We start from the raw sequence: 114160 nt of genomic DNA, 5'->3' as shown, positions 1-114160 counted from the left end.
AGGGGTTCAATCAGTAATCGAAGAACACCGTCTCGGCATCCGTACCCTGCAGGATCACATTCCACTGATACACGCCCGACGCATCGGGCCGGGTCACGAGCGTGGCGCGACGTTCCTCGGGTACGCAGGCCAGCAGTGGATCGGTTTCGTTGGCCTGTTCGCCGTCGAAGTAGATGCGCGTCAGCAAGTGCTTGACCAGCCCGCGGGCAAACACCAGCACCACCAGGTGCGGGGCCTGGGTCGTGCCGTTCAGGCCCGGCACGGTGCCCGGCTTGATGGTGGTGAAACGGAAGCGCCCTTCGGCATCCACCGGCACCCGGCCGAAACCTTCGAAGTGCGGGTCGAGGGGCTTGTCCTGGTCATCCTCCGGGTGAGCGTATTTACCCGCGGCGTTGGCTTGCCAGACTTCCAGCATCGCGTCGTTGACGAATTGGCCGTTACCGTCGATCACCTGCCCGGTGATCGCCACGCGCTGGCCGAGGGTTTGCGCAACGGTCAGGTCTTCGCGATTCAGCCAGGTCAGGCCGATGTGGTAGTACGGGCCAACGGTGTGGGACGTGGTGGCGGTAAGCGTCATCTTATTTCTCCATCGGCGTGGCATCACGGCCGCGCAAGACGATGTCCCAGCGATAACCGAGGGCGTAGTGAGGGACGGTTTTTTCCAGGTCGAAGCTGGCGATCAGGCGTTCCTTGGCGCTTGTGTCCGGCACGCAGTTGTAGATCGGGTCGTAGGCCAGCAGCGGGTCGCCGGGGAAATACATCTGCGTCACCAGGCGCGTCAGGATGCTCGGCCCGAACAGTGAGAAATGGATGTGCGCCGGGCGCCAGGCGTTGTGGTGGTTACCCCACGGGTAGGCGCCGGGCTTGATGGTCTGGAACTGGTACCAGCCATCGGCGTCGGTGACGGTGCGGCCGGTGCCGGTGAAGTTCGGGTCCAGCGGCGCATCGTGATTGTCACGGTCATGGTGATAGCGACCGGCGGCGTTGGCCTGCCAGATCTCCACCAGGATGCCCGGCACCGGCTGGCCGTGCTCATCCAGCACACGTCCGTGAATGATGATCCGCTCCCCCAGCGGCTCGCCGGCATGTTGGGCGGTGAGGTCGTTGTCCTTCTCCTGCACACGTTCGGCGCCTACGGTCGGGCCAGTAATTTCCGACAACGAATGGGGCAGGAACACCAGCGGCTTGGACGGCGAGCGCAGGTTGGTGGACTGGTACGGCGGATGCAGATATTCCGGCTGGGTGCCCGCTTGGGGGCGACGATAACCAGGCTTGTCAGTCATGAAGCATTCCTCGGTTTCTTATAAGTAGAAGGATCGTCAGACGCGCTCGATGGCCAATGCCAGACCCTGGCCAACACCGACGCACATGGTCGCCAGGCCTTTCTTGCCGCCGGTTTTTTCCAGATGATGCAGCGCGGTCAGCACCAACCGCGCCCCGCTCATGCCCAGCGGATGGCCAAGGGCGATCGCTCCGCCGTTCGGGTTGACCTGGGGCGCATCGTCCGCCAGTCCGAGCTCGCGCAGCACCGCCAGACCCTGGCTGGCAAAGGCTTCGTTGAGTTCGATCACATCAAAATCCGCGACCGCCAACCCCAGGCGCTCGGTGAGCTTGCGCACCGCCGGCACCGGACCGATACCCATCACCCGTGGCGCGACGCCGGCACTGGCCATGCCCAGCACTTTGCCGCGCGGGGTCAGGCCATGTTTTTTCACCGCCTCGGCCGACGCCAGGATCAGCGCCGCCGCACCATCGTTCACGCCCGAGGCATTACCGGCCGTGACGGTCTTGTCCGGGCCGTTGACCGGTTTGAGTTTGCCCAAGGCCTCCAGGGTGGTGTCGGCGCGCGGATGCTCATCCTGCTCGACCACGGTTTCGCCTTTTTTGTGGGCGATGCGCACCGGCACGATTTCTTCGGCGAAGTAGCCTGCGGCTTGCGCGGCGGCAGTCCTTTGCTGACTGCGCAGGGCGAAAGCGTCCTGGTCCTCGCGAGAAATTTCGTAGTCGTCGGCGACGTTATCGGCAGTCTGCGGCATTGCATCCACGCCGTACTGGGCCTTCATCAACGGGTTGATGAAGCGCCAGCCAATGGTGGTGTCTTCCAATTTCATGTTCCGGGAGAACGCCGCGTCGGCCTTGCCCATCACGAACGGTGCGCGGGACATCGACTCCACGCCGCCGGCGATGACCAATTCCATTTCGCCGCTGGCAATGGCGCGAAATGCGCTGCCGACAGCATCCATGCCCGAGGCGCAGAGGCGGTTGAGGGTCACGCCGGGAATACTCTCCGGCAGGCCCGCCAACAGCAGCGCCATGCGCGCCACATTGCGGTTGTCTTCGCCGGCCTGGTTGGCGCAGCCAAGAAACACCTCGTCTACCGCGCGCCAGTCCACCGATGGGTTGCGCTCCATCAGCGCCTTGATCGGCACGGCTGCCAGGTCATCGGCGCGCACGCCAGACAAACCGCCGCCGAAACGGCCGATGGGGGTGCGAATCGCATCACAGATATACACGTCGCGCATCACGCTTCTCCCGGTGCCTGACCATGGGCCACCGCGGTGCAGGCTTCCAGGTCGCGCAGTGCACGCAGCTCCACTTCGGTCGGTTCGGCGGTGGTGTGCACCTGTTCGGCAAAACGGATCGCCCAACCCGTGGCGGCAATGACCTGCTCGCGGGTCACCCCTGGGTGCAGCGAGGTGACCACAAATTCATGTGTGCCGGCTTCCGGCTCCATGATGCACAGGTCGGTGATGATACCGACGGGCCCCGCGCCGGGCAGGCCCAGGCGTTTGCGCGAATCACCGCCCTCGCCGTGACCGACCGAGGTGATGAAGTCCAACTTGTCGACAAATGAACGCGCCGACTGCTTGAGGATGATCAGCACGCTCTTGGCCGAACCAGCGATTTCCGGCGCGCCACCGGCACCCGGCAGGCGGACTTTCGGCTGATGGTAATCGCCCACCACCGTGGTGTTGATGTTGCCGAAACGGTCGACCTGGGCGGCACCGAGAAAACCGACGTCGATGCGCCCGCCCTGCAGCCAGTAGCGAAAAATCTCACCGGTCGGTACCACGGTGTCTGCGGTTTCCGCCAGCTCACCGTCGCCGATGGACAGCGGCAGCACACTGGGCTTGGCGCCGATCGGGCCAGACTCGTAGATCAGCACGACATCCGGCGATGACGTCAGCCGCGCCAGGTTGGCGGCTTTCGACGGCAGGCCGATGCCGACGAAACACACGGCATTGTTTTTCAACCGCCGCGCCGCGGCGACGGTCATCATTTCGTTGGTGGAGTACGTCATTGTTTCGCCTCCGAAGCGGCTGCCAGTCTGACCTGGAATTCGGTGAAGTCCCGGGTGCCGTGGATGTACTCCTCGATCCACGCGGTAAAAGTCCCACGGTCCCGGGCGATGGGGTCCCACGCCTGGTAGAAACGATTGTCACGCTCGGTGTAGCCATGGGCGTAGGACGGATGGGCTCCGCCGGGTACCAGGCACACGGCGCTCAAGGCCCAGGTCGGCAGTACGCAGGCGTTCATCGGCGCATTGAGGTCATCGACGATTTCTTCAACGGTGACGATGCAACGCTGGGCGGCCAGGGCGGCTTCTTTCTGCACACCGAGGATGCCCCACAGCAGCACGTTGCCCTTGCGGTCGGCTTTCTGTGCATGGATCACCGTGACGTCCGGGCGCACCGAAGGGACAGCGGCCAGCACTTCACCGGTGAAAGGACAGGTCACGCTCTTGATCAGCGGGTTGACCTTCGGCAGGTCGGAGCCGGCGTAGGCCCGCAACACCGCGAACGGCAGACCGGAGGCGCCGGCGACGTAGGCGTTGGCCAGGTCGGCATGGCTGTGTTCTTCGATTTCCATCGCGTGTGGCCACTGTTTTTCCACGGCATCACGCAACCGATGCAACGACCCCACGCCAGGGTTGCCGCCCCAGGAGAAGATCAATTTGCGGGCACAACCGGCGCCGATCAGCTGGTCGTAGATCAGGTCAGGCGTCATCCGCACCAGGGTCAGGTCTTTCTTGCCCTGGCGAATGATTTCATGACCCGCCGCCGTAGGAATCAAGTGGGTGAAGCCTTCGAGCGCGACGGTATCGCCGTCGTTGACGAACTGCTTCACCGCGTCGTGCAGCGAAAGGATTTCAGCCATGGGGCAGGCTCCCGTTTTCCAGTAGACCGACATAAAGAGAATGGTGTGAGGTTGGCGCCGGAGTGACTGAAGATTAAGCCGAGGAAAAAGGCCAAACAATCCGATAATCGACTCAGTGTTCGGTTATCGAACGAATTGTTGTTTGGCTATCTATTTTCCCCTCATGCCAAAAAATGGAGACCGTGGCGAGGGCGCTTGTTCCCTCGCCACGGGTATGGACTCAAAGGTGCGTGCAGGTGAACTCAGGTCGCATCCGCATGACTGACCATCCCCTTGATCACCACCGCCGTGGTCGCCAGGGCGGCCGGAATGACCAGTGCGGTGAGGACTTGTTCGAAGTTCCACCCCAGGCCCAGCAGGGTCGCGCCCATCCAGGCCCCGAGGATCGCCCCGAACCGGCCGATGCCCAGCATCCACGAGACGCCGGTGGCCCGGCCTTGGGTCGGATAGAAACGTGCCGCCAGGGACGGCATCGCCGATTGCGCGCCGTTGACGCACATGCCGGCCAGCAGCACCAGGGTGGCGAGCACAGTGATGTTGCCCAGGCTCTGCCCGACTGCGTAGGCAAAGACCCCGGCCATCAGGTAGAAAAGGCCAATGACCTTGTGGGGATTGAACCGGTCCATCGCCCATCCCACGCCGACCGCGCTCAACACACCACCCAACTGGAACAGCGCGCCGATAAACGCCGACTGCTCCATGCTCGCGCCACTGTCGCGCATCAAGGTCGGCAGCCAACTGGTCAGCAGGTAAACGATCACCAGACCCATGAAATAGGTCAGCCACAGCAGCAGCGTGCCGGCACTGAAGCGACCGGAGAAGATCACCGCCAGCACGTTGCGGGCCTTGACGGTTTGCTGCTCCGGGACGCTGAAGCTCGCCGCCTGGGCAATCCGCTGCGGGTCAATCGGCGCCAGGGTCTTGCGCACTTTGTCAGTGTCGCGGTTACGCACCACCAGATAACGGGCCGACTCCGGTAACCAGAACAGCAGCACGACGGCCAGGATCAGGGGCAAGATCCCACCGATCAACAACAGGCTGTGCCAGCCGAACGTCGGTATCAGCTTGGCGGAAATGAACCCACCGCCGGCCATGCCCAGGTTGAAGCCGCAAAACATACTGGTCACCAGCAGGGATTTCTTGCGCTCCGGGGTGTATTCCGAGAGCAAGGTGGTGGCGTTCGGCATCCCCGCCCCCAAACCCAGGCCGGTGAGGAAACGCAGCATCAGCAATTGATCGACGTTGGTGCTGTAGGCCGAGGCCAGGCTGAACGCGCCAAACAGCACGACCGCCCCCACCAGTACGACTTTTCGCCCGAAACGGTCAGCCAATGGGCCAGAGCCCAGTGCACCGAACACCATGCCGATCAGTGCGGCACTCATGACCGGACCCAGGCTGGCGCGATCGATCCCCCAATCCTGGGACAGCGCCGGGGCAATGAAGCCCATGGCGGCCGTGTCGAGGCCATCGAGAAACACAATCAGGAAACACAGGATCACTACCCGCCATTGGTAGCGCGAGATGGGTTGGGCGTTGATGAAGGACTGCACATCAAGGCAATGGCCTACAGAGGTCTGGGGCTGGTTCATCGCGTCTCTCATTATTATTGTGTTGAGTCATCCTCGAGTGGCCTGTGTGGCCAATTCGTTTATTCGAATTAGCCGTACAGGCCACTCGCGCACGAGCCAGGCTCGATCACGCCGGATGACGCTGTCGCGACATTAATGAGGCCGGGTAAATACCGTCAATTCGCCGGGGGCGACTCTGTGCGGTTATCGAACGGCTTAAGTGAACAGCTGCGCACTCAAATCCCGGCTGGCCCCCAGCAGGCCCGGCAGGAAGCGCTGTTCCAGCTCGTTGCGACTGACCCGTCCGGCATGGGTACTGACATTCAAGGCCGCCACCACCTGGCCGGAAGCGTCGTACACCGGCACGGCGATCGAACGCAGGCCCTGCTCCAGTTCCTGGTCGACGATGCACCAGCCTTGCTTGCGCACTTCTTGCAGGCATTCGAGTAACGCTTCAGGGGTGTGCAGGGTCCGACTGGTCTTGGCCTGCAGGTCGGCGTGGTCCAGGTAGTCGCGCAGCGACGCATCGTCCAGGGCCGCCAGGAGAATCCGGCCCATGGAAGTGCAATAGGCCGGCAGGCGCCCACCGACGGACAAATCCACGGAAATCAGGCGCTGGGTCGTAGCCGACCGGGCAATGTAGAGGATGTCGTCGCCTTCGAGCGTCGCCATGTTGCAGGCTTCGTGCAGTTGCTCGCTCATGCGGTCCAGATAGGGTTGGGCAGAGACGGCCAGGGGCGTGGACGACAAATAGGCATGGCCGAGGGTCAGCACCTTGGGCAACAACGAATAGGTCCGTCCGTCCGTGGTGGCGTAGCCCAACTTGATCAAGGTATGCAGGCAACGTCTGACAGCGGCGCGCGGGATTTCCGTGCGATGGCTGATCTGCGCAATGGTCAGGTGCCGCTTACGCTCCTGGAACGCCTGGACCACCGCCAGGCCTCGCGCCAGGGAAGTCATGAAATCCGGATCGCCGGTCAGTGCCTGGATCCGCTTGGCTGGCGAAGCGACAATCGGTGGTGCCACTGATGTGAAGGCATTGCGCAGTTGGTCGTTCATTGACTGATCCTTCCTCGGAAGTGAGGGCTATTACAAGCGCCACGCCTTTAGAGAACAAGGATTGGCCTGCCAAGAGCGTTCGATTATCGAACCGGCGCGCGATAATCGCAAATACACACCCTTGACCCATCGCTGATCCGCCACAAGCGTTCGATAAAGTTCGAGAAACAACCCCGGCGGCTAATTTCAACCCAGGTGTACATCATGTTGAACTTGTCACAATGAATGACGTCAGGATAGCGACACATTTGGAAAACGACCTGACCCAAGGGTCACAAGTTGCATATACAAATATTGATGCACACAACAACTGACACTTTAAACTTCCCGATAGTGTTATCCGGCCGGACCGCTATAATGCAACCCAGTGACGCTGCGGCCATTCGACCGCGCCGTCCGGCAGGCACTGTGGTTTATACCTCGGTGCCGGCAACAGGTGCCCGAAGCGCCTTCATGGCTGCTTTCCCTGTATCGGCAACAACACGAAGCCCTGATGCTACGTCAGCTGTCAGCTCTGGTGCCGTGGCCGTCTGCATGCCCGCATGCAGTGCGTATCACCAGATTCAACTTCAATTTGTTAGGTAAAACTGTGACGAAAGAAGAACTGCGCGCGGAACTTGAGCGCCAGGAACAACGTTACAAGGAAGTTTACGGCGGTGAGGTCACCACTTATGCCGCCCAACCTGAACCTGAACGCAAACCCTGGCGCAAACGTGCCACTGTCCAGGATCAGGCTTTCACCCAAGAACTTCAGAAAATGGAAAAAGAACTCCGGGCCGAGGAGCCGTGACGCCCAAGCCCCGAGGTTCTTGTTATTGCGGTATCCGGCCGACACCCAGGCCGGACACCGGTATTGGATGCCCGCCATGAGCGGGCTGCCCTCCTGGCTCGCCGGTCGGTCGAGGAATGCCTCTGGCTGACTTTCTTTTCAGACATTTCACACAGCCGTTGAATCCCTTTCTCTTTTCCTGGCGCCCCTTGCCTGTCGGGCTTTCCAGCCCGGAATCAATGGGTTATGCCACCTGTCGACAACCCTCGCCGGACGGGTTTCCTACAAATTATTTCGTTGAAGAATGTTACCGATGAGCAGGCAATGCATCGATTTCCAAGGTTTTCTGGCATAATCGCGCCCCCTTATGACCGGGTCAGAAAACCTTCATGATCGATTTATTCAGCGGACTGGATGCTTGGGTGCTTGTGAGCCTCTTGCTCGCCCTGGCTTTTGTCCTCGCCTTCGAGTTCATCAACGGCTTTCATGACACCGCTAACGCGGTTGCCACTGTTATCTACACCAAAGCCATGCCGCCGCACCTGGCGGTGTTCTTCTCCGGCGTGTTCAACTTCCTTGGCGTGCTGCTGGGCGGCGTGGGCGTGGCGTACGCCATCGTCCATCTGTTGCCTGTGGAACTGCTGATCAACGTGAACACCGGACACGGGCTGGCCATGGTGTTTTCGCTGCTCGCAGCGGCCATCACCTGGAACCTGGGCACCTGGTACTTCGGTATCCCGGCGTCCAGCTCCCATACCCTGATCGGCTCGATCCTCGGCGTGGGCCTGGCCAACGCCTTGATCAACGATATTCCGTTGGCCGACGGGGTGAACTGGCAGAAGGCGATCGACATCGGCGCCTCCCTGGTGTTCTCGCCGATGGCCGGTTTCCTCGTCGCCGCCCTGGTGTTGATCGGCCTGAAGTGGTGGCGCCCGATCTCCAAGATGCACAAGACGCCGGAACAGCGTCGCAAGGTCGACGACAAGAAACACCCACCGTTCTGGAACCGCCTGGTGCTGGTGATCTCGGCCATGGGCGTGAGTTTCGTCCACGGCTCCAATGACGGCCAGAAAGGTATCGGCCTGATCATGCTGGTGCTGATCGGGATCGTGCCGTCGCAGTTCGTACTCGACCTGAGCAGCACCACCTACCAGATCGAACGGACCCGCGACGCGACCCTGCACCTGAGCCAGTTCTACAAACGCAACAGCGAATCCCTGGGTGAATACCTGGCGCTGGGCAAAAGCGTGCCGGGCGATCTGCCGGAGAAGTTCCGCTGCAACCCGCAGCAGACCGAACCGACCATCAATGCCCTGCTCGATACCCTCAAGGGCGTGGCGGATTATCATTCGCTGCCGTCGGAAAGCCGTATCGAAGTGCGCCGCTACCTGCTCTGCCTGGACGATACAGCGAAGAAAGTCGGCAAGCTGCCTGAGTTGGCTGCACGCGAAAAAGACGACTTGAACAAGCTGCGCAAGGACCTGACCGGCACCACCGAATACGCCCCGTTCTGGGTGATCCTGGCGGTGGCCCTGGCGCTGGGCCTGGGCACCATGATCGGCTGGAAACGTGTGGTGCTGACCATCGGTGAGAAAATCGGCAAACAAGGCATGACCTACGCCCAAGGCATGTCGGCGCAGATCACCACCGCGTGCATGATCGGCCTGGCGAACATCTTCAGCCTGCCGGTGTCCACGACCCATGTGCTGTCCTCGGGCGTGGCCGGTACCATGGTGGCGAACAAGAGCGGCCTGCAAGGCGGCACCGTGCGCAACATCCTGCTGGCCTGGGTACTGACCCTGCCAGCGACCGTGGCACTGTCGGCGGGCCTGTTCTGGCTGGCGTCCAAGGCCATTGGCGGCTGATTCCAGCGACTATGGAAAAGGTGCGGCCCTTGCGGGTCGCACCTTTTTTTATGCGGCTGAATACCGTTTGCCAGCTCACCACGGATGACGACCCCACCACTGTCGCGAGCCAAGCCGGCTGCGCCAGCGCATCTCAAAAAAAAAACGCCAACCCGAAAGTTGGCGTTTTTCATTGGGAGATGCCGATCACTCCGGCTTACGACGCCCAAACCCCGGGCGCTGCCCCGAACCTGCCGGAGCGCCACGGCGCTTGCCCGACGGGGCATCACGATCGACCAGGGCGATGCCCGGACGCTTCGACGTCGGCTTGGCCGGGCGCTTCACGTCGGCAGGCCGTTCGGCAACTGGCGTACCACGACCCGCCGGAGCGCCACGACCTTCGCCACGTTCCGTACGGCCGTTGGCCGGACGCGGTGTGCGTGGGCCGCGTTCGCCGTCCTGGCGAGGTGCTGGCTTGCGGGCCGGGCGTTCGCCTTCGATCTGCGGCTCGCGCGAAGGCCGCGGAGCGGTTGCGGCACCGTCAACCGGTGGACGCAGTGTGCGCACGCGCTCGGCCTTGGCCATCGGACGCGAGGATCTACGCTGCATCCGCTCCAGCTTGTCCTTGCTCTTGGCGGTCATCTGCGGCATCGCCACCGGCGTGAGGCCGACCTCGGCTGCCAGGATGTCCACTTCCTGCTGGCTCATTTCGCGCCAGCGGCCCATCGGCAAGTCGGAATTGAGGAACACCGGGCCGAAACGCACGCGCTTCAGGCGGCTGACCACCAACCCCTGGGATTCCCACAGGCGACGCACTTCGCGGTTACGGCCTTCCATCACCACGCAGTGGTACCAGTGGTTGAACCCTTCCCCACCCGGCGCCTGCTTGATGTCGGTGAAACGCGCCGGGCCGTCTTCCAGCACAACCCCGGCTTTGAGCCGCTCGATCATCTCGTCGTCGACTTCACCGCGCACACGCACGGCGTATTCGCGGTCCATCTCGTAGGACGGGTGCATCAAACGGTTGGCCAGCTCACCGTCGGTGGTGAACATCAAAAGGCCCGTGGTGTTGATGTCCAGGCGCCCGATATTGATCCACCGACCTTCTTTCGGACGCGGCATCTTGTCGAACACGGTCGGACGGCCTTCCGGGTCGTCGCGGGTGCAGATCTCGCCATCGGGCTTGTTGTACATGATCACGCGGCGCACCGTTTCGGCGGCCTCTTCACGCTTGATCACCTTGCCATCGATGGTGATAGCGTCGTGCATGTCGACGCGCAGGCCCAAGGTGGCGTCTTTGCCGTTGACCTTGATGCGGCCCTGGGTGATCCAGGCTTCTACGTCACGGCGCGAACCGACGCCGATACGGGCGAGGACTTTTTGCAGTTTCTCGCCGGCGGGTCCGATTGACTGGCTGTCATTCTGGTCTTGGTCTTTCATTGCTGGGCACCTCCCGGTGTGATCGGATCAGGCCTGGCCTGACCCATTTGAAAACGGTTTTGACGAGGGCTCGCCAAAGGGTCGCGAATCATACGCTCATTGAGGCGAACGCGCATCAGAGACTAGTTGATCGATGAACGCTCAGCGGGTTTTCCGCCGACCGGTGGCATTGCATCGCTCCCACAAGGGGGATGAGCGGCCTGTGGGATCAATCCTCCCACTGGCGGCGTTCATTCTCGATCGCTTCGGCCAACGCCCGGGCCTCGGCTTCTTCGTCACTGAGTTCAGACTCGGGTTGCGGCGGTTCCAGGGCCGCGACGGCGGCCAGGAGCTTTTCCCGGGCTTCGGCCACGCCAAGGATGTCTTCTTCGGGTTCGACCTCGGCCGTCGGTTCAACCTCAGCCTCGGACGGCTCGCCGATCGGCTCCGCCCCTTCCCGCAGCAAATCGTCGAAATCGGTCTTGAGCCCCTCCTCCATGCTGTCCAGTTCCAGCAACAGCGAGTGGAAACTGGTTTCCTCCTTGGGCTCCTCCGGTTCGGCACTGGCGTCGGCCAGCTCCTGCAAGCCTGGGGGCACCGGTGCGTCGTCGAACTCCAGCATCGGCTCGGGCTCCAGCTCGCGCAGCTCGGCCAGCGGCGGCAGGTCATCGAGGTTCTTGAGGTTGAAGTGATCGAGGAACGCCTTGGTGGTGGCGAACATCGCGGGTTTGCCGGGTACGTCGCGGTAGCCGACGACACGGATCCACTCGCGCTCCAGCAGCGTCTTGACGATGTTGCTGTTGACCGCCACGCCCCGTACGTCCTCGATTTCGCCCCGGGTGATCGGCTGGCGGTAGGCAATCAGTGCCATGGTTTCCAGCAAGGCGCGGGAATAACGCTGGGGCCGCTCCTCCCAGAGACGCCCGACCCAAGGGACGAACTTCTCGCGGATCTGCAGGCGATACCCGGACGCCACTTCCTTGAGCTCAAAAGCCCGCCCCTCGCAAGACTTGCCCAACAGCGCCAAGGCTTTCTTGAACACGGCCGGCTCGGGCCGCTCGCCTTCTTCGAAGAGTTCAAACAGCCGCTCCATCGACTGCGGCTTTCCAGAGGCCAACAGGAAAGCTTCAAGCAAGGGCGCCAGCTCGCGGGGTTCAGTCAGATTCATTGATTTGCTCGTTATTCGGCTCGTGCTCGCACGTGGATCGCTGCGAACGGCTCATTCTGCACCAGCTCGACCAAGGATTCCTTGACCAATTCCAGGATCGCCATAAACGTCACGACCACGCCCAAGCGCCCTTCCTCGGCAGTGAACAACTCGACGAACGGTACAAAACCACCGCCCTTGAGCCGCTCCAGCACGTCGCTCATGCGTTCGCGAGTGGACAACGCTTCGCGACTGACCTGGTGACTTTCAAACATATCGCCCCGGCGCAGGACCTCGGCCATGGACATCAACAACTCTTCCAGGCTCACATCCGGCAATAACTTGCGCGCCCGAGCCTCGGGTGCATCGAGCTTGGGCACCACCACCTCACGGCCGACCCGGCTCAAGCCGTCGATCCCTTCGGCCGCGGCCTTGAAGCGCTCGTACTCCTGCAAGCGGCGGATCAGCTCGGCCCGCGGGTCCTCCTCTTCCTGCTCGACCTCCGCCGAGCGCGGCAGCAGCATCCGCGACTTGATCTCGGCGAGCATGGCCGCCATCACCAGGTACTCGGCGGCCAGCTCAAGGCGCACCGACTGCATCAGTTCGACATAACCCATGTACTGACGGGTAATCTCCGCCACGGGGATGTCGAGGATGTTGATGTTCTGTTTGCGGATCAGGTAAAGCAGCAGGTCGAGCGGCCCCTCGAACGCTTCCAGGAAGACTTCCAGCGCATCCGGCGGAATGTACAGGTCCAGGGGCATTTCCATGACCGCCTGGCCGTAGACCATGGCGAACGGCAGCTCTTGCTGGGCGCCAGCCTGGCTGTCGATGTCTTGTTCCACGTTTTCCACCGCCGACATTCAGGCCTCGACCATGAACGGCGTCGGATCGCCGCAGCCGACCCGCACCACTTGCGGTTCGCCGTCGGCCAGGTTGATGACGGTGGAGGCCTTCATGCCGCCAAAACCACCGTCGATGATCAGGTCGACCTGATGTTCGAGCAACTGGCGGATCTCGTAGGGGTCGGTCAACGGTTCGCTCTCGCCAGGCATGATCAGCGTCACGCTCATCAAGGGCTCACCCAACTCGGCCAGCAACGCGAGGGCAATGGGGTGGCTCGGCACCCGCAGGCCGATGGTGCGTTTCTTGGGATGCAGCAGCAACCGCGGGACTTCCCGGGTGGCATTGAGAATAAAGGTATACGGCCCCGGCAAATGGGCCTTGAGCAGACGGAAAGTGCCGGTGTCGATCTTGGCGAACAGCCCCAGTTGCGACAGGTCGCTGCAGATCAGCGCAAAGTTGTGCTTGTCGTCCAGCTGACGCAGGCGTCTGACCCGCTCCACGGCGTTCTTGTCGCCGATCTGGCAACCGATGGCGTAGGACGAGTCGGTGGGATAGACCACCACACCGCCGCCACGGATGATTTCCACGGCCTGTTTGATCAGGCGCGCTTGCGGGTTTTCCGGATGAATCTGGAAAAATTGACTCACGTGTTCTACCTGTTCAGACGGCGGCGGTAACGGGATCATGTTTGAATCTACACCATAGTGGTGGCAGATCGTCCGGCAACGGGCGGTACTCGCCAATTTCGGACCAGCCTCCAGGGCCATGGAAATCACTGCCGGCAGTCACCAGCAGGCCGAATTCGCGGGCCAGGATCGCCAGGCTGCCGACCTGCTCGGCCGGTTGATGGCCGTTAACCACTTCAATGGCATGCCCGCCTGCTTGAATATAGTCGGCCACCAGGCGACGACGCTTGCTGCGGGTGAAATCATAATGCCATGGATGCGCCAGGCTGACCCAGGCCCCGGCCGCGCGCAGGGTCTGGACCGTTTCCTCCAGGGTCGGCCAATGCTGTTTGACGTCGCCGAGCTTGCCCGCCCCCAGCCACTTGCGAAACGCTTCGGCACGGTCCTTGACGAACCCTTCGCGAACCATCCAGTCGGCGAAATGCGGCCGGGCCGGGGCATTGCCACTGTCGCCCAGTTCCTGCTGGATCTGCAGGGCGCCCTCCAGCGCGTCGGGCATGCCCTTGAGGGCGAGTTTGCGGCTGATCTCTTCGGCGCGCAGCCAGCGACCATCATGCAACGCCGCAATGGCCTGGACCAAGGGCTCGGCCTCGACATCGAAGCCATAACCCAGCACGTGAATGGTCGCGCCGCCCCAGGTGCAGGACAACTCGACGCCGTTGACCAGTTGCATGCCCAGCGCCGTGGCGGCGTTGCGGGCCTCGTCGAGGCCTTCGAGGGTGTCGTGATCGGTCAGGGCCAGGACTCGCACGCCGTGCTCGAACGCCCGCGCCACCAGAACCGCAGGCGCCAGGGCGCCATCGGAGGCCGTGCTATGGCAATGCAAATCGACATTCACGAGAGTTCGTTACCTCAAATCGGCTGGCCCTATCGCGGCCAAGGATGTTTGTTATTATGCCGCCACATCCTGCTTCTGGCTGCCACTGTGAAACAATTCATCGACTTCATCCCGCTGCTGCTGTTTTTCATCGCCTACAAACTTGACCCGCGCACCGTCGACATTGCTGGCCACTCCTTGACTGTAGGCGGTATCTACAGCGCCACGGCGGTGCTGATCATCAGTTCCCTGGTGGTCTACGGCGCGTTGTACCTGTCCCAGCGCAAACTGGAAAAAAGCCAGTGGCTGACCCTGGTCGCCTGCCTCGTGTTCGGCAGCCTGACCCTGGCCTTCCACAGCGAAACCTTCCTCAAATGGAAAGCGCCGGTGGTCAACTGGCTGTTCGCCCTGGCGTTCATCGGCAGCCATTTCATCGGTGATCGACTGCTGATCAAGCGCATCATGGGCCATGCCATCAGCCTGCCGGACCTGATCTGGACCCGGCTGAACATCGCCTGGATCGCGTTCTTCCTGTTCTGCGGCGCCGCCAACCTGTTCGTCGCGTTCACGTTCCAGGAGTACTGGGTCGACTTCAAGGTCTTCGGCAGCCTGGGCATGACGCTGTTGTTCCTGATTGGCCAGGGCATCTACCTGTCCCGTCATCTGCACGATGCCGACCCTACTACGCCCAAAACCGAGGACTGACATGCTCTACGCAATCATTGCCACCGACGTCGCCAACTCCCTGGAAAAACGCCTGGCCGCGCGCCCCGAGCACCTGGAGCGGCTGCAACAGCTCAAGGCCGAAGGCCGCGTCGTGCTGGCCGGCCCGCACCCGGCGGTGGACAGTAACGACCCGGGCGCCGCGGGTTTTTCCGGCAGCCTGATCGTCGCCGAGTTCGATTCCCTGGTTACCGCACAGGCCTGGGCCGAGGCCGATCCGTTCGTGACGGCCGGCGTCTACGCCAATGTCGTGGTCAAGCCGTTCAAGCAAGTCCTGCCATAAATCCTGCTGTGCGATGAGCCGCCAAGGCTCATCGCATTCAATTGCTAATTTATCTCGTTTGCCTGCCGACAACCTGTCCAATCTCGATTGGAATTCAGGAGTTGCAATGCGCAAAGGTCCGTTGTGCCTGTTATTGGTCACGTTGACGATCGGGGCTCCCGCCCATGGCGAGGAAAGCACCGAGGGCGGTCATTCGACCCCCTTGTCCCTGAGCGCCGGCAGCCAGATCGCCGAACTGCAGCAACGCTTGAAGGACAGCGAGCGCCAGCGCGAAGAGCTGGGCAAACAGCTGCAAAACGCCGACAGCGAACGCGAAAGCGCCGTGCTGGCCCGGTTGCGCCAGGAAAACCAGCGCTTGAAGCTGCAACTCAAGGAAGCCCAGTCAAGCTCCTTGCCACACCTGCTGACCGAGCAACAGCAATGGTTCGTCATTGGCGCCGGGGTAGCGCTATTGGCGCTGCTCTGCGGTATCTTTGCCAGCGGTGGACGTAGACAACGTCGGCAATGGCTAAATTGAGTGAGTCATGAGCGAGCTGTTACTGATTGATGATGACCAGGAGCTGTGTGAGCTCCTCGGCAGTTGGCTGGGCCAGGAAGGCTTCCAGGTCCGTGCCTGCCACGATGGCCAGGGCGCCCGCCAGGCACTGGCCGAAACCGCCCCGGCGGCGGTGGTACTGGATGTGATGCTGCCCGACGGCAGCGGCCTGGAACTGCTCAAGCAATTGCGCAACGATCATCCCGAGCTGCCGGTGCTGATGCTGTCGGCCCGTGGCGAACCCCTGGATCGCATCCTCGGCCTGGAGCTGGGTGCCGACGATTACCTGGCCAAGCCCTGCGACCCGCGGGAACTGACCGCCCGCCTGCGCGCCGTGTTGCGCCGCAGCCATCCGACGGCGGTGTCCACCCAGATCGAGCTGGGCGACCTGACCTTCAGCCCGGTACGGGGTGTGGTCAGCATCGATGAAAAAGAACAGACCCTCACCGTGTCCGAAAGCCGCTTGCTCGAAGCGTTGCTCAAGCAGCCAGGCGAGCCGCTGGACAAGCAGGAACTGGCGCAGATCGCCCTGGGACGCAAACTGACCCTGTACGACCGCAGCCTCGACATGCACGTAAGCAACCTGCGCAAGAAGATAGGCCCCCACCCGGACGGCCGTCCACGGATCGTGGCGCTGCGCAGCCGTGGCTATTACTACAGTCTCTGAATTCGCGCCGGGGGCTTTTTGTGGCGTGGGGATTTAGCGAAACGTCGCACCGCCCCGCTCTGTGGGAGCAAGGTTTTGGTGTTCGATCCTGCGGATTTGTCAGGTCTGCACCAGAAGCTCTTTACCCAAGCTTTACCCAGCGCTGACCGCCGCTGACCTTGATCTCCGTAATCTGCACACATCCGGAACTGACCGGGAATGAGATAAGGAGACACCCCCATGCGCAAGACCCTAATCGCCTTGATGTTCGCCGCAGCCCTGCCCACCGTCGCCATGGCCATGCCCGAAGGCGCCGGCCCCATGGGACCGATGGAAGGCCCGCATCACGGCGGCCAGATGCACAATCACGATAGAGGCCCCTATGGCCAACTGGACCTGACCCACGAACAACGCCAGCAGATCCGTCGGATCATGGGCGAACAACGTTACGAACGCCGTGAGTTGGTAGAGAAATACCTGGCCAAGCTGTCCCCCGCCGACCAGAAAGCCATGAACGATGAAATTGAGGCCCGACGCGAAAAAGTCGATGCCCAGATTCGCAGCCTGCTCATGCCTGAACAGCAGAAAGCGTTCGACGCGATCCAGAAGAAGCAGGCCGAACGTCGCGCCGAATGGGCTGAATTCAAGGCCTGGAAAGCGCAACAGCCGCAAAAAGCGCAATAATGCGCGCAAGCGTCCACAGCCCAACGGCCCATCGCCGTTGGGCTTTCTTTGTTTTCGAGGATTGACCGTGCGTTCATTGTTCTGGCGCGTCCTGGCCAGTTTCTGGCTGGCCATCGCCCTGGTTGCAGGGCTCTCGATCCTGCTGGGCCACATGCTGAACCAGGATGCCTGGATTCTCAGTCGCCACCCGGGGCTCAACACCCTGGCCGAAGAATGGACGCAAACCTACGAAAGCCAGGGTGAAGACGCCGCCCAGGACATCCTGCAACAGCGCAAGCACCAGTATCACATCGACGTCCAGGTGCTTAACGAAAGCGGCGATCCGGTGGTGCGCGGCACGTTCCCCCATCGCGCCGCAGCCTTCGAGGCGCGGCAGAACAACGACGATCGGCGCCTGCCCTGGCGACGGCTGACCGATGAATTCACCAGCGCCAAGACCGGCGACACGTACCTGTTCATCTACCGCATCCCCCATCCCGAACTGGACGCCTGGCACCGCGACAGCCTGCTCTGGCCTCTCAGTGCCTTGGGGATCGCCCTGGTGGTACTGACCTTGTTCAGTCTGCTGGTGACATTGTCCATCACCCGCCCGCTGAGTCGCCTGCGCGGTGCGGTGCATGACCTGGGCCAGGCCACCTATCAGCAGAACAGCCTCGCCAAACTGGCCAACCGGCGAGACGAATTCGGCGTCCTGGCGACCGACTTCAACCGCATGGGTGCGCGCCTGCAAAGCTTGATCGCCAGCCAGCGTCAACTGCTGCGCGACGTTTCCCACGAACTGCGCTCGCCCCTGGCCCGGCTGCGCATCGCCCTGGCCTTGGCCGAGCGGGCCGGCCCCGAGGAGCGGGAAAAGCTCTGGCCGCGCCTGACCCGCGAATGCGATCGCCTGGAAGCCTTGATCAGTGAAATCCTGGTATTGGCCCGGGTCGATGCCGACAACGCCGGCGCCGAGGAAGTGGACCTCAACGCTTTGTTGGTCACCCTGCAAAAAGACGCGCAACTGGCCTCACCGGAACAAAGCGTACAGCTGGAGGTGGAACCGAACCTGAATCTCACGGGCTGGCCGACCATGATCGAGCGGGCCGTGGATAACCTGCTGCGCAACGCCCAGCGCTTCAACCCGGCCGGACAACCCATCGAGGTGCGAGCGCTACGCCAGGGGGAACGGATCACGGTGAGCGTGCGCGACCATGGGCCGGGCGTAGACGCCGAACACCTGGGCCAGTTGGGTGAACCGTTCTACCGCGCGCCAGGCCAGACCGCCGCCGGCCATGGCCTGGGCCTGGCCATCGCGCGCCGGGCCGCCGAACGCCATGGCGGCGCGCTGGTGCTGGGCAATCACCCGGGTGGCGGGTTCATCGCAACACTGGATCTGCCGTTGGTGCCGGGAGCTGTGGCCCAGCCATAACTTCAAAGCAAGCCGCTAAACCCGTGGCTAAGCATATTTGTGGGAGCAAGGCTTGCCCGCGATGAAGTCGATGCGCTCTTTCAGAGATCAAGGTGCCTGTTTCGCGAGCTAGCTTTGCTCCCACAGCTTCCCCTTACCGCAGTGACTCAAGCGCAATCCCCTCAAACGAAACGCTAATTCCTCTTATTCAAACCGCCCCGCCCTGTTAGACTTTGCGCCCTCGTTCGACTCGTCCTCCAGGATTCCCAATGCCGTCGCTGCCTCTTCGTTTATGCGCACTGTTCATGGCCCTGGGCCTGAGTGCCTGCGATGATGCCCCGCGCTTTACCCAGGCCGAACCCGGTGAAGCCAAGTCCGGCGGGAGCGCGACCGTACGCAAGAGCGACCAGAACGCCTTTTCCCTGCCCTCGGCCAACCTGCCGCCCTCACGGCGCGTGGACTTCAGCGTCGGCAACAGTTTTTTCCGTAGCCCCTGGGTGATCGCACCGTCGACCACCACCGCGCGGGATGGCCTCGGGCCGTTGTTCAACACCAACGCCTGCCAGAACTGCCACATCAAGGATGGTCGCGGCCATGCTCCAGAGCCGGACGCGGCCAGCGCGACCTCAATGCTGGTGCGCCTGTCGATCCCCGACGCACCGCCCTACGCCAAGGTCATCGAGCGGCTGGGGATCGTGCCGGAGCCCGTCTACGGCGGGCAACTGCAAGACATGTCCGTGCCCGGCGTCGCCCCCGAAGGCAAGGTGCGGGTCGACTACAGCGCCGTCCCGGTGCGCTTCAAGGACGGCACCGTGGTGGCGTTGCGCAAGCCGAGCCTGCAGATCAGCCAACTGGCCTACGGTCCGATGCACCCGGATACGCGTTTTTCCGCCCGCGTCGCGCCGCCGATGATTGGCCTGGGGTTGCTCGAAGCCATCCCCGAAGCGGCCATCCTGGCGAACGCCGAGGCACAGGCCAAGGCGCACAACGGCATTGCCGGGCGGCCCAATCAAGTCTGGGACGACGTGCAGCAAAAGACCGTGCTGGGACGTTTCGGCTGGAAGGCCGGGCAACCCAACCTCAACCAACAGAACGTCCACGCCTTCTCCGGTGATATGGGCCTGACGACGAGCCTGCTGACCTCCGACGATTGCACGGCGGCCCAGGTCGACTGCAAGCGGTCCTCCAATGGCAACGGCCCTGACGGCGAGCCGGAAGTCAGCGACAACATCCTGCGGCTGGTGCTGTTCTACAGCCGCAACCTCGCCGTGCCAGCGCGTCGGGACGTGAATTCGCCCCAGGTGCTGGCCGGCAAGAACCTGTTTTTCCAGGCTGGGTGCCAGTCCTGCCACACGCCGAAATACACCACGTCGGCCGATGCCGCCGAGCCGGAGCTGGCAAACCAGGTCATCCGCCCCTACACCGACCTGCTGTTGCACGACATGGGCGAAGGCCTGGCCGACAACCGCAGCGAGTTCAAGGCTAGCGGTCGTGACTGGCGCACCCCGCCGCTGTGGGGCATCGGCCTGACCGAAACCGTCAACGGCCACACCCAGTTCCTGCATGACGGTCGTGCCCGCAACCTGCTCGAGGCCGTGCTGTGGCACGGTGGTGAAGCGCAGGCTGCACAGCGACAGGTATTAGCGTTCAATGCCGAGCAGCGCGCCGCGCTGTTGGCCTTCCTGAATTCCCTTTAAACGCGTTTTTCTCGAGAACCGGGAGCCCGACATGTTCCGTCCCAAGCTGTTGTTCACCAGCCTCGCCGCCCTCGCCCTCGGCGCCTGCTCGCCCCAGGACCCGCAAGCGGTCACTTCGGCCGCCATCGCCAAGCAAGTGATCCTGCCGACCTATAGCCGCTGGGTCGATGCCGACCGACAACTGGCCACCAGCGCCCTGGCGTTCTGCCAAGGCAAGGAAAACCTGGAAACCGCCCGCGCCGACTTCCTCAAGGCGCAAAAAGCCTGGGCTGAACTGCAACCTTTGCTGATCGGCCCGCTGGCCGAGGGCAATCGCGCCTGGCAAGTGCAGTTCTGGCCGGACAAGAAAAACCTGGTGGGTCGCCAGGTCGAGCAACTGGTCAACAGCGAGCCGCAGATCGACGCCGCCGGCCTGGCCAAATCCAGCGTCGTGGTCCAGGGCCTTTCCGCCTACGAGTACCTGCTGTTCGACGCCAGGATCGACATGGCCGACAGTGCGCAAAAAGCCAAATACTGCCCCTTGCTGGTCGCCATCGGCGAACGCCAGAAACAACTGGCCGAAGAGATCCTGTCACGCTGGAACACCAACGACGGCATGCTCGCCCAGATGAGCAAGTTCCCGAACCAGCGCTACGCCGATTCCCACGAAGCGATCGCCGACCTGCTGCGGGTCCAGGTCACCGCCATCGACACCCTGAAGAAAAAACTCGGCACGCCGATGGGCCGGCAGAGCAAGGGTGTGCCCCAACCGTTCCAGGCCGATGCCTGGCGCAGCCAGTCCTCATTGCAAGGCCTGGAGGCCAGCCTGAGCGCGGCACGAACCGTCTGGGTGGGTGTGGATAACAAAGGCCTGCGCGGCCTGTTGCCCAGCGAGCAAAAACCGCTGGCCGACAAGATCGACGCTGCCTACGATGCCTCGCTGAAACTGTTCGCCAGCAGCCAGCGCTCGCTGACCGAAATGCTCAACGACGACGCCGGGCGTCAGCAACTCAACGACTTGTACGACAGCCTCAACGTCGTCCATCGCCTGCACGAAGGCGAACTGGCCAAGGCGCTGGGCATCCAACTGGGCTTCAATGCCAACGACGGTGACTGATCATGTTTCGACGTCAGGCTCTGGCACTGGGCAGCTTGCTGCTCGGCGCCGTCACCCTGGGCGGCTGGACGCTGTTCAAGCAAAAGGACAAGGGACCGCTGTTGCTTTCGGCACGGGACGACGGCGACGGCAAGCACTATGCCGTGGGCTATCGGCTGGACGGTACGCGGGCGTTCGCCACCCAGGTCGGCCAGCGTTGCCATGACATCGTCAACCATCCGACCCAACCCATCGCGCTGTTCGTCGCCCGTCGCCCAGGCACCGAAAGCTACCTGATCGACCTGCGTAACGGCGCCCTGCTGCAAACCCTCACGTCGTTGCCGAACCGGCACTTCTATGGCCATGCAGTGATTCATAAAAGCGGCGAATGGCTGTACGCCACCGAGAACGACACCACCGATCCGGGACGTGGCCTGTTGGGTGTGTACCGTTTCGAAGGCGAGCGGCTGGTGCACAGCGGCGAGATTTCCACCCACGGCATAGGCCCACACCAGGTGTCCTGGATGCCCGACGGCGAGACGCTGGTGGTGGCCAACGGTGGCATTCGCACCGAGGCCGAAAGCCGGATCGAAATGAACCTCGACGCCATGGAACCCAGCCTGGTCCTGATGCAGCGCGACGGCACGTTGCTGAGCAAGGAAACCCTTGCCCAGTCGATGAACAGCGTGCGCCACCTGGGCATCGCCAGCGACGGCACCATCGTGTCTGGCCAGCAGTTCATGGGCGACGCCCACGAGTCGTCGGAGTTGCTGGCGATCAAGCGACCGGGCCAACCGTTCAAGGCATTCCCGGTGCCCGAGTATCAATTGCAGGCCATGGGGCACTACACCGCCAGCGTTGCGGTACACAGCGGTCTGCGCCTGGTCGCGCTGACCGCTCCCCGTGGCAATCGCCTGTTCATCTGGAACCTGGACAGTGGCGAAGTCCGCCTGGATGCACCACTGCCCGACTGCGCCGGCGTGGGTGCGGTGGCCGACGGTTTCGTCGTCACCTCCGGCCAGGGACGCTGCCGTTATTACGACTGTCGGCAGCCGCAAGTGATGGCAAAGCCACTGGATCTGCCGGCAGGGCTCTGGGACAACCATTTGCATCTGGCCTGACACCCGGGAGCGAAGCCCGATGGCGCCGAGCTCCCTGCATTTTCAGAAAAGTCCCACGTACCACCCGCCCGCCCGCATCTGGAATAGCGTGCACACTCGGAGTAATGTGCCCGCCTATCCGTATTTCTCTCAGCTCTTTTCCAAGGAAGTGGAACATGCTGCGACGCCGCATGCTGATCATGTTGGGTGTTGTATTGCTGGCGGTGCTAATGCTCGCTGGCTACAAGGCTTTCTCTATCTACCAGCAGATCCAGATGTTCTCCGCACCCAAGCCGCCGATCAGTGTCGCCGTGGCCACGGCTGTCCAGCAGCCCTGGCAGACGCGCCTGCCCACCGTTGGCAGCCTCAAGGCGCTGCAAGGCGTGAACCTGAGTCTGGAGATTGCCGGGACCGTTCAGAAGCTGGAGTTCCAGTCCGGGCAGAAGGTCAAGGCCGGCCAGCCGCTGCTGGAACTGGACAGTGACGTCGAAAGCGCCTTGCTGGAAACCGCCGAGGCCGACCTTGGTTTGTCACAACTGGATTTCGGCCGTGGTCGGCAATTGGTGGGCAGCCAGGCGATCTCCAAGGGCGAGTTCGACCGGCTCTCGGCGCAACTGAAAAAGAACCAGGCCACGGTCAACCAACTCAAGGCTTCGCTGGCCAAGAAACGCATCCTGGCGCCGTTCAGCGGCACCATCGGCATTCGCCAGGTGGACGTCGGCGACTATCTGGCCAGCGGCACGGTGATCGCCACCCTCCAGGATCTCAGCAGCCTCTATGTGGACTTCTACGTCCCTGAGCAAACCGTGCCCAGGCTCGCCGTTGCCCAGCCGGTCGACGTCAGTGTCTCGGCCTACCCCGGGCAAGTCTTCGTCGGCCGTATCAGCGCCATCAATCCCAAGGTCGAGGACACCACCCGCAACGTCCTGGTGCGCGCCACCCTGGCCAACCCCGACGGCAAGCTGTTGCCCGGCATGTTCGCCAACCTGCAGGTGATCCTGCCGGATGTGGCTGACGCCATCGTCGTACCGGAAAGCGCCGTGACCTATACCCTTTACGGCAACTCCATGTACGTGGTGAGCCAGAAGAAAGCCGCCGACGGCAAGGTCGAGAAAGACGACAAGGGCCAGCCATTGCTGATCGCCGAACGGCGTTTCGTTGAAACCGGTGAGCGACGCGACGGCAAGGTACTGGTCTCCAAAGGCGTGCAGAGCGGCGAACAGGTCGTGGTCGCCGGCCAGATCAAGCTCGATAACGGTACGCCTATCGCCATCAGCGACGACAAGACCCTGACCGAACAGAACAGCCCGCCCCGCGCGGACTGATCAAGGAACCCTCATGGCTTTTACCGATCCGTTCATCCGCCGTCCGGTGCTCGCCACCGTGGTCAGCCTGCTGATCGTGCTGCTGGGCTTCCAGGCCTGGAACAAGTTGCCCCTGCGTCAGTATCCGCAGATGGAAAACGCCCTGATCACGGTGACCACCGCCTACCCCGGAGCCAACGCCGAGACCATCCAGAGCTACATCACCCAACCGATGCAGCAGAGCCTGGCCAGCGCCGAGGGCATCGACTACATGACCTCCGTCAGTCGCCAGAACTTCTCGGTGATCTCGGTCTATGCCCGCATCGGCTCCAACAGCGACCGGCTCTTTACCGAACTGCTGGCCAAGGCCAACGAGGTCAAGAACCAGTTGCCCCAGGACGCCGAGGACCCGGTGCTCAGCCGCGAGGCCGCCGATGCCTCGGCGCTGATGTACATCAGCTTCTTCAGCAAGGAGCTGAGCAACCCGCAGATCACCGACTACCTGTCACGGGTGATCCAGCCCAAACTGGCGACCCTGCCAGGCATGGCCGAGGCGGAGATTCTCGGTAACCAGGTCTTCGCCATGCGCCTGTGGCTGGACCCGGTCAAGCTCGCCGGTTTCGGCCTGAGCGCCGCCGACGTGACCGATGCCGTGCGCCAGCACAACTTCCTCTCCGCTGCGGGTGAAGTGAAAGGCGAGTATGTGGTCACCAGCATCAACGCCAACACCGAACTCAAATCCGCCGAGGCCTTCGCCGCGATCCCGCTCAAGACCGACGGCGACAGCCGCGTGTTGCTGCGCGACGTGGCCCGGGTGGAAATGGGCGCGGAGAACTACGACACCATCAGTTCCTTCGGCGGCACGCCCTCGGTGTACATCGGGATCAAGGCCAATCCGGGCGCGAACCCGTTGGATGTGATCAAGGAAGTGCGCAAGATCATGCCGGACATGGAGGCCCAGCTCCCGGCCAACCTCAAGGCCGAGATCGCCTATGACGCCACCCTGTTCATCCAGGCCTCCATCGACGAGGTGGTGAAAACCCTGTTCGAGGCGGTGCTGATCGTCATCGTGGTGGTGTTCCTGTTCCTCGGCGCCCTGCGCTCGGTGGTCATCCCGGTGGTCACCATCCCGCTGTCGATGATCGGCGTGATGTTCTTCATGCAGTTGATGGGGTATTCGATGAACCTCCTGACACTGCTGGCGATGGTGCTCGCCATCGGCCTGGTGGTGGACGATGCCATCGTGGTGGTGGAGAACATTCATCGACACATCGAGGAAGGCAAGAGCCCGCTCGAGGCCGCGATAGAAGGTGCCCGGGAAATTGCCATGCCGGTGGTCTCGATGACCATCACCCTGGCGGCGGTGTACGCGCCGATCGGCCTGCTCGAGGGGCTGACGGGAGCGTTGTTCAAGGAGTTCGCATTAACGCTGGCGGGCGCGGTGGTGATCTCCGGGATCGTTGCCCTGACCCTCTCGCCCATGATGTGCGCCATGCTCCTGCGCCACGATGAGAATCCCTCAGGGCTCGCCCATCGACTGGACGTGGTCTTCGAGCGCTTGAAGACCCGTTACCAGCGCCTGCTCCACGGCACCCTCAACACCCGGCCGGTGGTGCTGGTGTTTGCCGTGATCGTACTGCTGCTGATTCCGGTGCTGATCATGTTCACCAAGTCCGAACTGGCCCCCGATGAGGACCAGGGCATCATCTTCATGATGGCCAACGCCCCGAAGACGACCAACCTCGACTACCTGAACGCCTACACCGATCATTTCCTTACCATCTTCAAGGAGTTCCCGGAGTACTACTCCTCCTTCCAGATCAACGGCTACAACGGCGTGCAGTCGGGCATCGGCGGCTTTTTGCTCAAGCCCTGGAACGAACGCAGCCGCACCCAGATGGAAATCCTGCCCGAGGTCCAGGGCAAGCTGGAGAGCATTCCCGGCCTGCAGATCTTCGGCTTCAACCTGCCCTCGCTGCCGGGCACTGGCGAAGGTTTGCCATTCGCGTTTGTCATCAACGCACCGAAGGACTATGCGACGCTGCTGGAGATCGCCGAGCGGGTCAAGAAGCGCGCGTTGGAATCCGGAAAATTCGCCTTCATGGACATCGACCTGGCCTTCGACAAACCCGAAGTCGTGGTGGATATCGATCGCGCCAAGGCCGCCCAGATGGGCGTTTCGATGCAAGACCTGGGCGGCACCCTGGCAACCCTGCTAGGTGAATCCGAGATCAACCGCTTCACCCTCGAGGGACGCAGCTACAAGGTCATTGCCCAGGTTGAACGGCCGTTCCGGGACAACCCCGACTGGTTGAACAACTACTACGTGAAAAACACCAAGGGCGAATCGCTACCACTGTCGACCTTGATCAAGGTCAGCGACCGGGCGCGGCCGCGGCAACTGAACCAGTTCCAGCAACTCAACGCGGTGACGATCTCGGGCTTTCCCACCGTAAGCATGGGCGAGGCGATCGAGACTGTCCGCCAGATTGCCCGTGAAGAAGCACCGGTAGGGTTCGCCTTCGATTACGCCGGCGCGTCGCGTCAGTTCGTTCAGGAAGGCAGTGCGCTGTGGGTGACCTTCGCCCTGGCGCTGGCGATCATCTTCCTGGTACTGGCGGCTCAATTCGAAAGCTTCCGGGACCCGTTGGTGATCCTGGTGACAGTGCCATTGTCCATCTGCGGCGCATTGATCCCGCTGTTCCTCGGTTGGTCAAGCATGAACATCTACACCCAGGTAGGGCTGGTGACGCTGATCGGCCTGATCAGCAAGCACGGGATCCTGATCGTCGAGTTCGCCAACCAGTTACGTAAGGAACAGGGCCTGACGCCGCGCGAAGCCGTGGAACAAGCCGCCTCGATTCGCCTGCGACCGGTGTTGATGACCACCGCGGCGATGGTGTTCGGCATGGTGCCCCTGATTTTCGCCACCGGTGCAGGCGCGGTGAGCCGCTTCGACATCGGCACGGTAATCGCCACGGGCATGTCGATTGGCACGCTGTTCACGTTGTTCGTGCTGCCTTGCATCTACACGATGCTGGCCAGGCCGGACAAAGCCTGAGGGTGTTTGGAAAAACAAAGGCCTCGCATGTGCGAGGCCTTTGTTTTGCTTCTGACATTCAACTCTGCGGCCTCATCCCCTGGGAAAGGCTGAACATGAGCAGCAACAGGTCGTTATCCGGTCGAACCGCTTCACTGGCCTTGGCCACATGGGGCAAAGGACAATGTTCGTCCGTACTGGAAACACCGAGGATCTGCGAGCGTGGCTGCTCCCACACAGCCACCGCCATCGATGCAACTGCCAGGGCTCCCGCTAAAAACAAACCTCTAGCAATTTCTAGTTTCATCGCTACAAACCTTTGATAGCGCTGCCAAACGCCGTCTCATGAAAATAGACGAGTTTCTTCCAATCAACGTCGCTGAACGACGAATGGCGCCGCAGTTGCTTCATGTCATGGGAGGCCGCACGCCGGGCGGTCAGCCGCTGGCGACACTTCTCGAAATCCAGCAACGCCACTTCGACCTTGGCCATCGCGCCTTCTCCGGTCACCCGCACGAACACATGCTTGATGTAGAGGCAGCCATGTTGCCAACGCCCCCTGTGCATGCGCGCCAGGTTCTCGGCCAATGCCTGGAGGAGTTGGTCATGCACTGCTTCACCATGGCGTTCGCGTCCGCCGCCGGCATACCAATGCTCGATTTCCTCGAAACCTTCAAGCGCCTGGGTCACCAGCAGCGCGCGCCACTGGTGAACCGGGTCTCGTTGTGCGCCGCAGAAAACCAGCCGGGGGACGTGGACATCGAGTCGGGTCAGCGCCACGAGTGCGTCTTGCTCACGCAACACGGTGGGTCGACCGAACGGGTGCAGCGCACTCCGATAAATATGTCCCGTCTGACGCTTGGCATAAAGCAGTTCGCCATGTCTTCCGGTGATCCGTTGTACGCCGCTTTCGCCACCGCGACGCACATTCGGCTCTTCCACCCATTCACCCCGCAGGCTCCAGAAGTGTTCGAAGCTGTCTTGGGAAATTCCCGATGTTTCGGCTACCTGCACAACCATGCTGTTACCTCTTGCGCAATACATAAACTCGCCACATGGCATAGAGCGGCAGGAAATCCAGTCGTTCCTGAATGCGGAACCCAGCCTGCCGGAACTCCTCTTCTACTGTGGCGACCGGTAACACAAATCGATTCTGATACTTTTGATGACCCCGGGTGCGCTCCGTGCGCTTGCGTTTCCAGGCCTTGAAATTGCCATCGACCCACAATGAAACGATCACACTGTCACGGCTGACCCGTTCGAATTCCTTCAGGATCGCCAGTCGGTGCGCGGGTTCGCCTATGTGATGCAACAAACGCATGCAAAAAATGCTGTCGACGGCGTTATCGGGCAAGGCAATGTCGAACGCAGAAGTGTGCAAGGGTTGTACCCGTTTTACGACATCGGCGGGTTGCGATTGCAACGCGGTCTGGATCATGGCTTCGGAATTGTCCGCCCCGATGATGACCCGGTTCGGCTTTTCGGCCAGCATGGACCAGAAACGCCCGGCACCGCAGGGCAGGTCCAGCACCAGGCCCGGATCACCGACCAGCGCCAATGCGCGGCGGGCCAATTGCTGGTCTCGCAGGTTGGACAGGCGACGACTCAGGCCGTTGCGGTGCTTGTGGAAGTACCGCTTGGCATGCTGCTCGTCATATTTTTCGGAAAAATCGAGCTTGACGGGTTTAGACATTGTGGGGCTCCAATTCTGATCAGCCCCACCTTATGAAGTGGCATGTCATCTATTTGTGAAAACTTTGTCACACAAACAAAGCAAATATTTCAGGATTTTTCCAAGCCCTCAGGATTCAGCTCAACCTCAAAACGACAACCGTTGGGCTCCATCGTGCTCAGGCTTACCGTCCAGCCCTGGTTTTCGCAGATCCGCTGCACCAGCGACAGCCCCAGCCCCAGCCCTTCGCCGCGCTTTTCGTTACCACGCACGAACGGCTCGAACATGGCCTCACGCTTCTCTTCAGGGATGCCCACGCCGCTGTCCTCGACCACGAATCCACTGTCTGTCAGCGACAGACGGATAAAGCCCTGGTCGGTGTAGTGCAAGGCGTTGCGCAGCAGGTTGCCCATCACCGCCGTCAGGAACGTCGCGTTATACGGTGTATCAGCGGTTTGACCCGGTTCGAAAATCAATGTCAGGCCTTTGGTCTCGATGGGCGCGCGCCACATCCCGAGCAGGTTTTCAGCCACTTGGCCCAACGTCAGTCGAGGCGCCATGCCGTTATCATCGCGCTGGGCCCTGGCGAGCATCAGGAAGGTCTGTACCAGTTCGCGCATCTCTTCAACGGCCCGGTTGATGCGCTCAACCTGGGAACGCCCACGCGGGTCCAGCGCCGGGTTTTCCAGCAGCAATTCGCAAGAAGTCGCCAGGACCATCAATGGGGTGCGCAATTCATGGCTCACGTCGCTGGTAAACAAACGTTCACGGGTCAACGCCTGGCGCAAGCGCCCCAGCGTCGCATCGAACGCCACCGCCAACTCACCCACCTCATCGGCGGCATAATCCGGAGCCAGCGGCGGGGCGAGCCCGAGGAGCTGGTCACGATGACGCACTTGCCGGGCCAGGCGCACCACCGGGGCCATCACCCGACGTGCCAGGACCCAACCCAGGAACACCGCCAGCGCCAGGCTGAGCACGAAGCCCACCAGCACCACGGCGAACAGCACACGTTCGCGTTCTTCGAAGTCACTCTGGTCCTGCAAGAGCACATAGCGCCGGCCGTCGACGATCTCGACCATGGCGTGATAAGACAACTGCTCGCGAAATACCTCGTGGAAACCACGCTCCAGATGGCGCAGGTCCTTGGGCAACTCGAAGTCACCCGGGCCGCCGCTGAAATAAAACAGCTGGTCGGGTTCCGGCCGATGGTTCCAGTCCGAAACGCTGTCCATCAGCAGCAAGCGTTGCAGGTCGCCACCCAGCCCGGCGGAGATCAGTTTCTCCTCCACCAGGTGCACCGTCGCCACGATGCCCAGGGCGAACGCCCCGGCCACCAGCGCACTCATCAGTGCAAAGGCGATGATGATCCGTTGGGCAAGGCTCTGCTTAAACTCCATCGCGTCCCTCGGCCAAGCGATAACCCACACCGTGCACGGTGTGCAGCAACGGCTTGTCGAACGGTTTGTCGATCACTTGGCGCAGTTGATGGACATGGCTGCGCAGGCTGTCGCTGTCCGGGCAATCATCGCCCCACAAGGCTTCCTCGAGGATCTCCCGGCGCAGCACGTGGGGGCTTTTCTGCATCAGTACCGCCAGCAACTTCAGGCCCACCGGATTGAGTTTGAGCAGCTTGCCATCACGGGTCACTTCCAGGGTGTCGAGGTCGTAACTCAGGTCGCCGACCTGCAAGGCACGTCGACCGCCGCCCTGGGCCCGACGCATGACCGCTTCGATCCGCGCCGCCAGCTCCGACAGGGCAAAAGGCTTGATCAGGTAATCGTCGGCACCGGACTTGAAGCCTTGCAGGCGATCGTCCAGTTGATCCCGGGCGGTGAGCATGATCACCGGCGTATCCCGCCGGGCGTCTTCGCGCAGGCGCTTGCACAAGGTGTAGCCATCGATACCCGGGAGCATGATGTCCAGCACGATCAGGTCGTAGTGTTCGGTCGCGGCCAGGTGCAACCCCGACAAACCGTCCTGGGCACAATCGACGGTATACCCCTTGAGCCCCAGGTAATCGGCCAGGTTGGCCAGAATGTCACGGTTGTCTTCAACCAATAGAATGCGCATGGGCACCTCCTGCGTACACGGTGAACGGCCGTCGTGGCCCGCGCAGCTTACGGCCTATACCGATTCAGGGCTAGGGCTGCAAGCGACGCCGAAACAATGACGTGGCCCCATACCTCGTTTAATGAGTTTTTCACTATCGATTCACAACCTGACTACAGTGAAGTAGCAACACTTTCGCGCTATCGGATTGAAATATAAGGAAAGTAGTAAATGGACTTTATAAAAACGGCGCCCATGCGCTTTCTGCTGTTGGTCAGCGGCACCTGGCTGGTGGTGTTCTTGTTGACCCGGACAATCTTGTTGCTGACTCATCTGGATGAGGCCGGTGGCGGTGCATTTAGCCTGTTCGGTATTGGCCTGCTGTATGACTTGGGTTTCCTCGCCTATGCGATCTTGCCGATGGGCCTGTACTTGTTGCTATGTCCGCCGGCCTTATGGCACCGGCGTGGTCACCGCTGGTTTCTTCGCACACTGCTGACCTTCAGCGTGTACGCCATGCTCTTCACCGCGGTCGCCGAATGGTTGTTCTGGGATGAGTTTGGCGTGCGCTTCAACTTCATTGCCGTCGACTACCTGGTGTACTCGGATGAAGTGCTCAACAACGTGCTGGAGTCGTACCCGATCGGCACCCTGCTGACGACTTTTGCCGTGCTGGCAATGGGTGTGAGCCTGGCCCTGCGCAAACCGTTCGATGCCGCGCTGGCAGCGCCGTTGCCGTCCGGACGGGGGCGCCTGTTCAATGCGCTGGGCCTGCTGGCCGTCGCGGGCCTGAGCCTGCAGTTGCTCAGCCAGGACGCACCGCGCACCCAAGGCGGCAACGTCTATCAGAACGAACTGGCGAGCAACGGCCCTTATCAGTTCTTCGCCGCGTTCCGTAACAACGAGCTGGACTACGGTCAGTTCTACGGCAACCTGCCCCCTGAGGCTGTGGCCCGGCAGATCCGCGCGGAACTCAACGAACCGTCCAGCCGTTTCATCGGTGAAGACCCGCAAGATATCCGGCGCATGATCGATAACCCAGGCCAGGTTCGTAAGCCCAACATCGTGCTGGTGACCATCGAAAGCTTCAGTGCCAAATACATGGGCAGCAACGGTGACACGCGCAACCTGACGCCCAATCTGGATACCTTGCGCAAACAGAGCCTGTACTTCAATAATTTCTACGCCACCGGCACCCGCACCGACCGTGGCCTGGAAGCCATCACCCTGGCGATCCCGCCAACCCCGGGCCGTTCGATCGTCAAGCGCATCGGTCGGGAAAGCGGCTTCGCCAGCCTGGGCCAGCAATTGAGCTCGGTCGGCTATGACAGCGTGTTCGTCTACGGCGGACGCGGCTACTTCGATAACATGAACGCCTTCTTCAGCGGCAATGGCTATCGCGTGGTCGACCAAAGCAGCGTCGACGAATCCGAGATCCACTTCAAGAACGCCTGGGGCATGGCCGATGAAGACCTGTACAAGCAAACGTTGAAACTGGCCGATGCCAACTACACCAAGCAGCAGCCCTTCCTGCTGCAATTGATGACCACCTCCAACCATCGTCCCTATACGTATCCAGACGACCGGATCGACATCAAGTCCGGCAATGGCCGGGATGGAGCAGTGAAGTACACCGACTATGCCATTGGTCAGTTTCTGGAGCGGGCCCGGCAAAAACCGTGGTTCGATAACACGATTTTCGTCTTCGTCGCCGACCACACGGCCGGCAGCGCCGGCAAGGAAGACCTGCCAATCAGCAATTATCAGATCCCGCTGTTCATCTATGCGCCGAAGCTGATCGAGCCGCGAGAAAACGCCCAACTCGCCAGCCAGATCGACCTGGCGCCCACCTTGCTCGGCTTGCTGAACCTGGATTACCAATCGACGTTCTTCGGGCGCGACCTGTTGAAGGACAACCCGCTGCCACCCCGTGTCGTTGTCGGCAACTACCAGCATCTGGGCCTGTTCGATGGCAAGGACCTGGCGATCCTCAGTCCTCGCCAAGGCTTGCGGCGCCATGACGATGCGCTGACCGAAAGTCGCGAATCCCGGGTTACCCGCGACGATTCGTTGATCCGCCGCACCATTTCGTATTACCAAACCGCCAGTTATGGCTTCAAGCAACAGCTGCTTGGTTGGAAAGCACCCAAGGAGGGTGTCGACCAAGTCAGCGAACGTTAACCGAACCGCCCCAGGCTGATGCCCTGGGGCGAGTTTTTGTCCAGGACCTGTCATGTCATCAAGTGTTGTACGCTCCAGCCCTCGCCCGCTGAACCTCTGGCTATGCCTCGGGATTCCCGCCCTTGTGGCGCTCGTTCTGGTTTTGCTGGAATGGACCGACCTGGACATGGTCCTGGCCCGAATGTTCTATGACCCCGCCGCTGGCGGCTTCATCGGCCATCACAGTTACTTTCTGGAGAACATCCTCCACGACCGGGCGAAGCAATTGGTGATCGCCTTTTCGGTGTTGGCCATTGTCGGTTTCATCAGTAGCTTTTTCGTCACCCGCTTAAAACCCTTCAAGCGCGAACTGGGGTGCCTGGTGCTATCGCTGGGGCTGGCAACGTCCTTTGTCACCCCGATGAAAGCGGTAACGGCGGTGCAGTGCCCGTGGAGCCTGAAGGAGTTCGGCGGCAAGGAAACCTACAGTGAACTGCTGAGCCCGCGTCCGGCCACCGACAAACCCGGCCGCTGCTGGCCCGGTGGTCACGCCGCCACCGGGTTCACGTTGTTCGCGCTGTTCTTCGTCCTGCGCGACCGGCGCCCACGCCTGGCCCGTCGGGCCTTGGTCTTCGCGTTCACGTTGGGAACGGTGTTTTCCCTGGGGCGGATGATGCAAGGGGCGCATTTCTTTTCCCACAACGTATGGACGGCGGTGTTCTGTTGGCTGATTTGCCTGGGGTGTTATTACTTCATCCTGTACCGACCGGCTTTCGCAGTCGAACGCGTGGCCGTGACCCGTCCGGCCAATGCCTGAAAAAAGAGCAAAAAAAAGGGCGACCGAAGTCGCCCAAAATGCCTTGCGTGCTCGTTGTAGCTGGAAAAACCTACGGTTTTCTGCGCTTGTGTGCGTCTTTCCAGATGAATAATCCAAAGCCTGCGAAAAATACAAACATGAGGCCTACGGTCAACACCCCGGCAAACACCACATTATCGAAAAACATGACTGGCCTCCTGGTCTTGCCCTTGCTGCGATGGGTGCAAGTTAACCAATCAGGCCTGGATGAAAATTGACCGGGGTCAATAACGCCCGCAACGGGGCGTAAAGGTGGGGAATAAACTGATCTGCATCAACAAATAAGGGGGTGTCGTCGGAGAATCGAGAGAGCGCCGTCAATGAATCGGGGAAGCCATCAACGTTTTTTTTTCGGTTTGTTCTTCGGCTTTTTCCCAGGCTTGCCCAATGGCATGGCTTGCTCGAAAGCCTGGCGGACTTCGTTGAGGCGTTTTTCGTTGAGGTCATGAACGCGCTTGGCGCGTTCGGCGCTGAGGTCGATCAGCTTGTCGTCTTGGCTCATGGCGTGTCGGCACCGAAGTTCGTGGAATGCTGGTGCGTCCATGATGGGGGCTGTCGCTGGCGTTGACCAGCCTGCGTACGTCGGCCAGCGCCCGGGTCAGATCTTGATATCGACCCACAAGCCCCGGCGCGCTTCATCTTCGATCAGCGGCACCACCGGCACGGTGTTGTCGGCATTCAGCTCCGTCCCAGGCACCGCCAGGTGCTCCTCGGGATCTTCATCGGCCTCGCGACGGCGCCTGTCGCGCTCCTGCTGGCGACGCTGTTCCTCGCGCAACAGCAGTGCGGATTCCTCCGGATCGCGCTTTTGCAGGTCGATGGTGCTCTCGTTGGAGGTTTGCTGCACCGGGACCACGGGCGGTATATCCGGTCGCTGGCGGACTGGATCCTGTTGAGCGGTGATGGGTACGGCGCTCAAAGGGAGCATGGTTGGCAACATAAAGGTCTCCTGTCCTCAGGTTGTCGGCGGTGGGGGCGAAGGCTTGAACCGCTGGTCCGAAACTTGTGATCCGGTTGGCACTACTACACTTGAGCAGTGTGGAGCCTGTTTGATCGTCGAACGCGCTTAAGTTCCCTGCGGTGAGCGCCGCGAGCGTACGTAAACCCTTTGGTCTGAAGATGCATTCCGTTAAGATAGCCGGCTTTTTCAAGGCGGGAGTCAGGCAGCATGGCGCAGCAGTATCAACCGGGGCAACGCTGGATCAGTGACAGCGAAGCCGAGCTGGGTTTAGGCACCGTTCTGGCACAGGACGGCCGCTTGTTGACCGTGCTCTACCCGGCCACTGGCGACACACGCCAGTACGCGCTACGGAATGCGCCCCTCACCCGCGTGCGGTTTTCGCCAGGCGATGTGATCACGCATTTCGAAGGCTGGAAAATGACCGTGCGCGAAGTCGATGACATCGATGGGCTGCTGGTCTACCACGGCCTCAACGGGCAGAACGAAGTCGTCACCCTGCCGGAAACCCAGCTGTCGAACTTCATCCAGTTCCGCCTGGCCAGCGACCGTCTGTTCGCCGGCCAGATCGATCCGCTGGCCTGGTTTTCCCTGCGTTACCACACCCTGGAACACACCAGCCGCCAGTTGCAGTCCCCACTGTGGGGCCTGGGCGGCGTACGCGCCCAGCCGATCGCCCACCAACTGCACATCGCCCGTGAAGTGGCCGATCGCATTGCGCCACGGGTATTGCTGGCAGACGAAGTGGGCCTGGGCAAGACCATCGAGGCCGGCCTGGTCATCCACCGGCAATTGCTGTCCGGTCGCGCCAGCCGCATCCTGATCCTGGTGCCGGAAAACCTCCAGCACCAGTGGCTGGTGGAAATGCGCCGCCGGTTCAACCTGCAAGTCGCGCTGTTCGATGAAGAGCGTTTCATCGAAAGCGATGCCAGCAACCCGTTCGAAGACACGCAACTGGCCCTGGTGGCGCTGGAATGGCTGGTGGACGACGAAAAGGCCCAGGATGCGCTGTTCGCCGCCGGTTGGGACCTGATGGTAGTCGACGAAGCCCATCACCTGGTCTGGCACGAAGACCAGGTCAGCCCGCAATACGCGCTGGTCGAACAATTGGCCGAGACGATCCCCGGTGTGCTGCTGCTCACCGCGACCCCGGAGCAACTGGGCCAGGACAGCCACTTCGCGCGCCTGCGCCTGCTGGACCCGAACCGCTTCCATGACCTCAAGGCCTTCCGCGCCGAGAGCGAAAACTACCGCCCGGTGGCCGAAGCCGTGCAGGAGCTTCTGGACAAGGGCCGTCTTTCGCCCAAGGCCCATGAAACCATCCGTGGCTTCCTGGGTAACGAAGGTGAAGCACTGCTGACCGCCGTCAACGATGGCGATGTCGAGGCCAGCGCTCGCCTCGTGCGCGAACTGCTGGACCGCCACGGCACCGGTCGCGTGCTGTTTCGCAACACCCGTGCCGCCGTGCAGGGGTTCCCGGAGCGCAAGCTGCACGCCTATCCGCTGCCGTGCCCGGACGAATACCTCGAACTGCCCTTGGGCGATCACGCCGAGCTGTACCCGGAAGTCAGCTTCCAGGCCCAGGCCGACGCCAGCGAAGAAGAACGCTGGTGGCGTTTCGACCCGCGCGTCGAATGGCTGATCGACACCCTCAAGATGCTCAAACGCACCAAAGTGCTGGTGATCTGCGCCCACGCCGAAACCGCCATGGACCTGGAAGACGCCCTGCGCGTGCGTTCCGGCATCCCGGCCACGGTGTTCCACGAAGGCATGAGCATCCTGGAACGTGACCGTGCCGCGGCCTATTTCGCCGACGAAGAGTTCGGCGCCCAGGTACTGATCTGTTCGGAAATCGGCAGTGAAGGTCGCAACTTCCAGTTCGCCCATCACCTGGTACTGTTCGACCTGCCGTCCCACCCGGACCTGCTGGAACAGCGGATCGGTCGTCTGGACCGGATTGGCCAGAAACACACCATCGAGCTGCATGCCCCGTACCTGGAAACCAGCCCGCAAGCGCGGCTGTTCCAGTGGTACCACGAGGCCCTCAACGCCTTCCTCAACACCTGCCCGACCGGCAACGCCCTGCAACATCAGTTCGGCCCACGCCTGCTGCCCTTGCTGGAAGAAGCCGACGATGGCCAGTGGCAAGCACTGATCGACGAGGCCCGCGCCGAGCGCGAACGCCTGGAAGCCGAGCTGCACACGGGTCGCGACCGCCTGCTGGAGCTCAACTCCGGAGGCGCCGGTGAAGGCGACGCGTTGGTGGAAGCCATCCTTGAGCAGGACGACCAGTTCGCCCTGCCGATCTACATGGAAACCCTGTTCGACGCCTTTGGCATCGACAGCGAGGACCATTCGGACAACGCGCTGATCCTCAAGCCGAGCGAAAAAATGCTCGACGCCAGTTTCCCGCTGGGCGACGACGAAGGCGTGACCATCACCTACGACCGCAACCAGGCACTGTCGCGCGAAGACATGCAGTTCATCACCTGGGAACACCCGATGGTGCAAGGCGGCATGGACCTGGTGTTGTCCGGCTCGATGGGCAACACCGCCGTGGCGCTGATCAAGAACAAGGCGCTCAAGCCCGGCACCGTGTTGCTGGAACTGCTCTATGTCAGCGAAGTGGTCGCCCCGCGCGCGCTGCAACTGGGCCGCTACCTGCCGCCGGCCGCCCTGCGCTGCCTGCTGGACGCCAACGGCAACGACCTGGCCGCCCGGGTGTCGTTCGAAACGCTGAACGACCAGCTCGAAAGCGTGCCACGCACCAGTGCCAACAAGTTCATCCAGGCGCAACGTGACCAGCTCACGCCGCGGATCAATGCCGGCGAAGACAAAGTCGCCCCGCGTCATGCCGAGCGCGTGGCCGACGCCCAGCGTCGCCTGGCCGCCGACATCGACGAAGAACTGGCACGCCTGACCGCCCTGCAAGCCGTCAACCCGACCGTACGCGACAGCGAACTGGTGGCCCTGCGCCAACAGCGCGAGCAAGGCCTGGCGATGCTCGAGAAAGCAGCGTTGCGCCTGGAGGCGATTCGGGTGTTGGTGGCGGGCTGAAGCCCTCTGAGCAAGCCCCCCTGTGGCGAGGGAGCTTGCTCCCTCGCCACAGGTTTTAGGTTGTCTGGGCTGGCCTCATCGCGAGCAAGCTTTGCTCCCACAGGCGATTTGTGTGCACATAACATTCATGAACACCCGAAATCCCCTGTGGGAGCAAAGCTTGCTCGCGATAGCCTCACCCCAGTTGCACAGAGGCTTTGGCTTTGGCTTTGGCTTTGGCTTTGGCTTTGGCTTTTGATCTTGACGCCCCGTTAACCACGCTGGCCGAACGCAGGCATTGCGCAGTGGGCATCCCGGCATGGAGGCCGGGATAGCCGCGCTGGGCCATGGAGGGCCCTTCGCGGCGGGCCCACGGAGCAATGCCGGAGTGAGGGAACACCTCGCCGAGGCGAGGTGCCGAGTGGTGGGGCAAAGCGCTTTTGGTTACTTTTGGCGCTCTTCCAAAAGTGACCCGCCGTCAGGGCGGAACCGCCAGCCGCCGTTACCGCAAAAACGGATATACACCCGCTCTCACAACCCCCGCTCTGTAAGAACGAACTCCCAGCTCACTGCCCCCGAGCACTAAGCTGCTGCTGCAAATGCTGAATCTGCGCCTGCAGCGTATTGATGTTACGAGTGACCTGCCCCCGGAACGCATCAAACTCAGCCGTGCCGGAGCCGCGGTTTTCCTGCTGGCTCTTGAGCACCATCATGTCCTGCTCCGCGTTCGAGTTGGCCCTCTTCAACGCAGTGATATCGGCACCAATGCTCTTGAGCTGGGCATCCAGAACACCACCCTCGCCCTGGTTTTTCAGAGCGGAAACTTCAGCCGCCAGCGCCTTGAGCTGGGCTTGGAGCTCCTTGTTGGCAGCTTGCAGTTGGGTATTGGCGTTCTGCTGTTCAGTGGCCTGGGCAATGAGTTGGGCCAGTTCCTTGTCCAGGTCGGCGGATGGACCGAACGCGCCTTGCAGCAGTTTGTACTGTTCCTGCAGCTTGCTGTCGTATTGCCGGGCCTGCTCCTGCAACTTGTTGTCCAACTGTTTGACTTGCAATTTCAAGGCTTCGCTGTCGCTCATCACATTGGACTGCCCGGCAACCACCTTGCCGGAAATGTCCTGCAAGCGCCCCGCCGCATCCTCACTGATCCGGGCGAAGCTTTCCTGCGTAGCCACCAGTTGCTGCTCCATCAGGGAAATCTGCTGAAAGCTCCACCAGGCCAGGAAACCGAACGCACACAACAACGCACCGACCAGCGCCCACAAAGGCCCGGTGCTGGGTCCCTTGACCTTGACCGCGGCCACGGGCGCAGGGCGCGCTTGCACGTGAGGCTGCTGGCGGTTGGGCAGGAAATCATCGTCATCGGGAATGTCGGCCCGCATCCGCAGGCTCGGTATATCGTCGAAGTCGTCGTTGGCATCGTTACGCATGGGCATGGGTTCAACCTTTGGGAAACCGGTAATGGCATGATGCGACGAGTATAACCCCCTCGCCCGCCGCACCGATTGACCCCGAACCCGGCAGTCGGTTCAGGATGGGCCGATCAGCGGACATTCTGGCCCTTGTACCAGGCGCAGAACTCATCGAGGGCAGCCCACAGGCTGACCTGCGGATCATAGTCCAGATAATGCCGCGCACGACTGATGTCCAAGGTGAAATGCTTGTTCATGACCTGCATGCCCAGGCGCGACAGCGTCGGTTCGGGACGGCCGGGCCAGAGCTTGCAAAGACCTTCGTTCAAGGCGGCGACGCCATAAGCCAGGCCATAAGAACGGTAACGCCGGACCTGCGGGACCTCCATCTGGCGCATCACATAATTGATCACGTCCCACAGCGGCACCGGGGCACCGTTGCTGATGTTATATGCCTTGCCCAACGCCGAACCGGTGGCCAGCAGGCTGCTGAGCAGCGCTTCGTTGAGGTTCTGCATACTGGTGAAGTCCACCTTGTTCAAACCGTTGCCGACGATCGCCAGCCGCCCCTTGCGCTGCATTTTCAGCAGGCGCGGGAAAATGCTCATGTCGCCGGCGCCGGTCACGAAGCGCGGGCGCAGGGCCAGCACTTCGAGGCCGAATTCCTGGGCGCCGAAGACTTTCTGCTCGGCCAGGTATTTGGTAGCGGCATAAGGATGCTTGAAACGCTTGGGCACTTGCTCCTCGGTCAACCCGAGGTGATCTCGACCGTCAAAGTAGATGGACGGCGACGACAGGTGGACCAGGCGCCGGACCTTCTGCTTGAGACAGGCTTCGACGATGTTTTCCGTGACCTGGACGTTGCCCTCATGGAAATCCTGGTAGCGCCCCCAGACCCCAACCGATCCAGCGCAATGCACCACGGCCTCGACATCCAGGCACAGGTCGCGGGCCAGCAGCGGGTCGCCCAGGTCCCCCTGGATAAACTGCGCGCCGCGGCGCACCAGATGCTCCACGCTCTCGGCCCGGCGACCGGTGACCCGTACCTCCAGGCCCTGCTCCAGGGCGAAACGCGCAAAGCGTCCGCCAATGAAGCCGCTCGCGCCGGTGACCAGAATTTTCATTAATGCTCCTAAGAAGTGCGGTGACGAGCCTCAAGCTACAAGCTGCACGTTGTGACTTGACGCTTATTGCTGCTCCCAAGGCACCAGCCACTGCCGCGAGGATCGGACCAGTTGTTCCGTCAGGGAAGCAAGCAGTTGCCCGCCGTTGCGCCAATGATGCCAGTACAGCGGCACATCGATCGGCTTATCGGCAAGCAGCTCCACCAGCGAGCCCCGCTCCAGCGCTTCGCGCACCTGCAATTCCGGCACCAGCCCCCAACCCAGTCCGGCTTCAGTCAAACGAATGAAGCCCTCGGAGGATGGGCAGAGATGATGCTCGAAGCCGCCCTCCACGCCCAGGGAAGCGAGGTAACGGTGTTGCAGGAAATCGTCCGGGCCGAACACCAATGCCGGCGTACGCGCCAACTGGTCGGCCCGCACGCCGTCGGGGAAATGCCGGGCGATGAACGCCGGGCTGGCCAGCGCCCGATAGCGCATGGCACCGAGCAACACGCTACGCGCACCGGCCACCGGGCGTTCACTGGCGCAGACACAGGCCGCCACCTCGCCGGCGCGCATGCGCTTGAGGCCCACGGTCTGATCTTCCACCACCAGGTCGAGCAGCAAATGGTGCGCGGCGCAGAAATCGCCTACCGCAGCCGCCCACCAGGTCGCGAGGCTGTCGGCATTCAAGGCGATACGCAAGCGCTCGGGCAGGCCTTCGTCATCCAGTGCCGGCACCAGGCTTTGCAGGTCGCGCTCCAACAGACGCACCTGTTGCACATGGTTGAGCAGGCGGCGGCCGATCTCGGTGGGCGTGGGCGGTGTGGCACGTACCAACACGGGCTGGCCGACCCGCGCCTCGAGCAACTTGATGCGCTGGGAGACGGCCGACTGCGACAACCCCAGCACCTGGGCTGCACGCTCGAAACCGGCCTGTTCGACTACCGCCGCCAGTGCCGAAAGTAATTTGTAGTCGAACATCAATTTCTCTAATGAGTGATCAGCAGGATTTGTTTTTCTTATACAGCGTCCCACTGGAGAATAGCCAGCATTGCAACGTCAACCGGGGAGATCGAAGCCATGTGGCAAAGTTATGTGAATGGGCTGCTGGTGGCCTTCGGGCTGATCATGGCCATTGGCGCGCAGAATGCGTTTGTGTTGGCCCAGAGCTTGCGCCGTGAACATCATCTGCCAGTCGCCGCGCTGTGCGTCACCTTCGATGCGCTGCTGGTGGCCGCCGGCGTTTTCGGCCTGGCCACGCTGCTGGCCCAAAGCCCGCTGCTGCTGTCCATTGCCCGTTGGGGCGGCGCGGTGTTCTTGTTCTGGTACGGCAGCCAGGCGCTGCGCCGGGCCTGCTCGAAACAGAGCCTGCAACAAGGCGCGAACCAGGCGGCACGTTCGCTGCGCACGGTGCTGCTCAGCGCGCTGGCGGTGACCTTGCTCAACCCCCATGTGTACCTCGACACGGTGCTGCTGATCGGTTCCCTCGGCGCCCAGCAGAGCGTGCCTGGTGCTTATGTCGTAGGCGCGGCCAGCGCCTCGTTGCTATGGTTCTTCACCCTGGCGTTCGGCGCCGCGTGGCTGGCACCCTGGCTGGCCCGCCCCAGCACCTGGCGGATCCTCGATCTGCTGGTGGCCGTGATGATGTTTACCGTGGCGGGGCAATTGATCGTCAGCGGCTGATTATTGCGAACCGCTCTGGAACCTCTATCCCACACAGTTGTTGCGTGGTTATGCCGCCCCCCCGGTGCTATGATCCGACTCCTGCGCCGCAAAGGAGTACAAACTCCCGGCGCTAGTCCGGCCGCCCGTGATCGGCCTTGCGCTCACCGCAACAGACCTGATTAGGAGAATCACCATGGCTTTCGAATTGCCGCCGCTGCCCTACCCACACGATGCACTGCAGCCGCACATCTCCAAAGAAACTTTGGAATTCCACCACGACAAGCACCACAACACCTATGTCGTGAACCTGAACAACCTGGTACCTGGCACCGAGTTCGAAGGCAAGACCCTGGAAGAAATCGTCAAGACTTCCTCGGGCGGTATCTTCAACAACGCCGCTCAAGTCTGGAACCACACCTTCTACTGGAACTGCCTGGCGCCAAACGCCGGTGGTCAACCGACCGGTGCCCTGGCTGAAGCCATCAACAAGGCTTTCGGCTCGTTCGACAAGTTCAAGGAAGAATTCAGCAAGACCTCCATCGGCACCTTCGGCTCCGGCTGGGGCTGGCTGGTGAAGAAGGCTGACGGTTCCCTGGCCCTGGCCAGCACCATCGGTGCCGGCAACCCGCTGACCAGCGGCGACACCCCGCTGCTGACCTGCGACGTCTGGGAACACGCCTACTACATCGACTACCGCAACCTTCGCCCGAAATACGTCGAAGCGTTCTGGAACCTGGTCAACTGGAAATTCGTGGCCGAGCAGTTCGAAGGCAAGACCTTCACTGCCTAAGCCTCGATGCCCAAGAAAACCCGGCCCTTGGCCGGGTTTTTTTTCGCCTTGCGATGAATGACCGAGCATCGACGCCGGCCGAAGACCTTACGTCTGGAAGCCAATAAAAAGTCCGTTCAGGACTCAAGTTACGGCCCCCTCCAACCGACACAATGGTCGTAGAGCAATCACTCTGGAAAACTCGTCTATCGGTCATTTCCCGGGTGATAACCGTTGTGTTTGATTGTCCCTTTGACTGACATCACCGGATTGCCAATACTCATGGCAACTTGACGCTACCCGCACGGAACAAGGAACCATTCTTTGAAGCTGGAACTCAAGAACAGCTTGTCTGTGAAGTTGCTCCGGGTCGTGCTCCTCTCGGCATTGATCGTTGGCGTGCTCTTGAGCTGCGCCCAAATCGTGTTCGATGCCTATAAAACCAACCGGGCCGTCGCCAATGACGCCCAGCGCATCCTCGACATGTTTCGCGATCCCTCGACTCAGGCCGTCTACAGCCTAGACCGGGAAATGGGCATGCAGGTGATCGAAGGGCTGTTCCAGGACGAAGCGGTGCGCATGGCCTCCATCGGCCATCCTCGCGAAACCATGCTCGCGGAAAAGACCCGGCCCTTGCAGCACTCCCAAAGCCGCTGGCTGACCGACCTGATCCTGGGCAAGGAACGCACCTTCACCACCCAGCTGGTGGGTCGCGGCCCCTACAGTGAGTATTACGGCGACCTGAGTATCACCCTCGACACCGCCACCTACGGCGAAGGGTTCATCGTCAGTTCGGTGATCATCTTCATCTCCGGGATGCTCCGCGCCCTGGCCATGGGCCTGGTGTTGTACCTGGTCTATCACTGGCTACTGACCAAGCCGCTGTCGCGGATCATCCAGCACCTGACCGAGATCAACCCGGACCGCCCCAGCGAACACAAGATCCCGCAACTGCGCGGCCACGAGCAAAACGAGCTGGGCCTGTGGATCAACACGGCCAACCAGTTGCTCGAATCCATCGAGCGCAATACGCACCTGCGCCACGAAGCGGAGAACAGCCTGCTGCGCATGGCCCAGTACGACTTCCTCACCGGCCTGCCCAACCGCCAGCAACTCCAACAGCAACTGGACAAGATCCTGGTGGACGCCGGGCGCCTGCAACGTCGCGTGGCGGTGCTGTGCGTGGGGCTGGATGATTTCAAAGGCGTCAACGAACAATTCAGCTACCAGACCGGTGACCAGTTGCTGCTGGCCCTGGCCGACCGGTTGCGGGCCCACAGCGGTCGCCTGGGCGCCCTGGCACGACTGGGGGGCGACCAATTTGCCCTGGTCCAGGCCGATATCGAGCAACCTTACGAGGCCGCCGAGCTGGCCCAGAGCATTCTCGATGACCTGGAGGCACCGTTCGCCAACGATGACCAGCAGATCCGCCTGCGCGCCACCATCGGCATCACCCTTTTCCCGGAAGACGGCGACAGCACCGAGAAACTGCTGCAGAAAGCCGAACAGACCATGACCCTGGCCAAGGCCCGCTCACGCAACCGCTACCAGTTCTACATTGCCAGCGTGGACAGCGAAATGCGCCGCCGCCGTGAACTGGAGAAAGACCTGCGCGAGGCGCTGATCCACGAGCAATTCACCCTGGTGTACCAACCCCAGATCAGCTACCGCGACCTGCGGGTGGTGGGCACCGAAGCGCTGATCCGCTGGCATCACCCCGAGCACGGCATGGTGCCACCGGACCTGTTCATTCCCCTGGCCGAGCAGAACGGCACCATCATCGCCATCGGCGAGTGGGTACTGGACCAGGCCTGCCGACAACTGCGCGAATGGCACGACCAGGGCTTCGTCGACATGCGCATGGCCGTCAACCTGTCCACCGTGCAATTGCACCACGCCGAACTGCCACGGGTGGTCAACAACTTCATGCAGATGTACCGCCTGCCGCCTCGCAGCCTCGAACTGGAAGTCACCGAGACCGGCCTGATGGAAGACATCACTACCGCCGCCCAGCACTTGCTGAGCCTGCGCCGCTCGGGGGCGCTGATTGCCATCGACGACTTCGGCACCGGCTATTCGTCACTGAGCTACCTCAAGAGCCTGCCGCTGGACAAGATCAAGATCGACAAGAGTTTCGTCCAGGACCTGCTCGAAGACGAGGACGACGCCACCATCGTCCGGGCCATCATCCAGTTGGGCAAGAGCCTGGGCATGCAGGTCATTGCCGAGGGCGTCGAGACGCTCGAGCAGGAGGCGTACATCATCGCCGAGGGCTGCCATGAGGGTCAGGGGTATTTCTATAGTAAACCGCTGGCGGCTCGGGAACTGGGCGCTTACCTGAAGCAAGCACAGCGCAACAAAGCCTCCATCCTCTGATCTCTCCTGCAGACGTCGCCAAAAAGGCGGCGTTCTGCATGATTAAATAAGAAATATTTACAGCTTCGACCCTTTACACATAATGCAAATCTTTCGCATTATGTCGCAGTTTTTGCGCACCCTCGCGCCAGTCCCATCCATTTTCGAAGCAGGATGTTCGCCATGATTCGTATGCCCCTGGCTACCGCCAGTCTGCTGGCTATCGCTATTTCCCTCGCCGGTTGCGGCGAAGGCAAGGACAAGGCCGCCGCGCCGCAAGCGCCAACGCCTGCCGCCAGCACTGCGGCACCAGTCGCCCCTGCTGCCGGCAAAGTCGACGAAGCCGCCGCCAAGGCCGTGGTCGCGCATTACGCCGACATCGTCTACGCCGTCTACAGCGATGCCGAATCCACCGCGAAAACCCTGCAAACCGCCATCGACGCGTTCCTGGCCAAGCCAAACGCCGATACACTCAAGGCCGCCCGCCAAGCCTGGATCGCCGCACGCGTGCCTTACCTGCAGAGCGAAGTATTCCGCTTCGGCAACACCATCATCGACGACTGGGAAGGCCAGGTGAACGCGTGGCCACTGGATGAAGGCCTGATCGATTACGTCGATAAATCCTACGAGCACGCACTGGGCAACCCGGGCGCCACCGCCAACATCATCGCCAACACCGAAGTCCAGGTGGGTGAAGACAAGGTCGACGTCAAAGACATCACCCCGGAAAAACTCGCCAGCCTGAACGAACTGGGCGGCTCGGAGGCCAACGTCGCCACCGGCTACCACGCTATCGAATTCCTGCTGTGGGGCCAGGACCTCAACGGCACCGGCCCAGGTGCTGGCAACCGCCCGGCTTCCGATTACCTGCAAGGCGCAGGCGCCACGGGTGGCCACAACGACCGTCGTCGTGCCTACCTCAAGTCCGTGACCCAGTTGCTGGTCAACGACCTGCAGGAAATGGTCGGTAACTGGAAGCCGAACGTGGCCGACAACTACCGCGCCACCCTGGAAGCCGAGCCAGCCGAAAGCGGCCTGCGCAAGATGCTGTTCGGCATGGGCAGCCTGTCCCTGGGCGAACTGGCGGGCGAGCGCATGAAGGTCTCCCTGGAAGCCAACTCGCCAGAAGACGAACAGGATTGCTTCAGCGACAACACCCACAACTCGCACTTCTACGATGCCAAGGGCGTGCGCAACGTCTACCTGGGCGAATACACCCGCGTAGACGGCACCAAGATGACCGGCGCCAGCCTGTCGTCCCTGGTGGCCAAGGCCGACCCGGCCGCCGACACCGCGCTCAAGGCCGACCTGGCCGACACCGAGGCCAAGATCCAGGTCATGGTCGATCACGCCAACAAGGGTGAGCACTACGACCAGTTGATCGCCGCTGGCAACACCGCCGGCAATCAGATCGTGCGCGACGCCATCGCCGCACTGGTCAAGCAGACAGGTTCGATCGAACAAGCGGCCGGTAAACTGGGCATCAGCGACCTGAACCCGGACAACGCCGATCACGAGTTCTGATCGACGTTGAATGACAAAAAGGCGACCTCCGGGTCGCCTTTTTGTTTGATGCCGCCGGTACAAGGACATAAGGATCACTCTGTGGCGAGGGAGCAAGTTCCCTCGCCACAGAGACGTGCCCGGCTATCCCTCGACCATTACCGCAATCCGGCAAGCCTGGCTTCAAGGAAGCGACGCTCCGGCAATTGCTGGGTCAATTCAAGCGCGCGTCGGTACGCCGCCCTCGCCTCGTCCAATTGCCCCAACTGGCGACAGAATTCCGCCCGCGCCGAATGGGCCAGGTGGTAGTCAAGCAGTTCGCCACGCGCCAGGATCCCCTCGATCACCCGCAACCCCGCCATCGGTCCGTCACGCTTGGCCAGGGCAGCGGCGCGATTGAGTTCGATCACCGGAGACGGCATGGCCCGCAGCAACACGTCATAAAGCCCGACGATCTGTGGCCAATCGGTCTGCTCTGCCGTCTGTGCTTCAGCATGCACCGCCGCAATGGCCGCTTGCAGGCAATACGGCCCGAACCTGCGGGTGGTCAGCGCGGCCTCCACCAAGGCGCAACCTTCGGCAATCATTGCCGCGTCCCACAAGCTACGGTCCTGTTCGTCCAGCAAGACCAGTTCGCCGGTTGAAGAGGTGCGCGCCGGTCGCCGGGACTCGTGCAGCAGCATCAAAGCCAGCAACCCCATGACTTCAGCCTCGGGCAGCAACTCCATCAGCAAACGGCCGAGGCGGATGGCTTCGCGGGTCAGCTCTTCACGGGTCAGCTCGGTGCCCATCGAGGCTGAATAACCTTCGTTGAACACCAGGTAAATCACCCGCAACACGCTGTCCAAGCGCTCGGGCAGTTCAGTGCGGGACGGCACCTGGTAGGGGATTTTCGCGTCGCGGATTTTCGCCTTGGCCCGCACGATGCGCTGGGCGATGGCCGCTGGCGCGGCAAGGAAAGCACGGGCTATTTCTTCGGTGGTCAGGTCGCAGACTTCCCGCAGCGTCAACGGCACCTGGGCGTCAGCCGCCAGGGCCGGGTGGCAACAGGTAAAAATCAGCCGCAGGCGATCGTCTTCCACGTCTTCATCGCTCCAATCGGCCTGTTCCAACGCCTCGAGCTGGGCGATCAACAGAGGCCGGGACGCGGCGAAACGCGCACGCCTGCGCAAACTGTCGATCGCCTTGAAACGCCCCGCGGACACCAGCCACGCCCGCGGATTATCCGGCACGCCGTCGCGCCGCCAGCGTTCGACCGCGATGAAGAACGCCTCATGCAAGGCTTCTTCAGCGAGGTCGAAGTCTCCCAGCAGACGAATCAAGGTCGCCAGGATCCGCCGCGAGTCTTGTCGATAGACCTGCTCGACCCTTGCCTTGACTGCTTCAGCCGACATCAGTCGGTTAAACCTGGAGTTGCCGAACCGGTCGCACTTCGACGCAACCAACCCGGGCCGCCGGGATATTGCCGGCGACCTGGATGGCTTCGTTCAAGTCCTTGGCGTCGATCAGGTAGAAGCCCGCCAGCTGCTCCTTGGTTTCGGCGAACGGACCATCGGTAATCGACAACTTGCCGCCGCGCATGCGCACCGTGGTGGCGGTCTGGACCGACTCCAGGGCCTCGGCGACGAGCATCCGCCCGCTGCCCTGGATCGACTCGGCATAGGCCATGCATTCGGCGTCCTGCGGACTGTCGGGCGAGTTGTGCAACGTGTGCTCGTTGCTATACACCAGGCATAAGTACTTCATGGAAAGCTCCGTAGACGAACTGATCAACTATGGACGGCAAAGCCGCACCGGGTGAAGAAAATCGACGATCAGGGTTTCAGGTCGAACAACGCCGTACCGGCCATCGGGTCGAACGGAGCGGACCAATGTTCATGAACGATCCGCCATTGCCCGGCCACGCGCCGGTAGCACGCCGTCACACGCATCCAGCAGGCCTGTTCCTCACCTTTATCGTTAGTGCCGCCACAATAGGCCAGCCAGTGAGCGAAGGCGATGTTGTCGGCGGGGGTGATGGTGAGCTCATGGAAATCGAACTTGTGCGGGCCGGGGCACATTTCCATGCAGTCCTGCCAATGCTTGCGGTAGGCGGTCTTGCCCTTGAATTGCAGCGCCTGGATGGCATCGAAGGACACGATCGCGTCGTCGTAGAGCGCCATGACTTTTTCGATATCCTTGCTCATGACCGCCTGGCGATAGGTGTCGATCAGGGCCCGGATTTCAGTTTCGGTGGCTTGGGTATTCATGGTGATTCTCCGCAGTTTTTGTTGAAGACACCCTTTGTCGTTTGGAGAAACAGTGAATCGACAACCTCGCAAAAAATAATTCAAAGAAAAATTCGCTAGAATCGCGGGCTCATTCTGCCGGCAAACAAAGGACGTTTTGTGAGCGCTCGACTTGTATCCTACGAAGACCTGACCCCGCTTCAACGCGAACAGGTCGCCGCCATTGAAATACACCCCGAACAGATCAGGTTCTCTGGCGATGTTCACGGCGCCCTGCACACCCTGCTGTCCCCACCCGGCCCCGGGGTCAAAGGGTTTGCGTTATTGGCTGGCGAGGTGCCGGTGGCTTTCCTGCTGCTCAAGCGCCCGCCGATGCTGCCCGCCTGGGCCAACGAACACAGCGCCACCCTGCATGCCCTGCAAGTCGACCATCGGGCCCAAGGCAAAGGCTACGGCAAGGCCTGCCTGCAAGCGCTGCCCGCCGTGGCGCGGGCAACCTGGCCGGAAATCAGAGGATTGGAGCTCTCGGTCGACGCCGATAATGCCTCGGCCATTGGCCTGTACACCCGGCTGGGTTGGGTCGACAGTGGCGAGGCCTACAAGGGCCGCATCGGCTATGAGCGGCGGATGGGGTTGGTGTTCTGAATCGCTCCATACCCGCCCGGTTTCAAATAGGTTGATCAGTTCGGCTTGAGCGGTATCCAGATCTCCAGGGTGCCTTCGCCGGTCCTGGGGTTGAAGTCTTCGCTGTAGCGCTCGAATTCCGGCCGGCATGCGGCTTCATGACCGGACTGCGGCAACCACTGCGTCCAGATGTACTGGAAGGTTTCCGGCAGTTTCTTCAACGGGCCTCGATGTTCGAACACTGCATAGAGGGCAGGCTGGAGCTCGATCCAACGGTACTCTTGCGGTAACTCATCGAGCCGGCTGATCTCCACACCGGCAATGTATTCAAACCCGCCCTTTCCGTCCGGGTTGCAACACACGCCATAGGTCACATCGTTTTTCTGCCCAGGCACATCGCCGAGCCACGGCAAGAATTTCTCCCAGAGCAGAGGAATATCCTGGGCAGTGTCTGGGGTGAAGCGAGCACCGAAACCGGCGATGAGCTGAAAATGTCCCTGTTCGAAGCGTGGTTCGGCGGTGAAATCGCGTTCGTGCTTTTCCATGCGTCAACACTCCAGAAAACATGAGGTCGGGCTTGGCAGTATATGAAGCCAAACGGTGATTGCCAGGCAAGTGTCGCTTTTCAAAGTCCCGGAAATGCGGCTGCGGCACCTTTTCCTACAAACTCGTTGTAGCCAGAAACAATCACATATACCGCGAAATAGCAGAAGATCGCGGCGGATGCCCAATAGGAGTAGCGCAGCAGTTTATCCCCCAATAGTTTCCCACCGTGGGTCGCCGCCAGGCATATGCCCGCACACCACAACAGGCCGGCGCTGAGGAAGCCGCTGAGAAACAGCGCCGAACTGAGCAGGGTTCCGCCTCCCGAACGCGCAATCAATGTGCCACCCACTGCCGCGAACCAGAGAATGGCGCTGGGGGAAGACATGGCCAGGAAAATCCCGCGAAAGAACTCGCGGCGAGACGAACTGCCCTGTACCTCATCCGCTGGCGCGAGGGCGGCATCGTGGTAGATCGCCGAGCGGATCATTTTCGCCGCGAAGTACAGCAACAGCGCCGAACCGCCAATCCACAAGACCCAACGCACCGCTTCGTATTGCAGCAGCACGGTCATGCCGGCCAGAGCGAGGATCGCGTAGACCAGATCGCCCACGCAGGTCCCCAGGCCCAGGGCAAAGCCCCTGGAATAGCCGCGCTGCATCGCCAGGGTGATCATCGCGATGTTGGCCACGCCAATGTCCAGGCACAACGAGAGACTCAGCAGGAAACCGCTGGAAAATTCCATTAATCATTCCATTCGAACCAGGGGCGGCGAGTTGAAGCATCGCGCGGGTGTCGACAGTGTCGTCGAAAATAGTTGCGCGCCGCTACTGGACAATGGGCCATTTACCCCTTTATCTTGCGCCGCAGGCCACCGCAGTGGTCAACGTCGCTCGGACGGTTCCGGGCGCTCACGTATCTCGAGGCAACAATGGCCGAACAAGGTTCGCCGCGCCGCTTTGCGCGCATCGATCGACTCCCCCCTTACGTATTCAATATCACTGCCGAGCTGAAGATGGCTGCGCGTCGGCGCGGCGAAGACATCATCGACTTGAGCATGGGTAACCCCGACGGCGCCACACCCCCACACATCGTGGAGAAACTGGTCACCGTCGCCCAGCGTGAAGACACCCACGGCTATTCCACTTCCAAGGGCATCCCGCGCCTGCGCCGCGCCATTTCGCGCTGGTACAAGGACCGCTATGAAGTGGACATCGACCCGGAAAGCGAAGCCATCGTCACCATCGGCTCCAAGGAAGGCCTGGCGCACCTGATGCTGGCGACCCTGGACCAGGGCGACACAGTGCTGGTGCCCAACCCCAGCTACCCGATCCACATCTACGGCGCGGTGATCGCTGGCGCCCAGGTGCGTTCGGTACCGCTGGTGCCGGGCGTGGACTTCTTCGACGAACTGGAGCGGGCCATTCGCGGCTCGATCCCGAAACCGAAGATGATGATCCTGGGCTTCCCGTCCAACCCCACCGCGCAGTGCGTGGAGCTGGATTTCTTCGAGCGGGTCATCGCCCTGGCCAAGCAGTACGACGTGCTGGTGGTCCACGACCTGGCCTACGCCGACATCGTCTACGACGGCTGGAAAGCCCCGTCGATCATGCAGGTGCCCGGCGCGAAAGACATCGCGGTGGAGTTCTTCACCCTGTCCAAGAGCTACAACATGGCCGGCTGGCGCATTGGCTTCATGGTCGGCAACCCGGAACTGGTCAGCGCCCTGGCGCGGATCAAGAGTTACCACGACTACGGCACCTTCACCCCACTGCAGGTGGCGGCCATCGCCGCATTGGAAGGTGACCAGCAATGCGTGCGCGACATCGCCGAGCAGTATCGCCAGCGTCGCAACGTACTGGTCAAGGGCCTGCATGAGCTGGGCTGGAAGGTGGAAAATCCCAAGGCCTCGATGTACGTCTGGGCCAAGATTCCCGAGGCCTATGCGCACCTGGGCTCACTGGAATTCGCCAAGAAGCTGCTGGCCGAAGCCAAGGTCTGTGTCTCGCCAGGGGTAGGGTTTGGCGAGTATGGGGATGATCACGTGCGCTTTGCGCTGATCGAGAACCAGGATCGGATCCGCCAGGCCGTGCGCGGGATCCGCGGGATGTTCCGGGCGGACGGGTTGATCAGCAAAGCCTAACGCCTGGCTCAGAACCCAATGTGGGAGCCTGGCTCCCACATTGTTTATCAGGTGTTGATCAGACCACCAACGACAACAGCAGGATAAAACCCAACCCCACCACGGACAGGATGGTTTCCATCGCGGTCCAGGTCTTGAAGGTTTCGGCCACGGTCATGTTGAAGTACTGCTTGACCAGCCAGAAGCCCGCGTCGTTCACATGAGACAGGATCAACGAGCCAGCGCCGGTCGCCAGCACCAGCAGCTCGCGATTCACACCCGGAATCATCCCCACCACCGGCACCACGATCCCGGCACCGGTAATGGTCGCCACGGTCGCCGAGCCGGTCGCGATACGGATCACCGCGGCCACCAGCCACGCCAGCAGAATCGGCGAGATCTGCGCGCTCACCGCCATGTTGCCGATCACGTTACCCACACCGCTGCTGACCAACATCTGCTTGAAGCCACCACCGGCACCGATGATCAGGACGATCGCGGCGGTGGGTGCAAGGCTGGCGTCCAGCCACTTGAGGACCTGGTTGGAACCAATGCCCTGCTTGTAGCCGAAGGTGTACAGCGACAGCAGCAACGCCAGCAGCAACGCAGAAATTGGATGCCCGATCAGGTCCATGAAGGTCCGGAAGAAATTGCCTTCAGGCAGCACCACGTCGGCGAAGGTCTTGAGCAGCATCAGGAACACGGGCGACAGCACGGTGATCAGGGTAATGCTGAAACTTGGCAGGTCGGCGGCGTTGGTTTCACGCGCCAGTTGATCCACCAATTCCTGGTTCGGATGACCGGGGATGTGCCTGGCGATGAACGTACCAAAGATCGGCCCGGCAATGATCGCCGTTGGCAGTGCCACGATCAGACCATAAAGAATGGTCTTGCCGATGTCGGCACCGAACACACCGATCGCCAGCAGCGGCCCCGGATGCGGCGGCACCAGGCCGTGGACGGCGGACAGACCGGCCAGCAGCGGGATGCCGATCTTGATGATCGACACACCGGTACGGCGGGCGACGATGAACACCAATGGGATCAGCAGCACGAAGCCGATTTCGAAGAACAGCGGGATGCCCACCAGGAACGCGGCGAACATCATGGCCCACTGCACCTTGTCCTTGCCGAAGGCGCGAATCAGCGTCTGGGCGATCTGATCGGCCCCGCCCGACTCGGCCATCATCTTGCCGAGCATCGTGCCCAACGCCAGGATGATGCCGACAAAGCCCAGCACGCCACCAAAGCCGTCCTGGAACGCCTTGATGATGGTGCCGATCGGCATGCCGGACGTCAGGCCGAGGAACGCGGCGGCAATGGTCAGTGCGATGAACGGATGGATTTTGAATTGGGTGATGAGGAGGATGAGTCCTATCACCGTGACCACTGCATCGAGCAGCAGGAACGTCTCGTGGGACATGCCAAACATGAGGGGGTGTCTCCTGATTTGTTGTTGTTATTGAAGCAGTTAGTTTTAATCGGTCGGGACAGCGCTATCTTTCTGACGCAATTTTTTTGCAATTCAACTGGCGAGCTTCAAGCCATGGTCCAGCCACCAGGCGTAAGCCAGGTGAGCCAGTTCATCGACACTGTGGCTGGATGCGTCCAGAGCCAGGGTCAGGGGCTCGCCGACAGGGGATTGAAGAGTGGCGAACTGGCTGTCGATCAGGGTCGACGGCATGAAATGGCCGGGGCGATGGGAAACCCGGTCGGCCGCCACTTCGGGCGTCAACTCGAGGAAGACGAAGCCCAGGCCCGGCAAGGCGCTGCGCAGGCGTTCGCGGTAACTGTGCTTGAGGGCCGAGCAGGTCAGCACCGGGCGCTCACCCGCTGCGTCGACACGGCGCAACTCATCGCACAGGCTGTCGAGCCAGCCGGCACGGTCGTCGTCGTCCAAGGGAATACCGGCGCTCATCTTCTGGATGTTGGCCGCAGGGTGGAACGTGTCGCCTTCGATGGCGGTGGCGCCGCTCAACTGGCACAGAGCCTGGCTGACGCACGTCTTGCCGCAACCGGCAACGCCCATGATGACCAGGGCGGTGATGGGATTGTTCATGTAACACCTCAGCGCGCAGACAGCGCTACCTTTGCCAGTTATGACACCGCAGCAAAAGCAGAAGTTGCCGACGCCTTCTTGTCATTTTTGTGGTTGCAGCATGTTCGTTCACGACACCCGCGGACGGGGGATCAGGCAAACCCCGCTCACGCATTTGCAGCCGCGTCGAGACAGCGCTACCTTAGTGCCTGGATTTTTGTTTGGCAAGCCACCCCGATGACCGTCCCTAAAAACGATAAGAATACTCGCACCACTGGTCGCCCTACGCTCAACGAAGTCGCGCGCCTGGCCGGAGTCAGTCCCATCACTGCCTCCCGGGCCCTGCGCGGCGTCAGTACCGTGGCCACCGAACTGGTGGAAAAAGTCCGCCAGGCCGCCGTGGAACTCAACTATGTCGTCAATCCTGCCGCTCGCGCCCTGGCCTCGGCCCAGAGCCATTCGGTGGTAGTGTTGGTGCCGTCGCTGTCCAACCTGTTGTTCATCGACACCTTGGAAGCCATCCATCGGGTGCTGCGTCCCAAGGGCTTCGAAGTGGTAATCGGCAACTACCACTACTCCCGGGACGAGGAAGAAGACCTGCTGCGCAACTACATGGCCTATCAGCCTCGCGGCCTGCTGCTGACCGGTTTCGACCGCACCGAAAGCGCCCGACGCATGATCGAGGCCAGTAATATTCCATGCGTGTACATGATGGAACTGGATCCCGGCGCGGGCCTCAATTGCGTCGGTTTCTCCCAGCTCAAGGCCGGCGAGACGGCGGCCGAGCACCTGATCTCCAAGGGGCGCAAGCGCTTGGCCTACATCGGGGCGCAACTGGACCAGCGCACCTTGCTGCGCGGCGAAGGCTTCCGACGCGCACTGCAACAGGCCGGCCTGTACGACCCGGACCTGGAACTGCTGACCCCGCGCCCGTCATCGGTAGGCCTGGGCGGCGAATTGTTCCTGCAACTGCTGGACAATCACCCGGATGTCGACGCGATCTTCTTCGGCAACGACGACCTCGCCCACGGCGCCCTGTTCGAGGCGTTGCGCTGTGGCATCAAGATCCCCGAGCAGGTCTCGGTCCTGGGGTTCAACGACCTGCCCGCCTCGGCCCACATGGTGCCGCGCCTGAGCAGTATCAGCACACCACGCGAAGCGATTGGCCGCCGCGCCGCCGAGCAGATGCTGACGCTGATGGCCGGCAACCGCATCGCGCAACCGGTGGTGGATATGGGCTTTGAGCTCAAGGTACGCGAAAGCACCTGAACCGGCCTTATCCCCCGCCCGAGCCGGTTCTTTTACAATCGCCCTTCACTCACTGCCATTGCCCGCTGCCATGCCCGACACCCGCTACGCCCTACTCGACACCCCCTTGTGGCCGCTGATGAACAAGTTCTATCGCACCCACCAATCCTCGATGAAAGCCGTGCGCGATGCGCAGCTGTGGGTCGCGCGGCAGGATGAAATCGTCGCCGCCCTGTGCCTGCGGCCGGTGTCGGGCGGGCATTGGCTGACGGGGTTGTTTGTCGACCCGGCGCTGCGCTCGCAAGGCATCGCCGCACGGTTGATCGCTGAAGCGGTGAAAGGCGTGGACGAGCCGGTCTGGCTGTTCTGCCACCCGGATCTTCGCGTTTTTTACGAACGGCGTGGTTTCAGCTTCGACCCGGAACTGCCCTACGCCATGGCCGAGCGGCTGAGCCGTTACGCCCGTAGCAAACCGATGATTGCGATGGGGTTACCGGCACGATCCTGAGATCACCACGGCCCACTGTGGCCGGGTTATCAATCGTCGGCAGCGGGATCCAGATTGGGAAACATCACCTCGGTGAACCCGAACTTGCTGAAATCGCTGATACGCGACGGGTACAAGCGCCCGATCAAGTGATCGCACTCGTGCTGCACCACCCGCGCATGGAAACCCGAGGCGCTGCGCACGATGGGCTGGCCCTTCGGATCGAAGCCTTCATAGCGGATGTGCTGGTAGCGCTCGACCGCCCCGCGCAGACCGGGCACCGAGAGGCAGCCTTCGAAACCCTCTTCCATCGTGGGACTCAACGGAGTGATCAGCGGGTTGATCAGGATGGTCTGGGGCACTGCCTCGGCGTCCGGGTAACGCTCACTGTGGTCGAAACCGAAGATCACCAACTGCAGGTCCACACCGATCTGCGGGGCTGCCAGGCCGACACCGCCGACGCTCTCCATGGTCTGGAACATGTCGTCGATCAGTTGCCACAACTGCGGACTGTCGAACATCTCGGCAGGCACTGGCGGGGCGATGCGCAGCAGGCGTTCATCGCCCATTTTCAGGATTTCACGGATCATGGTCGGGCTTCTTCCGTATTCGGGTCGGTGTCCGGTTTGATGGAGTGATCGCGCCCCAGTCCAGACACATGATGTTTCCAACTATCACCAACCGCCTTTTCGCCAGGGACTTTCTCACCGCGATCCTTGCCCTCGGTGGACATGTGCTCGATCACCGCATTCATCTCCGCCCCCAGTAACAGCACCGCCGCCGAAATATAGAAATACAGCAACAGCACGATAATTGCGCCGATGCTGCCGTACATGGCGTTGTAGTTGGCAAAGGTCCTGACGTAGAAGGCGAAGCCCAGGGAGGCGATGATCCACACCACCACCGCCAGCACCGAGCCCGGCGTGATGAAGCGAAACTCCTGCTTCACATCGGGCATCACGTAGTAGATCAGCGCCACCGCCACCATCATCAGGATCACGATCACCGGCCACCGTAGCACGGTCCAGAGCGTGACGATGAACTCCTCCAGCCCGACCTGGGCCGCGATCCAGCCCATCACCTGGGGCCCGAGGACCATCAGCGCCGCAGCCGCCAGCAACATGCCGGCAATGCCGACCGTGTAGAAAATCGACAGCGGAAAGCGTTTCCAGGCCGGACGCCCCTCGACCACATCGTAGGCCGCGTTCATAGCGCTCATCATCAAGCGCACCCCCGCCGAGGCGGTCCATAACGCGATGACGATACCCACCGACAACAACCCGCCCTTGGATTGCTGGAGCTGGTCGATCACCGGGTTGACCTGTTCCAGGGCCTGGGGCGGCAGCACCAGTTCCGATTGCAGGCGCAGCCAGGAGAAGAAATCCGGCAGGTGCAAGAAGCCGATCAGCGCAATCAGGAAGAGGATGAAGGGAAACAGCGAAAACAGCATCTGGTAGGCCAATGCCGAGGCGTAGGTCGACATTTCGTCGGCGAGAAACTCAGTCACCGTGCGCAGTATCACACGATGCAAGGACAAGCCTTTCATGTCCGGAAATATCATGAGCGTCTCCTTTCGCCGCAATAAAGGGTCGCGTGGCGACTCAAGGGGCGTTTTTTACCTCAAAGTAGCCTGTTTGGCGACTTTGGGACAATCTCATCCCGACGCAGAATTGACCGATGCCCCACAACGCAAGTTTCATTCTTCGCACCGGTGGGGCTTTATGTTTACCCGGCAACCGCCGAGAATGCCCCACGCATTCAGGCTACGGCCCGAAGCTTTAATCTCGTAGGAACGTTATGAAACTCGATAAGAAGCAGGCCATCGCTCGCAGGAACCAGGAACTGGGCGGCGCCGTACTGGGCGTCAACAACTGTCACTTCAGCGAATTGAACCGCAACCGCAACATCTTCTGGTTCAACATCCCGGTGACACGCCTGGCCATCGGTCAGTACGAATGGATCCACCTGCTGCTGCACACCCCGGCCACCGATGAGCTGCTGCACTTGAAAGTACCGACCGTATTCCTGCGGGAAAAAATGGAAGGCCTGGAAGTGCGCAACCAGGGCAAGCGCAAGGCCGCCCTGAGCCTGGAGCTGAGTGCCGACAAGGATTCGTACCTGCAAGACATGCGACCGGGTGGTACCAACCTGAATTTTGCGCAATTTCGGTTGTAGTCGATCATCCCATAGCAGAGTTTCCCTGTGGCGAGGGGGCTTGCTCCCTCGCCACAAAAGCTTCTCTGCGACCGTCGCCTAACAATAGCCCCGCATCAGCGGGGCTATTGTTGACGGCGGCCTTACTTCTTCACGCCCAACTTCTTGAGCTCTGCATCGCGCAACTCCCGCCGCAGGATCTTGCCGACGTTGGTGGTCGGCAAGGCGTCGCGGAACTCCACGGCCTTGGGCACCTTGTAGCCGGTGACGTTGGCGCGCATGTGCTCCATCACCTGTTCCTTGGTCAGCGTGACACCCGGTCGGGCAACGATGAAGATCTTGATCGCCTCACCGGATTTTTCGTCCGGAATGCCGATAGCCGCGCATTGCAGCACGCCCGGCAAGGTTGCCAGTACGTCTTCCAACTCGTTGGGGTACACGTTGAAACCCGAGATCAGGATCATGTCTTTCTTACGGTCGACGATGCGCATGTAACCGTCCGGCTGGATCAGCGCGATGTCGCCGGTCCTGAGCCAGCCTTCGCTGTCGAGGATCTCGTCGGTGGCTTCCTGGCGTTGCCAGTAGCCCTTCATGACCTGCGGGCCTTTCACGCACAGCTCGCCGATTTCGCCCAGCGGCTGTTCGACGCCCGCGTCGTTGATCACCTTGCACAACGTGGACGGGACCGGAATGCCAATGGTGCCGATCTGGATATTCTGGATCGGGTTGACGGAGGCGACCGGGCTGGTCTCCGTCATACCGTAGCCTTCGCAGATCGGGCAACCGGTGACCGCTTTCCAGCGTTCAGCCGCCGCCAATTGCAGAGCCATGCCGCCGGACAGGGTCACTTTCAGTGCCGAGAAATCCAGCTTGCGGAAGGCTTCGTTGTTGCACAGGGCCACGAACAGGGTATTGAGGCCGACGAAACCGCTGAACTTCCACTTCGACAGCTCCTTGACCATCGCCGAGAGGTCGCGGGGGTTGCTGATCAGGATGTTGTGGTTACCGATCAGCATCATCGCCATGCAATGGAAGGTAAAGGCATAGATGTGGTACAGCGGCAGCGGCGTGATCAGCACTTCGCAACCTTCATTGAGGTTGGAGCCCATCAGCGCCTTGCATTGCAGCATGTTCGCCACCAGGTTGCGGTGGCTGAGCATCGCGCCCTTGGCCACGCCGGTGGTACCACCGGTGTATTGCAACACAGCCACGTCGTCGCTGGTGGGGTTGGCTTCGGCCACAGGCTGGCCGCGCCCCTTGCTCAATACATCATTGAACTTGATGGCCTTGGGCAAGTGATAGGCCGGGACCATTTTCTTGACATACTTGATCACGCTGTTGATCAACAGGCGCTTGAGCGGCGGCAGCAGGTCGGCGACTTCCGTGACGATAACGTGCTTGACGCTCGTCTTGGGGACCACGGCCTCGGCCAGGTGCGCCATGTTCGCCAGGCACACCAGTGCCTTGGCGCCGGAGTCGTTGAACTGGTGCTCCATTTCCCGCGCGGTGTACAGCGGGTTGGTATTGACCACGATGAGCCCGGCACGGATAGCACCAAAGACGGCCACCGGGTACTGGAGAACGTTGGGCAACTGCACGGCGATTCGATCGCCCGGCTGCAAATCGGTATGCTGTTGCAGATACGCGGCAAAGGCACCGGACAATTCGTAGAGTTCACCGTAGGTGAGCGTCTTGCCGAGGTTGCTGAATGCCGGCTTGTTGGCAAAGCGTTGGCAGGATTGCTTCAACACCGCCTGAATATTCGGATACTCATCTGGATTGATGTCGGCAGCAATCCCAGCTGGGTACTTATCCTTCCAAAAGTCTTCGATCATGGAAGCCCCCCTCCTCGGCAACGCGAATTCTCACCGCATTTGATGCGATTATTATTGGTGTGTTTATGGGTGAATCCGGCTTGGATCAAGGCCGGGAAGTCACAAAGCGCGCCGAGAGTAGCAGCTTTGCCAAGGGTCGACTAGAGCCAAAATTGGCCCCTACAGTCATGAACACGACTCAGGACAGTTTCAAAGTCATTTTTAGAGTAAAAAATCTAAACCTTGTTGGATCGCCCTGAATAGACAAAAAATGTGGAAGCGGGCTTATTCGCTTCCACATCAGGTTTTCTGTAAGCCGTCAGGCGATATCCCGCAACTCCCGCCGCAGGATCTTGCCCACCGGCGTCATCGGCAATGAGTCCCTGAGCACGATGTGCTTGGGGACCTTGTAGCCGGTGAAGTTCTCCTTGCAGTAGGCCTTGAGCTCTTCCAGGCTGACCCCGGTCTCGCGCGCCACCACGAACAGTTTCACTGCCTCCCCCGAACGCTCGTCCGGAACGCCGATCACCGCGCAGTTGGCGACTTTCGGATGGGCCATCACCACGTCTTCGATCTCGTTGGGGTACACATTGAAGCCCGAGACGATGATCATGTCCTTCTTGCGGTCGACGATGCGCACGAAACCGTCCGGATCGATCACCCCGATGTCGCCAGACTTGAACCAGCCCTCACTGTCCAGCACTTCGGCAGTGGCCTCGGGTTTGTTCCAGTAGCCTTTCATGATCTGCGGGCCCTTGATGCACAATTCGCCGCGCTCTCCCAGGGGCTGTTCGGCGCCACTGTCGTCGATCACCTTCACCAGCGTGCCGGGGACGGGAATCCCCACGGAGCCCAGCCGGGACTTGCCGCCGTAGGGGTTGGCACACGCCACCGGCGACGTTTCGGTCAGGCCGTAGCCTTCGGTAATGCTGCAACCGGTCAGTTGCTCCCAGCGCTCGGCGGTCGCCTTGATCAGTGCGGTACCGCCCGAATTGGTGACCTTGAGATTGGAAAAGTCCAGGGTCTTGAAATCCGGATGGTCCATCAAGGCCACGAACAGCGTGTTGAGCCCCAGCAACGCCGAGAAACGCCAGTTCTTGAGCTCCTTGATGAAGCCGCCGATGTCCCGTGGGTTGGTGATCAGCACGTTGTGGTTACCGGTCACCATCATGCCCATGCAATTGGCCGTGAAGGCATAGACGTGGTACAGCGGCAGCGGCGCGATCATGATCTCCTGGCCCTCGCGCATCAGCGGCTGGCCATCGTTGCCGAACTGCCCCAGGCAGGCACGGACCTGTTGCATGTTGGCCACCAGGTTGCCATGGGTCAGCATCGCGCCCTTGGCCAACCCGGTAGTGCCGCCGGTGTACTGCAACACCGCAATATCGTCGAGGCTGGTTTGCAATGGCTTGATGTCCTGGCCGCCGCCCAGGCGCAAGGCGCTCTTGAAGGCAACGGCCTGGGGCAACGAATAGTCCGGGACCATCTTCTTGACCTTGCTGACCACCGTGTTGACCAGCCAGCCCTTGGCAGCAGGCATCAGGTCGCCCATCTTCGCCTCGATCAGGTATTGCAGGTCGGTATCGGGCAATACCTCCTGGACTTTCTGCCCGAACATGTTCAGGTACACCAGCGCCCGGGCACCGGAGTCCTTGAACTGGTGACGCATTTCCCGCGGCGTGTACAGCGGGTTGGTGTTGACCACGATCAGCCCGGCGCGCAAGGCGCCGAACACGGCGATCGGGTATTGCAGGACGTTGGGCATCTGCACGGCGATACGATCACCCGGCGCCAGGTCGGTATGGACTTGCAGGTAGCCGGCGAAAGCGGCGCTGTAGCGCTCGAGCTCGGCGTAGGTGAGGGTCACCCCCATGTTGCTGAACGCCGGACGGTCGGCAAACTTCTTACAGGAACGCTCGAACACCTCGACGACCGACTTGTAGGCCCCCAGGTCGATACCCAGGGGAACGCCGGCTGGGCGTTTGTCATTCCAGAAATCAGGCTGCATTGTTTTTGTCCTCTTTACCTGAGCGTATCCGGGCCGCTTGCGCATCGCTTGCAGAGGCGGAGCTCTTGGGACACTAGCAGCTATGGCGAATCAGGCAAATATGGCAACTTGCGACATAGATTCTGTGAATCTTCCTGCCTCGTCGTAGCCTGATCGGGCGAGACGCAACGGATGCGCTATACAATGCAGCGAGGCTGCCTAAAAGGAATCGCCATGATCCACCAAACGTTCTGGCTGAGCGCGACCGATCACAGCCGCCTGTTCGTCAACCAGTGGCTGCCCGAAGCCCCGCCGACGGCGTTGATCATGCTGGCCCACGGCATGGCCGAACACAGCGGCCGCTACGCGCGCCTGGCCAGGGCGCTGTGCGACGCAGGCTACGGCGTGTATGCCCCGGACCTGCGTGGTCATGGCCAAACCGCGGCCAAGGCGATCCTCGGCCACTACGCGGACCAGGACGGCTGGACCAAGGTGGTGGGCGATTTCGCCAGCCTCAATCACCACATCGTCCAGCAACATCCTGATACACCAATATTGCTACTGGGCCACAGCATGGGCAGCTACATTGCCCAGGGCTACCTGCTGCACCACAGCGCCAGCCTGCACGGCGCGATTCTCAGCGGCTCCAATTTCCAACCCGTGGCGCTCTACCGCGCCGCTCGCCTGATCGCCCGTTTCGAACGGCAGCGCCAGGGGGCCACGGGGCGCAGCGCCTTGATCGAATGGTTGTCGTTCGGCAGTTTCAACAAGCGCTTCAAACCCGCGCGCACCCGCTTCGACTGGCTCAGCCGCGACCCGGCGGAAGTCGACAAGTATGTCGACGACCCCTTGTGCGGCTTTCGTTGCACCAACCAGTTGTGGGTGGACCTGCTCGGCGGGTTGCAGCAAATCAGCAAAGCGTCCAACCTCGCCCAGATCGATCCGGGCCTTCCGCTGCTGGTGATCGGCGGCGAATGTGATCCGGTGAGCGAAGGCAAGCGTCTGAAAGATCTGGCCGATGCCCTGCGCGGTGCCGGCAACCAGCAGCTGCGCTTGATGATCTACCCGCAGGCCCGGCACGAATTGTTCAATGAGACCAACCGCGATGAAGTGACGGCCGACGTGCTGGCCTGGATTGCCCAGGCCCTGAGCCACAAGCGGCCGCCACGCAGCGAGTAGGTCGACAGCCTTTTCCCTTACCCGTCACAGGATTTGAAACAGATGACCCAGGTTACCAACATCCCTTACGAAGCCCTCGAAGTCGGCCAGACCGCCAGCTACAGCAAGACCGTCGAGGAGCGCGACATCCAGCTGTTCGCCGCGATGTCCGGTGATCACAACCCGGTGCACCTGGACGCCGAATTCGCCGCGGCGAGCATGTTCAAGGAGCGCATCGCCCACGGCATGTTCAGCGGGGCCTTGATCAGCGCGGCGGTAGCCTGCGAGTTGCCTGGGCCGGGCACCATCTACATCGGCCAACAGATGAGCTTCCAGAAACCGGTAAAGATCGGCGACACCCTGACCGTGCGCCTGGAAATCCTCGAGAAATTGCCCAAGTTTCGTGTGCGCATCGCCACTCGCGTATTCAACCAGCGTGATGAACTGGTGGTGGACGGCGAAGCCGAAATCCTCGCTCCGCGCAAACAACAGACCGTGACCTTGCCGACGTTGCCGGCGATTACCGTCGGTTGATTCTTGTGGGAGCAAGGCTTGCCCGCGATACAGGCGATGCGGTCCTCGTGGAATATCGAGGCGCCTGTTTCGCGAGCAAGCTTTGCTCCCACAGAGCAAGACCTCTTGCCGTAGAGCACAGGGCATGGCACTTACGGCCGGTCTTCACGCACCTGCACACTCGCCGTCATCCCCGCACTCAGGTTCACCCCTTCCGGCACCTTGTCCAGCTTGATCCGCACCGGTATCCGCTGGGCCAGGCGCACCCAGTTGAAAGTCGGCTCGACCTCGGCCAGCAATTGCGCATCGGGGGTGGTGTTGCGGTCGGTGATGCCACGGCTGAAGCTTTCGACATGCCCTTCCAACGCGTGGCCGGCACTCATCAGCCAGACCTTGACCGGGTCGCCCACGCGAATCCGCGGTAATTTGGTTTCCTCGAAATAGGCCTGCACATAGAACGTCGAATCGTCGATCAGCGCCATGACCGGCTGCCCGGCATTCACGTAGTTGCCTTCGGCCAGGCGCAGGTTGGTGATATGGCCGCTGCGAGGGGCCAGGACCTGGCTGCGGGCCAGGTTGAGCTCGGCAACTTTGGCCTCGGCCTGTGCCTCACGCAGCTCACCCCGGGCAATGCCGGCGTTGATCTGGGCGTTTTCCCGCAGCTCGGCGCTGATGGCCTGGGGTCCCAGGGCGGCGCGGCGGCTGGCTTCGTGCTCCCGCAGGCTCAGTTGCTGCTGACGCGTCTGGACCACCGCCCGGGCCTTCTCCACTGCCGCCTCGAAACGCTCGCGGTCAATGCTCAGCAACACATCGCCGGCCTTGACCTGCTGGTTATCCACCGCCTTGAGTTCGCGCACCCAGCCCGACACGTCGGGGGCGATCACCACCACGTCGGCGCGAATCCGCGCATCGCGGGTCCAGGGTGTCAGCATGTAGTACTGCCACAGATGAAACCCGGCGAAGATCGCCACGGCCACCATGCACAGCGTGACGGCGACACGTACACTCGTACGCATGTTGAACTCCTATAGCGGCCCGAAGACCACGGTAATGACGGTCAGGACACAGACATACAGGGCGCAATCGAACAAGGCCTCATGCCATATCCAGCGCCCGGCCGGCACGAGGCTGAGCAACAGGCGCAGCGCGCCGGTCACCAGCAACGCCAGCACCACATAAATCAGGAACGGGCTGAGCAGCACCCCGCCGATCGACCACTCACGCAAGCCCATGGCTGTGCTCCTGTCGTTCCGGTTCGTGCTGACGGCACCAGGCGCGCCAGCTGCTTTGCAATTGCACCACCGCGCCCTGGGCCAACTTCAAGGCATCGCCGGGCGGTTGTTTCGACAGCATGTCGAGAAACGCGGCACTGGCCGAGGCCAGTGCGTCGGCCTGGACGCCGACCGGGCCGCGCTCGAGCACCTGTTCCAGCGCGTCGAAATAGCGCCGCTGCGCCGCCTTGTCGGGCACCTGGGCCACCGCCAGGCTAAGGCGCAAGTGCAGCAACTCGTCGCCTATGTCCAGGCCAAGCAAGCCATCGTCCCAGCGACTGCGCGCCTGCGCCGGCAGCTCGGGATAGTGCCGCGCCAGTTGCAGCAACCGGTCGGCCATCCGCCCGCCGAACCAACTTTCCGCCCCGCGCAGGTTGCGATGGGTCAGGCGTACCAGGTCGTCGAGGGTCGCGGCCAGCAAGCGGCGGCTGTGCCAGGCCGGATCGCGCAGAATCAGCAGATTGAACGCCAGCACCGCCGAGCCGACGCCGATCATCATTGCCTGGGCGTTGTTGAGGAACGCCGCGACGTCGTACTTCATGGTGTTGAGGGGCGATACCAGCACCACGAAGTGCAGGCAGAACGAGGTGGCCGTGGCGAAGATCTGCGGCTTGGCCATGCCCAGCGCCCCGAAGAACAAGGGCACGCCCATGGCCAGGCACAGCATCGCGAAGCTGCTCCATTGCGGCAGCACGATCTCGCCGATCACGAACGCCGTCGGCACCGCCAGGAAGATCCCGCGCAGAAAGCTCATGCCGATCTGCGCGCCATTCTCGCGGCTGGCAAACAGGCTGCACACCACACAGGTGAGCACCAACGCACCAGATGCCGCAGGCCAGGCCGTCGCCAGCCAGAAGCACGACACCGCCAGGAACGCCAGGGCACTGCGGGCACCGAAAACCATGGCCAGGGACAGATCCCGATGGGGCGCCAGGGTTCGCGGCGGGTCAGCCGCCTCCCTGCCCTCTTGCACCGCAGTCAGGGCCGCACAGGCGGCCAGGGCGGTATCGAGCAACAGGGCGAACCGGGCCAGGCAATAACTTTGCGCAGCGCTGATCTGCGGATCATGGGAAGCCTGCAATACGCGCGGGCGCAACGCCTGGAGGGTGGTGCTGTCCGCATCGAGGGCCTGCTGTACTTCGCTCATCCACGCTTGCAGGCCTTGCGCCTCTTCAGGCTCGAGCTGCTTCCACTGTCGGCGCACCGAGCGCGCCAGGCGCAGCAGCATCAACAGTTTCTGGCTCAAGCCACTGATGGCCCGCGCCCGCTGGCGGCCAAGGCGACCTTCGAACCAGGCGTGTTCGCGTTGGGCGTCGACGGCGACGATCTTGCCCAGGATTTCCAACAACCCTTTGCGCGCCTGGGCATCGCCGGCCAGGGTGGCGCGGGCCGCCTGCATGCCGCTCTGCCAGGCCACGAGGGCCTGTCCCGCCAATTGGCGCTCGACCCGCAACGGCCAGAGCAAGGCACTGGCCGCCGTGGCACAGACGATCCCCAGGCTGATCTCGGTGCAACGCGCCACCGCCTGGTCGAATACGCCCAACGGATGGGAAATGGCCGGCAAGGCGATGATCGCCACCGTGTACCCGGCGAGCACGAACGAATAGGACCAGGCGCTGCGCAACAACGTTGAACAAGCCGTGCACAGCCCCAGCCAGAACGCCAGGGCCAACAGGAACAACCAGGGTGCCTGGGCGAAGAGCGCCATGAACACCACCGACATGACCGTACCCACCAACGTGCCGAGCAGGCGCGCCAAGCCCTTCTGCACCACCATCCCGGACAACGGCTGCGCCACGATGATCGCCGTCATCAAGGCCCATGACGGCTGCTCCAACCCCCAGCGCAGCGCCAGCCACAGCGCCAACCCGGCACCGAGCACGGTCTTGATGGCGAACTGCACAGCGAGGCGGTCGGGGGCGAACAAGGCCTGCAGGGTAATGGGCACGCAAAAAACTCTTTTGGGATTGCAATAACGATAGATGCAATGTCGGAAGATAGGCGATGCAATTATTAGCTAGCTACCTATTAGAGTCCAGCGCTGTTTGTCGGTCGCTCGGTGATCGTTTTCAGTTCGAGCCACTCTCCACAAAAAACGCCAGCAAGCTGGCGTTTTTTGTGGATCGGGTGGTTAGCTGGCCTTGGCCTGGTTACGCAGCGCCTTGACCTGGTCATGGTTGCGTTGCACCCCGTGGTACTGGCGTTCGACCAAGTCGCGGATGCCCACCAGGTTGTGCTTGTTGATCTTCTCGATGGCTTGCCGATAGACCTTCAGCGCATGGTCTTCGCCGCGCTCGGCTTCGTTGAGCATCGCTTCCTCGCCCTTGCCGGTGAACATGGATTTCACATCCACCCAACGACGGTGCAAATCACCGGTCACGCTGGTGGAGGTTTCCGGATCACCGCCCAGCGAACGAACCGCAGCCTGTAGCTCGGCAGCAGCGGTGGCACAGTCGGCGGCACGCTTGACGAACAGGGCCTTGAGTTCAGGGTGCTTGATGTCTTCGGCGCAGGTCTTGAAGCCTTCCTGACCGTCCTTGCTGGTCTCGATCAGGTCGTTCAGGACGGAGATGGATTCTTTGTTGATGTCAGTCATTTTTCAGTTCCTTTGCGGGTGAATGAAAACCTGCAAGGGATGTTGCATCGGCCATGCCAGACCGAATTTCAATAAAAATAGCAATAAAAACAAATATTTAATTAACAAGCAAAAATCTGTATCCGCGTTATTTGCATGATCTGTCATTTGGCCTGCATGCAGAATGCCTGTATTTTTCCTGGCTGCTCCGAACAAGATGATGTGTCATGGATCCGCAAAAACTCGAACTACTGGTCACACGCCAGATGCCCTTTGGCAAGTATAAGGGCCGGATTCTGGCCGACCTGCCCGGTCAATATTTGAACTGGTTCGCCCGCGAGGGCTTTCCCCACGGGGAATTGGGCGGTTTGCTGGCATTGATGCAGGAAATCGACCACAACGGCCTGTCGGACCTGCTCGACCCGTTGCGTGTCAAACATGGCAAGCCCAAGCCACGCCCTTGACCGATTGAGTCCTCACCATGCCCGAAAATACGCTGCGCGCCCACGATGAAACTTTCTGGCGGACCTTTGTCGGCCGCTACGATGTCGATCCCGACGAACCGCTCAATCTGGAAAACGGTTACTTCGCACGCATGTCGCGAACCGTGGTCGAGGAGTACCAGCGCAACATCGAGTTCATCAACCGCGGCAACTCGGTGTATGTGCGCCAGCACTTCGACCGCGATCATGGCGAGGCCATTCGTCGACAGGTCGCACAATTGATACAGGCCCCCACCCACTCGGTGGCAATGGCCACCAGCGCGGTGGACGCCCTGCAATCGTTGATCCGCAACTACAATGGCCTCAAGCCCGGCGACCAGGTACTGATCTGCGACCTGGAATACGCCTCGGTCAAAAGTGCGATGCGCTGGCTCGCCCGTCAGCGTGGCGCGGAGGTCATCGAACTGGTCCACCAACACCCCGCCAGTTTCGAGAGCCTGGTCGGCACCTATCGCGAAGCGTTCATTCGCTACCCTCGTCTGAAGCTGATGGCGCTGACCTATGTGAACCACCTCACCGGGCTGGTGATGCCGGTCAAGGCCATTGCCGAGACCGCCCGGGAATTTGACGTCGACATCATCCTCGACGGCGCCCATGCCCTGGGCCAGATCGATTTCAATTTGAAGAAACTCGGCATCGAGTTTGCCGGGTTCAACTTGCAGAAGTGGATCGGCGGCCCGCTGGCCCTGGGTTTCCTGTACATCGCCCCACATCGGCTGGCCGACATCGACCCGGACATGGACGAAGGCCATTACCCGGCCACCGACACCCGCTCGCGAATCCCCCACAGCACACCCAACATCCCTGCCCTGCTGACCCTGCCCCTGGTCTTCGAAGAGCACCGCGCCCTCGGTGGCGCGCTGGCCAAGGGGCCGCGGCTCAACTACCTGCGGGATCTGTGGGTTCGCGCCGTACGGGATGAACCGGGGATCGATGTCATGACCCCGGACGATCCAAGGCTGTATTGCGGCATCACCTCAATGCGCTTCACCGCGCGCAGGGACCAACAGACCATGGCCAATCGACTGCTCGACGAGTACGGCATCTTCACTGTGGTGCGCGACACCAGCGTCGGGCCGTGCATCCGCATTACGCCGGGGTTGACTACATTGGCGAGTGATATCGAGCGGTTGACCAAGGCACTGATCAACCTGAGTCGAACATAGTTGTGGCGAGGTCGCACCGCCCCCCCCTGTGGGAGCAAAGCTTGCTCGTGATGATGGCGATACGATCTCTGAGGTATCGAGGCGCCTACTTCGCGAGCAAGCTTTGCTCCCACAAAAACCCAGGCAAAAAAAAAACGGTGCGCCGACCAAGCGCACCGTAAAACCGTAGAACACCCAACGAGGTTTGGTAAAGCAATCAGTCCAGCAGCGCCAAAGCCTCGGCGGTGCATTCCTGGATGCGGGACCAGTCGCCGTTCTTGATCCACTCCGGATCAAGCATCCAGCTCCCGCCCACGCACATCACGTTCTTCAACGCCATGTAGCTCTTGATGTTGGCCGGGCCCACGCCGCCAGTCGGGCAGAATTTCACTTCGCCGAACGGCCCCCCCAGGGCCTTGATGGCCGCGACGCCGCCGCTGACTTCCGCCGGGAACAGCTTGAAGCGGCGATAGCCCAGGCCGTAGCCCTCCATGATGCCGGACGCATTGCTGATGCCCGGCAGCAACGGAATCGGGCTCTGCACGCTGGCTTCAAGCAGGTCCCGGGTAATACCCGGCGTGACGATGAACTGCGAACCCGCCGCCTCGGCAGCAGCCAGCATGTGACGGTCGAGCACCGTGCCGGCGCCGGTCACCAGTTCCGGACGCTGCTCGCGCAGCACCTGGATCGCCTTGAGGCCGTGCTCGGAGCGCAGGGTCACTTCCAGCGCCGTCAGGCCACCGGCAGCCAGGGCATCGGCCAGCGGCAGGATGTCCTGTTCACGGGCGATGGTGATCACCGGCAAGATCCGCGCCTTGGCGCAGAGGCTGTCGATCAAGGTAACTTTGTCCGCCATGGAAACGGTCGGGGATGGCTTTGTCATAGCGGCTGATCCTTGGTTCATGGACACCAGTAAATCTCTAACGTAGGTTGCAAAAACGCGCGGATCGGCATTTCGGCGACGTCGTCACCGGCCACCGCAGTGCTCAGGGTGGTCAATTTCGATTGACCGGAAATCGACAGCACTTTGTGTTTCGCCGAGGCCAGCAAGGCACGGCTCATGGTCAAGCGCTGGTGTGGCACGGTCGGCGCCAGCATCGGCCAGCAACGACGAGCACCGTTGGCATCCAGGGCCTGGGCCAGGTTCGGACTGTCCGGGAACAGCGAGGCGGTGTGTCCGTCATCGCCCATGCCCAGTACCAGCACGTCGATGGACGGCAGCTCGGCCAGCAAACGATCCGCCTGTTCGGCTGCCGCTTCCAGGTTGGCGCTGGCGCTGTAAAGACTCAGGAACTGGGCCTTGGCCGCAGCCCCTTGCAGCAGGTAACGCTTGAGCAGGCCGGCGTTGCTGTCGGCGTGCTCGACCGGCACCCAGCGCTCGTCGGCCAGGCTCACCAGCACCTTCGACCAGTCCAGCGCCTGCTTGGCCAGCGCATGGAAAAAAGCGACAGGGCTGCGACCACCGGACACCACCAGCACCGCCGTGCCCCGCGCATCGATCGCATTGCGCAACTGCTCGGCCACGTTCAATGCCAAGCCTTCAGCGAGCAACACCGGGCTCTTGAATTCGAGGGCGCTGACGCCCTGTGGCAGTTTCAATTCAGATATCGCCATACCATGACCTCCCGTCCCGCGTGATCAGCGCGATGGAGCTCATCGGCCCCCAGGACCCGGCCGCGTACGGCTTGGGCGCATCACCGGATTTCTTCCACCCGGCGATCAACTGGTCACACCACGTCCACGCGGCTTCAATTTCATCTTTACGGACAAACAGGTTCTGATTGCCGTTCATGACTTCCAGCAACAGCCGCTCATAGGCATCGGGAATCCGTGCGCTGCGGTAGGTGTCGGAAAAGTTGAGTTGCAACGGACCGCTGCGCAATTGCATGCCCTTGTCCAGGCCTTGCTCCTTGGTCATCACGCGCAAGGAAATGCCTTCGTCCGGTTGCAGGCGGATGATCAGCTTGTTGCTGATCTGCAGGCGCTGCTCGGGGGCGAAGATGTAGTGCGACGGTTCCTTGAAGTGAATGACGATCTGCGACAGCTTTTGCGGCATGCGCTTGCCCGTACGCAGGTAGAACGGCACCCCGGCCCAGCGCCAGTTGCGGATGTCGGCACGCAGCGCGACGAAGGTCTCGGTGTCGCTCTGGGTGTTGGAATTGGGCTCTTCCAGATAGCCCGGCACCGCCTTGCCTGCGCTGTGGCCCGCGATGTACTGGCCGCGCACCACCTGGGTGGTCAGTCCTTCCGGGCTGATCGGTGCCAGCGCCTTGAGGACCTTGACCTTCTCGTCCCGGATACTGTCGGCGGACAAGTCGGCCGGCGGGTCCATGGCGATCAGGCAGAGCAACTGCAACAAGTGGTTCTGGATCATGTCCCGCAACTGACCGGCCTTGTCGAAATAGCCCCAACGGCCTTCGATACCGACCTCCTCGGCCACGGTGATTTCCACGTGGGAGATGTAGTGCTGGTTCCACTGGGTTTCGAACAGGCTGTTGGCGAACCGCAACGCAATCAGGTTCTGGACCGTTTCCTTGCCCAGGTAGTGGTCGATGCGATACGTGCGGTTTTCCGGAAAGAACTGCGCCACGGCATCGTTGACCTTGCGCGACGATTCCAGGTCCGAGCCGATGGGCTTCTCCAGCACCACGCGGGTTTTCTCGCTCAAGCCGACCTTGGCCAGGTTCTCGCAGATCGCGCCGTACACCGCTGCCGGGGTAGCGAAATAGGCGATGACCTGCTGGGCCGAACCGGCCTGCTCGGCCAGGGCGACGTAATCGTCGGCCTTGAGGAAATCCACATGCAGGTAGTTCAACCGCGCCAGGAAGCGTTCGAGCACCGCCGCGTCCACGTCCTTTTCGCCGACGAAGCGCCGCAATTCAGTGCTGATGTAGGCCAGGTGCTGCTGCTCGCTGCCAGGCTCGCGGGCCAGCGCGAGGATACGCGTCTGCTCATGCAGCAGGCCGGCGGCATCGAGTTGATAGAGGGCAGGAAACAGCTTGCGCAAGGCCAGATCGCCCAACGCGCCGAACAACGCAAAGGTGCACGGTTCTACCGTAATCGGAGGCATGATGTTTGTTCTTTTATCAAGTTAAACTACAAATACCTTTTTTCAAGGCATCACTCAAGGAAAAATGTAGTAATAACCACAACATTTTTCGAAAATGTCGATTCCGAGTGGTGGTCCGCCGGAGCCATCAGTAGGATAGGTCACCGCAAAGGGTCGTATCAAAGACCCGTCTTTCTAGGAATCTTGTATGGACCGCGTGCGAAATTTACTGGAGCAGATCCAGAGTCGCCTTGAAGACCTGAACAAGGCCGAACGCAAGGTGGCCGAGATCATCCTGCTCAACCCACAGCAGGCCACCCGCTACAGCATTGCCGCCCTCGCCCAGGCTGCCTCGGTCAGCGAGCCCACGGTCAACCGCTTCTGCCGCTCATTCGGTGTCAGCGGTTACCCGGAACTCAAGCTGCAATTGGCCCAGAGCCTGGCCAGCGGCGCCGCTTATGTCAGCCGCGCGGTGGAAGCCGACGACAACCCGGAAGCCTACACCCAGAAAATCTTTGGCAGCGCCATTGCCTCATTGGACAGCGCCTGCCAGGCCCTCGATCCAAATTTGATCAGCCGCGCCGTCGACCTGCTGATCCAGGCCCGGCAGATCCACTTCTTCGGCCTCGGCGCCTCGGCCCCGGTGGCGTTGGACGCCCAGCACAAATTTTTCCGCTTCAACCTGGCCGTGACTGCTCATGCCGATGTGCTGATGCAGCGCATGATCGCGTCGGTGGCTCATACCGGCGAGCTGTTCGTGATCATTTCCTACACCGGCCGGACCCGCGAGCTGGTGGAAGTGGCGCGCATCGCCCGGGAAAACGGCGCCTCGGTGCTGGGCCTGACCGCCGAAGGTTCGCCCCTGGCCAAGGCCAGTACCCTGAGCCTGAACATTCCACTGCCCGAAGACACCGACATCTACATGCCGATGACCTCGCGGATCATCCAGCTCACCGTACTGGACGTGCTCGCCACCGGCATGACCCTGCGCCGCGGCGTGGACTTCCAGCCGCACCTGCGCAAGATCAAGGAAAGCCTCAACGCCAGCCGGTATCCGATTGGGGACGAGTTCAACTGATCCGGCCTTGAGGCTTCAGTGCCTGAGAGTCATCACACCGGAGATCCAGGCTTTGTACGAAAAGCGCCTGCGCGACTTTTCGTACAAACCCTAAGCCCCCACCCAAGCCTGCAAACTCAAATGCGCCTGTTCCCCAGGCGCCAGGCACAGGCTGTCGGTGCCGCCGCTGGCCGCTTCGACGCAGACGAATTCGTTGACTTCGTCCCAGCTCACCCCCAGCAACGGCCGCGCGCCGGGATGCCAGACCACCGTGTCGGCGCTGTCGCCGGTGTCGATGCACAGCGCGCGCTGCCAGGCATGATCCTTGAGCTGTAATTGCCCGTCATGCTGGAACACCCTCTGGCAGCCGCCCTCGACCCGCAACTCGCCTTGCTGCTGGCAAGTCTCACGGCTCAACTGGTCGTAACCCTGCGCTCCTTCGAGCCCAGACAGCGCTACCTCGCCAACGTCACCAATACGCCAATAGGCGTGCAAAGCCTGGCTCAACTGGCAAGGCAGGCGGTCTTGATGCTCGGTGCTCAGGCGTAGTTGCATGCGCTCGCCCAGATCGGCGTGCAGGTCCACTTGCCAGTCGCAGAGTTGCAATTGCCAGTGCAAGTGCACGCCGTCTTCATCGCTGCGGCTGTCGAGCAGTTTCCAGTCGATCAGCCGCGCCCAACCGTGGGACGGCCAAGCGTTTTCGCTGGGATGACGGCCGTACCAGGGCCAACACACCGGCACCCCGCCACGTATCGCGCCGACGTTCGGCCACTTGGCCGCACACCACAGCCAGGGTTTCTGGCCACGGGGCTGAAAATGCAACAACTGCGCGCCCTGGCGACTGAAGACCGCCTGGCACAGCGGATGATCGATCACCAGCACATCGCGCTGGCGATAGCGCTCCCACGCAAATACCGGGCGCTCGCGCAAGGACTTGAAAAAGCGTTGTAGCGGATGCTCATGCATGGGCCGCGATCCTGGAAATCATTGAACTCTCGACAGGGTGAAACGCGCTTCTACGGCAAGGGAGACTTCCTGTGGGAGCAAAGCTTGCTCGCGATACAGGCGCCACGACTTCAGATCGCGTCAACTTCATCGCAGGCAAGCCTTGCTCCCACAACAAGCCTTGCTCCCACAGGTTCTGCTAGACCATGCCTCACAAAAAAAAGCGGACAGCCTTGGCCGTCCGCAAATATGCGCACATAAAGAGGAGCTTATCGCAACAGCGTTAGAACACCGACTGAATTTTCAGACCGGCCACCAGGGCGTTGTCGACTTCATCCACACCACCCGGGTGAGTGATGTATTGCAGGTTGGGACGCACAGTCAGCCAGTTGGTCACGTGGACCCCGTAGTTGAGCTCGTAGTTGTACTCAGTGCTACGCAACGGCGCGAACAGTGGGTCGTTGTAGTCGGTGACGCCGTTGGCGGCGTTGGTCAGCTCGGCGTTTTTCTTCACGTCTTCGTTGACATGGATGCGCGAGAAACCGATCCCGATGTCGTCTTTAGGACGTGCATCGAATGGCCCCTTGTACACGAACATCAGCGACTGATAGTTGTCGACGACGTTGGTGTCCTTGTCGTGGAAGGTCGCGTTGGCCGCGATGTTCAGGCCGCGCGAAGCGTCACCGTTGTGGGTGGTGAGCTGTTGCTGGGCGACGAACCAGTAGCCGTGCTTGCTGTTATGGCTGCGGTAGGCGTTGCCGGTGGTCGCGGCATCATTGCCGTTGTCGTCTTCACGCACGTCATTGGCGTCGGCCGTGCTCTTGTAGTAACCGACACGGTATTCGCCCGGCAGGTTGTTGACCTTCGGCGACCAGACCAGCTCGACCGGAATGACCGTGCCCTTGGTGCCACTGCCGCTGAGTTTGAAGCCGTTGCCGTGTTCCAGTTGCGAAGGGTTCTGGTTATACGCGCCAATCTGCGCATAGAACTCAGGGGTGATGTTGTACTTCACACGAAGTGCAGCCTGCATGACTGGCCAGTTGTACCAGATGCCGGTCGCCCAGTTACCCACTTGGGAACCGCAAAAGGCCAGGTTCTGGAACTCGCAAGGGAAGGTGTTGAAGTCTTCGCCTTCGCCGAAGTAACCGGCCTTGACGTCCAGCTTGCCGTCGAGAAACTGGTGCTTGATCCACAGTTGGGTCAAACGAACCATATGCCCACGACCGTAGACTTCCTGCGAGGAGCTCAAGGTGCCGGCACGCGGGTCGCCAATACGGTCGTTGGAGATGTTTTCACCGTTACGGTTGGTCAGCTGGATCTTGGCCTGGGTGTTGTCCCAGCCCCACAGCTTTTCAAGGTCCAGCGCCACGCCCAGGCCGAACTGGTCGGCGTAACGCGCAGTCTTGTCGTTGTTGTAGCCACCGTGCAGGTTGGCGCCCATTTCACCGACGTAGTCAGCCTTGATGTCGATGCCCTGCTCGATCAGCTTGGTCCGCTCACCACCCCAGTCACCCGTCATCCACTGCGAGTCGGCGCTGAACGCGTCGGCCGCGTGTACGCTACCGGCCAGCATCATCGCCGCAACGGCAGACAACTGGCAGATAAGCTGGGCGTTGTTTTTCTTCTTCATCCCTACATCCTCGTCTTATTGTTATTAACTGTTTTTATCTAACGCGGTTTACAACGATTGCGACGAGCAGTTCCCTGCCCCTCACATACTCCTCACGGGCGCGAGCTGGAGGGAACAACGCTTTGTTCCCACAGCCCAGCTCCCACATTCACATCTTCAGCGACCTTTGAACTGCGCCACGTTGTCGGCTCGCGCTTCAGCCTGAGCCTGGCCAGCCACACCCAGGCGCTCACCGGTCTTGGCATCAAATAGTAATACTTTTAACGGATCAAATTGAAGTGTCATGGTTTCACCTGCCTGTGGCGCCGCGTCCGGAGCCAGGCGGCAGCAAACCTTGGTGTCATTTAGACTGACAAATACCAGGGTATCCGGACCGGTGGGCTCGGTGATCTGCACTTCGGCACGAATGGTGGGCAAGCCGTTTTGCTCGTTACCCGCCAGCGCGATCTGTTCCGGACGTATGCCAAGGATCACTTCACGATCTTCCAGACCGGCGTCCTGGATACCCAGCGGCAGCTCGCAACGGGCCTGGCCACTGTCGAGCAGCGCCAGCAGACGACCGTCCTTGCGTTGCAGGCGCAGCGGGATGAAGTTCATCGGCGGCGAACCGATGAAGCTCGCCACGAACAGGTTGGCCGGGTCGTTGTAGATATCTTTCGGCGTGCCGAACTGCTGGATGATGCCGTCCTTCATCACCGCAACCTTATCGCCCAGGGTCATGGCCTCGATCTGGTCGTGGGTCACGTAGACGGTGGTGGTCTTGAGGCGCTGGTGCATCAGTTTCATTTCGGTGCGCATCTCGACCCGCAGCTTCGCGTCGAGGTTGGACAGCGGCTCGTCGAACAAGTAGATCTTCGGCCGCCGCGCCAATGCCCGGCCCATGGCCACGCGCTGTTGCTGACCGCCGGAGAGCTGGCCGGGCTTGCGATTGAGCAGGTGTTCGATCTGCAACAGCTTGGCCACGCGGGTGACTTCCTCGTCGATGGCCGCCTGGTTCATCTTGCGGATCTTCAGGCCGAACTCGATGTTCTCCCGCACGCTCATGGTCGGGTACAACGCGTAGGACTGGAACACCATGGCGATGTCACGGTCCTTCGGACTCATGCCGCTGACGTCCTGGTCGCCGATCATGATCGCGCCACCGGTGATCGTCTCGAGGCCGGCGATGCAGTTCATCAGCGTCGACTTGCCGCAACCCGAAGGCCCGACGAGGATCAGGAACTCGCCGTCCTTGATCGACAACTCGATGTTCTTCAGGGTGTCCGGCAGGCCGGCACCGTAGGTCTTGTTTACATTACGAAGTTCGAGCGTTGCCATGATTACCCCTTGACTGCGCCGGCGGTGAGGCCGCGCACGAAATACTTGCCTGCGATCACATAGACCAGCAGGGTCGGCAGCCCGGCGATCATCGCCGCCGCCATATCAACGTTGTATTCCTTGGCCCCGGTGCTGGTGTTGACCAAGTTGTTCAGCGCCACCGTGATGGGCTGCGAATCGCCGCTGGAGAACACCACGCCGAACAGGAAGTCGTTCCAGATCTGGGTGAATTGCCAGATCAGGCAGACCATGATGATCGGGGTGGACATCGGCAGGATGATCCGCCGGAAGATCGTGAAGAAACCCGCGCCGTCCAGTCGCGCCGCCTTCACCAGCGCATCGGGGATGCTCACGTAGTAGTTGCGGAAGAACAGCGTGGTGAAGGCCAGGCCATAGACCACATGCACGAACACCAGTCCCGTGGTGGTGCTGGCCAGGCCCATCTTGCCGAGGGTGAACGAGGCCGGCAGCAGGACGGTCTGGAACGGCAGGAAGCAACCGAACAGCAGCAGGCCGAAGAACAACTGCGAACCGCGAAAGCGCCACATCGACAGCACGTAGCCGTTCAAGGCACCGATGGCGGTAGAGATCAGCACCGCCGGGACGGTGATCTTGATCGAGTTCCAGAAGTAGCCATCGACCGTGGCCCAGGCCTTGACCCAACCGATGCTGCTGACCACGGTCGGCCAGCTCAGCAGGTTGCCGCTACTGATGTCTTCCGGAGTCTTGAAACTGGTCAACAACATGACCACCAGCGGCACCAGGTAAAGCAGTACGGCAAGGATCAGCACCGCGTAGATCCCGATGCGGCTCAGGCTTATGGCAGGTTTGGCAGCGAGACTAGTCATGACGCTTGGTCCTCAGCTCGGAGTACAGGTAAGGCACGATGATCGCGAGAATCGCACCGAGCATCAGGATCGCACTGGCCGAGCCCATGCCCATCTGGCCGCGACTGAAAGTGAAGGAGTACATGAACATGGCGGGCAAGTCCGAGGAGTAGCCCGGGCCACCGGCGGTCATCGCCGCCACCAGGTCGAAACTCTTGATGGCGATGTGCGCCAGGATCATCACGGAACTGAAGAACACCGGACGCAGGCTCGGCAACACCACTTTCCAGTAGATGTGCGGCATGCTCGCGCCGTCGATCTGCGCGGCACGGATGATCGATTGATCGACGCCCCGCAGGCCAGCCAGGAACATCGCCATGATGAAACCCGACGCCTGCCACACGGCCGCGATCACCAGGCAATACACCACGCGGTCCGGGTCGATCAGCCAGTCCAGGCGAAAGCCCTCCCAGCCCCAGTCACGCAGCAATTTATCCAGGCCCATGCCTGGGTTGAGCAACCACTTCCAGGCCGTACCGGTGACGATCATCGAGAGCGCCATCGGGTACAGGTAGATCGTGCGAATGAAACCTTCGCGGCGGATGCGCTGGTCGAGGAACACCGCCAGCAGCACACCGATCACCAGCGTGATGCCGATGAACAAGCCACCGAACACCGCCAGGTTCTTGCTCGCCACCCACCAGCGATCGTTGTCCAGCAGCCGTGCATACTGCGCCAGGCCCGCCCATTTGTAGGTGGGCAGGAACGTCGAGGTGGTGAACGACAGGACGAACGTCCACAGGATGTAGCCGTAGAAGCCCACCAGGACGATGAACATGCTCGGCGCCAGCACCAGTTTCGGGAGCCAGCGCTGCAACGCATCGAACGGCGAGGCCTTGCTGAACACAGCAACAGAACTCATGGGAAGATCCAGTACAAGAGAAAAAGACTACAGAACATTCCCTTTGCAGGAGCGAACTTGTGTGGGAGCTGAGCTTGCTCGCGATGAAGGCGCCTCGGTCTTTCGAATGAGCGCGTTATCGTTCATCGCGAGCAAGCTTTGCTCCCACAGGCTCGCTCACATAGGGAGGACGCCTGCGGTGCTAACGATTACTTGGCAGACTGGACCGCAGCGCCCAGTTTCTTGGCGGCATCGGCAGGGTCGGCTTTCGGGTCGTTGATGAAGTTGGTCACCACGTCAAAGAACGCACCTTGTACCGCCAGCGTCGTCGCCATGTTGTGCGCCATGCTCGGCTGCAGGCCGCCCGTCTTGGCACCAGCCAGGAAGTCCTTGGCGGCGGTCTGAGCGCAGGAGTCGAAACCGTACTGAGCCATGTCACCCAGCATGTCGTTGCGCACCGGGATCGAACCCTTGTTGATGCTGAAGACTTTCTGGAAGTTCTCGCCCAGCACAACCTTGGCGATGTCCTGCTGGCCAGCCGCAGTGCCCTTGTCCTTCTGCTTGAACACCGCCAGGGAGTCGATGTTGTAGGTGAAGGCCTTGTCGGTGCCCGGGAAGGCGACGCACTCGTAGTCCTTGCCGGCGACTTTCTTCGCGGCGGTCCACTCGCTCTTGGCCCAGTCACCCATGATCTGCATGCCGGCCTTGCCGTTGATGACCTTGGCCGCTTCCAGGTTCCAGTCCTGGCCTTTGCCATCGGCGTCCATGTAGGTCGCGACTTTCTTCAGCTCGGTCAGCGCCTTGACCATTTCCGGACCGGTCAGGGCCTTGTTGTCCAGGTCGACCAGGGCCTTCTTGTAGCCATCGACACCCATGACCGAGAGCACCACAGCCTCGAATACGGTGCTGTCCTGCCAAGGCTGGCCACCATGGGCGAGCGGGATGAAGCCGGCGGCCTTGAGCTTGTCGCCGGCGGCGTAGAATTCCTGGAGGGTGGTCGGTGGTTTTTCGATGCCAGCTTTCTTGAAGACTTCCGGATTGATCCACAGCCAGTTGACGCGGTGGATGTTCACCGGCACGGCGACGTAGTCACCGTCGTACTTCACGGTATCGGAGACTTTCTTGTCGAGCAGGCTGTCCCACTTCTCCTGCTTGGCCACGTCCTTCAGGACGTCGGTGTCGAGCAGTCCGGTGGAGGCCCACTCCTGGATGTCCGGGCCCTTGATCTGGGCGACACCCGGTGGGTTGCCGGCCACGGCGCGACTCTTGAGTACGGTCATGGCAGTGGAGCCGCCACCACCGGCGACAGCGCCGTCCTTCCAGGTAAAGCCGTCTTTCTCCACTTGGGCCTTGAGCACGTCGACCGCGGCTTTTTCACCACCCGACGTCCACCAGTGGACGACTTCCACGGAACCTTTGGATTCGGCGGCCAGGGTGCTGACAGGGAAGGCGGCGACAGGAAGCAGGGAAGCAAGAGAAATGACAGTAGCGAGGCGAGAAATCGCATTCATCTGGAATTACCTTCTTGTTGTTATGCATGCAAGTCTGGTGCTTGCGCTGCATGGATTCTAATCAGGGGATATCCCTCGGCAGGTAACGAAGGGATGTGCAAATGTCACGGCCTGGTTACACAGGCACCGGGCTGGAGAGCTGCGCCAGGGCCGTCGCCATGCTGGGGGCCAATGGCAAGCGTGGGATCAACACCGCCTGCCAGGCGTGATACAGGTCCGGCTTGCCCGGCCAGATGTCGGCGCCGGGGCGGTTTTGCGGGTCGAGTTCGTGATGCCAACTGCCGTTGCAGCGGTCGATGAAATGTGTGTCACAGAACTCCCAGAAGCGCCGGTACCAGGCTTCATACTTCGCCTCGTCGGTGCGTTTGAGCAAGGTGCTGGCAGCGGCAGCCGCTTCGGCGTGAACCCAATGCAGGCGATGGCGCACCACGGCGCGGTTGTCCCAGTCCAGGGTGTAGACAATACCGGGGGCGCCATCGATGTCCCAACCATGGCGGCAGTTCTGCTCGAACAGTTTCTGCGCATCCTGGAGCAGCCAGCCCGGGGTCAACATGCCGATCCGCACCCGCGCCGCCTCGAGGTGCAGCAGTAAACGCGCCCATTCGAAGCCGTGGCCGGGCGTGGTGCCGTAGGGGCGGAAACCGTCGGCGGGATTGTCCTGGTTGTATTCGCGCAGCGGTTGCCAGTGGCGGTCGAAATGCTCCACCACCAAGTAGTCGTTGGCGGCGGCGTGACCGTGGATGACCCGCTCGACGATGTGCAGGGCGCGCGCCAGCCAGCGCGGGTCATCAGTGACATCGGCCAGGGCCAGGAAGGCTTCGGTGGCGTGCATGTTGCTGTTGGCGCCGCGATACGCCTCTTCCTCGCTCCAGTCGCGATTGAAGGATTCGCGCAACACGCCCTCCTCCTCGCACCAGAAATGCTCGTCGATGACGCGCACCGCCTCGTCCAACAACCCTTGCGCGCCGGGGCGCTGGGCCACGACTGCGGAGCTGGCGGCCAGGGCCACGAAGGCGTGCAGGTAGGCAGCCTTGCCGGTGTCGCTGTCGTCGGGTTGCGCGGCGGCGAACCAGCCACCGTGCTGGGCGTCGCGCAAGGGGCCGCTGAGGGCCTGGACGCCATGGTCGACCAGTTCGGCGAAGCCCGGCAGGCCCTGGATGTGTGCCATGGCGAAACTGTGGGTCATGCGCGCCGTGTTCATGGTCTCGGCACGGGCGTCGGCCGGCAGGCGACCCTGCTCGTCGAGGTTGCCAAAGCCGCCAGGCAGCTTCGACGCCTTGGCGAACGCCAGCAACCGCAGGCCTTCGGCGGCAAGCCATTGCTGGTGGGCAGGGGCATTCAGCCAACTGCTGAAGGCCGGTTGGAAGGTGTCCATCGGGGAATACCTTTTTTGTTGTTTTGACGCAGGGAGTCTAAACAAGGGGTGGCGAGGGACAGGTAACGAAAGGGCCGAGTTATGTCACCAACTTGTGACATTGCCTTGAAATGATTGAGTGAAGCAGATGACGATCCGACGATGAACGGTAACGCGCCCTGGCTAATCCATACTGCGGGGCAACTGCAACGTCACCCGCAACCCACCTTCGCGCAGATTCTGCAGGCTCACTTCGCCGCCATGGCTGTGGGCGATGTTGCGCGCGATGCCCAGCCCCAGGCCGTAGCCCTGCTGCTGCCCGGCCAGGCGAAAGTGCGGTTCGAAGACTTGCTCCAGGCGCTGCTCCGGAACACCCGGCCCCTCGTCATCGACGTGCAGGATGAAGGCACTTTCATCGTCGTCGATATGCAGGTGGGCGTTCTGTCCGTACTTCAAGGCATTGTCGATCAGGTTGCCGATGCAGCGCTTGAGCGCCAACGGCTTGCCCGGGTACGGCGCCAGCGCCCGGCCGTCCTGGGTCACCCGGCCGTTGCCGTTGGGCGCCAGGTAAGGCTCGACCAGGCAATCGAGCACGTGGTTGAGGTCCACCGGCTCGATGTTCTCGTGGATATCGGTGTCCTTGACGCATTGCAGCGCGCCTTTGACCAGCAGTTCCAGTTCGTCCAGGTCGCGGCCGAACTTGGCCTGCAGGTTTTCGTCTTCCAACAACTCGACCCGCAACCGCAAGCGCGTGATGGGTGTGCGCAGGTCGTGGGAAATCGCGCTGAACAACTGGCTGCGTTCGGTCAGGTAGCGGCTGATGCGCTCGCGCATGGCGTTGAATGCCCGTCCGACTTCCACCACTTCGCTGCCACCGCCCTCGGCCACCGGTTGCACGTCGGCGCCCAGGGACATATCCCGTGCGGCCCGGGCCAAACGCTTGAGCGGTCGGCTCTGCCAGTGCACCAACAGACCGATGAACAGCAGCAACAGGCTGCTGGTGAGCACGATGAAGCCGACCTGTTGCTTGGGCAAGCCCTGCTCTTCGAGGCTGGTGTAGGGTTCGGGCAGCAGCGAGGCGATGTACAGCCATTCCCCCGGCGCCATCTGGATCTGCGTCACCAGCACCGGTGGATTCACCGGCTCTAGGGTCAAGGCGTAGTGGGCCCAGGAACGGGGTAGCTCGTCGAGCTTCAGCCCGGCGTTGAAAATCCGCAGGTCGTCAGGGCTGACAAAGGTGACGGAGATATCGGTGTTGCTGCCCAGTGAGCGGCGCAACACCTCATCCACGGCCTTGAGCACCGCCAGTTTGCGCGGGGTGACGGGCAGCACATCCATGCCCAGGGGTTTGTCGTTGAGCGTGACGACGAACCGCGTACCACCCATGCTGCGCAGTTGATCGAGCACCAGTGGCCGGTAAGCCACCGGCAGCGAGCGCAGGTAACTGACACTGGCGGTCATCGAATGGGCGAGGCTGCGGGCGCTGGTGACCAGGCCTTCAAGTTGCGTAGCCCGCAATTGCGAGACCCAGATCAGGCTGGACAGGGTCTGGGCGAACAGCACCACCAGCAACGTCAGCAGCAGCATCCGTCCCAGCAACGAACGCGGCACCGGCACCCGGCGGGCCAGTTTGCGCCAGTCAATGGCCATTGCTGGCAACCACGTTGGCCGCCAGTTGATAACCGCTGCCGCGCACCGTGCGGATCAGCCGCGGCGGTTTGTCGGTGTCGCGCAGACGCTGGCGCAGGCGACTGACCGCCATGTCGACGATGCGGTCCAGGGGCATCAGTTCGCGCCCCCGTGTGGCATTGCCGATGGTGTCGCGGTCGAGGATTTCCTGGGGATGGTCGAGGAACAATTTGAGCAAGGCGAAATCAGCGCCGGAGAGGATCACTTCTTCGCCATCGGCGTGAAATAGTCGATGGCTGACCATGTCCAGGCGCCACTCGTCGAAAGCCAGCACTTCACCGCCCGGGCGCTCCTGACCGAACTGCGCCCGGCGCAACAAGGCCTTGATGCGCGCTTGCAGTTCACGCGGACTGAAAGGCTTGCCCAGGTAATCATCGGCGCCCAACTCAAGACCGATGACCCGATCGGCCTCGTCGGAACTGGCGGTGAGCATGATGATCGGCACATGGGCCTGGCGCGGATGCTGGCGAACCCAGCGGCACAGGCTGAAGCCATCCTCGTCGGGCAGCATCACATCGAGGATCACCAGGTCGCTCGGCGCATCGTTCAACGCCTGGCGAAACCCCGCACCGTCGGGCGTGGTACGCACCTGGAACCCCGCGCGACTGAGGTAAGTGTCCAGCAGCTCGCGAATCTCCTGGTCGTCGTCGACCAACAAAATCGATTTGTTCACTGAACTCACGGAGCCTCGTCCTTGCTGTTTGGATGGGGGCGATTATGCCTGATGGACATCGAGTTTTTTATCGCCTGTTCGGACCTTATCGCGAGCAAGATTTGCCCCCACAGCGCTCCCCGCAAGATCAAGCACATCTTGTGGGAGCAAGGCTTGCCCGCGATGCAGGCGACGCGGTCTTAACTTTGCTCCAACGCCACACCCGCACCCATCAGGCCCGAGTACGGCGCTGTCACCAACCACACCGGAATGCCCTTGAAGTAATCGCTCATGCACCCCTTGTCCGCGAAGCAACGGGCGAAACCGCTTTCGAGGAAGAAATCGGCAAACCGCGGGATCACGCCACCGACGATGTAGACACCGCCGCGCCCGCCCACCGTCAGCACGTTGTTGCCGGCCACGCGGCCCAACCAGCGGCAGAACTGTTCGAGCACTTCCAGGGCGACGGGATCGCCGGCCAGGCCAGCCGCGGTGATGGCTTCGGGGGTGTCGAGCACCGGCTCATGGCCGTCCACCGCGCAAATGGCCCGGTACACCCGCGGCAAACCGCTGCCGCTCAGGGCGGTCTCAGCACTGACATGGCCGATCTCGTTGTAGATGTGTTGCCAGAGCTGGGTTTCCCGCGGGCTGCTCATCGGCAAGTCCACGTGACCGCCCTCACCCGGCAACGCCGCAAACCGGCCTTCACCCAGATCCAGCAGCGTACCGACGCCCAGCCCGGTGCCTGGGCCGATCACCACCGCCGGACGCATCGGTTCCGCGCTACCTTCGCAAACGACCCGGTATTCATCGGGACGCAGGCGAGTCATGCCCAGGGCCATGGCCGAGAAGTCGTTGACCAGCAACAACTGCTCCACCTGCAAGGTCTCGCAGAACGCCCGGTTGCTCAGGCGCCAGTGATTGTTGGTGAAGCGAAACTCATCGCCGCTCACGGGACCGGCCACCGACAGACACACCGAACCGATGGCGCCCGGGCCCATGCCCAGGCCACCCAGGTAAACCTTGATGGCGTCTTCCGGGCAGGCGAAGTCGGCCGTCGCCAGCACCTGGATGTTTTCCAGGTTGTGGTTCTTCCACAACGCGAAACGTGCGTTGGTCCCACCGATGTCACCGACCAGGGCCAGTTTCAATTAATCGTCTCCAGGGCAGCAGTGAAGGCGCTGGCGCCCTGCTCTGCCGAGCTGAACGCCATGCGCATGAAACCGAACAGCTCGCGGCCGGTGCCGATGTTGTTGCCCAACAGGCCCTTGGCAGGTGTGCGTGCAGCAAATTCGTCGGCGTCCACCTTCAATTCCAAGGTGCCGTTGACGCCATCGACGCGGATGATATCGCCCTCCCGTACCCGGGCCAACGCGCCGCCGACATAAGCTTCGGGGCTGACGTGAATGGCCGCCGGGATTTTCCCCGACGCACCGGACATGCGCCCGTCGGTGACCAGTGCCACTTTGAAGCCACGGTCCTGCAATACACCCAGGAATGGCGTCATCTTGTGCAGCTCCGGCATGCCGTTGGAGCGCGGTCCCTGGAAGCGCATGACCGCGACGAAGTCCTTCTCCAACAGCCCGGCCTTGAACGCGTCGGCCAGATCCTGCTGATCCTGGAAGACCATGGCCGGTGCTTCGACGACCTGGTTTTCCAGCGCCACCGCCGAGACTTTCATCACGCCACGGCCCAGGTTGCCCTCCATGACCCGCAACCCGCCTTCCGGCGAGAACGCGCGGGCCACCGGGCGCAGGATATTTTCATCGAGGCTTTCGATCGGGCCGTCGCGCCACACCAGTTCGCCGTCCTCGAGGAATGGCTCCTGGGTGTAGCGGCTCAAACCCGGCCCCATCACGGTGTTGACGTTTTCGTGGAGCAACCCGGCTTCCAGCAGTTCGCGGATCAGGAACGACATGCCGCCCGCCGCCTGGAAGTGGTTGATGTCGGCCTTGCCGTTCGGGTAGACGTGGCTCAGGGTCGGCACCACCTCGGAGAGGTCGGCCATGTCTTGCCAGGTCAACTGGATGCCCGCCGCCATGGCGATGGCCGGCATGTGCAGGGTGTGGTTGGTCGAGCCGCCGGTGGCATGCAGGGCGACGATGGAGTTGACCAGCGAACGCTCGTCGACGATTTCGCCGATGGGCATGAAGCTGCCGCTTTGCTTGGTCATGCGCGTGACCTGGAACGCCGCCTCGCGAGTCAGGGCGTCGCGCAGTGGTGTGTTCGGGTTGACGAACGAAGCGCCCGGCAGGTGCAGGCCCATCACTTCCATCAGCAACTGGTTGGTGTTGGCAGTGCCGTAGAAGGTGCAAGTGCCGGGACTGTGGTAGGACTTCATCTCCGATTCCAGCAACTCTTCGCGGGTCGCCTTGCCTTCGGCATAGCGCTGGCGCACGTCGGCTTTTTCCTTGTTGGAAATACCCGAGACCATCGGCCCGCCCGGCACGAAGATCGTCGGCAAGTGACCGAAGCGCAGCGCGCCCATCATCAGGCCCGGCACGATCTTGTCGCAGATGCCGAGCATCAGCGCGCCGTCAAACATATTGTGGGACAGCGCCACCGCCGTGGACATCGCGATCACTTCGCGGCTCGGCAGGCTCAGTTCCATCCCCGCCTCGCCCTGGGTCACGCCGTCGCACATGGCCGGCGTGCCGCCCGCGAACTGGCCGACCGAGCCGATTTCGCGCAGGGCTTTCTTGATCTGTTCCGGGAAGGTTTCGTAGGGCTGGTGGGCCGAAAGCATGTCGTTATAGGACGACACGATGGCGATGTTGGCGGCGTTCATCATCCGCAGGTGGTGTTTGTCTTCGCTGCCACAACCCGCCACGCCGTGGGCGAAGTTGGCGCATTGCAGCTTGCCGCGCATCGGACCGTCGCTGGCTGCACCATGGATCAATGCAAGGTAAGCCTGGCGCGTGGCGCGGCTGCGGGCGATAAGCCGTTCGGTGACCTCAATAACGCGGGGATGCATGTGTAGAACTCCAGGCTAACGGGTGTGGCGACCTGATTGTCTATGCTGGTCATAACCCCCATGCGCATCAAGCGACAGGCGGTTTACCGACCTTTTGGACCAGTTGATTCAGGTCACTCGTTGTAGATAAAACAAAATACTGCCATCAAAAAGGCTTGTTTTCTATTTTTTTGCGCATAATCTTGTAATTCCAACAACAAATCGACGGCGGTGCAGTGAATGACTCTTCGAATCGCAATCAATGGTTTTGGCCGCATCGGCCGCAACGTCCTCCGCGCACTGTATACCCAAGGCTACCGTCGCGACTTGCAGATCGTCGCGATCAATGACCTGGGCGACAGTGCCATCAATGCGCACCTGCTCAAGTACGACACCGTACACGGCACCTTTGAAGCGGACGTGCAGCACGATCACGAAAGCCTGACGGTCAATGGCGACCGCATCTCCGTCAGCGCTATCCGCAACCCGGCCGAACTGCCCTGGGCCGCCGAGAAGATCGACGTGGTGTTCGAATGCACCGGCCTGTTCACCGACCGCGCCAAGGCGGCCGCCCATATCAGCGCCGGCGCCCGCAAGGTGATCATCTCGGCCCCGGCCAAGGGTGCCGATGCCACCGTCGTGTATGGCGTGAACCACGACATCCTGCGCCAGTCCCACCAGATCATTTCCAACGCGTCGTGCACCACCAACTGCCTGGCCCCGGTGGCCCAGGTGCTACACCGCGAGCTGGGCATCGAAAGCGGCCTGATGACCACGATCCATGCCTACACCAATGACCAGAACCTGACCGACGTGTACCACAGCGATCCGTACCGCGCCCGTTCGGCCACCCAGAACATGATCCCGAGCAAGACCGGCGCCGCCGAAGCGGTGGGCCTGGTGCTGCCGGAACTGGCGGGCAAGCTGACCGGCATGGCGGTGCGCGTGCCGGTGATCAACGTATCGCTGGTGGACCTGACCGTGCAGCTCAAGCACGACGCCACGGCCGAGCAAGTCAACGACCTGCTGCGCCAGGCCAGCCAGCACTCCCGGATCCTCGGTTACAACGCCCTGCCGCTGGTCTCCAGCGACTTCAACCACAACCCGCTGTCGTCGATCTTCGACGCCAACCACACCAAGGTCAGCGGCAAGCTGCTCAAGGTCCTGGCCTGGTATGACAACGAATGGGGGTTCTCCAACCGGATGCTGGATAACTGCCTGGCGTTGTGTAACGCGGAGTAACTGTCGCGGGAACAAATGCCTCCCCGATGTGAGAACGCTCCTGTGGCAGCAAAGCTTGCTCGCGATGGCGGCTTTCAAGGCTCCACAGGGCCTCGTAGGGGACGACATCATCGCGAGCAAGCTTTGCTCCCACTGATGCTCCCCACAGGTTTGCTCTTCCTATCGACCCAGCGTGGTGAAATGAAGGCTTGACCCCTTCAGCAGATGACAATCATTATCATTTGCCCGATCCGGATCAGGCCCTACCGTGAGTCAATCGCGCTTTCATCACGTCTTCCTCGCCCAGCGCGTACCGCTATTGCGCACCCTCGAGCGCATGGTCAACAACCCCAGCACCGCCGAAGACCTTCTCCAGGAAACCTACCTGCGCGTCAGCCGCGCCTTGACTGAACGCCCGGTCGAGCACCTGGAGCCCTTCGTCTTCCAGACCGCCCGAAACCTGGCGCGGGATCATTTGCGTGCGCGGCGCATCCACTCCCGTACCCTGCTCGACGACGTGCCAGCGCAAGTCATACACAATGTGCCCGCTCCCCAGAGCAACGCCGAGGACGCCGCCCATGCCCAACAGTTGCTCGAGCGACTGAACGTGAGCCTGCACGCGCTGACTTCACGCCAGCAGCAAATCTTCATCCTCAGCCGCCTGCACGGGCACAGTTACCAGGCCATCGCCGAGCGACTGGACGTGTCATCGAGCACGGTGCAAAAGGAACTGAAGCTGATCATGGCGATCTGTGTGGGACAGCTGCAGCTATAAGATTCAAGCGGCAAGCTGCAAGCTGTGCTCTGGCTTGCAGCTTGCAACTTGCCGCTCAATTCGAGGAATCACCGTGACCGACCCTCAACCCGCTTCGACGCAGGACACCGCCCACGCCATGGAGCAGGCGCTGGACTGGCTGATCCTGCTGGACAACCCCAGCGACGAGCAGACCCGGCAGTTCCAGGCCTGGCTGGCGGCCGACCCACGCCACGGCCAGGCATTCGCCCGGGCCCAGGCGATCTGGAACGGCCCGCAGGTGATGGAGAGCGCCCGTCAGCTGGAGAATGCCCGCCAGCGCCAGGCCCCGCCCAAGGTCACGCCGCTGTCGCGCCTGCGCAGCCATTGGAAACCCTTGGCCACCGCTGCCGTGCTGTTCCTGGGGCTGTTCAACTTCAGCGACTTGCCCCTGCATTGGCAGGCCGATCACCTGACCGTGATCGGTGAGCGCCAGCGCCTGCAATTGGCGGACGGTTCCCAGGTACTGCTCAACACCGACTCGGCGTTCTCCAGCACCTTCGATGAACAGCGCCACGTGGCTCGCTTGTACAAAGGCGAAGCGTTCTTCGAAGTCCCGGCCAATGACAGCCTGCCATTGGAAATCGACGCCGGCCCCGTCATCGCCCGTGTCAGCGACACCACCCTTGCCGTGCGTTACCTGGACGGCGTCGCCCAGGTCCAGGTCCAGCGCGGCGACGTAGACCTGCGGGCCAGCCGCAACGACGCGCACGTACGCCTGTCCGCCGGGGAAAGCATTCGCATCGGCCCCGACGGTTTCGACCGCCCGGCCCGGCTCGATGCCGTCACCGACCTGGCGTGGGTCCAGGGTCGACTGGTGTTCGAGAACCGGCCACTGCGCCAGGTCCTGGCCGAGTTGCAGCGCTACTACCCCGGCTGGATCATCAACCGCAACGAACAGTTGGCCGACCTCGCCGTGACCGGTAATTACCGTCTCGATGCGCCGCTGGACGTGGTGCGCTCCCTGGCCCACATCACCTCGGCACGTGTGCAGGAATTCCCGGCGCTGGTGATCCTGAACTAAATGAGAATTATTTTTACTCGATAGCCTTCGCTGGTTCGTCTCGTTATAGCCAATGCAATTGATTCGCATCTTGCGATGCCAATCTGCACCTATAACAGATGCGACACGGAGCGCTATCGATGTCCTCTCGCCTTACTTGCCGGTTCCTCCCCCCTTCCTGCACGCTGTCTCTGCTGACCGCCGCCCTGCTGATGGCCGGCACGGTTCCCGTCGCCTTCGCGGCTGCCGCTGCACAAGCACCTGCACGGACCACAGGCGACTACACCTTCGCCATCGCCCGCCAACCACTGGTCTCGGCCCTGAACGCCTTCACCGCCGTCACGGGCTGGCAGGTCGGCCTGTCGGCTGAACTGGCCGAAGGTGTCGCCTCGCCAGGGGTAAACGGCTCGCTGTCTGCGGACAAAGCGCTGGAGCGCCTGTTGCTGGGGACGAACCTGAGCTACCGCAAACTGGGCGACCACAGCATCGTCCTGGAAAAACGCAGCGCCGCCGGGGCGTTGAACCTGCCACAGGTGACCATCAGCGCCACTCGCCAGGAACAGGACATCGCCCTCGTGCCGAGCACGGTCACCGTCCACGACCGCCAGGAACTGGACCGCAACAACGTCAATACCCTCAAGGACCTGGTGCGCTACGAGCCCGGCGTCTCGGTGGGCGGTGCGGGCCAGCGTGGCGGGATCAGCGGCTACAACATCCGCGGCATCGACGGCAACCGGATCCTGACCCAGGTCGACGGCGTGGAAATTCCCGGCAGTTTCTTCAACGGCCCTTATGCCAAGACCCAGCGCAACTACGTCGACCCGGAGATCATCAAGCGCGTGGAAATCCTTCGCGGTCCGGCCTCGGTGCTCTACGGCAGCAACGCCATCGGTGGCGCCGTCAGTTACTTCACCCTGGACCCGGACGACATCATCAAGCCCGGCCAGGACGCAGGCGCGCGCCTGAAGACCGGTTACAGCTCCGCCGACGACAGCTGGCTCAAATCCGCCACCGTCGCAGGTCGCAGTGGGGCGTTCGATGGCTTGCTGCACTACAGCCAGCGTGACGGCCATGAAACCCAATCCTACGGTAGCCACAACGGCACCGGCCTGGACCGCACCACCGCCAACCCGGAAGACGTGCGCGCCAGCAACGTGTTGGCCAAGCTGGGCTGGAACTACAGCGATGACGGGCGCCTGGGTCTGGTCTACGAGAAGTACAAGGATGATCGCGACACCGACCTGAAGAGCGCCTATGGCGGCCCCTATTCCAACGGCCGACCGACTATCTCTCCCGCGATACTGCCCGGCGGCATGTACCAGTGGCGCACCGGCAACGACACCATCACCCGCGAGCGCTTCGGCCTGGAGCACAGCTTCGCCCTCGACAGCCTGCTGGCCGACAACGTGAAGTGGAGCCTGAACCATCAGGTCGCCAAAACGAACGAGAGCACCGCGGAGTTCTACTTCCCGATCACCCGCCAGGTGCTGCGCACCCGCGACACCCTCTATGAAGAAAAGCAGTGGGTGCTCGATGCGCAACTGGACAAAGCTTTCAGCATTGCCGACACCGATCACCTGCTGACCTACGGCACCACCCTCAAGCACCAGAACGTCACCGGTTCGCGCAGCGGCAACGGCGTGTGCCTGGCGGTCGGCGTGGGCTGTTCAGCCGTCGGAGCCATCAGCACCGGTCGCGGAGACGTGCTGGCAAAAGCCAGTGACTTCCCGGACCCGACCATCAACACCTACAGCCTGTTCGCCCAGGACCAGATCAGTTGGCAGCAATGGACCTTCACCCCGGGCCTGCGCTACGACTACACCCAGCTCAAGCCGCACTTGACCCAGGCATTCCTCAACACGGTCGACCCCACCAACGGCGGCGAAGTCAGCGACAAGAACAAGACCTGGCACCGCGTCTCGCCCAAGTTCGGCCTGACCTACGCCCTCACCGAGCAATACACCTGGTACGGCCAGTACGCCGAAGGCTTCCGCACCCCGACCGCCAAGGCCTTGTATGGCCGCTTCGAGAACAGCAATCCCGGCTACACGGTGAAACCGAACCCCGACCTGGAGCCGGAAAAAAGCAAAGGCTACGAGACCGGCCTGCGCGGACGTTTCGATTCCGGCTCGTTCGATGTGGCGGTGTTCTACAACACGTACCGCGATCTCATCAACGAAGACGCCATTACCCCCGGCGCCGACCAGTTGACCTTCCAGAGCAACAACATCAAGCATGCCACCATCAAGGGCGCCGAGGTCAAGGGGCGCCTGAACCTGGACGTCTTCGGCGCTCCCCGCGGCCTGTACACCCAAGGCTCGGTGGCCTATGTCCACGGTCGCAACGACGACACCGGCCAGCCGCTCAATAGCGTCAACCCGCTGACCGGCGTGTTCGGCCTGGGTTATGACCAGGACCACTACGGCACCCTGCTCAGTTGGACCCTGGCCAAGAGAAAGGACCGTGTCGACAGCAGCAACTTCAAGTCGCCGGACGGCGTCAGCAGCCAGTTCAAGACTCCGGGCTTCGGCCTCCTCGACCTGAGCGGTTACTACAAGGTGAGCGACGCCATCACGGTCAACGGTGGCCTCTACAACCTCACCGACAAGAAGTACTGGCGGTGGGACGACGTGCGCGGCTACGACAGCGTCGGCGAAGCGGCGGTGTTGAACCCCGCCAACCTCGATCGCCTGACGGCGCCCGGACGCAACTTCGCGGTCAACCTGGTCTGGGATATCTGACTCGGTTGCCAGGCCAAACAAATACCGGTGGCGAGAACCATGTGGGAGCAAGGCTTGCCCGCGATGAAAGCGATGCGGTCCCTCAGATATAGAGGCGTCTGTTTCGCGAGCAAGCTTTGCTCCCACACCCCGGCGAAGAACCCCGCTCACCACAATGCTCTCATTCGAAGGAATTTTTCATGACCACACAACGTTCCGCTTCCCGCTCCCAACGCCTCAACCAGATCACCCACGAACCCCACGCCAGGCTCGACGCCCTGGTCAAGGCCCACGCCCCGTTCGAAACCACGGCCAGCTATGCCCGCTTCGTCGTCGCCCAGTACCTGTTCCAGTCGGAACTGATGGCGCTGTACAACGACGCTGAGCTGGCGGCACTGATTCCCGACCTGCCGACCCGCTGCCGCGCCGAAGCTGTCGCAATCGACCTGGCGGACCTGGACACCGAAGTCCCCGCGCCGGTGGCCGGTGCGCTGAAGAACCCGACCCAAGCCGAGGCGTTGGGCTGGCTGTTCGTCTCCGAAGGCTCCAAGCTCGGCGCCGCGTTCCTGATCAAACGCGCCGTGGGCCTGGGCCTGAGCGAAACCTTCGGCGCCCGGCACCTGGCGGAACCGGCGGGCGGTCGTGCCGAAGGCTGGAAAACCTTCACCCGCCTCCTCGATGACCTGGCCTTCAGCGAACAGCAGGAAGCCGAAGCGGACCAGGGCGCGCTGGACGCCTTCAACCGCTTTACCGTGCTGCTTGAACAGGCTTATGCCGCCGAGCTGGCCTGAATGGCTGCTTTTCCATTGTGGGAACGAGCCTGCTCGCTCCCACGGAAATTGCGCACGACTGAAAGAGACCGATGAACCGTCCCTCGAAACTCAGCCAAATACTCTTCGGGCTACTCGCCTATGCCAGCCTGGCCATCGGCCTGGTCGCCATCGTCGTGCCCGGCCTGCCGACGACCGAATTCATCCTGCTGGCCGCCTGGGCCGCGACTCGCAGTTCGCCACGCCTGAGCGCCTGGCTGGAGCAGCATCGGCTGTTCGGGCCGATGCTGCACAACTGGCGCAACGGCAAGGTCATCCCACGCCGGGCCAAGGTCGGCGCCACCCTCAGCATGCTGGCTTGCGCCGCACTGATGCTGGCAACCCTCGGTCACGGCTGGCCGATCTACCTGGCGTTGGCCGGCATGGGCCTGGGCAACCTGTGGATCTGGTCCCGTCCGGTGACGACGGCGCTGGCGGACACGGGAGCACGCAGCGATCCCGAATGAAATCCGATCCGCCCTCCAGCCTGATGTAGATCAGCTAATGGCGGCAAAAATAGACATAGGCTTTCGACTCTCTCCTGTTGCGGAGCATGCCAATGTCTACTACCCCCGGAAAACTTCGACTGGGTGCGTTGATCGCCCTGGTGGTCGGTTCGATGATTGGTGGCGGGATCTTTTCCCTGCCGCAAAACATGGCCGCCAGTGCCGATGTCGGCGCCATTCTGATTGGCTGGGCCATCACCGCGGTGGGCATGCTGACCCTCGCCTTCGTGTTCCAGACCCTGGCCAACCGCAAGCCCGACCTGGACGGCGGCGTCTACGTCTACGCCAAGGCCGGTTTCGGTGACTACATGGGTTTCTCATCGGCCTGGGGCTACTGGATCAGCGCCTGGCTCGGCAACGTCGGTTACTTCGTGTTGCTGTTCAGCACCCTGGGTTACTTCTTCCCGATCTTTGGTGAGGGCAACACTGTCGCGGCGGTGATCGGGGCCTCGGTGTTGTTGTGGGCGGTGCATTGGCTGGTGCTGCAAGGCATCAAGGAGGCGGCATTCATCAACCTGGTGACCACCGTCGCCAAGGTCGTGCCGCTGGCGCTGTTCGTGCTGATCGCGGTCTTCGCCTTCAAGCTGGACATTTTCACCGCCGACATCTGGGGCGCTAAAAATCCGGACCTGGGCAGTGTCATGACCCAGGTACGGCACATGATGCTGGTCACCGTATGGGTGTTCATCGGCATCGAGGGCGCGAGTATTTTTTCCGCCCGCGCCGAAAAACGTGCAGACGTAGGCAAGGCCACGGTCATCGGGTTCATCACCGTGCTGCTGTTCCTGGTGCTGGTCAACGTGCTGTCGCTGGGCATCATGACCCAGCCGGAACTGGCGAAGCTGCAGAACCCGTCCATGGCCGCCGTGCTGGAGCATGTCGTCGGTCACTGGGGGGCGGTGCTGATCAGCGTCGGCCTGGTCATCTCGCTGCTCGGTGCCCTGCTGTCGTGGGTGCTGCTGTGCGCCGAGATCATGTTCGCCGCCGCCAAGGACCACACCATGCCGGCCTTCCTGCGCCGCGAGAACGCCAACCACGTGCCGGCCAACGCCCTGTGGCTGACCAACGCGATGGTCCAACTGTTCTTGATCATCACCCTGTTCTCGGCCAGCACCTATCTGTCGCTGATCTACCTCGCCACTTCGATGATCCTGGTGCCCTACCTGTGGTCGGCAGCCTATGCGGTGCTGCTGGCGGTGCGTGGCGAAACCTACGAGAACGCCCTGGCCGAGCGACGCAAGGACCTGGCCATCGGCGCCATCGCCCTGGTCTACGCGATGTGGCTGCTGTATGCCGGCGGGGTCAAGTACCTGCTGCTCTCCGCCTTGCTCTACGCCCCCGGCGCGATCCTGTTCGCCAAGGCCAAGCGCGAAGTGGGCAAACCGGTTTTCACCACCCTCGAGAAACTGATTTTCGCCGCCGTGATCGCCGGAGCCCTGGTGGCTGCCTATGGGCTCTACGACGGTTTCCTGACCCTGTAGCGGGCCAATGGTTTTCACTGGAGGAAATGCAATGACCACGGAAAAAGTGAAATACGGCGTTCATTCCGAAGCCGGCAAACTGCGTAAAGTCCTGGTGTGTTCTCCAGGCCTGGCGCACCAGCGCTTGACGCCGAACAACTGCGACGAGCTGCTGTTCGACGATGTGATCTGGGTCAACCAGGCCAAGCGCGACCATTTCGACTTCGTGACCAAGATGCGCGAGCGTGATGTCGATGTCCTGGAAATGCACAACCTGCTGACCGATGTCGTCGCCATTCCCGAGGCCCTGGACTGGATCCTGCAACGCAAGATCACCGCCAATTCGGTGGGACTGGGCCTGGTGCACGAAGTCGACGCCTGGCTGCGCACCCTCGAACCGCGCCACATCGCCGAATACCTGATCGGCGGGGTCTCGGCCGATGACCTGCCGGACAGCTTCGGCGGCAAGACGATCCAGATGTTCCGCGACTTCCTCGGGCACTCCAGTTTCATCCTGCCGCCGCTGCCCAACACCCAGTTCACCCGCGACACCACTTGCTGGATCTACGGCGGGGTAACGCTGAACCCGATGTACTGGCCAGCGCGCCGCCAGGAAACCTTGCTGGCCAGCGCCCTGTACAAATTCCATCCCGAATTCACCCAAGCCGATTTCCAGGTCTGGTACGGCAACCCGGACCAGGACCACGGCAACGCCACCCTCGAAGGTGGCGACGTGATGCCCATCGGCAACGGCGTAGTGCTGATCGGCATGGGCGAGCGTTCGTCCCGCCAGGCCATCGGCCAGTTGGCGCTGAACCTGTTCAAGCACAACGCCGTGGAACGGGTGATCGTCGCCGGTTTGCCGAAGTCGCGGGCGGCCATGCACCTGGACACCGTATTCAGTTTCTGCGACCGCGATCTGGTGACGATTTTCCCGGAAGTGGTGAGCCAGATCGTCGCCTTCTCCCTGCGCCCTGACGACAGCAAACCCGGTGGCATCGACGTGCGCCGGGAAGAAAGCAGCTTCCTCGACACCGTGGCCGCCGCGCTCAAGCTGCCGGCATTGCGCGTGGTGGAAACCGGTGGCAACAGCTTCGCCGCCGAGCGCGAGCAATGGGACGACGGCAACAACGTGGTGGCCCTGGAACCGGGCGTGGTCATTGGCTACGACCGCAACACCTACACCAACACCTTGCTGCGCAAGGCCGGGGTGGAAGTCATCACCATCAGCGCCAGCGAACTGGGCCGAGGCCGGGGCGGTGGTCACTGCATGACCTGCCCGATCATTCGCGACCCGATCGATTACTGACCTTCGAGCCTGGGCCCGCATTTACCCCAGACGGGTCCAGGGGATAACCGACACCCAAGGAGATCCACATCATGGCGTTCAACATGCGCAACCGCAGCCTGCTGAGTCTGATGCACCACACCAACCGCGAGCTGCACTACCTGCTGGACCTGTCCCGCGACCTCAAGCGCGCCAAATACACCGGCACCGAGCAGCCGCATCTCAAGGGCAAGAACATCGCGCTGATCTTCGAAAAAACCTCGACCCGCACCCGCTGCGCCTTCGAAGTCGCGGCCCATGACCAAGGCGCCCACGTCACCTACATCGACCCGGTGTCCTCGCAGATCGGCCACAAGGAAAGCATGAAGGATACCGCCCGGGTCCTGGGGCGGATGTTCGACGCCATCGAATACCGGGGCTTTGAGCAGGAGATCGTCGAGGAACTGGCCAAGTTCGCCGGGGTGCCGGTGTTCAACGGCCTGACCGCCGAATTCCACCCCACCCAAATGATCGCCGACACCCTGACCATGCGCGAACACAGTGACAAACCGCTGCATGACATTCGCTATGCGTACCTGGGTGACGCGCGCTACAACATGGGCAATTCGCTGCTGATGATCGGCGCCAAGCTGGGCATGGACGTGCGCATCGGCGCGCCGAAAGCCTTGTGGCCGCACCAGGATTTCATCGATCAATGCCAAGCCTTCGCCGCCGAAAGCGGCGCCCGCATCACCCTCACCGAAGATCCGAAAGAAGCGGTCAAGGACGTGGACTTCATCCACACCGACGTCTGGGTGTCCATGGGTGAGCCGGTGGAGGCCTGGGACGAGCGCATCGAGCAATTGCTGCCCTACCAGGTCAACGCGCAAATGATGAAGGCCTCGGGCAACCCGCGAGTGAAATTCATGCATTGCCTGCCGGCGTTCCACAACAGCGAGACCAAGGTCGGCAAGGACATCGCCGCGCGCTATCCGAACCTGGCCAACGGTGTGGAAGTGACCGAAGAGGTCTTCGAATCCCCGGCTAACATTGCCTTCGAGCAAGCGGAAAACCGCATGCACACCATCAAGGCGATCCTGGTGGCGGCGCTGGCGGATATCTAGAACCCCACAGAGAGACCGCATTGTTCGATCCATTTTTGAAAGGACAGCACCATGCGCATCGTCGTTGCCCTGGGCGGTAACGCCCTCCTGCGTCGGGGAGAACCCATGACCGCAGACAATCAACGCAGCAACATCCGCACCGCGACCGAGCAGATCGCGAAGATTCATCCCGGCAACCAATTGGTCATCGCCCACGGCAACGGTCCGCAGGTCGGCCTGTTGTCGTTGCAGGCCGCTGCCTACACCTCGGTCACGCCCTATCCGCTGGATGTGCTCGGCGCGGAAACCGAAGGCATGATCGGCTATATCATCGAACAGGAACTGGGCAATCTGCTGGACGTCGACGTGCCCTTTGCCACGCTCCTGACCCAGGTCGAAGTGGACGCCAACGACCCGGCGTTCCAGAACCCGACCAAGCCCATCGGTCCGGTCTACAGCCAGCAAGAGGCGCAGAAGCTGGCCGCCGAGAAAGGCTGGGCCATCGCCCCGGATGGCGACCAGTTCCGCCGGGTGGTCGCCAGCCCACGACCCCAACGCATCTTCGAAATCCGCCCGATCAAGTGGTTGCTGGAAAAGGGCAGCATCGTGATCTGCGCCGGCGGCGGTGGTATTCCGACGATGTACGACGCCGACGGCAAGCTGCAAGGCGTGGAAGCGGTGATCGACAAGGACCTGTGCTCGGCGCTGCTGGCCGAACAACTGGAGAGCGACCTGCTGGTGATTGCCACGGACGTCAACGCCGCGTTCGTCGACTTCGGCAAGCCGACCCGAAAAGCCATTGCCCAAGCCCACCCGGACTACCTGGAAAAGCTCGGCTTCGCCGCTGGCTCCATGGGGCCCAAGGTCCAGGCCGCCTGCGAATTCGCCCGCAACACTGGCAACGTCGCGGTGATCGGCTCGCTGTCAGAGATCGATGCTATCGTCCAGGGCACCGCCGGCACCCGCGTCAGTACCGCGACGCCAGGCATCGTCTATCGCTGACAGGAAACTTGCGGGGTGCACGCACGGTCTGCCTTACACCCCGCCCTTCAAGGAGATTCGCCCATGGCCATGTTCGAACCGGGTCACCTGCACATGGAGCGTCATGCGCTGAACAAGGAAGATTTCAGCTACAACCTGTGCATCGACTACGAAACTGCCCAGGACCCCAAGGAGGGCCAGGGCATGACATTCCGCGTGCACGGCACGATCGAGGAAAACACCGTGGACGAGCGCTTTTTCCTCGCCAAGGACCAAGCCTTCGACTTCGCCCGCCACGCCACGCGCATTGCCCAGAAATACGGCTTGCCCAAGACCGCCAGCATCGGCTCGATGCACAAGTACTACGACGAAATGTTCGAAGACGTGCGCAAGCAACTGGATGTGAAACCGGGCGATCCGATGAAGCCTGAGCACCTGGCGTAATCGCCGCCCCCCTCTGTCCCCTGTGGGGCGAGCTTGTGGGAGCAACCCTTGCTTCCACAAGCTATGCTCAATAGTAGTACCCCCGGGTATTCGTTCAGAGGTCACTGCCATGGACATCAGAACAAAACGGCGCCTTGCCATTTTCATCACCTGCACCGCCACGCTTGCGCTGTATGGCACCGCGGCCTACCGGGTCGAGCAGGCCCGGCAACAACCCCGTGAGTACGCCAGTTGCAACCTGGAACGTTGCATCCCCCACAACGCAACCCTGAACGCCTTGCGCTGAGGCTCTGTACGAAAAGTCTTGAGACGAAGGTCAGGCGAGGCTGTTTTCAACGCAGCATGAACGAGTACCAAGGCTTTTCGTACAGAGCCTAGGGCCGCTTCAATCGTCCGGCTGATCGGTCTTGAGCCGGTCCCGGAAGGCCTTGGGCGAGATGCCGACGCGTCGGCGGAACAGCCGGGTGAAGTTGGTCGGGTCGGAAAACCCGAGCAGTTCTGAAATCTCATAGATGGTCATGCCGGTGTAGGTCAGCAACCGCTTGGCCTCCAGCAACTGACGCTCATGCATGATCTGCAACGCGGGCTGCCCCGCCAACTCGCGACAGGTGCCGTTGAGGTGTGACACGGAAATGCCCAGGCGATGGGCCAGGTCCTCGACCTTGACGTGCTGGCGATAGGTCTCTTCCACCAACTGAATGAAACCGTTGAGGTATTCCCGGGCCCGCTGCGGACGTTGGGCCTGGGTCCGACGCTGCATCACCTGGCGGCTGACCCAGACCATGATCACGCTGACCAGGGCGTGCATCAGCATCTCCCGGGCCGGTTGATGACCTGCATATTCATTCTGCAACGCGCTGAACAGGCTATTGAGGTAATCGGCGTTCTCGCCCGCCGGGTAGCTTTCGGCCTGGGCCAGGATGTCCACCGAGTGGCCCAGTTGCCCTTGCAGGTGCGTCACCAACGGTGCCGCCAGGGTGACCACGTAACCGTCCACATCCTCGGAAAAGCGAAAGCCATGCACCGACAGCGGCGGCAGGATCTGCACCGCCGGCTCGTCGAGTAACGTGCGCCGACCTTCGATTTCCAGCTCCGCCCGCCCTTTGAAAACGAACAATAATTGACAGAGATCGGCATGCCGGTGTGGCTTGATCTCCCACTGATGCTCGCGACTGCGCTTGGAAATGGTTTCACAGTGCAACAGGTCCGGGGTCGGCCAATCCTGGCCCTCGCCGTAAAGCTTGAACACGGGGATCGAAGGCAGTTCGGATTTTTTCATAAAGAGAATCGGCCTCGGGTTGCGGGCGATAATCGCACCGATTGGCAGAAAGTACAGGTATCGGCTCAGTTTTCCCCTTCAACTGACAGCTGCGCAAGCGAAAAATGCAGGCACCCCAATCAACACCGACCTTGGTCGCGTGCCTCGTGCGAGTCATAACAACAATGAACATGCTCAAGACCCAAGTTGCCATTATCGGCGCCGGCCCCTCTGGCCTGCTGCTGGGCCAATTGCTGCACAATGCCGGGATCGACACGGTTATCCTCGAACGCCAGGCCCCGGATTATGTGCTGGGCCGCATCCGCGCCGGTGTGCTGGAGCAAGGCATGGCCGAGCTGTTGCGCCAGGCCGGTGTCGGCCAGCGCATGGACACCGAAGGCCTGCCCCATGACGGTTTCGAACTGGCGCTCAATGGTCGCCGTGTGCATATCGACCTGAAGGGACTGACCGGCGGCCGGAATGTGATGATCTACGGCCAGACCGAAGTGACCCGCGACCTGATGGCGGCGCGCGAGGCGGCCGGTGCCCGAACCCTGTACCAGGTCGATAACGCCCAGCCCCACGGCATGCAGACCGACCAGCCCTTCGTGACCTTCGAACACCAGGGACAGACCTGGCGCCTGGACTGCGACTACATTGCCGGTTGCGATGGCTTCCACGGCGTCGCGCGACAATCGATCCCGGCTGAAAGACTCAAGGTCTTCGAACGGGTCTATCCGTTCGGCTGGCTTGGCATCCTGGCCGACACCCCGCCGGTTCACGATGAATTGGTCTACGCCCGCCACGAACGCGGTTTCGCCCTGTGCAGCATGCGCTCCAGGACGCGAACACGCTATTACCTGCAAGTGCCCGCCGAGGAACAGGTAAGCGACTGGCCGGACGAGCGCTTCTGGGCCGAACTCAAGCGCCGCCTGCCCTTCGATCTGGCCGATGCGCTGGTCACCGGTCCGTCGATCGAAAAAAGCATCGCGCCGCTGCGCAGCTTCGTGGTCGAGCCGATGCAGTACGGGCGGATGTTCCTGGTGGGCGACGCGGCCCACATCGTCCCGCCGACGGGCGCCAAGGGCTTGAACCTGGCGGCCAGCGACGTCAGCACGCTGTTCAATATCCTGCTCAAGGTCTATCGCGATGGACGCGTGGACCTGCTGGAAAAATACTCCGCCATCTGCCTGCGACGGGTCTGGAAAGCCGAGCGGTTCTCCTGGTGGATGACCTCGATGCTGCACCGCTTCGACGACGATGCCTTCAACCAGCGCATCAGCGAAGCGGAACTGGAGTATTTCGTCGACTCCGAAGCCGGCCGCCGGACCATCGCGGAAAATTACGTGGGACTTCCTTACGAGGCTGTCGAATAGCCCATCATCGACTCAAGAGACGGGTAGGTTGTGGGAGCAAAGCAAGCTCCCACAGGGCAGGAGCTTGCTCCCTCGCCACAAAAGCGACCGTTCAAAATCCACGCCAAACCAATCAAGCCGTCGCCGCGACCACCTCCGGCTCCGCCACCGCCCCCATCCCTTCCTTCATCCGCCTGGCATCCCGCACAAAGCAGCGCGAGGCCAGGAACAAGAACAGCATGGTCAAGAACAGCGCCACCGGGATCAGGTACATGGCGTCATGCAGGCCGATGGCCTTGAACGCTTCGCTCATCTGCTCGCTCCCGGCCGCCGCCATCGCCGTGCGGGCGAAGTAATCGGACAAACCGCCCACCACCACCGGCCCGAGACCGCCGCCGAGCAGGTACAGCCCAGCGAAGAACAACGCCATCGCCGTGGCCCGCAGGCGCGGCTCGACCACGTCCTGGATCGCCGTGTACACGCAGGTGTAGAAGTTATAGGCAAACAGCCAGCCGACACTGAACACCGCGACGAACACACCGATTTCGATCCGCCCGGCATGCAACGCCCACGCGGTGGTAAGCGTCGAGATCACCAGGCTGAACGCAGCGAACAGCAGACGACCGCTGGGCACGCGCTGGTGAATCTTGTCGGCGATCCAGCCACCGAGGGTCAAGCCGAACAACCCGGTCACGCCCACCATGATCCCGGTGGCCACCGCCGCCTCGTGCAAAGGCATGAGGAAGTAGCGCTGCAGCATCGGCACCAGGAATGAATTACAGGCATAAGTGGCGAAGTTGAAGCACAGCCCCGCCAGCACCAGCCACAGGAAGGTGGGAATCGCCAGCACCCGACGGATCGGCCGGTCGATTTTTTCCTGGGACACCTGCCCGGCTTCCGCCGCTCCGCGTTTGGGTTCCTTGATGAAGAACATGAACAACGCCAGCACCAACCCGGGCACCGCCGCGATGAAGAACGGCGCGCGCCAGCTGTCGAACGCCTTGACCATCGCCCCGATGGTGAAAAAAGCCAGCAGCAAGCCGATCGGCAGACCCAGCATGAAAATGCCCATGGCCCGCGCCCGGCGATGGGCCGGGAACAGGTCGCCGATCAATGAGTTGGCAGCCGGCGCGTAACTGGCCTCGCCAATGCCGATGCCCATGCGCACCACCAGGAACGCCCAAAAGCTGCCCACCAGGCCATTGACCGCCGTCAGCGCACTCCAGGTCGCCAGGCCCCAGCCCATCAATTTGCTGCGCGAACCCGTATCGGCCAGGCGTCCCAGCGGGAGGCCGGCGATGGCGTAGACCAGCGTGAAAGCGGTGCCGATGATGCCGATCTGGAAGTCGCTGAGGCTCCATTCCATGCGGATCGGCTCGATGATGATCGCCGGGATGGTGCGGTCGAAGAAATTGAACAGGTTGGCCAGGAACAGCAGGAACAGAATGCGCCAGGCATTCGCCGCTTGGGTCGAGTTCTGCATGGGTCCGTCTCTTATTGTTTTTGGGCAACGGCGAGCATCCGAGCCCTGAACCTGCAATCTAGACAGCGGCGTGCGGGATGTCTGCGATCATTCGCCAGGCTGATACCCGCCCATGACGGCCAGGGCCTTTCTTGATGCTGATCAATATCCTGTAACAATTGCCATCATTTTGCCGGTTCCTGATTAAAGATCATGTCCCGATGGCCGATCCATCATGAAGCTTCTTTCATCCGCTATGGTTCGATGACAGCGGTCGTCCAACCCACCAGTTCAGGCGTACGGCGCACAATGACTTCCAAAAAAACAGCCACTGCGGTATCCGATCTGACCCTGGGCCCGGCCGCCAACGGCTTTGAAACATCGACGGTGTCGAGCGCCTCACGCCCCTTGTCGACCCAGCAGTACCTGTATTTCACCGAGACCAATACCGACCGCATCCTCGACAACCTCGACGGCCTGCGTGACACCGTGTTCCCACGCCCGCCACACCTGGTGGATGACGAGAGCGAGCGCGACCAGCAGGAATTCCCGTCGGTGTGCCTGATCGGCCTGGGGCGCTGCGGCTCCAACATCGCACTGGACGTGGCGGAGTTGGTGTACAACGCGCGCAAGTTCTACCTCAACGAATTCAACGCCGAAGACAAGCACTATCGCGAAAAGGGCTACAGCCCCGCGCAGTGGATCCGTCACAACCTGCGCCTGGGCAATGGCAAGGCGAGCAAGCCGGTGTTCCTCGTCGAACCACTGGTGATGCTGGGCGACCTGGACAAGGACATCGCCGGGCGCATCCGCTTCTCGCGCAAGGGCGAAAAAACCGGCTTTTTGCGCGACTACAGCAAAATGAAAATCATGGACTTGTCGGAAGTCCACGCTGGCGGTGCCGGTAACGCGCCGATCCTCGGCCAATACTTGGCCAAGATCATCCTGAACAAAGACACCCAGCGCTTCTCCAGCCCCGACTGGAAAATGATCCACTCGTACCTGATCGACAGCTGCGGCATCAAAGCCAACCAATCGCGCCTGTATTTCTCGATCTTCAGTGCCGGTGGCGGTACGGGTTCGGGCATGGCCTCGGAGTTCGGCCTGGCCCAGCAGTACTCGTACATGAACAAGACGTTCGACACCAAGCCGATGGACGAACACGACAGCAAGAGCGGTCATTCCTTCGTCTTCGAACCGATCTTCACCAGCGGCATCTGCGTGCTGCCGAACATTTCCGACCACCGCAGCGAAATGTCCGAAGCGCTGCACATCAACGCCGGACGCCTGCTGTGCAAATACCTGTCGGAAGAATGGGATTTCTCGTACAACTTCGCCAACGAAGACAGCAGCGAAGCCAGCGTCATGGGCCGTATCCGTCCGTGGAACGCGATGATGCTGATTTCCAACGACATCATGCGTTATGCCGAGGAGAACGATGACGGCAACATCCAGAACATTGACGTCAATGCCATGGAGAAGCACGCCAACCAGTACATCTCCCAGCAGATCTTCAACATCCTGACGGCCCAGGCCGTGACCACCGACTACGATCAGAACTATTTCCGGCGTGCCGGCATCGACATCGGCGAAACCATTCGCCTGGACGCCAACGACCTGTTCATGAGCCTGGCCGGCCCGGTGGCGATCGCCTATGCGGAATCCGTGGTCCCGGAAACCCCGGCCCCCAGCAGCGACAAGTTCAAGGTGTTCGATAAAGAGCCGCCACGCCTGAACATCGACGACCTGTTCTTCCGCTCCATCGACCTGCCGCACTTCAACAAGGTGACCCAGGCCATCGAAGGCATCAGCCTGTTGCCAATCGAATCCAAGCGCTACCGCGCCTCGCTGGAGCAATACAAGAACTCCGGCTACGACGCCGCCGCCCTGCATGACCTGCACTTTTTCAAGAACTGCTCGTCGGTGGTCTCGATCGTCTCGCTGCCCAAGGACTACAAGCTGTCCTACATGGACCTGAACCGGCTCAAGACCCACCTCAACAGCCTGTTCCCCAACACCACGCTCAAGCGTTACGCCCTGGTGATCGGCGCCTCGGCGAACTTGTCGCTGACGACCCTGATCGCCAAGAGCCCGTGCCTGTCGGATGACTTCCTGACCCTCATCGTGGCTTTCATCAAGCGCTGCTTCGCGCGCACGCCGTACCGCTTCGACGACACCCTGGACAACTCGATCCTGGACTTCATCATCAACGAAGACTTCGACGAAGAACGCATCGACGACCTGCTCAACGAGTTCGAGAACCCGGCGAAGATCCTCGACACCAACTGGTACGCCATCAAGCCGATGTACGAGAAGAAGTACCGCGAACTCATCAGCGACAAGGACAAATTCGTCTCGATCAACGACATCCGCCTGTCCCGCGACTGCGTGAAGAAAGCCATCAAGTACCTGCGCGAGATCTACCGCCATCGCATTGGCAAGACCAAGGTCATTTCGCTGAACAACCATACGGGCCGGACGTATTGAGGTAGGCGCAACACCGCGTCGCCGCCATCGCGAGCCTGCTCGCGATGGCGGCCCGATCACACTACAAATCCAACATCCAGAAACAATTGAGCAGCCCAAAGGCTGCTCCATAAACTGTTCCCGTTACGTATACGTCACCCTGCCCTGTGGCGTTTCACCACGGCAGGATGCCATCACGCTACTCACCTACACACTTTCCCATTGCCCGAGACGCGATCCATTTTGGTGCATCGATCATTTCGACGCCCTTTCCTGGATCATTATCCAAGGCGAAACCACCACCGCCCATAGCGTCGGATCACGTTCCAGAAAATCCAGCGCCCGCGTTTCAGACAGCTTGGCGAGCTGCCCGGCGGCCAGCCAGGCGGCGACTTTGTCGCCTTCATCCTGGGCGACGGCCTCGGCGGCGGCGATCAAATCCAGTGCCGGATCGACCCACAATAGGGCACCCTTGGCGAAGAACGGCTCCAACTCTTTCCAGGTGATGGATGCGGTTTCCCCAAGCAGTTTGGCATAGAGGGTGCTAGGTTCTTGATTCATGGGAACTGTCCGGAAAAGAAATCGGCGCGAATGATAACGTCGGTGGCCTGGCAGAAAAACCCGGTAGCAATTGGAGTACGGATTGAAAAGCTCAGGAAAGCCAAGGGATTGCCGATTTGACCGGACAACCAACGCCGCTATTCTGTCTTTTCCTTTCAACAAAGCGACACCCTCAGGTTTTGCCCCCAAGCGCCAGCTTCCCTTGCCAACAATCGGCGCTCTACACTGTACCGGTACAGTTGCCGGGGGCATTTCCGCGAGGATATTCGAGATATCTGACCCGGTTCTGCTGCTACGGCGCCAGGACTATAAAAATTACAACAGTAGAGTGGAGCACTATGACTAAGGCTACTAAGCAGATTTCCAAACTGTTTGCCGCTATGGTTCTGGCCGGGGTTGCCAGCCATTCCTTCGCCGCCGATACCATCAAGATCGGCATCGCCGGTCCCAAGACCGGTCCGGTGACCCAGTACGGCGACATGCAGTTCGTCGGCGCGAAACAGGCCATCAAGGACATCAACGCCAAGGGCGGCGTCGACGGCAAGATGCTCGAAGCCAAGGAGTACGACGATGCTTGCGATCCCAAGCAAGCCGTAGCCGTGGCGAACAAAGTGGTCAACGATGGCGTCAAGTTTGTCGTCGGCCACCTGTGCTCCAGCTCCACCCAACCCGCTTCGGACATCTATGAAGACGAAGGCGTGATCATGATCACCCCAGCGGCCACCAGCCCGGACATCACCACCCGTGGCTACAAGCTGGTCTTCCGCACCATCGGCCTGGACAGCGCCCAGGGCCCTGCCGCCGGCAACTACATCGCCGACCACGTCAAGCCGAAAGTCGTTGCGGTCCTGCACGACAAGCAGCAATACGGTGAAGGCATCGCTTCGGCCGTGAAGAAGACCCTGGAAGGCAAGGGCGTGAAAGTGGCCGTGTTCGAAGGCCTGAACGCCGGTGACAAGGACTTCTCCTCGATCATCCAGAAGCTCAAGCAGAACAATGTCGACTTCGTCTACTACGGCGGCTACCACCCAGAGCTGGGCCTGATCCTGCGTCAATCCAAGGAAAAAGGCCTGAACGCCAAGTTCATGGGTCCGGAAGGCGTCGGCAACGACTCCATTTCGCAGATCGCCCAGGACGCTTCCGAAGGTCTGCTGGTAACCCTGCCGAAGTCCTTCGACGCCGATCCTGCGAACAAGGCCATCGTCGACGCCATCAAGGCTGACGGCAAGGATCCAAGCGGTCCGTTCGTGTTCCCGGCCTATTCCGCCGTGGAACTGATCGCCGAAGGCATCAAGGCCGCCAAGAGCGATGACACCGCCAAGGTCGCCGAAGCGATCCACAAAGGCACCTTCAAGACCCCGACCGGCGAGCTGTCGTTCGACGACAAGGGCGACCTGAAGGACTTCAAGTTCGTGGTCTACCAGTGGCACTTCGGCAAGCCAAAAACTGAAGTTTCCCCTCAGTAAGCCAGGCGTTATTGGTTAACAAAGCCCACTGTGCAAGCAGTGGGCTTTGTTTTACGAGGTTTATGGGCCAGGCACCCGCGATCCGGGCGCTGGTTCACCTGAAAATCTTAAAACCGTCACCAGCGGTTCGCTGGCAAACGCCCCGTGCAAATGTGCTCAGAGAACACAGCACCGGGCCGGAACATGACTCCACCAGTGAAATGCGTATCGGGTTTTTAGGAGCGCTGTAATGCCTGAGATCTATCATTTTTTCCAACAGCTGGTTAATGGCCTGACCATTGGCAGCACCTATGCCTTGATAGCCATTGGCTACACAATGGTCTACGGCATCATTGGAATGATTAACTTCGCCCATGGCGAGGTCTACATGATTGGTTCCTACGTGGCCTTCATCGCCCTTGCCGGGCTGGCCATGCTGGGCATCCACTCACTGCCGCTGTTGATGACCGCCGCGTTCCTGGCGTCGATCGTCGTTACCAGTGCCTATGGCTACAGCATCGAACGCGTTGCCTACCGCCCCTTGCGCAACAGCAACCGTCTGATCCCGCTGATTTCCGCCATCGGCATGTCGATATTCCTGCAAAACACCGTCTTGCTGTCCCAGGACTCCAAGGACAAGTCCATCCCCAACCTGATCCCGGGGAGTTTCTCCTTCGGCCCGGGCGGCGCGGAAGAAGTCCTGGTTTCCTACATGCAGATCCTGGTCTTCATCGTGACCCTGGTCGCCATGCTCGGCCTGACCCTGTTCATCTCCCGCTCCCGCCTGGGTCGCGCCTGCCGCGCCTGTGCCGAAGACATCAAGATGGCCAACCTGCTGGGCATCAACACCAACAACATCATCGCCCTGACCTTCGTCATCGGTGCCGCCCTGGCGGCAGTCGCCGCGGTACTGCTGAGCATGCAGTACGGCGTGATCAACCCGAACGCCGGCTTCCTGGTCGGCCTCAAGGCCTTCACCGCGGCGGTACTGGGTGGCATCGGCAGCATCCCGGGCGCGATGCTCGGTGGCCTGGTGCTGGGTGTGGCCGAAGCGTTCGGCGCCGATATCTTCGGTGACCAATACAAAGATGTGGTGGCGTTCGGTCTCTTGGTCCTGGTCCTGTTGTTCCGGCCGACCGGCATTCTGGGCCGTCCGGAGGTTGAGAAAGTATGAGCAAATATCTTCGACAGGCGCTGTTCAGCGCCCTGCTGGTCTGGGCCGTGGCCTTCCCCGTCCTCGGCCTGAAGCTGAGCATCGTGGGCATCAACCTTGAAGTGCATGGCACCGGTCCGCTGACGCTGTCCGTCATCGCCCTGTGCTCGGTGCTGATGTTCCTGCGGGTGCTGTTCACCCCGCAGTTCGCCACCCTGATGCGTTCCGAGCGTGGCCCCCTGGTCTCGCCCAAGGTCAGCCAGTTCCTGACCCTGCCGCGCACCCAGCGCGCAATCATCGTCGGCCTGATCGTGGTTGCGCTGATCTGGCCGTTCTTCGGCTCCCGGGGCGCGGTGGACATCGCCACGCTGATCCTGATCTACGTGTTGCTGGGCCTGGGCTTGAACATCGTGGTCGGCCTGGCCGGCCTGCTGGACCTGGGCTACGTGGGTTTCTACGCGGTGGGCGCGTACAGCTATGCCATGCTGTCGCACTACTTCGGCTGGAGCTTCTGGATCTGCCTGCCAATCGCCGGGATGATGTCCGCCACGTTCGGGTTCCTGCTGGGCTTCCCGGTGTTGCGCCTGCGTGGTGACTACCTGGCTATCGTGACCCTGGGTTTCGGTGAGATCATCCGCCTGTTCCTGCGTAACCTCACCGACCTCACCGGCGGCCCCAACGGCATCAGCAACATTCCCAAGCCGACGTTCTTCGGGCTGAGCTTCGAGCGCTCGGCGGCCGAAGGCATGCAGACCTTCCACGAGTTCTTCGGGCTGACCTATAACCCGGTGAACAAAGTGGTGTTCCTGTACCTGGTTGCCTTGTTGCTGGCCCTCGGCGCGCTGTTCGTCATCAATCGCCTGCTGCGCATGCCCATCGGTCGTGCGTGGGAAGCCTTGCGCGAAGACGAAATCGCCTGCCGTGCATTGGGTCTCAACCCGACGGTGATCAAGCTCTCGGCCTTTACCCTCGGCGCCTCGTTCGCCGGTTTCGCGGGCAGCTTCTTCGCCGCTCGCCAAGGCCTGGTGACCCCTGAATCGTTCACCTTCATCGAATCGGCGATCATCCTCGCCATCGTGGTATTGGGCGGGATGGGCTCGCAGTTGGGCGTGATCCTGGCGGCGGTGGTGATGATCCTGTTGCCCGAAATGATGCGTGAATTCAGTGAATACCGCATGTTGATGTTCGGCGCCCTGATGGTGCTGATGATGATCTGGCGTCCTCAAGGTCTGCTGCCTATGCAACGCCCACACATGGAGCTGCGCAAATGAGCCGCGAGATCCTCAAAGTCGAAAACCTGAGCATGCGCTTCGGCGGTTTGCTGGCCGTCAACGGCGTCGCCCTGACGGTAAAAGAGAAACAAGTGGTGGCCTTGATCGGGCCGAACGGCGCGGGCAAGACCACCGTGTTCAACTGCCTGACCGGCTTCTACCAGCCCACCGGCGGCAGCATCCTGCTGGACGGCGAGCCGATCCAAGGCCTGCCGGGTCACAAGATCGCCCTCAAGGGCGTGGTGCGCACCTTCCAGAACGTGCGGTTGTTCAAGGACATGACGGCGATCGAGAACCTGTTGATCGCCCAGCATCGTCACCTCAACACCAACTTCTTTGCCGGCCTGTTCAAGACGCCGTCGTTCCGCAAGAGCGAACGCGAGGCGATGGAGTACGCCGAGTACTGGCTGGAGAAGGTCAACCTCAAGGCGTTCGCCAACCGCCCCGCCGGAACCTTGGCCTACGGCCAGCAACGGCGCCTGGAAATCGCCCGCTGCATGATGACCCGCCCGCGAATCCTCATGCTCGACGAGCCGGCCGCCGGCCTGAACCCGAGGGAAACCGAAGACCTGAAGGCGTTGATCAGCGTGCTGCGCGAGGAGCACAACGTCACCGTGCTGCTGATCGAACACGACATGAAGCTGGTCATGAGCATTTCCGACCACATCGTCGTGATCAACCAGGGCACGCCCCTGGCCGACGGCTCGCCGGAACAGATCCGTGACAATCCTGAAGTGATCAAAGCCTACCTGGGGGAAGCGTAAATGCTGCAGTTCGAAAACGTTTCCACCTTCTACGGCAAGATCCAGGCCCTGCACAGCGTCAACGTCGAAGTCCGCCAGGGCGAGATCGTGACGCTGATCGGTGCCAACGGTGCCGGTAAATCCACCCTGCTGATGACGCTCTGCGGTTCGCCCCGGGCCCACAGCGGCAGCATCCGCTACATGGGTGAGGAACTGGTGGGCCAGGACTCGTCGCGGATCATGCGCAAGAGCATCGCCGTAGTGCCGGAAGGCCGTCGGGTGTTTGCCCGACTGACCGTGGAAGAAAACCTCGCCATGGGCGGCTTCTTCACCGACAAGGGCGACTATCAGGACCAGATGGACAAGGTACTGCACCTTTTCCCACGCCTGAAAGAGCGTTTCACCCAGCGCGGCGGCACCATGTCCGGCGGCGAACAGCAAATGCTCGCCATCGGCCGGGCGCTGATGAGCAAGCCCAAGCTGTTGCTCCTGGATGAACCCTCCCTGGGCCTGGCGCCGATCATCATCCAGCAGATCTTCGACATCATCGAACAACTGCGCAAGGATGGCGTGACGGTGTTCCTGGTGGAGCAGAACGCCAACCAGGCGCTGAAAATCGCCGACCGGGCCTACGTGCTGGAGAACGGTCGGGTGGTGATGCAAGGCACCGGTGAGGCTCTGCTGACCGACCCGAAGGTGCGCGAGGCGTACCTGGGCGGTTGAGTCATTGCGCTACACGGAAAACGGCCTTCGGGCCGTTTTTTGTGGGAGCAAGGTTTGCCCGCGATGAAGGCAATGCGATCTTTCAGAAATCGGGGCGCCTGTTTCGCGAGCAAGCTTTGCTCCCACACAATCAACTCTCACCTTATTGGGTTTGGGGGGTAAACAAAAAAAAATCGAGGACCCGCTGTAACACTTCCCCACCTCGCTTCTCTAGTTCAGCAGACCGGCGCTAACGCCGGTTCATTTCCCAAGAAGAACTGGAGAAACATCATGAGTGCTGCAACCCGTACCCTGTCCGCCACCGCCCTGGTCATGGCCCTCGGTTCCGCCCTGAGCATCGCGGCCGTATCGACCGCCCATGCCGCCGACGACAACATGGAAAAATGCTTCGGTGTCGCCATGAAAGGCCAGAACAACTGTGCCGCAGGCGCTGGCACCACCTGTGCCGGCACCGCCAAAATGGACCACCAGCCCAACGCCTGGAAACTGGTTCCGAAAGGCACCTGCCTCACCACCGAAAGCAAGACCTCGCCCACCGGCTTCGGCCAGCTCGAAGCATTCAAAGCCAAGTCCTGATCGACTCTGCCTGAGGCCCGCCGCCATGTTGGATTTCCCCCGCCTCGCCACAGACAACCGGTTGCCGCCAAGGACCGGCCTGGGGCTCAAGAGCGAGCATGTCTGTGAAGTACTCCAGAGTCGACCGGACCTGGGTTTCTTCGAAGTGCACGCGGAAAACTACATGGTGGCCGGCGGGCCGCGTCATCATTTCCTGGGGCAGATACGCGAACAGTATCCGTTGTCGCTGCACGGCGTCGGCCTGTCGATCGGTGGGGAGGGGCCGCTGGATGTCGCGCATTTGCAGCGCCTGGCCGTACTGATCGAACGTTATCAGCCCCAGTCTTTTTCCGAACACCTGGCCTGGTCCAGCCACGGCCCGGCGTTCCTCAATGACCTGCTGCCCCTGGCCTACGACGAGGCCACGCTCGCGCGGGTCTGCGAACACGTCGATCAGGTGCAGTCCCGACTAAAACGCACACTGCTGCTGGAAAACCCGGCGACCTACCTGGCGTTCGAAGCCTCGACCCTCGATGAACCTCAGTTCATTGGCGAGGTTGTTCGCCGTACCGGTTGCGGCCTGCTACTGGATGTGAACAACGTTTACGTTTCGTGCATCAACCACAGCCGCGATCCACTGGCCTACCTCGACGCCCTGCCCTTGCAGGCCACCGGTGAAATCCACCTGGCCGGCTTCGCCGAAGACACCGACAGCCTGGGCGAGCGCCTGCTGATCGACGATCACGGCGCGCCCATCGACCACGAAGTCTGGCAGCTCTACCTCAAGGCACTGGAACGGACCGGGCCGGTGGCCACCTTGATCGAGCGAGACAACCACATCCCGGCCTTGGCGGTGTTGCTGGCCGAAGCGCGTCAGGCCGATCGACTCTTGAACAACGCTGGAGCCCGGTCATGAGCCGCCAAAGCGAATTCGCCGCCGCCCTGCTCGACCCGCGCAAGGCATGCCCACCCGGCCTGGTCTGCACGAATGGCGCCGACCCGCTAGGCCGCTTCGCGGTGTACCGCAACAACGTGCTCAGCTCATTGATCAACGCCCTGGCCGACAACTACCCGGTAGTGGCGCAACTGGTGGGCGAGGCATTTTTCCGGGCCATGGCTGGGGTCTACGTCCAGTCGAGTGCGCCGCGAAGCCCGGTGATGAGCGACTACGGGGGCGACTTCGCCGGGTTCATCGAAGGTTTCGAGCCCGCCGCCAGTGTGCCTTACCTAGCGGATGTCGCCCGCCTGGAACGGCTGCAAATGCAAGCCTGGCACGCTGCCGACGCTGAGCCCATGGCGGGCGAACGGATCGTTGAAGTGTTGTCGTCCCCCATGCTTGCAGAGCACCTTAGGATCGGCCTTCACCCGTCCCTGCGCCTGCTGCGATCCCCCTTCGCCGTGGTGACGATCTGGGCCGCCCATCAACAACAGACGCCCGTGCCGTTCGACACGTTTCCCGAGCAGAACGCCCTAGTGCTGCGCAACGGTCTCGACGTCGAGGTCTTGGCAATCAGCGACGCTGCCTATGGGTTCATCTCCTGCCTGCAAGAGGGGTTGTCCCTGACTGCGGCCATTGAAGCCTCACCCGAGGTCGACCTGGAACACACCCTGGCGGGGCTGATCCGCTACCAGGCCATCACCCAACTCTTACCTGAACAGGTGTGCCCATGAACGCCCTGATTGCCGCTTTCATTCAACGGCTGGAGAAAATTCCCCACAGCCTCATCGCCTTCATCGCACGATTTTCCATCGCGGCGGTGTTCTGGAAATCCGGCCAGACCAAAATCGAAGGCCTGGCCATCGACCTGTTCGACGGCAGGTTCCAGATCGGCCTGCCGCATCTGGCGGATTCCACCATTCCTCTGTTCCAGAGCGAATACGCCTTGCCCTTGCTCTCGCCGGAACTGGCCGCGCACTTGGCAGCCACCGCCGAGCACGTGTTCCCGGTCCTGATCCTGCTTGGCCTGGCGACACGCTTTTCAGCCCTGGCCCTGCTGGGCATGACCTTGACCATTCAACTGTTCGTCTACCCGGATGCCTACCCGACCCACGGCACCTGGGCGGCGGTCTTGCTCTACCTGACGGCTCGCGGGCCGGGGGTGCTATCCCTCGATCACCTGATCGCCAGGCGCTACGCCCACTGAGCTGGCATCAATGAAGCCGATCCAGCGCCTCGCCACTGCGCTTGAACCAGTCGATCAAATAGTCGGCCAGCACCTGGGTCCGTTTCGGCAAGCC

109 protein-coding genes (1 of these 109 cut by a window edge) are annotated in these 114160 nt (G+C 61.6%); 53 read left to right on the top strand and 56 right to left on the bottom strand.

Going from position 1 to position 114160, the window contains the following annotated elements:
- Positions 1-10: 10 nt before the first annotated feature.
- The 7 genes from pcaG to pcaR form a co-directional block, all read right to left on the bottom strand.
- Entirely contained in the window at positions 11-577 is a 567-nt protein-coding gene (gene pcaG, locus N4Q37_RS08835; RefSeq protein WP_260957011.1) for a protocatechuate 3,4-dioxygenase subunit alpha, read from the bottom strand.
- Between the two features lies 1 nt (position 578).
- Positions 579-1283 (bottom strand): protocatechuate 3,4-dioxygenase subunit beta, encoded by a 705-nt coding sequence (gene pcaH, locus N4Q37_RS08830; protein ID WP_260957009.1) that lies wholly within the window; start codon positions 1281-1283, stop codon positions 579-581.
- Positions 1284-1319: 36 nt separating this feature from the next.
- Positions 1320-2525, bottom strand: a complete 1206-nt coding sequence (pcaF, locus tag N4Q37_RS08825; protein WP_260957007.1) for a 3-oxoadipyl-CoA thiolase — start codon at positions 2523-2525, stop codon at positions 1320-1322.
- Positions 2522-3301 (bottom strand): CoA-transferase subunit beta, encoded by a 780-nt coding sequence (locus tag N4Q37_RS08820; RefSeq protein WP_260957005.1) that lies wholly within the window; start codon positions 3299-3301, stop codon positions 2522-2524. The genes pcaF and N4Q37_RS08820 overlap by 4 nt, the downstream gene beginning before the upstream one ends.
- Positions 3298-4158: a CoA transferase subunit A gene (locus N4Q37_RS08815; RefSeq protein WP_260957003.1), complete on the bottom strand. Its 861-nt coding sequence runs from the start codon at positions 4156-4158 to the stop codon at positions 3298-3300. Before N4Q37_RS08815 ends, N4Q37_RS08820 begins: the two co-directional genes overlap by 4 nt.
- A gap of 242 nt (positions 4159-4400) precedes the next feature.
- Positions 4401-5747, bottom strand: a complete 1347-nt coding sequence (locus N4Q37_RS08810; RefSeq protein WP_260957000.1) for an MFS transporter — start codon at positions 5745-5747, stop codon at positions 4401-4403.
- Between the two features lie 195 nt (positions 5748-5942).
- Positions 5943-6785: a pca regulon transcriptional regulator PcaR gene (pcaR, locus tag N4Q37_RS08805; protein WP_260956999.1), complete on the bottom strand. Its 843-nt coding sequence runs from the start codon at positions 6783-6785 to the stop codon at positions 5943-5945.
- Positions 6786-7374: 589 nt separating this feature from the next.
- Between pcaR and N4Q37_RS08800 the strand changes: the two genes are divergently transcribed.
- Together N4Q37_RS08800 and N4Q37_RS08795 are read left to right on the top strand one after the other, a co-directional pair.
- Entirely contained in the window at positions 7375-7575 is a 201-nt protein-coding gene (locus N4Q37_RS08800; RefSeq protein WP_260957061.1) for a hypothetical protein, read from the top strand.
- Between the two features lie 368 nt (positions 7576-7943).
- Complete coding sequence (locus N4Q37_RS08795; protein WP_260956997.1) at positions 7944-9419, top strand: inorganic phosphate transporter; 1476 nt, start codon at positions 7944-7946, stop codon at positions 9417-9419.
- Positions 9420-9605: 186 nt separating this feature from the next.
- Here N4Q37_RS08795 and rluB read toward each other — a convergent pair whose 3' ends face one another.
- From rluB to N4Q37_RS08770, 5 genes are all read right to left on the bottom strand, one after another.
- A complete protein-coding gene (gene rluB / locus N4Q37_RS08790; protein WP_260956996.1) occupies positions 9606-10838 on the bottom strand; it encodes a 23S rRNA pseudouridine(2605) synthase RluB in 1233 nt (410 codons plus the stop codon).
- A 208-nt stretch (positions 10839-11046) separates the two neighbouring features.
- The gene (scpB, locus tag N4Q37_RS08785; RefSeq protein WP_260956994.1) at positions 11047-11985 is read right to left on the bottom strand and encodes an SMC-Scp complex subunit ScpB; all 939 of its coding nucleotides are present in this window, start codon (positions 11983-11985) and stop codon (positions 11047-11049) included.
- Positions 11986-11996: 11 nt separating this feature from the next.
- The gene (locus N4Q37_RS08780) at positions 11997-12695 is read right to left on the bottom strand and encodes a segregation and condensation protein A (RefSeq protein WP_260957059.1); all 699 of its coding nucleotides are present in this window, start codon (positions 12693-12695) and stop codon (positions 11997-11999) included.
- A 132-nt stretch (positions 12696-12827) separates the two neighbouring features.
- A complete protein-coding gene (locus N4Q37_RS08775) occupies positions 12828-13457 on the bottom strand; it encodes an L-threonylcarbamoyladenylate synthase (protein ID WP_260956992.1) in 630 nt (209 codons plus the stop codon).
- Positions 13458-13470: 13 nt separating this feature from the next.
- Positions 13471-14334 carry a PHP domain-containing protein gene (locus N4Q37_RS08770; RefSeq protein WP_260956990.1) on the bottom strand — a complete coding sequence of 288 codons (864 nt, stop codon included), beginning with the start codon at positions 14332-14334 and terminating at the stop codon, positions 13471-13473.
- 87 nt (positions 14335-14421) lie between these two features.
- Here N4Q37_RS08770 and N4Q37_RS08765 point away from each other — a divergent pair, with 87 nt between their 5' ends.
- From N4Q37_RS08765 to N4Q37_RS08715, 11 genes are all read left to right on the top strand, one after another.
- Positions 14422-15018, top strand: coding sequence for a septation protein A (locus N4Q37_RS08765; protein ID WP_260956988.1), 597 nt, complete (start codon positions 14422-14424; stop codon positions 15016-15018).
- 1 nt (position 15019) lies between these two features.
- The gene (locus N4Q37_RS08760; protein ID WP_260956986.1) at positions 15020-15319 is read left to right on the top strand and encodes a YciI family protein; all 300 of its coding nucleotides are present in this window, start codon (positions 15020-15022) and stop codon (positions 15317-15319) included.
- Between the two features lie 106 nt (positions 15320-15425).
- A complete protein-coding gene (locus N4Q37_RS08755; protein WP_260956984.1) occupies positions 15426-15836 on the top strand; it encodes a translation initiation factor 2 in 411 nt (136 codons plus the stop codon).
- A 7-nt stretch (positions 15837-15843) separates the two neighbouring features.
- Positions 15844-16521, top strand: a complete 678-nt coding sequence (locus N4Q37_RS08750; RefSeq protein WP_260956982.1) for a response regulator transcription factor — start codon at positions 15844-15846, stop codon at positions 16519-16521.
- Positions 16522-16740: 219 nt separating this feature from the next.
- The gene (locus N4Q37_RS08745; protein ID WP_260956981.1) at positions 16741-17184 is read left to right on the top strand and encodes a Spy/CpxP family protein refolding chaperone; all 444 of its coding nucleotides are present in this window, start codon (positions 16741-16743) and stop codon (positions 17182-17184) included.
- A 67-nt stretch (positions 17185-17251) separates the two neighbouring features.
- Positions 17252-18592: a sensor histidine kinase gene (locus tag N4Q37_RS08740; RefSeq protein ID WP_260956979.1), complete on the top strand. Its 1341-nt coding sequence runs from the start codon at positions 17252-17254 to the stop codon at positions 18590-18592.
- A gap of 248 nt (positions 18593-18840) precedes the next feature.
- Positions 18841-20268 (top strand): di-heme oxidoreductase family protein, encoded by a 1428-nt coding sequence (locus tag N4Q37_RS08735; protein WP_260956976.1) that lies wholly within the window; start codon positions 18841-18843, stop codon positions 20266-20268.
- A 31-nt stretch (positions 20269-20299) separates the two neighbouring features.
- A complete protein-coding gene (locus N4Q37_RS08730; RefSeq protein ID WP_260956974.1) occupies positions 20300-21364 on the top strand; it encodes an imelysin family protein in 1065 nt (354 codons plus the stop codon).
- A 2-nt stretch (positions 21365-21366) separates the two neighbouring features.
- Positions 21367-22464 carry a DUF1513 domain-containing protein gene (locus N4Q37_RS08725; protein WP_260956972.1) on the top strand — a complete coding sequence of 366 codons (1098 nt, stop codon included), beginning with the start codon at positions 21367-21369 and terminating at the stop codon, positions 22462-22464.
- A gap of 155 nt (positions 22465-22619) precedes the next feature.
- A complete protein-coding gene (locus N4Q37_RS08720; RefSeq protein ID WP_260956970.1) occupies positions 22620-23768 on the top strand; it encodes an efflux RND transporter periplasmic adaptor subunit in 1149 nt (382 codons plus the stop codon).
- A 13-nt stretch (positions 23769-23781) separates the two neighbouring features.
- Positions 23782-26808 carry a multidrug efflux RND transporter permease subunit gene (locus tag N4Q37_RS08715; protein WP_260956968.1) on the top strand — a complete coding sequence of 1009 codons (3027 nt, stop codon included), beginning with the start codon at positions 23782-23784 and terminating at the stop codon, positions 26806-26808.
- A gap of 58 nt (positions 26809-26866) precedes the next feature.
- Here the strand turns inward: N4Q37_RS08715 and N4Q37_RS08710 are convergent, their stop codons facing one another.
- From N4Q37_RS08710 to colR, 5 genes are all read right to left on the bottom strand, one after another.
- Positions 26867-27094 carry a hypothetical protein gene (locus N4Q37_RS08710; protein ID WP_260956966.1) on the bottom strand — a complete coding sequence of 76 codons (228 nt, stop codon included), beginning with the start codon at positions 27092-27094 and terminating at the stop codon, positions 26867-26869.
- A 2-nt stretch (positions 27095-27096) separates the two neighbouring features.
- On the bottom strand, positions 27097-27807 hold the full coding sequence (locus N4Q37_RS08705; RefSeq protein WP_260956965.1) for a lipopolysaccharide kinase InaA family protein: 711 nt from the start codon (positions 27805-27807) through the stop codon (positions 27097-27099).
- Between the two features lie 4 nt (positions 27808-27811).
- The gene (locus N4Q37_RS08700; RefSeq protein WP_260956963.1) at positions 27812-28480 is read right to left on the bottom strand and encodes a class I SAM-dependent methyltransferase; all 669 of its coding nucleotides are present in this window, start codon (positions 28478-28480) and stop codon (positions 27812-27814) included.
- An 89-nt stretch (positions 28481-28569) separates the two neighbouring features.
- Complete coding sequence (locus N4Q37_RS08695; RefSeq protein ID WP_260956961.1) at positions 28570-29859, bottom strand: sensor histidine kinase; 1290 nt, start codon at positions 29857-29859, stop codon at positions 28570-28572.
- Positions 29849-30532 (bottom strand): two-component system response regulator ColR, encoded by a 684-nt coding sequence (colR, locus tag N4Q37_RS08690; protein WP_260956959.1) that lies wholly within the window; start codon positions 30530-30532, stop codon positions 29849-29851. The genes N4Q37_RS08695 and colR overlap by 11 nt, the downstream gene beginning before the upstream one ends.
- A gap of 210 nt (positions 30533-30742) precedes the next feature.
- Between colR and N4Q37_RS08685 the strand changes: the two genes are divergently transcribed.
- Positions 30743-32692: an LTA synthase family protein gene (locus tag N4Q37_RS08685; protein ID WP_260956958.1), complete on the top strand. Its 1950-nt coding sequence runs from the start codon at positions 30743-30745 to the stop codon at positions 32690-32692.
- 52 nt (positions 32693-32744) lie between these two features.
- Positions 32745-33488: a phosphatase PAP2 family protein gene (locus tag N4Q37_RS08680; protein WP_260956957.1), complete on the top strand. Its 744-nt coding sequence runs from the start codon at positions 32745-32747 to the stop codon at positions 33486-33488.
- Between the two features lie 70 nt (positions 33489-33558).
- On the opposite strand, the gene ccoM is transcribed toward N4Q37_RS08680, so the two are convergent.
- The 3 genes from ccoM to N4Q37_RS08670 form a co-directional block, all read right to left on the bottom strand.
- Positions 33559-33675, bottom strand: coding sequence for a cytochrome c oxidase subunit CcoM (ccoM, locus tag N4Q37_RS27695; protein WP_285229303.1), 117 nt, complete (start codon positions 33673-33675; stop codon positions 33559-33561).
- Positions 33676-33864: 189 nt separating this feature from the next.
- Positions 33865-34029 carry a hypothetical protein gene (locus N4Q37_RS08675; RefSeq protein WP_260956956.1) on the bottom strand — a complete coding sequence of 55 codons (165 nt, stop codon included), beginning with the start codon at positions 34027-34029 and terminating at the stop codon, positions 33865-33867.
- A 96-nt stretch (positions 34030-34125) separates the two neighbouring features.
- Positions 34126-34467: an aspartate-semialdehyde dehydrogenase gene (locus N4Q37_RS08670; RefSeq protein WP_260956954.1), complete on the bottom strand. Its 342-nt coding sequence runs from the start codon at positions 34465-34467 to the stop codon at positions 34126-34128.
- 228 nt (positions 34468-34695) lie between these two features.
- Between N4Q37_RS08670 and rapA the strand changes: the two genes are divergently transcribed.
- A complete protein-coding gene (gene rapA / locus N4Q37_RS08665) occupies positions 34696-37542 on the top strand; it encodes an RNA polymerase-associated protein RapA (RefSeq protein WP_260956952.1) in 2847 nt (948 codons plus the stop codon).
- Positions 37543-38087: 545 nt separating this feature from the next.
- Here rapA and N4Q37_RS08660 read toward each other — a convergent pair.
- From N4Q37_RS08660 to N4Q37_RS08650, 3 genes are all read right to left on the bottom strand, one after another.
- Positions 38088-38954 (bottom strand): ATPase, encoded by an 867-nt coding sequence (locus N4Q37_RS08660; protein WP_260956950.1) that lies wholly within the window; start codon positions 38952-38954, stop codon positions 38088-38090.
- Between the two features lie 107 nt (positions 38955-39061).
- Positions 39062-40054 (bottom strand): NAD-dependent epimerase/dehydratase family protein, encoded by a 993-nt coding sequence (locus N4Q37_RS08655; RefSeq protein ID WP_260956948.1) that lies wholly within the window; start codon positions 40052-40054, stop codon positions 39062-39064.
- Between the two features lie 63 nt (positions 40055-40117).
- A complete protein-coding gene (locus tag N4Q37_RS08650) occupies positions 40118-41017 on the bottom strand; it encodes a LysR family transcriptional regulator ArgP (RefSeq protein WP_260956946.1) in 900 nt (299 codons plus the stop codon).
- A gap of 99 nt (positions 41018-41116) precedes the next feature.
- On the opposite strand from N4Q37_RS08650, the gene N4Q37_RS08645 reads away from it, so the two are divergent.
- From N4Q37_RS08645 to N4Q37_RS08630, 4 genes are all read left to right on the top strand, one after another.
- Positions 41117-41719, top strand: a complete 603-nt coding sequence (locus N4Q37_RS08645) for a LysE/ArgO family amino acid transporter (protein ID WP_260956944.1) — start codon at positions 41117-41119, stop codon at positions 41717-41719.
- A gap of 175 nt (positions 41720-41894) precedes the next feature.
- Positions 41895-42491 (top strand): superoxide dismutase, encoded by a 597-nt coding sequence (locus N4Q37_RS08640; RefSeq protein ID WP_260956943.1) that lies wholly within the window; start codon positions 41895-41897, stop codon positions 42489-42491.
- A 303-nt stretch (positions 42492-42794) separates the two neighbouring features.
- Entirely contained in the window at positions 42795-44846 is a 2052-nt protein-coding gene (locus tag N4Q37_RS08635; RefSeq protein WP_260956941.1) for a putative bifunctional diguanylate cyclase/phosphodiesterase, read from the top strand.
- 162 nt (positions 44847-45008) lie between these two features.
- Complete coding sequence (locus tag N4Q37_RS08630; RefSeq protein ID WP_260956939.1) at positions 45009-46349, top strand: imelysin family protein; 1341 nt, start codon at positions 45009-45011, stop codon at positions 46347-46349.
- Positions 46350-46486: 137 nt separating this feature from the next.
- On the opposite strand, the gene N4Q37_RS08625 is transcribed toward N4Q37_RS08630, so the two are convergent.
- The 3 genes from N4Q37_RS08625 to N4Q37_RS08615 form a co-directional block, all read right to left on the bottom strand.
- Positions 46487-47722, bottom strand: coding sequence for an RNA polymerase sigma factor (locus tag N4Q37_RS08625; protein WP_260956938.1), 1236 nt, complete (start codon positions 47720-47722; stop codon positions 46487-46489).
- 7 nt (positions 47723-47729) lie between these two features.
- Entirely contained in the window at positions 47730-48074 is a 345-nt protein-coding gene (locus N4Q37_RS08620; RefSeq protein ID WP_260956936.1) for a YciI family protein, read from the bottom strand.
- A 68-nt stretch (positions 48075-48142) separates the two neighbouring features.
- Positions 48143-48577 carry a YybH family protein gene (locus N4Q37_RS08615; protein ID WP_260956934.1) on the bottom strand — a complete coding sequence of 145 codons (435 nt, stop codon included), beginning with the start codon at positions 48575-48577 and terminating at the stop codon, positions 48143-48145.
- A 138-nt stretch (positions 48578-48715) separates the two neighbouring features.
- Here N4Q37_RS08615 and N4Q37_RS08610 point away from each other — a divergent pair, with 138 nt between their 5' ends.
- A complete protein-coding gene (locus N4Q37_RS08610; protein ID WP_260956932.1) occupies positions 48716-49201 on the top strand; it encodes a GNAT family N-acetyltransferase in 486 nt (161 codons plus the stop codon).
- 35 nt (positions 49202-49236) lie between these two features.
- Here the strand turns inward: N4Q37_RS08610 and N4Q37_RS08605 are convergent, their stop codons facing one another.
- Together N4Q37_RS08605 and N4Q37_RS08600 are read right to left on the bottom strand one after the other, a co-directional pair.
- A complete protein-coding gene (locus tag N4Q37_RS08605; RefSeq protein ID WP_260956930.1) occupies positions 49237-49725 on the bottom strand; it encodes a GyrI-like domain-containing protein in 489 nt (162 codons plus the stop codon).
- Positions 49726-49805: 80 nt separating this feature from the next.
- Positions 49806-50468 (bottom strand): LysE family translocator, encoded by a 663-nt coding sequence (locus N4Q37_RS08600; RefSeq protein ID WP_260956928.1) that lies wholly within the window; start codon positions 50466-50468, stop codon positions 49806-49808.
- A 186-nt stretch (positions 50469-50654) separates the two neighbouring features.
- On the opposite strand from N4Q37_RS08600, the gene alaC reads away from it, so the two are divergent.
- Positions 50655-51866, top strand: a complete 1212-nt coding sequence (alaC, locus tag N4Q37_RS08595; RefSeq protein ID WP_260956926.1) for an alanine transaminase — start codon at positions 50655-50657, stop codon at positions 51864-51866.
- A gap of 58 nt (positions 51867-51924) precedes the next feature.
- Here alaC and N4Q37_RS08590 read toward each other — a convergent pair whose 3' ends face one another.
- Together N4Q37_RS08590 and N4Q37_RS08585 are read right to left on the bottom strand one after the other, a co-directional pair.
- The gene (locus N4Q37_RS08590) at positions 51925-53277 is read right to left on the bottom strand and encodes a GntP family permease (protein ID WP_260956925.1); all 1353 of its coding nucleotides are present in this window, start codon (positions 53275-53277) and stop codon (positions 51925-51927) included.
- 93 nt (positions 53278-53370) lie between these two features.
- Positions 53371-53904 carry a gluconokinase gene (locus N4Q37_RS08585; RefSeq protein ID WP_260956923.1) on the bottom strand — a complete coding sequence of 178 codons (534 nt, stop codon included), beginning with the start codon at positions 53902-53904 and terminating at the stop codon, positions 53371-53373.
- Between the two features lie 216 nt (positions 53905-54120).
- On the opposite strand from N4Q37_RS08585, the gene N4Q37_RS08580 reads away from it, so the two are divergent.
- Complete coding sequence (locus N4Q37_RS08580) at positions 54121-55152, top strand: HTH-type transcriptional regulator GntR (protein WP_260956921.1); 1032 nt, start codon at positions 54121-54123, stop codon at positions 55150-55152.
- 70 nt (positions 55153-55222) lie between these two features.
- The gene (locus N4Q37_RS08575) at positions 55223-55639 is read left to right on the top strand and encodes a GNAT family N-acetyltransferase (RefSeq protein WP_260956919.1); all 417 of its coding nucleotides are present in this window, start codon (positions 55223-55225) and stop codon (positions 55637-55639) included.
- Positions 55640-55668: 29 nt separating this feature from the next.
- On the opposite strand, the gene def is transcribed toward N4Q37_RS08575, so the two are convergent.
- Together def and N4Q37_RS08565 are read right to left on the bottom strand one after the other, a co-directional pair.
- The gene (gene def, locus N4Q37_RS08570; RefSeq protein ID WP_260956917.1) at positions 55669-56208 is read right to left on the bottom strand and encodes a peptide deformylase; all 540 of its coding nucleotides are present in this window, start codon (positions 56206-56208) and stop codon (positions 55669-55671) included.
- Positions 56205-57179, bottom strand: coding sequence for a YihY/virulence factor BrkB family protein (locus N4Q37_RS08565; RefSeq protein ID WP_260956916.1), 975 nt, complete (start codon positions 57177-57179; stop codon positions 56205-56207). The genes def and N4Q37_RS08565 overlap by 4 nt, the downstream gene beginning before the upstream one ends.
- A gap of 236 nt (positions 57180-57415) precedes the next feature.
- Between N4Q37_RS08565 and N4Q37_RS08560 the strand changes: the two genes are divergently transcribed.
- Positions 57416-57793, top strand: a complete 378-nt coding sequence (locus tag N4Q37_RS08560) for a hypothetical protein (protein WP_260956914.1) — start codon at positions 57416-57418, stop codon at positions 57791-57793.
- Positions 57794-57915: 122 nt separating this feature from the next.
- On the opposite strand, the gene fadD1 is transcribed toward N4Q37_RS08560, so the two are convergent.
- Both fadD1 and fadD2 read right to left on the bottom strand, forming a co-directional pair.
- A complete protein-coding gene (fadD1, locus tag N4Q37_RS08555; RefSeq protein ID WP_260956912.1) occupies positions 57916-59607 on the bottom strand; it encodes a long-chain-fatty-acid--CoA ligase FadD1 in 1692 nt (563 codons plus the stop codon).
- 298 nt (positions 59608-59905) lie between these two features.
- Complete coding sequence (gene fadD2 / locus N4Q37_RS08550) at positions 59906-61594, bottom strand: long-chain-fatty-acid--CoA ligase FadD2 (protein WP_260956911.1); 1689 nt, start codon at positions 61592-61594, stop codon at positions 59906-59908.
- Between the two features lie 213 nt (positions 61595-61807).
- On the opposite strand from fadD2, the gene N4Q37_RS08545 reads away from it, so the two are divergent.
- Positions 61808-62752 (top strand): alpha/beta hydrolase, encoded by a 945-nt coding sequence (locus tag N4Q37_RS08545; protein WP_260956910.1) that lies wholly within the window; start codon positions 61808-61810, stop codon positions 62750-62752.
- Between the two features lie 42 nt (positions 62753-62794).
- The gene (locus N4Q37_RS08540; protein WP_003184579.1) at positions 62795-63265 is read left to right on the top strand and encodes a MaoC family dehydratase; all 471 of its coding nucleotides are present in this window, start codon (positions 62795-62797) and stop codon (positions 63263-63265) included.
- A gap of 131 nt (positions 63266-63396) precedes the next feature.
- On the opposite strand, the gene N4Q37_RS08535 is transcribed toward N4Q37_RS08540, so the two are convergent.
- From N4Q37_RS08535 to N4Q37_RS08520, 4 genes are all read right to left on the bottom strand, one after another.
- Positions 63397-64260 carry an efflux RND transporter periplasmic adaptor subunit gene (locus N4Q37_RS08535; protein ID WP_260956907.1) on the bottom strand — a complete coding sequence of 288 codons (864 nt, stop codon included), beginning with the start codon at positions 64258-64260 and terminating at the stop codon, positions 63397-63399.
- A gap of 9 nt (positions 64261-64269) precedes the next feature.
- On the bottom strand, positions 64270-64476 hold the full coding sequence (locus N4Q37_RS08530) for a DUF1656 domain-containing protein (protein WP_260956904.1): 207 nt from the start codon (positions 64474-64476) through the stop codon (positions 64270-64272).
- Complete coding sequence (locus N4Q37_RS08525) at positions 64463-66463, bottom strand: FUSC family protein (protein WP_260956902.1); 2001 nt, start codon at positions 66461-66463, stop codon at positions 64463-64465. Before N4Q37_RS08525 ends, N4Q37_RS08530 begins: the two co-directional genes overlap by 14 nt.
- Positions 66464-66646: 183 nt before the next feature.
- Complete coding sequence (locus N4Q37_RS08520; RefSeq protein ID WP_260956901.1) at positions 66647-67111, bottom strand: PA2169 family four-helix-bundle protein; 465 nt, start codon at positions 67109-67111, stop codon at positions 66647-66649.
- 206 nt (positions 67112-67317) lie between these two features.
- On the opposite strand from N4Q37_RS08520, the gene N4Q37_RS08515 reads away from it, so the two are divergent.
- Positions 67318-67554: a DUF3820 family protein gene (locus tag N4Q37_RS08515; RefSeq protein ID WP_260956899.1), complete on the top strand. Its 237-nt coding sequence runs from the start codon at positions 67318-67320 to the stop codon at positions 67552-67554.
- Between the two features lie 17 nt (positions 67555-67571).
- Positions 67572-68759: an aminotransferase class V-fold PLP-dependent enzyme gene (locus tag N4Q37_RS08510; RefSeq protein ID WP_260956898.1), complete on the top strand. Its 1188-nt coding sequence runs from the start codon at positions 67572-67574 to the stop codon at positions 68757-68759.
- 196 nt (positions 68760-68955) lie between these two features.
- On the opposite strand, the gene N4Q37_RS08505 is transcribed toward N4Q37_RS08510, so the two are convergent.
- From N4Q37_RS08505 to zwf, 3 genes are read right to left on the bottom strand one after another with little or no spacing between them, the layout of a single operon-like run.
- Complete coding sequence (locus N4Q37_RS08505; protein ID WP_260956896.1) at positions 68956-69621, bottom strand: bifunctional 4-hydroxy-2-oxoglutarate aldolase/2-dehydro-3-deoxy-phosphogluconate aldolase; 666 nt, start codon at positions 69619-69621, stop codon at positions 68956-68958.
- Positions 69622-69638: 17 nt separating this feature from the next.
- The gene (pgl, locus tag N4Q37_RS08500) at positions 69639-70352 is read right to left on the bottom strand and encodes a 6-phosphogluconolactonase (protein ID WP_260956894.1); all 714 of its coding nucleotides are present in this window, start codon (positions 70350-70352) and stop codon (positions 69639-69641) included.
- Positions 70339-71808 (bottom strand): glucose-6-phosphate dehydrogenase, encoded by a 1470-nt coding sequence (gene zwf, locus N4Q37_RS08495; RefSeq protein WP_260956893.1) that lies wholly within the window; start codon positions 71806-71808, stop codon positions 70339-70341. Before zwf ends, pgl begins: the two co-directional genes overlap by 14 nt.
- A 196-nt stretch (positions 71809-72004) precedes the next feature.
- Between zwf and N4Q37_RS08490 the strand changes: the two genes are divergently transcribed.
- The gene (locus N4Q37_RS08490; RefSeq protein WP_260957056.1) at positions 72005-72865 is read left to right on the top strand and encodes a MurR/RpiR family transcriptional regulator; all 861 of its coding nucleotides are present in this window, start codon (positions 72005-72007) and stop codon (positions 72863-72865) included.
- 90 nt (positions 72866-72955) lie between these two features.
- On the opposite strand, the gene N4Q37_RS08485 is transcribed toward N4Q37_RS08490, so the two are convergent.
- The 11 genes from N4Q37_RS08485 to edd form a co-directional block, all read right to left on the bottom strand.
- Positions 72956-73810, bottom strand: a complete 855-nt coding sequence (locus N4Q37_RS08485; protein WP_260956891.1) for a D-hexose-6-phosphate mutarotase — start codon at positions 73808-73810, stop codon at positions 72956-72958.
- A 262-nt stretch (positions 73811-74072) separates the two neighbouring features.
- Positions 74073-75419, bottom strand: a complete 1347-nt coding sequence (locus N4Q37_RS08480) for a carbohydrate porin (protein WP_260956889.1) — start codon at positions 75417-75419, stop codon at positions 74073-74075.
- Between the two features lie 156 nt (positions 75420-75575).
- On the bottom strand, positions 75576-76736 hold the full coding sequence (locus tag N4Q37_RS08475) for an ABC transporter ATP-binding protein (RefSeq protein WP_260956887.1): 1161 nt from the start codon (positions 76734-76736) through the stop codon (positions 75576-75578).
- A 2-nt stretch (positions 76737-76738) separates the two neighbouring features.
- The gene (locus N4Q37_RS08470) at positions 76739-77584 is read right to left on the bottom strand and encodes a carbohydrate ABC transporter permease (RefSeq protein WP_260956885.1); all 846 of its coding nucleotides are present in this window, start codon (positions 77582-77584) and stop codon (positions 76739-76741) included.
- Complete coding sequence (locus tag N4Q37_RS08465; RefSeq protein WP_260956883.1) at positions 77577-78485, bottom strand: carbohydrate ABC transporter permease; 909 nt, start codon at positions 78483-78485, stop codon at positions 77577-77579. Before N4Q37_RS08465 ends, N4Q37_RS08470 begins: the two co-directional genes overlap by 8 nt.
- Before the next feature lie 188 nt (positions 78486-78673).
- Complete coding sequence (locus N4Q37_RS08460; protein ID WP_260956882.1) at positions 78674-79975, bottom strand: ABC transporter substrate-binding protein; 1302 nt, start codon at positions 79973-79975, stop codon at positions 78674-78676.
- Between the two features lie 115 nt (positions 79976-80090).
- Complete coding sequence (locus N4Q37_RS08455; RefSeq protein WP_260956881.1) at positions 80091-81350, bottom strand: D-mannose isomerase; 1260 nt, start codon at positions 81348-81350, stop codon at positions 80091-80093.
- 162 nt (positions 81351-81512) lie between these two features.
- Positions 81513-82979: an ATP-binding protein gene (locus N4Q37_RS08450; RefSeq protein WP_313958318.1), complete on the bottom strand. Its 1467-nt coding sequence runs from the start codon at positions 82977-82979 to the stop codon at positions 81513-81515.
- Positions 82969-83700 carry a response regulator gene (locus tag N4Q37_RS08445; protein WP_260956879.1) on the bottom strand — a complete coding sequence of 244 codons (732 nt, stop codon included), beginning with the start codon at positions 83698-83700 and terminating at the stop codon, positions 82969-82971. Before N4Q37_RS08445 ends, N4Q37_RS08450 begins: the two co-directional genes overlap by 11 nt.
- Before the next feature lie 170 nt (positions 83701-83870).
- Positions 83871-84821, bottom strand: coding sequence for a glucokinase (locus N4Q37_RS08440; RefSeq protein ID WP_260956877.1), 951 nt, complete (start codon positions 84819-84821; stop codon positions 83871-83873).
- Complete coding sequence (edd, locus tag N4Q37_RS08435; protein ID WP_260956875.1) at positions 84818-86644, bottom strand: phosphogluconate dehydratase; 1827 nt, start codon at positions 86642-86644, stop codon at positions 84818-84820. Before edd ends, N4Q37_RS08440 begins: the two co-directional genes overlap by 4 nt.
- Before the next feature lie 219 nt (positions 86645-86863).
- Between edd and gap the strand changes: the two genes are divergently transcribed.
- The 12 genes from gap to N4Q37_RS08375 all read left to right on the top strand — a co-directional run bounded on the left by gap (position 86864) and on the right by N4Q37_RS08375 (position 99216).
- On the top strand, positions 86864-87865 hold the full coding sequence (gap, locus tag N4Q37_RS08430; RefSeq protein ID WP_260956873.1) for a type I glyceraldehyde-3-phosphate dehydrogenase: 1002 nt from the start codon (positions 86864-86866) through the stop codon (positions 87863-87865).
- A gap of 247 nt (positions 87866-88112) precedes the next feature.
- Positions 88113-88619, top strand: coding sequence for an RNA polymerase sigma factor (locus N4Q37_RS08425; protein WP_260956872.1), 507 nt, complete (start codon positions 88113-88115; stop codon positions 88617-88619).
- Positions 88620-88737: 118 nt separating this feature from the next.
- A complete protein-coding gene (locus tag N4Q37_RS08420; protein ID WP_260957052.1) occupies positions 88738-89661 on the top strand; it encodes a FecR family protein in 924 nt (307 codons plus the stop codon).
- 119 nt (positions 89662-89780) lie between these two features.
- Positions 89781-92381: a TonB-dependent receptor gene (locus tag N4Q37_RS08415; RefSeq protein ID WP_260956870.1), complete on the top strand. Its 2601-nt coding sequence runs from the start codon at positions 89781-89783 to the stop codon at positions 92379-92381.
- Positions 92382-92560: 179 nt separating this feature from the next.
- The gene (locus N4Q37_RS08410) at positions 92561-93151 is read left to right on the top strand and encodes a biliverdin-producing heme oxygenase (protein WP_260956868.1); all 591 of its coding nucleotides are present in this window, start codon (positions 92561-92563) and stop codon (positions 93149-93151) included.
- A gap of 71 nt (positions 93152-93222) precedes the next feature.
- Entirely contained in the window at positions 93223-93636 is a 414-nt protein-coding gene (locus tag N4Q37_RS08405; protein ID WP_260956866.1) for a YbaN family protein, read from the top strand.
- Positions 93637-93728: 92 nt separating this feature from the next.
- Positions 93729-95156 carry an arginine-ornithine antiporter gene (arcD, locus tag N4Q37_RS08400; protein ID WP_260956864.1) on the top strand — a complete coding sequence of 476 codons (1428 nt, stop codon included), beginning with the start codon at positions 93729-93731 and terminating at the stop codon, positions 95154-95156.
- A gap of 31 nt (positions 95157-95187) precedes the next feature.
- On the top strand, positions 95188-96444 hold the full coding sequence (gene arcA / locus N4Q37_RS08395; protein WP_260956862.1) for an arginine deiminase: 1257 nt from the start codon (positions 95188-95190) through the stop codon (positions 96442-96444).
- Positions 96445-96515: 71 nt separating this feature from the next.
- A complete protein-coding gene (locus N4Q37_RS08390; RefSeq protein WP_260956860.1) occupies positions 96516-97526 on the top strand; it encodes an ornithine carbamoyltransferase in 1011 nt (336 codons plus the stop codon).
- A 51-nt stretch (positions 97527-97577) separates the two neighbouring features.
- Positions 97578-98507 (top strand): carbamate kinase, encoded by a 930-nt coding sequence (gene arcC, locus N4Q37_RS08385; protein ID WP_260956858.1) that lies wholly within the window; start codon positions 97578-97580, stop codon positions 98505-98507.
- A gap of 63 nt (positions 98508-98570) precedes the next feature.
- Positions 98571-98930 carry a DUF5064 family protein gene (locus tag N4Q37_RS08380; protein ID WP_260956856.1) on the top strand — a complete coding sequence of 120 codons (360 nt, stop codon included), beginning with the start codon at positions 98571-98573 and terminating at the stop codon, positions 98928-98930.
- Between the two features lie 109 nt (positions 98931-99039).
- A complete protein-coding gene (locus N4Q37_RS08375; protein ID WP_260956853.1) occupies positions 99040-99216 on the top strand; it encodes a hypothetical protein in 177 nt (58 codons plus the stop codon).
- A gap of 99 nt (positions 99217-99315) precedes the next feature.
- Here N4Q37_RS08375 and N4Q37_RS08370 read toward each other — a convergent pair whose 3' ends face one another.
- Complete coding sequence (locus N4Q37_RS08370; protein WP_260956852.1) at positions 99316-100209, bottom strand: helix-turn-helix domain-containing protein; 894 nt, start codon at positions 100207-100209, stop codon at positions 99316-99318.
- 164 nt (positions 100210-100373) lie between these two features.
- Between N4Q37_RS08370 and pobA the strand changes: the two genes are divergently transcribed.
- On the top strand, positions 100374-101564 hold the full coding sequence (gene pobA / locus N4Q37_RS08365) for a 4-hydroxybenzoate 3-monooxygenase (RefSeq protein ID WP_260956850.1): 1191 nt from the start codon (positions 100374-100376) through the stop codon (positions 101562-101564).
- Positions 101565-101676: 112 nt separating this feature from the next.
- On the opposite strand, the gene N4Q37_RS08360 is transcribed toward pobA, so the two are convergent.
- Positions 101677-103026: a spinster family MFS transporter gene (locus tag N4Q37_RS08360; RefSeq protein WP_260956847.1), complete on the bottom strand. Its 1350-nt coding sequence runs from the start codon at positions 103024-103026 to the stop codon at positions 101677-101679.
- Positions 103027-103314: 288 nt separating this feature from the next.
- Here N4Q37_RS08360 and N4Q37_RS08355 point away from each other — a divergent pair, with 288 nt between their 5' ends.
- Positions 103315-105492 carry a hypothetical protein gene (locus N4Q37_RS08355; protein WP_260956845.1) on the top strand — a complete coding sequence of 726 codons (2178 nt, stop codon included), beginning with the start codon at positions 103315-103317 and terminating at the stop codon, positions 105490-105492.
- 234 nt (positions 105493-105726) lie between these two features.
- On the opposite strand, the gene N4Q37_RS08350 is transcribed toward N4Q37_RS08355, so the two are convergent.
- Positions 105727-106032: a DUF2288 domain-containing protein gene (locus N4Q37_RS08350; protein ID WP_260956843.1), complete on the bottom strand. Its 306-nt coding sequence runs from the start codon at positions 106030-106032 to the stop codon at positions 105727-105729.
- A 338-nt stretch (positions 106033-106370) separates the two neighbouring features.
- Here N4Q37_RS08350 and N4Q37_RS08345 point away from each other — a divergent pair, with 338 nt between their 5' ends.
- The 9 genes from N4Q37_RS08345 (at position 106371) to N4Q37_RS08305 (ending at position 114066) form a co-directional block, all read left to right on the top strand.
- Positions 106371-107498, top strand: a complete 1128-nt coding sequence (locus N4Q37_RS08345) for a branched-chain amino acid ABC transporter substrate-binding protein (RefSeq protein ID WP_260956841.1) — start codon at positions 106371-106373, stop codon at positions 107496-107498.
- A 229-nt stretch (positions 107499-107727) separates the two neighbouring features.
- Positions 107728-108651 carry a high-affinity branched-chain amino acid ABC transporter permease LivH gene (gene livH / locus N4Q37_RS08340; RefSeq protein ID WP_260956839.1) on the top strand — a complete coding sequence of 308 codons (924 nt, stop codon included), beginning with the start codon at positions 107728-107730 and terminating at the stop codon, positions 108649-108651.
- Positions 108648-109901 carry a high-affinity branched-chain amino acid ABC transporter permease LivM gene (locus tag N4Q37_RS08335; RefSeq protein WP_260956838.1) on the top strand — a complete coding sequence of 418 codons (1254 nt, stop codon included), beginning with the start codon at positions 108648-108650 and terminating at the stop codon, positions 109899-109901. Before livH ends, N4Q37_RS08335 begins: the two co-directional genes overlap by 4 nt.
- Positions 109898-110665 carry a high-affinity branched-chain amino acid ABC transporter ATP-binding protein LivG gene (gene livG, locus N4Q37_RS08330; protein ID WP_260956836.1) on the top strand — a complete coding sequence of 256 codons (768 nt, stop codon included), beginning with the start codon at positions 109898-109900 and terminating at the stop codon, positions 110663-110665. The genes N4Q37_RS08335 and livG overlap by 4 nt, the downstream gene beginning before the upstream one ends.
- On the top strand, positions 110666-111367 hold the full coding sequence (locus tag N4Q37_RS08325; protein ID WP_260956834.1) for an ABC transporter ATP-binding protein: 702 nt from the start codon (positions 110666-110668) through the stop codon (positions 111365-111367).
- A 270-nt stretch (positions 111368-111637) separates the two neighbouring features.
- On the top strand, positions 111638-111943 hold the full coding sequence (locus tag N4Q37_RS08320; protein WP_260956832.1) for a BufA1 family periplasmic bufferin-type metallophore: 306 nt from the start codon (positions 111638-111640) through the stop codon (positions 111941-111943).
- 25 nt (positions 111944-111968) lie between these two features.
- Complete coding sequence (gene bufB / locus N4Q37_RS08315) at positions 111969-112838, top strand: MNIO family bufferin maturase (RefSeq protein WP_260956830.1); 870 nt, start codon at positions 111969-111971, stop codon at positions 112836-112838.
- A complete protein-coding gene (locus N4Q37_RS08310) occupies positions 112835-113593 on the top strand; it encodes an HvfC/BufC N-terminal domain-containing protein (protein WP_260956828.1) in 759 nt (252 codons plus the stop codon). The genes bufB and N4Q37_RS08310 overlap by 4 nt, the downstream gene beginning before the upstream one ends.
- Positions 113590-114066: a DoxX family protein gene (locus N4Q37_RS08305; protein ID WP_260956826.1), complete on the top strand. Its 477-nt coding sequence runs from the start codon at positions 113590-113592 to the stop codon at positions 114064-114066. Before N4Q37_RS08310 ends, N4Q37_RS08305 begins: the two co-directional genes overlap by 4 nt.
- A 7-nt stretch (positions 114067-114073) precedes the next feature.
- On the opposite strand, the gene N4Q37_RS08300 is transcribed toward N4Q37_RS08305, so the two are convergent.
- Positions 114074-114160 carry the 3' end of a LysR family transcriptional regulator gene (locus N4Q37_RS08300; protein WP_260956825.1) on the bottom strand. It continues 825 nt past the right edge of the window, so the window shows 87 of its 912 coding nt (coding positions 826-912); its start codon lies beyond the right edge, outside the window — the gene reads right to left on this strand; its stop codon occupies positions 114074-114076.

The sequence above is a fragment of the Pseudomonas citri genome (genome assembly GCF_025336485.1).
GTDB lineage: Bacteria > Pseudomonadota > Gammaproteobacteria > Pseudomonadales > Pseudomonadaceae > Aquipseudomonas > Aquipseudomonas citri.
This window is presented reverse-complemented; position numbering and strand designations above follow the sequence as displayed.

Excerpts from the sequence above, each read along its gene's own strand:
- pcaG (WP_260957011.1), bottom strand. The coding sequence starts at position 577 with ATGACGCTTACCGCCACCACGTCCCACACCGTTGGCCCGTACTACCAC.
- pcaH (WP_260957009.1), bottom strand. The coding sequence starts at position 1,283 with ATGACTGACAAGCCTGGTTATCGTCGCCCCCAAGCGGGCACCCAGCCG.
- N4Q37_RS08820 (WP_260957005.1), bottom strand. The coding sequence starts at position 3,301 with ATGACGTACTCCACCAACGAAATGATGACCGTCGCCGCGGCGCGGCGG.
- N4Q37_RS08815 (WP_260957003.1), bottom strand. The coding sequence starts at position 4,158 with ATGGCTGAAATCCTTTCGCTGCACGACGCGGTGAAGCAGTTCGTCAAC.
- N4Q37_RS08810 (WP_260957000.1), bottom strand. The coding sequence starts at position 5,747 with ATGAACCAGCCCCAGACCTCTGTAGGCCATTGCCTTGATGTGCAGTCC.
- pcaR (WP_260956999.1), bottom strand. The coding sequence starts at position 6,785 with ATGAACGACCAACTGCGCAATGCCTTCACATCAGTGGCACCACCGATT.
- N4Q37_RS08795 (WP_260956997.1), top strand. The coding sequence starts at position 7,944 with ATGATCGATTTATTCAGCGGACTGGATGCTTGGGTGCTTGTGAGCCTC.
- rluB (WP_260956996.1), bottom strand. The coding sequence starts at position 10,838 with ATGAAAGACCAAGACCAGAATGACAGCCAGTCAATCGGACCCGCCGGC.
- scpB (WP_260956994.1), bottom strand. The coding sequence starts at position 11,985 with ATGAATCTGACTGAACCCCGCGAGCTGGCGCCCTTGCTTGAAGCTTTC.
- N4Q37_RS08760 (WP_260956986.1), top strand. The coding sequence starts at position 15,020 with ATGCTCTACGCAATCATTGCCACCGACGTCGCCAACTCCCTGGAAAAA.
- N4Q37_RS08755 (WP_260956984.1), top strand. The coding sequence starts at position 15,426 with ATGCGCAAAGGTCCGTTGTGCCTGTTATTGGTCACGTTGACGATCGGG.
- N4Q37_RS08750 (WP_260956982.1), top strand. The coding sequence starts at position 15,844 with ATGAGCGAGCTGTTACTGATTGATGATGACCAGGAGCTGTGTGAGCTC.
- N4Q37_RS08745 (WP_260956981.1), top strand. The coding sequence starts at position 16,741 with ATGCGCAAGACCCTAATCGCCTTGATGTTCGCCGCAGCCCTGCCCACC.
- N4Q37_RS08735 (WP_260956976.1), top strand. The coding sequence starts at position 18,841 with ATGCCGTCGCTGCCTCTTCGTTTATGCGCACTGTTCATGGCCCTGGGC.
- N4Q37_RS08730 (WP_260956974.1), top strand. The coding sequence starts at position 20,300 with ATGTTCCGTCCCAAGCTGTTGTTCACCAGCCTCGCCGCCCTCGCCCTC.
- N4Q37_RS08725 (WP_260956972.1), top strand. The coding sequence starts at position 21,367 with ATGTTTCGACGTCAGGCTCTGGCACTGGGCAGCTTGCTGCTCGGCGCC.
- N4Q37_RS08720 (WP_260956970.1), top strand. The coding sequence starts at position 22,620 with ATGCTGCGACGCCGCATGCTGATCATGTTGGGTGTTGTATTGCTGGCG.
- N4Q37_RS08715 (WP_260956968.1), top strand. The coding sequence starts at position 23,782 with ATGGCTTTTACCGATCCGTTCATCCGCCGTCCGGTGCTCGCCACCGTG.
- N4Q37_RS08710 (WP_260956966.1), bottom strand. The coding sequence starts at position 27,094 with ATGAAACTAGAAATTGCTAGAGGTTTGTTTTTAGCGGGAGCCCTGGCA.
- N4Q37_RS08705 (WP_260956965.1), bottom strand. The coding sequence starts at position 27,807 with ATGGTTGTGCAGGTAGCCGAAACATCGGGAATTTCCCAAGACAGCTTC.
- N4Q37_RS08700 (WP_260956963.1), bottom strand. The coding sequence starts at position 28,480 with ATGTCTAAACCCGTCAAGCTCGATTTTTCCGAAAAATATGACGAGCAG.
- N4Q37_RS08695 (WP_260956961.1), bottom strand. The coding sequence starts at position 29,859 with ATGGAGTTTAAGCAGAGCCTTGCCCAACGGATCATCATCGCCTTTGCA.
- colR (WP_260956959.1), bottom strand. The coding sequence starts at position 30,532 with ATGCGCATTCTATTGGTTGAAGACAACCGTGACATTCTGGCCAACCTG.
- N4Q37_RS08685 (WP_260956958.1), top strand. The coding sequence starts at position 30,743 with ATGGACTTTATAAAAACGGCGCCCATGCGCTTTCTGCTGTTGGTCAGC.
- N4Q37_RS08680 (WP_260956957.1), top strand. The coding sequence starts at position 32,745 with ATGTCATCAAGTGTTGTACGCTCCAGCCCTCGCCCGCTGAACCTCTGG.
- ccoM (WP_285229303.1), bottom strand. The coding sequence starts at position 33,675 with ATGTTTTTCGATAATGTGGTGTTTGCCGGGGTGTTGACCGTAGGCCTC.
- N4Q37_RS08675 (WP_260956956.1), bottom strand. The coding sequence starts at position 34,029 with ATGAGCCAAGACGACAAGCTGATCGACCTCAGCGCCGAACGCGCCAAG.
- N4Q37_RS08670 (WP_260956954.1), bottom strand. The coding sequence starts at position 34,467 with ATGTTGCCAACCATGCTCCCTTTGAGCGCCGTACCCATCACCGCTCAA.
- rapA (WP_260956952.1), top strand. The coding sequence starts at position 34,696 with ATGGCGCAGCAGTATCAACCGGGGCAACGCTGGATCAGTGACAGCGAA.
- N4Q37_RS08660 (WP_260956950.1), bottom strand. The coding sequence starts at position 38,954 with ATGCCCATGCGTAACGATGCCAACGACGACTTCGACGATATACCGAGC.
- N4Q37_RS08655 (WP_260956948.1), bottom strand. The coding sequence starts at position 40,054 with ATGAAAATTCTGGTCACCGGCGCGAGCGGCTTCATTGGCGGACGCTTT.
- N4Q37_RS08650 (WP_260956946.1), bottom strand. The coding sequence starts at position 41,017 with ATGTTCGACTACAAATTACTTTCGGCACTGGCGGCGGTAGTCGAACAG.
- N4Q37_RS08645 (WP_260956944.1), top strand. The coding sequence starts at position 41,117 with ATGTGGCAAAGTTATGTGAATGGGCTGCTGGTGGCCTTCGGGCTGATC.
- N4Q37_RS08640 (WP_260956943.1), top strand. The coding sequence starts at position 41,895 with ATGGCTTTCGAATTGCCGCCGCTGCCCTACCCACACGATGCACTGCAG.
- N4Q37_RS08630 (WP_260956939.1), top strand. The coding sequence starts at position 45,009 with ATGATTCGTATGCCCCTGGCTACCGCCAGTCTGCTGGCTATCGCTATT.
- N4Q37_RS08625 (WP_260956938.1), bottom strand. The coding sequence starts at position 47,722 with ATGTCGGCTGAAGCAGTCAAGGCAAGGGTCGAGCAGGTCTATCGACAA.
- N4Q37_RS08620 (WP_260956936.1), bottom strand. The coding sequence starts at position 48,074 with ATGAAGTACTTATGCCTGGTGTATAGCAACGAGCACACGTTGCACAAC.
- N4Q37_RS08615 (WP_260956934.1), bottom strand. The coding sequence starts at position 48,577 with ATGAATACCCAAGCCACCGAAACTGAAATCCGGGCCCTGATCGACACC.
- N4Q37_RS08605 (WP_260956930.1), bottom strand. The coding sequence starts at position 49,725 with ATGGAAAAGCACGAACGCGATTTCACCGCCGAACCACGCTTCGAACAG.
- N4Q37_RS08600 (WP_260956928.1), bottom strand. The coding sequence starts at position 50,468 with ATGGAATTTTCCAGCGGTTTCCTGCTGAGTCTCTCGTTGTGCCTGGAC.
- alaC (WP_260956926.1), top strand. The coding sequence starts at position 50,655 with ATGGCCGAACAAGGTTCGCCGCGCCGCTTTGCGCGCATCGATCGACTC.
- N4Q37_RS08590 (WP_260956925.1), bottom strand. The coding sequence starts at position 53,277 with ATGTTTGGCATGTCCCACGAGACGTTCCTGCTGCTCGATGCAGTGGTC.
- N4Q37_RS08585 (WP_260956923.1), bottom strand. The coding sequence starts at position 53,904 with ATGAACAATCCCATCACCGCCCTGGTCATCATGGGCGTTGCCGGTTGC.
- N4Q37_RS08580 (WP_260956921.1), top strand. The coding sequence starts at position 54,121 with ATGACCGTCCCTAAAAACGATAAGAATACTCGCACCACTGGTCGCCCT.
- N4Q37_RS08575 (WP_260956919.1), top strand. The coding sequence starts at position 55,223 with ATGCCCGACACCCGCTACGCCCTACTCGACACCCCCTTGTGGCCGCTG.
- def (WP_260956917.1), bottom strand. The coding sequence starts at position 56,208 with ATGATCCGTGAAATCCTGAAAATGGGCGATGAACGCCTGCTGCGCATC.
- N4Q37_RS08565 (WP_260956916.1), bottom strand. The coding sequence starts at position 57,179 with ATGATATTTCCGGACATGAAAGGCTTGTCCTTGCATCGTGTGATACTG.
- N4Q37_RS08560 (WP_260956914.1), top strand. The coding sequence starts at position 57,416 with ATGAAACTCGATAAGAAGCAGGCCATCGCTCGCAGGAACCAGGAACTG.
- fadD1 (WP_260956912.1), bottom strand. The coding sequence starts at position 59,607 with ATGATCGAAGACTTTTGGAAGGATAAGTACCCAGCTGGGATTGCTGCC.
- fadD2 (WP_260956911.1), bottom strand. The coding sequence starts at position 61,594 with ATGCAGCCTGATTTCTGGAATGACAAACGCCCAGCCGGCGTTCCCCTG.
- N4Q37_RS08545 (WP_260956910.1), top strand. The coding sequence starts at position 61,808 with ATGATCCACCAAACGTTCTGGCTGAGCGCGACCGATCACAGCCGCCTG.
- N4Q37_RS08540 (WP_003184579.1), top strand. The coding sequence starts at position 62,795 with ATGACCCAGGTTACCAACATCCCTTACGAAGCCCTCGAAGTCGGCCAG.
- N4Q37_RS08535 (WP_260956907.1), bottom strand. The coding sequence starts at position 64,260 with ATGCGTACGAGTGTACGTGTCGCCGTCACGCTGTGCATGGTGGCCGTG.
- N4Q37_RS08530 (WP_260956904.1), bottom strand. The coding sequence starts at position 64,476 with ATGGGCTTGCGTGAGTGGTCGATCGGCGGGGTGCTGCTCAGCCCGTTC.
- N4Q37_RS08520 (WP_260956901.1), bottom strand. The coding sequence starts at position 67,111 with ATGACTGACATCAACAAAGAATCCATCTCCGTCCTGAACGACCTGATC.
- N4Q37_RS08515 (WP_260956899.1), top strand. The coding sequence starts at position 67,318 with ATGGATCCGCAAAAACTCGAACTACTGGTCACACGCCAGATGCCCTTT.
- N4Q37_RS08510 (WP_260956898.1), top strand. The coding sequence starts at position 67,572 with ATGCCCGAAAATACGCTGCGCGCCCACGATGAAACTTTCTGGCGGACC.
- N4Q37_RS08505 (WP_260956896.1), bottom strand. The coding sequence starts at position 69,621 with ATGACAAAGCCATCCCCGACCGTTTCCATGGCGGACAAAGTTACCTTG.
- pgl (WP_260956894.1), bottom strand. The coding sequence starts at position 70,352 with ATGGCGATATCTGAATTGAAACTGCCACAGGGCGTCAGCGCCCTCGAA.
- zwf (WP_260956893.1), bottom strand. The coding sequence starts at position 71,808 with ATGCCTCCGATTACGGTAGAACCGTGCACCTTTGCGTTGTTCGGCGCG.
- N4Q37_RS08485 (WP_260956891.1), bottom strand. The coding sequence starts at position 73,810 with ATGCATGAGCATCCGCTACAACGCTTTTTCAAGTCCTTGCGCGAGCGC.
- N4Q37_RS08480 (WP_260956889.1), bottom strand. The coding sequence starts at position 75,419 with ATGAAGAAGAAAAACAACGCCCAGCTTATCTGCCAGTTGTCTGCCGTT.
- N4Q37_RS08475 (WP_260956887.1), bottom strand. The coding sequence starts at position 76,736 with ATGGCAACGCTCGAACTTCGTAATGTAAACAAGACCTACGGTGCCGGC.
- N4Q37_RS08470 (WP_260956885.1), bottom strand. The coding sequence starts at position 77,584 with ATGACTAGTCTCGCTGCCAAACCTGCCATAAGCCTGAGCCGCATCGGG.
- N4Q37_RS08465 (WP_260956883.1), bottom strand. The coding sequence starts at position 78,485 with ATGAGTTCTGTTGCTGTGTTCAGCAAGGCCTCGCCGTTCGATGCGTTG.
- N4Q37_RS08460 (WP_260956882.1), bottom strand. The coding sequence starts at position 79,975 with ATGAATGCGATTTCTCGCCTCGCTACTGTCATTTCTCTTGCTTCCCTG.
- N4Q37_RS08455 (WP_260956881.1), bottom strand. The coding sequence starts at position 81,350 with ATGGACACCTTCCAACCGGCCTTCAGCAGTTGGCTGAATGCCCCTGCC.
- N4Q37_RS08450 (WP_313958318.1), bottom strand. The coding sequence starts at position 82,979 with ATGGCCATTGACTGGCGCAAACTGGCCCGCCGGGTGCCGGTGCCGCGT.
- edd (WP_260956875.1), bottom strand. The coding sequence starts at position 86,644 with ATGCATCCCCGCGTTATTGAGGTCACCGAACGGCTTATCGCCCGCAGC.
- gap (WP_260956873.1), top strand. The coding sequence starts at position 86,864 with ATGACTCTTCGAATCGCAATCAATGGTTTTGGCCGCATCGGCCGCAAC.
- N4Q37_RS08420 (WP_260957052.1), top strand. The coding sequence starts at position 88,738 with ATGGAGCAGGCGCTGGACTGGCTGATCCTGCTGGACAACCCCAGCGAC.
- N4Q37_RS08415 (WP_260956870.1), top strand. The coding sequence starts at position 89,781 with ATGTCCTCTCGCCTTACTTGCCGGTTCCTCCCCCCTTCCTGCACGCTG.
- N4Q37_RS08410 (WP_260956868.1), top strand. The coding sequence starts at position 92,561 with ATGACCACACAACGTTCCGCTTCCCGCTCCCAACGCCTCAACCAGATC.
- N4Q37_RS08405 (WP_260956866.1), top strand. The coding sequence starts at position 93,223 with ATGAACCGTCCCTCGAAACTCAGCCAAATACTCTTCGGGCTACTCGCC.
- arcD (WP_260956864.1), top strand. The coding sequence starts at position 93,729 with ATGTCTACTACCCCCGGAAAACTTCGACTGGGTGCGTTGATCGCCCTG.
- arcA (WP_260956862.1), top strand. The coding sequence starts at position 95,188 with ATGACCACGGAAAAAGTGAAATACGGCGTTCATTCCGAAGCCGGCAAA.
- N4Q37_RS08390 (WP_260956860.1), top strand. The coding sequence starts at position 96,516 with ATGGCGTTCAACATGCGCAACCGCAGCCTGCTGAGTCTGATGCACCAC.
- arcC (WP_260956858.1), top strand. The coding sequence starts at position 97,578 with ATGCGCATCGTCGTTGCCCTGGGCGGTAACGCCCTCCTGCGTCGGGGA.
- N4Q37_RS08380 (WP_260956856.1), top strand. The coding sequence starts at position 98,571 with ATGGCCATGTTCGAACCGGGTCACCTGCACATGGAGCGTCATGCGCTG.
- N4Q37_RS08375 (WP_260956853.1), top strand. The coding sequence starts at position 99,040 with ATGGACATCAGAACAAAACGGCGCCTTGCCATTTTCATCACCTGCACC.
- N4Q37_RS08370 (WP_260956852.1), bottom strand. The coding sequence starts at position 100,209 with ATGAAAAAATCCGAACTGCCTTCGATCCCCGTGTTCAAGCTTTACGGC.
- pobA (WP_260956850.1), top strand. The coding sequence starts at position 100,374 with ATGAACATGCTCAAGACCCAAGTTGCCATTATCGGCGCCGGCCCCTCT.
- N4Q37_RS08360 (WP_260956847.1), bottom strand. The coding sequence starts at position 103,026 with ATGCAGAACTCGACCCAAGCGGCGAATGCCTGGCGCATTCTGTTCCTG.
- N4Q37_RS08355 (WP_260956845.1), top strand. The coding sequence starts at position 103,315 with ATGACTTCCAAAAAAACAGCCACTGCGGTATCCGATCTGACCCTGGGC.
- N4Q37_RS08350 (WP_260956843.1), bottom strand. The coding sequence starts at position 106,032 with ATGAATCAAGAACCTAGCACCCTCTATGCCAAACTGCTTGGGGAAACC.
- N4Q37_RS08345 (WP_260956841.1), top strand. The coding sequence starts at position 106,371 with ATGACTAAGGCTACTAAGCAGATTTCCAAACTGTTTGCCGCTATGGTT.
- livH (WP_260956839.1), top strand. The coding sequence starts at position 107,728 with ATGCCTGAGATCTATCATTTTTTCCAACAGCTGGTTAATGGCCTGACC.
- N4Q37_RS08335 (WP_260956838.1), top strand. The coding sequence starts at position 108,648 with ATGAGCAAATATCTTCGACAGGCGCTGTTCAGCGCCCTGCTGGTCTGG.
- livG (WP_260956836.1), top strand. The coding sequence starts at position 109,898 with ATGAGCCGCGAGATCCTCAAAGTCGAAAACCTGAGCATGCGCTTCGGC.
- N4Q37_RS08325 (WP_260956834.1), top strand. The coding sequence starts at position 110,666 with ATGCTGCAGTTCGAAAACGTTTCCACCTTCTACGGCAAGATCCAGGCC.
- N4Q37_RS08320 (WP_260956832.1), top strand. The coding sequence starts at position 111,638 with ATGAGTGCTGCAACCCGTACCCTGTCCGCCACCGCCCTGGTCATGGCC.
- bufB (WP_260956830.1), top strand. The coding sequence starts at position 111,969 with ATGTTGGATTTCCCCCGCCTCGCCACAGACAACCGGTTGCCGCCAAGG.
- N4Q37_RS08310 (WP_260956828.1), top strand. The coding sequence starts at position 112,835 with ATGAGCCGCCAAAGCGAATTCGCCGCCGCCCTGCTCGACCCGCGCAAG.
- N4Q37_RS08305 (WP_260956826.1), top strand. The coding sequence starts at position 113,590 with ATGAACGCCCTGATTGCCGCTTTCATTCAACGGCTGGAGAAAATTCCC.